General features: G+C 73.8%; 108 protein-coding genes, 1 tRNA gene and 2 pseudogenes (2 of these 111 running past the window's edge). 66 read left to right on the forward strand and 45 right to left on the reverse strand.

Features of this window, described 5'->3' with window-relative positions; translation table 11 throughout:
- Window positions 1-227: the 5' portion of a DUF4349 domain-containing protein gene (locus ACFY23_RS04655; protein ID WP_350685897.1), read on the reverse strand. 751 nt of this gene lie to the left of the window's left edge; 227 of the gene's 978 nt are visible here — the first part of the coding sequence; its start codon is at window positions 225-227; the stop codon falls past the left edge of the window.
- 117 nt (window positions 228-344) lie between these two features.
- On the opposite strand from ACFY23_RS04655, the gene ACFY23_RS04660 reads away from it, so the two are divergent.
- From ACFY23_RS04660 to ACFY23_RS04675, 4 genes are all read left to right on the forward strand, one after another.
- Window positions 345-974 carry an MBL fold metallo-hydrolase gene (locus ACFY23_RS04660; protein ID WP_350685895.1) on the forward strand — a complete coding sequence of 210 codons (630 nt, stop codon included), beginning with the start codon at window positions 345-347 and terminating at the stop codon, window positions 972-974.
- A gap of 5 nt (window positions 975-979) precedes the next feature.
- Window positions 980-1,930 carry a hypothetical protein gene (locus tag ACFY23_RS04665; protein WP_350818871.1) on the forward strand — a complete coding sequence of 317 codons (951 nt, stop codon included), beginning with the start codon at window positions 980-982 and terminating at the stop codon, window positions 1,928-1,930.
- A gap of 37 nt (window positions 1,931-1,967) precedes the next feature.
- On the forward strand, window positions 1,968-2,711 hold the full coding sequence (locus tag ACFY23_RS04670; RefSeq protein ID WP_350687016.1) for a hypothetical protein: 744 nt from the start codon (window positions 1,968-1,970) through the stop codon (window positions 2,709-2,711).
- Between the two features lie 148 nt (window positions 2,712-2,859).
- Complete coding sequence (locus ACFY23_RS04675; protein ID WP_350687018.1) at window positions 2,860-3,822, forward strand: GNAT family N-acetyltransferase; 963 nt, start codon at window positions 2,860-2,862, stop codon at window positions 3,820-3,822.
- Between the two features lie 93 nt (window positions 3,823-3,915).
- Here the strand turns inward: ACFY23_RS04675 and ACFY23_RS04680 are convergent, their stop codons facing one another.
- Window positions 3,916-4,371 (reverse strand): gamma-glutamylcyclotransferase, encoded by a 456-nt coding sequence (locus tag ACFY23_RS04680; protein WP_091097949.1) that lies wholly within the window; start codon window positions 4,369-4,371, stop codon window positions 3,916-3,918.
- Between the two features lie 106 nt (window positions 4,372-4,477).
- Here ACFY23_RS04680 and ACFY23_RS04685 point away from each other — a divergent pair, with 106 nt between their 5' ends.
- On the forward strand, window positions 4,478-5,881 hold the full coding sequence (locus ACFY23_RS04685; RefSeq protein ID WP_350687020.1) for an NAD(P)H-quinone dehydrogenase: 1,404 nt from the start codon (window positions 4,478-4,480) through the stop codon (window positions 5,879-5,881).
- Here the strand turns inward: ACFY23_RS04685 and ACFY23_RS04690 are convergent.
- Window positions 5,859-6,506, reverse strand: coding sequence for a DUF998 domain-containing protein (locus ACFY23_RS04690; protein WP_350687021.1), 648 nt, complete (start codon window positions 6,504-6,506; stop codon window positions 5,859-5,861). The genes ACFY23_RS04685 and ACFY23_RS04690 overlap by 23 nt on opposite strands.
- A 130-nt stretch (window positions 6,507-6,636) precedes the next feature.
- The gene (locus ACFY23_RS04695; RefSeq protein ID WP_350818870.1) at window positions 6,637-7,287 is read right to left on the reverse strand and encodes a DedA family protein; all 651 of its coding nucleotides are present in this window, start codon (window positions 7,285-7,287) and stop codon (window positions 6,637-6,639) included.
- 546 nt (window positions 7,288-7,833) lie between these two features.
- On the opposite strand from ACFY23_RS04695, the gene thrS reads away from it, so the two are divergent.
- A complete protein-coding gene (thrS, locus tag ACFY23_RS04700) occupies window positions 7,834-9,051 on the forward strand; it encodes a threonine--tRNA ligase (protein ID WP_350678611.1) in 1,218 nt (405 codons plus the stop codon).
- 63 nt (window positions 9,052-9,114) lie between these two features.
- Here thrS and ACFY23_RS04705 read toward each other — a convergent pair whose 3' ends face one another.
- The 4 genes from ACFY23_RS04705 to ACFY23_RS04720 all read right to left on the reverse strand — a co-directional run bounded on the left by ACFY23_RS04705 (window position 9,115) and on the right by ACFY23_RS04720 (window position 13,811).
- Window positions 9,115-11,019, reverse strand: a complete 1,905-nt coding sequence (locus tag ACFY23_RS04705) for an ABC transporter ATP-binding protein (RefSeq protein ID WP_350678625.1) — start codon at window positions 11,017-11,019, stop codon at window positions 9,115-9,117.
- Between the two features lie 128 nt (window positions 11,020-11,147).
- Window positions 11,148-12,881, reverse strand: a complete 1,734-nt coding sequence (locus ACFY23_RS04710) for an ABC transporter ATP-binding protein (protein WP_350678609.1) — start codon at window positions 12,879-12,881, stop codon at window positions 11,148-11,150.
- Window positions 12,875-13,339, reverse strand: a complete 465-nt coding sequence (locus tag ACFY23_RS04715) for a MarR family transcriptional regulator (RefSeq protein WP_350678607.1) — start codon at window positions 13,337-13,339, stop codon at window positions 12,875-12,877. The genes ACFY23_RS04710 and ACFY23_RS04715 overlap by 7 nt, the downstream gene beginning before the upstream one ends.
- A gap of 25 nt (window positions 13,340-13,364) precedes the next feature.
- Window positions 13,365-13,811 (reverse strand): DoxX family protein, encoded by a 447-nt coding sequence (locus ACFY23_RS04720; protein WP_350678605.1) that lies wholly within the window; start codon window positions 13,809-13,811, stop codon window positions 13,365-13,367.
- Between the two features lie 83 nt (window positions 13,812-13,894).
- Between ACFY23_RS04720 and ACFY23_RS04725 the strand changes: the two genes are divergently transcribed.
- Entirely contained in the window at window positions 13,895-14,461 is a 567-nt protein-coding gene (locus ACFY23_RS04725) for a TetR/AcrR family transcriptional regulator (protein WP_350678603.1), read from the forward strand.
- A gap of 18 nt (window positions 14,462-14,479) precedes the next feature.
- Here ACFY23_RS04725 and ACFY23_RS04730 read toward each other — a convergent pair whose 3' ends face one another.
- Together ACFY23_RS04730 and ACFY23_RS04735 are read right to left on the reverse strand one after the other, a co-directional pair.
- A complete protein-coding gene (locus ACFY23_RS04730) occupies window positions 14,480-15,919 on the reverse strand; it encodes a GuaB1 family IMP dehydrogenase-related protein (protein ID WP_350678601.1) in 1,440 nt (479 codons plus the stop codon).
- Between the two features lie 115 nt (window positions 15,920-16,034).
- A complete protein-coding gene (locus ACFY23_RS04735; protein ID WP_350678623.1) occupies window positions 16,035-16,631 on the reverse strand; it encodes a LysE/ArgO family amino acid transporter in 597 nt (198 codons plus the stop codon).
- A gap of 96 nt (window positions 16,632-16,727) precedes the next feature.
- On the opposite strand from ACFY23_RS04735, the gene ACFY23_RS04740 reads away from it, so the two are divergent.
- Entirely contained in the window at window positions 16,728-17,618 is an 891-nt protein-coding gene (locus ACFY23_RS04740; protein ID WP_350678599.1) for a LysR family transcriptional regulator ArgP, read from the forward strand.
- A gap of 102 nt (window positions 17,619-17,720) precedes the next feature.
- Here the strand turns inward: ACFY23_RS04740 and ACFY23_RS04745 are convergent, their stop codons facing one another.
- Entirely contained in the window at window positions 17,721-19,472 is a 1,752-nt protein-coding gene (locus ACFY23_RS04745) for a biotin carboxylase N-terminal domain-containing protein (RefSeq protein WP_350678597.1), read from the reverse strand.
- A 132-nt stretch (window positions 19,473-19,604) separates the two neighbouring features.
- Here ACFY23_RS04745 and ACFY23_RS04750 point away from each other — a divergent pair, with 132 nt between their 5' ends.
- The 4 genes from ACFY23_RS04750 to ACFY23_RS04765 all read left to right on the forward strand — a co-directional run bounded on the left by ACFY23_RS04750 (window position 19,605) and on the right by ACFY23_RS04765 (window position 23,473).
- Window positions 19,605-20,231, forward strand: coding sequence for a PadR family transcriptional regulator (locus tag ACFY23_RS04750; protein ID WP_350678595.1), 627 nt, complete (start codon window positions 19,605-19,607; stop codon window positions 20,229-20,231).
- Window positions 20,232-20,362: 131 nt separating this feature from the next.
- Window positions 20,363-21,322 (forward strand): ATP-binding cassette domain-containing protein, encoded by a 960-nt coding sequence (locus ACFY23_RS04755; protein ID WP_350678593.1) that lies wholly within the window; start codon window positions 20,363-20,365, stop codon window positions 21,320-21,322.
- Window positions 21,323-21,342: 20 nt separating this feature from the next.
- A complete protein-coding gene (locus ACFY23_RS04760; protein ID WP_350678591.1) occupies window positions 21,343-22,098 on the forward strand; it encodes an ABC transporter permease in 756 nt (251 codons plus the stop codon).
- 115 nt (window positions 22,099-22,213) lie between these two features.
- Window positions 22,214-23,473 (forward strand): MFS transporter, encoded by a 1,260-nt coding sequence (locus ACFY23_RS04765; RefSeq protein ID WP_350678589.1) that lies wholly within the window; start codon window positions 22,214-22,216, stop codon window positions 23,471-23,473.
- A gap of 97 nt (window positions 23,474-23,570) precedes the next feature.
- Here the strand turns inward: ACFY23_RS04765 and ACFY23_RS04770 are convergent, their stop codons facing one another.
- Together ACFY23_RS04770 and ACFY23_RS04775 are read right to left on the reverse strand one after the other, a co-directional pair.
- Window positions 23,571-24,224: an O-methyltransferase gene (locus ACFY23_RS04770; RefSeq protein ID WP_350678587.1), complete on the reverse strand. Its 654-nt coding sequence runs from the start codon at window positions 24,222-24,224 to the stop codon at window positions 23,571-23,573.
- Window positions 24,225-24,233: 9 nt separating this feature from the next.
- The gene (locus tag ACFY23_RS04775; protein WP_387035305.1) at window positions 24,234-24,878 is read right to left on the reverse strand and encodes a Maf family protein; all 645 of its coding nucleotides are present in this window, start codon (window positions 24,876-24,878) and stop codon (window positions 24,234-24,236) included.
- A gap of 111 nt (window positions 24,879-24,989) precedes the next feature.
- Here ACFY23_RS04775 and ACFY23_RS04780 point away from each other — a divergent pair, with 111 nt between their 5' ends.
- Window positions 24,990-25,391 carry a hypothetical protein gene (locus ACFY23_RS04780; protein ID WP_350678583.1) on the forward strand — a complete coding sequence of 134 codons (402 nt, stop codon included), beginning with the start codon at window positions 24,990-24,992 and terminating at the stop codon, window positions 25,389-25,391.
- Window positions 25,392-25,435: 44 nt separating this feature from the next.
- Here the strand turns inward: ACFY23_RS04780 and mycP are convergent, their stop codons facing one another.
- From mycP to ACFY23_RS04795, 3 genes are all read right to left on the reverse strand, one after another.
- Window positions 25,436-26,581 (reverse strand): type VII secretion-associated serine protease mycosin, encoded by a 1,146-nt coding sequence (mycP, locus tag ACFY23_RS04785; protein ID WP_387035854.1) that lies wholly within the window; start codon window positions 26,579-26,581, stop codon window positions 25,436-25,438.
- A 1,402-nt stretch (window positions 26,582-27,983) separates the two neighbouring features.
- Window positions 27,984-28,451: a hypothetical protein gene (locus tag ACFY23_RS04790; RefSeq protein ID WP_350678581.1), complete on the reverse strand. Its 468-nt coding sequence runs from the start codon at window positions 28,449-28,451 to the stop codon at window positions 27,984-27,986.
- Between the two features lie 146 nt (window positions 28,452-28,597).
- Complete coding sequence (locus ACFY23_RS04795; protein WP_350678579.1) at window positions 28,598-28,810, reverse strand: acyl-CoA carboxylase subunit epsilon; 213 nt, start codon at window positions 28,808-28,810, stop codon at window positions 28,598-28,600.
- A gap of 92 nt (window positions 28,811-28,902) precedes the next feature.
- Between ACFY23_RS04795 and ACFY23_RS04800 the strand changes: the two genes are divergently transcribed.
- Both ACFY23_RS04800 and ACFY23_RS04805 read left to right on the forward strand, forming a co-directional pair.
- Window positions 28,903-30,822: a protein kinase gene (locus tag ACFY23_RS04800; RefSeq protein ID WP_350678577.1), complete on the forward strand. Its 1,920-nt coding sequence runs from the start codon at window positions 28,903-28,905 to the stop codon at window positions 30,820-30,822.
- Between the two features lie 89 nt (window positions 30,823-30,911).
- Window positions 30,912-31,142: a hypothetical protein gene (locus tag ACFY23_RS04805; protein ID WP_350678574.1), complete on the forward strand. Its 231-nt coding sequence runs from the start codon at window positions 30,912-30,914 to the stop codon at window positions 31,140-31,142.
- Between the two features lie 126 nt (window positions 31,143-31,268).
- On the opposite strand, the gene ACFY23_RS04810 is transcribed toward ACFY23_RS04805, so the two are convergent.
- Together ACFY23_RS04810 and ACFY23_RS04815 are read right to left on the reverse strand one after the other, a co-directional pair.
- Window positions 31,269-32,024 carry a GH25 family lysozyme gene (locus ACFY23_RS04810; protein ID WP_350678572.1) on the reverse strand — a complete coding sequence of 252 codons (756 nt, stop codon included), beginning with the start codon at window positions 32,022-32,024 and terminating at the stop codon, window positions 31,269-31,271.
- Between the two features lie 189 nt (window positions 32,025-32,213).
- Window positions 32,214-32,759 (reverse strand): Uma2 family endonuclease, encoded by a 546-nt coding sequence (locus ACFY23_RS04815; RefSeq protein WP_350678569.1) that lies wholly within the window; start codon window positions 32,757-32,759, stop codon window positions 32,214-32,216.
- Between the two features lie 100 nt (window positions 32,760-32,859).
- On the opposite strand from ACFY23_RS04815, the gene ACFY23_RS04820 reads away from it, so the two are divergent.
- The 5 genes from ACFY23_RS04820 (at window position 32,860) to ACFY23_RS04840 (ending at window position 36,711) form a co-directional block, all read left to right on the forward strand.
- The gene (locus ACFY23_RS04820) at window positions 32,860-33,603 is read left to right on the forward strand and encodes a M50 family metallopeptidase (protein WP_350678567.1); all 744 of its coding nucleotides are present in this window, start codon (window positions 32,860-32,862) and stop codon (window positions 33,601-33,603) included.
- A 66-nt stretch (window positions 33,604-33,669) separates the two neighbouring features.
- Window positions 33,670-34,278, forward strand: a complete 609-nt coding sequence (locus tag ACFY23_RS04825) for a class I SAM-dependent methyltransferase (RefSeq protein ID WP_350678564.1) — start codon at window positions 33,670-33,672, stop codon at window positions 34,276-34,278.
- Between the two features lie 30 nt (window positions 34,279-34,308).
- Entirely contained in the window at window positions 34,309-35,292 is a 984-nt protein-coding gene (locus tag ACFY23_RS04830) for a 2-dehydropantoate 2-reductase N-terminal domain-containing protein (protein WP_350678562.1), read from the forward strand.
- A gap of 62 nt (window positions 35,293-35,354) precedes the next feature.
- Window positions 35,355-35,855, forward strand: a complete 501-nt coding sequence (locus tag ACFY23_RS04835) for a SigE family RNA polymerase sigma factor (protein WP_350678559.1) — start codon at window positions 35,355-35,357, stop codon at window positions 35,853-35,855.
- A complete protein-coding gene (locus ACFY23_RS04840; RefSeq protein WP_350678557.1) occupies window positions 35,848-36,711 on the forward strand; it encodes a hypothetical protein in 864 nt (287 codons plus the stop codon). Before ACFY23_RS04835 ends, ACFY23_RS04840 begins: the two co-directional genes overlap by 8 nt.
- A gap of 40 nt (window positions 36,712-36,751) precedes the next feature.
- Here the strand turns inward: ACFY23_RS04840 and ACFY23_RS04845 are convergent, their stop codons facing one another.
- A complete protein-coding gene (locus ACFY23_RS04845; RefSeq protein ID WP_350678554.1) occupies window positions 36,752-38,335 on the reverse strand; it encodes an acyl-CoA carboxylase subunit beta in 1,584 nt (527 codons plus the stop codon).
- Between the two features lie 123 nt (window positions 38,336-38,458).
- On the opposite strand from ACFY23_RS04845, the gene ACFY23_RS04850 reads away from it, so the two are divergent.
- Window positions 38,459-39,334, forward strand: a complete 876-nt coding sequence (locus tag ACFY23_RS04850) for a biotin--[acetyl-CoA-carboxylase] ligase (protein ID WP_350678552.1) — start codon at window positions 38,459-38,461, stop codon at window positions 39,332-39,334.
- 173 nt (window positions 39,335-39,507) lie between these two features.
- Window positions 39,508-40,080: a PH domain-containing protein gene (locus ACFY23_RS04855; RefSeq protein ID WP_350678549.1), complete on the forward strand. Its 573-nt coding sequence runs from the start codon at window positions 39,508-39,510 to the stop codon at window positions 40,078-40,080.
- Between the two features lie 70 nt (window positions 40,081-40,150).
- Here ACFY23_RS04855 and ACFY23_RS04860 read toward each other — a convergent pair whose 3' ends face one another.
- Together ACFY23_RS04860 and ACFY23_RS04865 are read right to left on the reverse strand one after the other, a co-directional pair.
- Window positions 40,151-40,879 carry a GtrA family protein gene (locus tag ACFY23_RS04860; RefSeq protein WP_350678547.1) on the reverse strand — a complete coding sequence of 243 codons (729 nt, stop codon included), beginning with the start codon at window positions 40,877-40,879 and terminating at the stop codon, window positions 40,151-40,153.
- A 63-nt stretch (window positions 40,880-40,942) separates the two neighbouring features.
- Window positions 40,943-41,476 carry a GtrA family protein gene (locus tag ACFY23_RS04865; protein WP_350678619.1) on the reverse strand — a complete coding sequence of 178 codons (534 nt, stop codon included), beginning with the start codon at window positions 41,474-41,476 and terminating at the stop codon, window positions 40,943-40,945.
- A gap of 415 nt (window positions 41,477-41,891) precedes the next feature.
- On the opposite strand from ACFY23_RS04865, the gene ACFY23_RS04870 reads away from it, so the two are divergent.
- The 4 genes from ACFY23_RS04870 (at window position 41,892) to ACFY23_RS04885 (ending at window position 46,924) form a co-directional block, all read left to right on the forward strand.
- On the forward strand, window positions 41,892-43,733 hold the full coding sequence (locus ACFY23_RS04870) for a phosphoenolpyruvate carboxykinase (GTP) (RefSeq protein ID WP_350678545.1): 1,842 nt from the start codon (window positions 41,892-41,894) through the stop codon (window positions 43,731-43,733).
- Between the two features lie 43 nt (window positions 43,734-43,776).
- Window positions 43,777-44,646, forward strand: coding sequence for a hypothetical protein (locus tag ACFY23_RS04875; protein WP_350678543.1), 870 nt, complete (start codon window positions 43,777-43,779; stop codon window positions 44,644-44,646).
- A gap of 232 nt (window positions 44,647-44,878) precedes the next feature.
- Entirely contained in the window at window positions 44,879-46,123 is a 1,245-nt protein-coding gene (locus ACFY23_RS04880) for a geranylgeranyl reductase family protein (protein WP_387035851.1), read from the forward strand.
- A gap of 30 nt (window positions 46,124-46,153) precedes the next feature.
- Complete coding sequence (locus ACFY23_RS04885; RefSeq protein WP_350678538.1) at window positions 46,154-46,924, forward strand: isoprenyl transferase; 771 nt, start codon at window positions 46,154-46,156, stop codon at window positions 46,922-46,924.
- Window positions 46,925-46,960: 36 nt separating this feature from the next.
- Here the strand turns inward: ACFY23_RS04885 and otsB are convergent, their stop codons facing one another.
- From otsB to ACFY23_RS04900, 3 genes are all read right to left on the reverse strand, one after another.
- Entirely contained in the window at window positions 46,961-47,785 is an 825-nt protein-coding gene (otsB, locus tag ACFY23_RS04890) for a trehalose-phosphatase (RefSeq protein ID WP_350678535.1), read from the reverse strand.
- A gap of 104 nt (window positions 47,786-47,889) precedes the next feature.
- Complete coding sequence (locus tag ACFY23_RS04895; protein WP_350678533.1) at window positions 47,890-48,243, reverse strand: hypothetical protein; 354 nt, start codon at window positions 48,241-48,243, stop codon at window positions 47,890-47,892.
- A gap of 162 nt (window positions 48,244-48,405) precedes the next feature.
- A complete protein-coding gene (locus ACFY23_RS04900) occupies window positions 48,406-48,846 on the reverse strand; it encodes an XRE family transcriptional regulator (protein ID WP_350678531.1) in 441 nt (146 codons plus the stop codon).
- Window positions 48,847-49,109: 263 nt separating this feature from the next.
- Here ACFY23_RS04900 and ACFY23_RS04905 point away from each other — a divergent pair, with 263 nt between their 5' ends.
- The 7 genes from ACFY23_RS04905 (at window position 49,110) to ACFY23_RS04935 (ending at window position 56,141) form a co-directional block, all read left to right on the forward strand.
- Window positions 49,110-49,454: a hypothetical protein gene (locus tag ACFY23_RS04905; RefSeq protein ID WP_350678528.1), complete on the forward strand. Its 345-nt coding sequence runs from the start codon at window positions 49,110-49,112 to the stop codon at window positions 49,452-49,454.
- Between the two features lie 31 nt (window positions 49,455-49,485).
- Window positions 49,486-49,824: a hypothetical protein gene (locus tag ACFY23_RS04910; RefSeq protein ID WP_350818868.1), complete on the forward strand. Its 339-nt coding sequence runs from the start codon at window positions 49,486-49,488 to the stop codon at window positions 49,822-49,824.
- Window positions 49,825-50,203: 379 nt separating this feature from the next.
- Complete coding sequence (locus tag ACFY23_RS04915) at window positions 50,204-51,619, forward strand: PhoH family protein (protein ID WP_350678524.1); 1,416 nt, start codon at window positions 50,204-50,206, stop codon at window positions 51,617-51,619.
- Between the two features lie 267 nt (window positions 51,620-51,886).
- Window positions 51,887-52,585, forward strand: a complete 699-nt coding sequence (locus tag ACFY23_RS04920) for a lytic transglycosylase domain-containing protein (RefSeq protein WP_350678522.1) — start codon at window positions 51,887-51,889, stop codon at window positions 52,583-52,585.
- Window positions 52,586-52,743: 158 nt separating this feature from the next.
- On the forward strand, window positions 52,744-53,397 hold the full coding sequence (locus ACFY23_RS04925) for a rhomboid family intramembrane serine protease (protein WP_350678519.1): 654 nt from the start codon (window positions 52,744-52,746) through the stop codon (window positions 53,395-53,397).
- A gap of 116 nt (window positions 53,398-53,513) precedes the next feature.
- Window positions 53,514-54,482 carry an NAD(P)/FAD-dependent oxidoreductase gene (locus ACFY23_RS04930; RefSeq protein ID WP_350678617.1) on the forward strand — a complete coding sequence of 323 codons (969 nt, stop codon included), beginning with the start codon at window positions 53,514-53,516 and terminating at the stop codon, window positions 54,480-54,482.
- Between the two features lie 66 nt (window positions 54,483-54,548).
- Window positions 54,549-56,141: a hypothetical protein gene (locus tag ACFY23_RS04935; RefSeq protein WP_350678517.1), complete on the forward strand. Its 1,593-nt coding sequence runs from the start codon at window positions 54,549-54,551 to the stop codon at window positions 56,139-56,141.
- Between the two features lie 18 nt (window positions 56,142-56,159).
- On the opposite strand, the gene ACFY23_RS04940 is transcribed toward ACFY23_RS04935, so the two are convergent.
- A complete protein-coding gene (locus ACFY23_RS04940; RefSeq protein ID WP_350678514.1) occupies window positions 56,160-56,858 on the reverse strand; it encodes a TetR/AcrR family transcriptional regulator in 699 nt (232 codons plus the stop codon).
- Window positions 56,859-56,998: 140 nt separating this feature from the next.
- On the opposite strand from ACFY23_RS04940, the gene ACFY23_RS04945 reads away from it, so the two are divergent.
- Window positions 56,999-57,922 carry an NAD-dependent epimerase/dehydratase family protein gene (locus ACFY23_RS04945; protein ID WP_350678512.1) on the forward strand — a complete coding sequence of 308 codons (924 nt, stop codon included), beginning with the start codon at window positions 56,999-57,001 and terminating at the stop codon, window positions 57,920-57,922.
- A 32-nt stretch (window positions 57,923-57,954) separates the two neighbouring features.
- Here the strand turns inward: ACFY23_RS04945 and ACFY23_RS04950 are convergent, their stop codons facing one another.
- A complete protein-coding gene (locus ACFY23_RS04950; protein WP_350678615.1) occupies window positions 57,955-58,920 on the reverse strand; it encodes a DMT family transporter in 966 nt (321 codons plus the stop codon).
- A gap of 14 nt (window positions 58,921-58,934) precedes the next feature.
- Window positions 58,935-59,969 carry a class II fructose-bisphosphatase gene (gene glpX / locus ACFY23_RS04955; RefSeq protein ID WP_350678511.1) on the reverse strand — a complete coding sequence of 345 codons (1,035 nt, stop codon included), beginning with the start codon at window positions 59,967-59,969 and terminating at the stop codon, window positions 58,935-58,937.
- Between the two features lie 153 nt (window positions 59,970-60,122).
- Here glpX and ACFY23_RS04960 point away from each other — a divergent pair, with 153 nt between their 5' ends.
- Both ACFY23_RS04960 and ACFY23_RS04965 read left to right on the forward strand, forming a co-directional pair.
- The gene (locus ACFY23_RS04960) at window positions 60,123-60,836 is read left to right on the forward strand and encodes a DUF4245 domain-containing protein (protein ID WP_350678509.1); all 714 of its coding nucleotides are present in this window, start codon (window positions 60,123-60,125) and stop codon (window positions 60,834-60,836) included.
- A gap of 222 nt (window positions 60,837-61,058) precedes the next feature.
- A complete protein-coding gene (locus ACFY23_RS04965; RefSeq protein WP_350678508.1) occupies window positions 61,059-61,913 on the forward strand; it encodes a hypothetical protein in 855 nt (284 codons plus the stop codon).
- 77 nt (window positions 61,914-61,990) lie between these two features.
- On the opposite strand, the gene ACFY23_RS04970 is transcribed toward ACFY23_RS04965, so the two are convergent.
- The 3 genes from ACFY23_RS04970 to ACFY23_RS04980 are packed head-to-tail and all read right to left on the reverse strand — an operon-like array spanning window position 61,991 to window position 63,599.
- Entirely contained in the window at window positions 61,991-62,203 is a 213-nt protein-coding gene (locus tag ACFY23_RS04970; RefSeq protein ID WP_350678613.1) for an exodeoxyribonuclease VII small subunit, read from the reverse strand.
- 37 nt (window positions 62,204-62,240) lie between these two features.
- Window positions 62,241-63,461, reverse strand: coding sequence for an exodeoxyribonuclease VII large subunit (xseA, locus tag ACFY23_RS04975; RefSeq protein ID WP_350678507.1), 1,221 nt, complete (start codon window positions 63,459-63,461; stop codon window positions 62,241-62,243).
- Between the two features lie 9 nt (window positions 63,462-63,470).
- Complete coding sequence (locus ACFY23_RS04980) at window positions 63,471-63,599, reverse strand: hypothetical protein (RefSeq protein WP_350678505.1); 129 nt, start codon at window positions 63,597-63,599, stop codon at window positions 63,471-63,473.
- A 77-nt stretch (window positions 63,600-63,676) separates the two neighbouring features.
- On the opposite strand from ACFY23_RS04980, the gene ACFY23_RS04985 reads away from it, so the two are divergent.
- The gene (locus ACFY23_RS04985; protein ID WP_350678502.1) at window positions 63,677-64,666 is read left to right on the forward strand and encodes a 4-hydroxy-3-methylbut-2-enyl diphosphate reductase; all 990 of its coding nucleotides are present in this window, start codon (window positions 63,677-63,679) and stop codon (window positions 64,664-64,666) included.
- A 44-nt stretch (window positions 64,667-64,710) separates the two neighbouring features.
- Window positions 64,711-65,154: a hypothetical protein gene (locus tag ACFY23_RS04990; protein WP_350678500.1), complete on the forward strand. Its 444-nt coding sequence runs from the start codon at window positions 64,711-64,713 to the stop codon at window positions 65,152-65,154.
- Window positions 65,155-65,394: 240 nt separating this feature from the next.
- Here the strand turns inward: ACFY23_RS04990 and ACFY23_RS04995 are convergent, their stop codons facing one another.
- Both ACFY23_RS04995 and ACFY23_RS05000 read right to left on the reverse strand, forming a co-directional pair.
- On the reverse strand, window positions 65,395-68,664 hold the full coding sequence (locus ACFY23_RS04995) for a S8 family serine peptidase (protein ID WP_350678498.1): 3,270 nt from the start codon (window positions 68,662-68,664) through the stop codon (window positions 65,395-65,397).
- A 162-nt stretch (window positions 68,665-68,826) separates the two neighbouring features.
- Entirely contained in the window at window positions 68,827-69,999 is a 1,173-nt protein-coding gene (locus ACFY23_RS05000) for a DNA recombination protein RmuC (protein WP_350678495.1), read from the reverse strand.
- Window positions 70,000-70,052: 53 nt separating this feature from the next.
- On the opposite strand from ACFY23_RS05000, the gene ACFY23_RS05005 reads away from it, so the two are divergent.
- Window positions 70,053-70,838 (forward strand): hypothetical protein, encoded by a 786-nt coding sequence (locus ACFY23_RS05005; protein ID WP_350678493.1) that lies wholly within the window; start codon window positions 70,053-70,055, stop codon window positions 70,836-70,838.
- Window positions 70,839-70,916: 78 nt separating this feature from the next.
- Here the strand turns inward: ACFY23_RS05005 and ppc are convergent, their stop codons facing one another.
- Together ppc and ACFY23_RS05015 are read right to left on the reverse strand one after the other, a co-directional pair.
- Entirely contained in the window at window positions 70,917-73,703 is a 2,787-nt protein-coding gene (gene ppc, locus ACFY23_RS05010; protein ID WP_350678491.1) for a phosphoenolpyruvate carboxylase, read from the reverse strand.
- Between the two features lie 104 nt (window positions 73,704-73,807).
- Complete coding sequence (locus ACFY23_RS05015; protein WP_350678489.1) at window positions 73,808-74,827, reverse strand: hypothetical protein; 1,020 nt, start codon at window positions 74,825-74,827, stop codon at window positions 73,808-73,810.
- A gap of 83 nt (window positions 74,828-74,910) precedes the next feature.
- Between ACFY23_RS05015 and ACFY23_RS05020 the strand changes: the two genes are divergently transcribed.
- On the forward strand, window positions 74,911-75,951 hold the full coding sequence (locus ACFY23_RS05020; RefSeq protein WP_350678487.1) for a S66 peptidase family protein: 1,041 nt from the start codon (window positions 74,911-74,913) through the stop codon (window positions 75,949-75,951).
- A gap of 117 nt (window positions 75,952-76,068) precedes the next feature.
- Here ACFY23_RS05020 and ACFY23_RS05025 read toward each other — a convergent pair whose 3' ends face one another.
- A complete protein-coding gene (locus ACFY23_RS05025) occupies window positions 76,069-77,001 on the reverse strand; it encodes a cyclase family protein (RefSeq protein ID WP_350678485.1) in 933 nt (310 codons plus the stop codon).
- 292 nt (window positions 77,002-77,293) lie between these two features.
- Between ACFY23_RS05025 and mfd the strand changes: the two genes are divergently transcribed.
- The 4 genes from mfd to ACFY23_RS05045 are packed head-to-tail and all read left to right on the forward strand — an operon-like array spanning window position 77,294 to window position 84,459.
- Window positions 77,294-80,977: a transcription-repair coupling factor gene (gene mfd, locus ACFY23_RS05030; RefSeq protein ID WP_350818866.1), complete on the forward strand. Its 3,684-nt coding sequence runs from the start codon at window positions 77,294-77,296 to the stop codon at window positions 80,975-80,977.
- A gap of 59 nt (window positions 80,978-81,036) precedes the next feature.
- Window positions 81,037-81,804: a hypothetical protein gene (locus ACFY23_RS05035; protein ID WP_350686900.1), complete on the forward strand. Its 768-nt coding sequence runs from the start codon at window positions 81,037-81,039 to the stop codon at window positions 81,802-81,804.
- Window positions 81,805-81,806: 2 nt separating this feature from the next.
- Window positions 81,807-82,784, forward strand: coding sequence for a nucleoside triphosphate pyrophosphohydrolase (locus tag ACFY23_RS05040; RefSeq protein WP_350686898.1), 978 nt, complete (start codon window positions 81,807-81,809; stop codon window positions 82,782-82,784).
- Window positions 82,785-82,839: 55 nt separating this feature from the next.
- Window positions 82,840-84,459, forward strand: a complete 1,620-nt coding sequence (locus ACFY23_RS05045; RefSeq protein WP_350818865.1) for a DUF885 domain-containing protein — start codon at window positions 82,840-82,842, stop codon at window positions 84,457-84,459.
- A gap of 198 nt (window positions 84,460-84,657) precedes the next feature.
- Here ACFY23_RS05045 and ACFY23_RS05050 read toward each other — a convergent pair whose 3' ends face one another.
- Window positions 84,658-85,530 (reverse strand): NUDIX domain-containing protein, encoded by an 873-nt coding sequence (locus ACFY23_RS05050; protein WP_350685001.1) that lies wholly within the window; start codon window positions 85,528-85,530, stop codon window positions 84,658-84,660.
- The gene (locus tag ACFY23_RS05055; RefSeq protein ID WP_350685000.1) at window positions 85,527-86,219 is read right to left on the reverse strand and encodes a hypothetical protein; all 693 of its coding nucleotides are present in this window, start codon (window positions 86,217-86,219) and stop codon (window positions 85,527-85,529) included. Before ACFY23_RS05055 ends, ACFY23_RS05050 begins: the two co-directional genes overlap by 4 nt.
- 234 nt (window positions 86,220-86,453) lie before the next feature.
- Between ACFY23_RS05055 and eno the strand changes: the two genes are divergently transcribed.
- From eno to ACFY23_RS05075, 4 genes are read left to right on the forward strand one after another with little or no spacing between them, the layout of a single operon-like run.
- A complete protein-coding gene (eno, locus tag ACFY23_RS05060; protein ID WP_350684999.1) occupies window positions 86,454-87,737 on the forward strand; it encodes a phosphopyruvate hydratase in 1,284 nt (427 codons plus the stop codon).
- A 32-nt stretch (window positions 87,738-87,769) separates the two neighbouring features.
- Complete coding sequence (locus ACFY23_RS05065) at window positions 87,770-88,411, forward strand: septum formation initiator family protein (protein WP_350685003.1); 642 nt, start codon at window positions 87,770-87,772, stop codon at window positions 88,409-88,411.
- A 34-nt stretch (window positions 88,412-88,445) separates the two neighbouring features.
- Entirely contained in the window at window positions 88,446-89,003 is a 558-nt protein-coding gene (locus tag ACFY23_RS05070; RefSeq protein WP_350684998.1) for a DUF501 domain-containing protein, read from the forward strand.
- Complete coding sequence (locus ACFY23_RS05075) at window positions 89,000-89,536, forward strand: amino-acid N-acetyltransferase (protein ID WP_350684997.1); 537 nt, start codon at window positions 89,000-89,002, stop codon at window positions 89,534-89,536. Before ACFY23_RS05070 ends, ACFY23_RS05075 begins: the two co-directional genes overlap by 4 nt.
- Here ACFY23_RS05075 and ACFY23_RS05080 read toward each other — a convergent pair.
- Window positions 89,449-90,249 (reverse strand): PHB depolymerase family esterase, encoded by an 801-nt coding sequence (locus ACFY23_RS05080; RefSeq protein ID WP_350684996.1) that lies wholly within the window; start codon window positions 90,247-90,249, stop codon window positions 89,449-89,451. The genes ACFY23_RS05075 and ACFY23_RS05080 overlap by 88 nt on opposite strands.
- A 329-nt stretch (window positions 90,250-90,578) precedes the next feature.
- Between ACFY23_RS05080 and ACFY23_RS05085 the strand changes: the two genes are divergently transcribed.
- A complete protein-coding gene (locus ACFY23_RS05085; RefSeq protein WP_350818862.1) occupies window positions 90,579-91,592 on the forward strand; it encodes a helix-turn-helix transcriptional regulator in 1,014 nt (337 codons plus the stop codon).
- A gap of 8 nt (window positions 91,593-91,600) precedes the next feature.
- Window positions 91,601-92,539 carry a Ppx/GppA phosphatase family protein gene (locus ACFY23_RS05090; RefSeq protein WP_350686976.1) on the forward strand — a complete coding sequence of 313 codons (939 nt, stop codon included), beginning with the start codon at window positions 91,601-91,603 and terminating at the stop codon, window positions 92,537-92,539.
- Between the two features lie 36 nt (window positions 92,540-92,575).
- On the opposite strand, the gene ACFY23_RS05095 is transcribed toward ACFY23_RS05090, so the two are convergent.
- From ACFY23_RS05095 to ACFY23_RS05105, 3 genes are all read right to left on the reverse strand, one after another.
- Window positions 92,576-92,827 (reverse strand): hypothetical protein, encoded by a 252-nt coding sequence (locus ACFY23_RS05095; protein WP_387051175.1) that lies wholly within the window; start codon window positions 92,825-92,827, stop codon window positions 92,576-92,578.
- Window positions 92,828-93,053: 226 nt separating this feature from the next.
- Window positions 93,054-93,257 carry a DUF397 domain-containing protein gene (locus ACFY23_RS05100; RefSeq protein ID WP_350686972.1) on the reverse strand — a complete coding sequence of 68 codons (204 nt, stop codon included), beginning with the start codon at window positions 93,255-93,257 and terminating at the stop codon, window positions 93,054-93,056.
- Window positions 93,248-94,057 carry a helix-turn-helix transcriptional regulator gene (locus ACFY23_RS05105; RefSeq protein ID WP_350686970.1) on the reverse strand — a complete coding sequence of 270 codons (810 nt, stop codon included), beginning with the start codon at window positions 94,055-94,057 and terminating at the stop codon, window positions 93,248-93,250. The genes ACFY23_RS05100 and ACFY23_RS05105 overlap by 10 nt, the downstream gene beginning before the upstream one ends.
- A 153-nt stretch (window positions 94,058-94,210) precedes the next feature.
- Between ACFY23_RS05105 and ACFY23_RS05110 the strand changes: the two genes are divergently transcribed.
- From ACFY23_RS05110 to ACFY23_RS05165, 12 genes and pseudogenes are all read left to right on the forward strand, one after another.
- Window positions 94,211-94,510: a hypothetical protein gene (locus ACFY23_RS05110; protein WP_350686968.1), complete on the forward strand. Its 300-nt coding sequence runs from the start codon at window positions 94,211-94,213 to the stop codon at window positions 94,508-94,510.
- A gap of 58 nt (window positions 94,511-94,568) precedes the next feature.
- Window positions 94,569-94,901 (forward strand): PadR family transcriptional regulator, encoded by a 333-nt coding sequence (locus tag ACFY23_RS05115; RefSeq protein WP_350686966.1) that lies wholly within the window; start codon window positions 94,569-94,571, stop codon window positions 94,899-94,901.
- The gene (locus ACFY23_RS05120; protein WP_350818860.1) at window positions 94,898-95,929 is read left to right on the forward strand and encodes an HAAS signaling domain-containing protein; all 1,032 of its coding nucleotides are present in this window, start codon (window positions 94,898-94,900) and stop codon (window positions 95,927-95,929) included. The genes ACFY23_RS05115 and ACFY23_RS05120 overlap by 4 nt, the downstream gene beginning before the upstream one ends.
- A 119-nt stretch (window positions 95,930-96,048) precedes the next feature.
- Window positions 96,049-96,531: a hypothetical protein gene (locus ACFY23_RS05125; RefSeq protein ID WP_350680307.1), complete on the forward strand. Its 483-nt coding sequence runs from the start codon at window positions 96,049-96,051 to the stop codon at window positions 96,529-96,531.
- 207 nt (window positions 96,532-96,738) lie between these two features.
- Window positions 96,739-97,425: a dienelactone hydrolase family protein gene (locus ACFY23_RS05130; protein ID WP_350680309.1), complete on the forward strand. Its 687-nt coding sequence runs from the start codon at window positions 96,739-96,741 to the stop codon at window positions 97,423-97,425.
- Between the two features lie 19 nt (window positions 97,426-97,444).
- Complete coding sequence (locus ACFY23_RS05135) at window positions 97,445-98,158, forward strand: uracil-DNA glycosylase (protein WP_350680373.1); 714 nt, start codon at window positions 97,445-97,447, stop codon at window positions 98,156-98,158.
- A 20-nt stretch (window positions 98,159-98,178) separates the two neighbouring features.
- Window positions 98,179-98,978: pseudogene (locus ACFY23_RS05140) on the forward strand (DUF4129 domain-containing protein).
- Window positions 98,979-99,021: 43 nt separating this feature from the next.
- A complete protein-coding gene (locus tag ACFY23_RS05145) occupies window positions 99,022-99,606 on the forward strand; it encodes a hypothetical protein (protein ID WP_350680311.1) in 585 nt (194 codons plus the stop codon).
- Window positions 99,603-100,610 (forward strand): MoxR family ATPase, encoded by a 1,008-nt coding sequence (locus ACFY23_RS05150; protein WP_350680313.1) that lies wholly within the window; start codon window positions 99,603-99,605, stop codon window positions 100,608-100,610. The genes ACFY23_RS05145 and ACFY23_RS05150 overlap by 4 nt, the downstream gene beginning before the upstream one ends.
- Complete coding sequence (locus ACFY23_RS05155) at window positions 100,610-102,025, forward strand: DUF58 domain-containing protein (RefSeq protein ID WP_350680315.1); 1,416 nt, start codon at window positions 100,610-100,612, stop codon at window positions 102,023-102,025. The genes ACFY23_RS05150 and ACFY23_RS05155 overlap by 1 nt, the downstream gene beginning before the upstream one ends.
- A complete protein-coding gene (locus ACFY23_RS05160) occupies window positions 102,022-102,582 on the forward strand; it encodes a hypothetical protein (protein WP_350680317.1) in 561 nt (186 codons plus the stop codon). Before ACFY23_RS05155 ends, ACFY23_RS05160 begins: the two co-directional genes overlap by 4 nt.
- Window positions 102,583-102,684: 102 nt before the next feature.
- Window positions 102,685-104,016, forward strand: coding sequence for an NAD(P)/FAD-dependent oxidoreductase (locus ACFY23_RS05165; RefSeq protein WP_350680319.1), 1,332 nt, complete (start codon window positions 102,685-102,687; stop codon window positions 104,014-104,016).
- An 81-nt stretch (window positions 104,017-104,097) separates the two neighbouring features.
- On the opposite strand, the gene ACFY23_RS05170 is transcribed toward ACFY23_RS05165, so the two are convergent.
- A complete protein-coding gene (locus ACFY23_RS05170; RefSeq protein WP_350680321.1) occupies window positions 104,098-106,044 on the reverse strand; it encodes a hypothetical protein in 1,947 nt (648 codons plus the stop codon).
- Window positions 106,045-106,146: 102 nt separating this feature from the next.
- Here ACFY23_RS05170 and ACFY23_RS05175 point away from each other — a divergent pair.
- From ACFY23_RS05175 to ACFY23_RS05185, 3 genes are all read left to right on the forward strand, one after another.
- Window positions 106,147-106,227, forward strand: a tRNA-Leu gene (locus ACFY23_RS05175).
- 112 nt (window positions 106,228-106,339) lie between these two features.
- Entirely contained in the window at window positions 106,340-107,155 is an 816-nt protein-coding gene (locus tag ACFY23_RS05180) for a Bax inhibitor-1/YccA family protein (protein WP_350680323.1), read from the forward strand.
- Between the two features lie 95 nt (window positions 107,156-107,250).
- Window positions 107,251-107,571 carry a hypothetical protein gene (locus tag ACFY23_RS05185; RefSeq protein ID WP_350680325.1) on the forward strand — a complete coding sequence of 107 codons (321 nt, stop codon included), beginning with the start codon at window positions 107,251-107,253 and terminating at the stop codon, window positions 107,569-107,571.
- 74 nt (window positions 107,572-107,645) lie between these two features.
- Here the strand turns inward: ACFY23_RS05185 and ACFY23_RS05190 are convergent, their stop codons facing one another.
- The 3 genes and pseudogenes from ACFY23_RS05190 to ACFY23_RS05200 form a co-directional block, all read right to left on the reverse strand.
- Window positions 107,646-108,908: an acetyl-CoA C-acetyltransferase gene (locus ACFY23_RS05190; RefSeq protein WP_350680327.1), complete on the reverse strand. Its 1,263-nt coding sequence runs from the start codon at window positions 108,906-108,908 to the stop codon at window positions 107,646-107,648.
- 161 nt (window positions 108,909-109,069) lie between these two features.
- The gene (locus ACFY23_RS05195) at window positions 109,070-109,873 is read right to left on the reverse strand and encodes an SGNH/GDSL hydrolase family protein (RefSeq protein ID WP_350680375.1); all 804 of its coding nucleotides are present in this window, start codon (window positions 109,871-109,873) and stop codon (window positions 109,070-109,072) included.
- A pseudogene (locus tag ACFY23_RS05200) lies at window positions 109,862-110,922 on the reverse strand (SGNH/GDSL hydrolase family protein); the annotation flags it as partial. The gene ACFY23_RS05195 and the pseudogene ACFY23_RS05200, both read right to left, overlap by 12 nt.
- 148 nt (window positions 110,923-111,070) lie before the next feature.
- Here ACFY23_RS05200 and ACFY23_RS05205 point away from each other — a divergent pair.
- Window positions 111,071-111,108, forward strand: the start of a protein-coding gene (locus tag ACFY23_RS05205) for a YkvA family protein (RefSeq protein ID WP_350680329.1). 319 nt of this gene lie beyond the right edge of the window; only the first 38 of its 357 coding nucleotides appear in the window; the start codon lies at window positions 111,071-111,073; its stop codon lies off the right edge, out of view.

A 111,108-nucleotide genomic window follows, 5' to 3' on the forward strand; every position in this document is an offset into this window, starting at 1 on the left:
CGCAGGTCCGGCGCGCCGGCGCCGCCGCCCTGCTGGGCCTGCCCGCCGCCCTGCTCCGCCGCGCCGCCGGCCCGGTCCTTGTCCGCCGAGGCGGCCTCCGGCGCGCTGGCGGCCGAATCCTTGTTCCCACCGGAGTCGCCGCTGCCGCAGGCCGCCAACCCCAGCAGCGCGACCAGCGCGGCGGCCGTCAACCGTACGCCCCGACGCCGTCGTTCCCGTCCGTCCATCCCGACTCCCCTCGTCCTCGCCCCCGTGCGGGGCGATACGTCAGACGTGGCGCGCCGCCACGCCGGTTCCGGCAGACTGCGCTCAGGACGTCACGATTCGATAATCTTGGAGTCACGATGCACATCACCAAGTACGCCCACTCCTGCCTCCGGGTGGAGCACGACGGGGGAGTGCTCGTCGTCGACCCGGGCGTGTTCAGCGAGCCCGAGGCGCTCGACGGGGCGGACGCGGTGCTGATCACCCACGAGCATCCCGACCACGTGCACGTCGAGGCGGTCGCCCGGCAGCTCGACCGGCGTCCGTTCCCCATCCACGGCCCGGCCTCCCTCGCCGGCACCCTGGGCGACGCGGCCGAGGCGCTCGATCCGGTCCAACCCGGACAGTCCTTCACGGCCGCCGGGGTGCCGGTGCGCGCCTACGGCGGCCGGCACGCCGTGATCCACCCCGACATCCCGGTGGTGGACAACCTGGCCTACCTGCTGAACGACGTGGTCTACCACCCCGGCGACTCCCTGGTCGTCCCGGACGACGTGCAGGTCGACACGCTCTTCCTGCCGATCCACGCCCCGTGGACGAAGTTCTCCGAGTCGTTGGACTTCCTCCGGGCGGTCGCCCCGCGCCGGGCGTACGCGCTGCACGACGGGCTGCTCAACGACAACGGGCTCGGCGTCCTGAACAGCAACTTCACCCGGCTCTCCGAGGTCGACTACCGCCGGCTCGAACCGGGCACGCGAATCGACGCCTGACGGCGATGCCCGGCCCGCCCCGAGAGCTGGTGCACCGGCTCTACACCACCCCACCGGACCGGTTCGTCGCGATCCGCGACGAGGCCGCCGCCGAGGCGCGCCGGGCCGGCGACCCGAAGACCGCCCGGGAGATCGCCCGGCTGCGTCGCCCCACCGTGGCCGCCTGGCTGGTCAACCTGCTCGCCATCCGCCGCCCCGAGCTGGTCGCCGACCTGGCCCAGCTCGCCGAGGCGCTGCGGTCCGCCCAGCGCGAACTGCGCGGGCCCCGGCTGCGGGAGCTGTCCGCCCAGCGGCGGGCGGTGGTCGGCGCGCTCGTCGCCGAGGTGCGTCGGCTGGCGGCCGAGGCCGAGGGGGCGCCGCCGGCCGGGAAGCTGCCGCTGGCCGAGGTGGAAGGCACCCTCAACGCCGCGCTCTCCGACACCGAGGTCGCCGAGCAGGTCCGCTCCGGCCGGCTGCTGCGGGCCGCCAACTACGCCGGGTTCGGGGAGGTGCCCCGCCCGCAGCTGCGCCTGGTGACCGGCGGCGAGGAGGCGGAACCGGAGCCCCGGCCCGAGCCGGCCGGGAAGCGGCGGGCCGGCGCCGACCGGGCCGCCCTCCGCGCCGAACAGGCGGAACGAGCGGCCCGGGCGGAACGGGCCCGCCGGCGGCGGGCGCTGGAGAAGGAGCTGGCGAAGGCGCGTACCGACCAGGAACGGGCCGAGGCGGAGCTGGCCGACGCGGCGGCGGCCGAGCGCGACGGCGCCGCCGCCCTGGACGAGATCGAGGCGGAGCTGGCCGAGCTGGAGCGGCGGCGGGCCGTCGCCGAGCAGGACCTGAGCCGGGCGAAGCTGGCCCGTCGCGGGGCGGAACGGGCGGCCACCGCCGCCCGCCGCCGCGCGGGCGAGGTCGAGGCGGCGGTGGAGGCCCTCGACGCCGAAGAGGGGGATGCCGAGCCGGGCGACGACGCGGCAGACTGACCGCTGTGGACGGACGGGTCGACCCGGGGGCGGGCGGATGACGCCGGAACAGGTCGCCGCCGCCAGCAAGCCGGTCGTGCTCGAACTCGGTGACGCGTTCACCCGCTGCCCGGCCACCCTGCGTCGGGCCCGGCTGCTCGGGATCTCCGGCTGGGCGTTCTACGTCACCGGCCGGGCCGGCGCCCTCGGCGACGTCCGCGCCGAGACGGTCGCCGCCGCCCTCGGCTTCCTCGCCCCCGACGCGGTCGCCGACGGATGGGACGCCGCCCTGCGCACCGTCGGGCCGGTCGAGGTGGCCGCCGCCACCCTCGCCGAGTGCTGCCGGTGGGGCGACGAGCACCTCGACGCCCTCCCCGGGACGGGCCGGCTCGCGGCGCTGCTCGGCCGGGCCGTCGAGGCGGCGGACGCCAGCGGCATGCCGCTCTTCGCCGCGTGGCGGGCGATGCCGGTGCCGGAGCGCACCGCCGGCGCCCGGGCGGCCGTCGGCCTGCGCCTGCTCCGGGAGCACTTCGCCGGGGCGTACCTGCTCGCCGTCCGGGCCGCCGGGATGACCCCGCTGGAGGCCGTGCTCGCCGGGCCGGAGGGGGAGGCGGGCGCGGTGGCCTGCGGCTGGCCGCCGCCGTACCCGCCGGTCGGGCCGCTGGTCCGGCGGCGGCTCTGGGCCGAGGCGGTGACCGACCGACTGACCTCGCCGGCGTTCGCGGCGCTCGGCCCGGCGGACGGCGCCGAGCTGGTCGACCTGCTCTTCGCGACCCGGGCCCACCTGGCGGGCCGGGGCTGAGCCGGAGTCCCGGTGGCCGGGCGGCCCGTGCGCCGCATGCGCTCGCGCGACCCGGGTGACGACGCGACGCCCCGCGCCCGGGCGGGCCTGACGTGGGCCGCGGAAAATTCGGCGGCGTTCCGGCGCCCCGCCTGTCAGGATCGCCCCCGTGACTCTCCCCGCCGGCTGGCACGCCCGCCGCCCCACCCTGGACGACGTTCCCGCGATCCTGGCCGTGGTGCACGCCGCCGACACCTTCGCCGTCGGTCACCCCGACTTCGACGCCGAGGACGTCACGGCCGCGCTGACCGCGCCGTTCGTCGACCCGGCCCGCGACTCGTGGGTGGTCACCGACCCCGAGGGCGTAATCGTGGCCTGGGCGATCCTGGACAACCCGACCGGCGTGGGGCGCGAGTTCGTCGAGGTGTACGTGGACCCGGAGCGCGGCGCCGACCTGCGCGCGCCGCTGCTCGCGCGGCAGCTCGACCGGGTCGCCGAGCGCGCCGCCGAGCGGGGCGTGCCGGCGCTGACCGTCCGCACCGCCGTCTTCGCCCCCGAGACGCGCTGGGCGGCGGAGCTGGCCGAGGCCGGGTTCGCCCGCGCCAAGCGGTACGTGCGGATGCGCCGGTCGCTGGCCGGGCTGCCCGCCGAGCCGCCGCCCCCGCCCGGGGTGACCGTCCGCCCGGTGCGCGGCGACGACGAGGCCGACCTGCGCGAGTTCCACCGGATCTACGACATCGCGTTCCGGGACACCCCGGACTACGAGCCGGTCGGGTTCGACCGTTGGCGGCAGCGGATCACCCAGCACGGCACCACCTGGGACGAGTGGTTCGTCGCCGAGGTCGACGGGGTGCCGGCCGGCGCGTTGCAGTCGTCCGACCAGGCGCTGGAGCAGGGCGAGGGATTCGTGCGCGCCCTGTCCGTGCTGCCGGCGTACCGGCGGCGGGGGGTGGGGGCGGCGCTGCTGTGGCGGGCCTTCACCGTCTACGCCGCCAAGGGCCGGGAGGCCGCCGGGCTGGGCGTCGACCTGACCAACCCGACCGCCCCGGTCACGCTCTACCGGTCGGTGGGGCTGCACGAGGTGCGCTGGACCGACATGTACGAGTTGGTCGTCCCGGCCGCGGGTGTGTGATTGACGACGCCGGCGCCGGGGCCGGATGGAGGCCCCGCCCGGCGCCGGAGCAGACTGGGGGCCGTGGGATACGCGCTGGGCCGACGAGACGCGCTAGGCCGACGCGGTGCCCGTGGGGCGGGACCGCAGCTCGGTGACGTAGTCGTCCGGCGCGCCCGCCTTCTCGGCGGCGTTCGCGATCTCCGACAGGTACCACGAGGTGGGCAGGCCGCCCTCGTAGCCGTCGAAGACGTAGACCCACGCGGTCACGTCCCCGTCGAGGGTGGAGACGCGCACGTGCAGCTTGCGGTACGTGCCGGCGGTCACCCCCTCGATCTCGTCGAGCTGCGCGGCGTCGTAGGGGTGGATGTCGTAGAGCGCCACGAAGACCCGGTCGCCGGGAGACTCGACGACGGTGCTGACCGCGCCCTCCCAGCCGATCACGTCCTCGCCCGCGAAGGTGAGCCGCCAGCCTTCCAGCCAGCCGGTGCCCACCATCGGCGAATGCGGGCAGTAGGCGCGCATGCGGGCGGGGTCGAGGTTTGAGCCGTAGGCGGCGTAATGACGCACGGCGATGACGATAGCCCGCCCGCCGGGTGGGGGAGAATACGACGGTGCGTGTCGGACGCGTTCGGGAGAAGAAAGTCACTGTGAGCACTGACGAAGGGCGAGCGCTGTGAGCCGGATCGTGATCATCGGCGGCGGACCGGCGGGCTACGAGGCCGCCCTGGTCGCCGCGCAGTTGGACGCCGACGTCACCGTCGTGGAGGCCGAGGGCGCCGGTGGGGCCTGCGTGCTGTCCGACTGCGTCCCGTCGAAGACCTTCATCGCCAGCTCCGAGGTGGTGACCGGCTACCGGGACACCGAGGAGTTCGGGGTGCACTCCGACGGGCTGGAGGCGGTCACCGTCGACGCCCAGGCGGTGCACGAGCGGGTCAAGCGCCTCGCGCTGGCCCAGTCCGCCGACATCCACGCCAAGCTGGTCAAGGCCGGGGTGACCTTCGTCGCGGGCACCGCCCGGCTCGGCGAGGACACGCTCGGCCACACCCACCGCGTGGTCGTCACCCCGGCCGACGGCGGCGGCGAGCACGCCATCGACGCGTCGACCGTGCTGATCGCCACCGGCGCCACCCCGCGCCAACTGCCCACCGCCGTGCCGGACGGCGAGCGCATCCTGACCTGGCGCCAGGTGTACGACCTGCCGGAGCTGCCCGAGCACCTGATCGTGGTCGGTTCCGGCGTCACGGGCGCCGAGTTCGCCAGCGCCTACCTCGCGATGGGCGTCCAGGTGACGCTGGTCTCCAGCCGCGACCGGGTGATGCCGCACGAGGACGCCGACGCGGCGATGGCCATCGAGCGGGTCTTCCGCAACCGGGGCATGAGCATCCTGAACAACTCCCGCGCCGACGCCGTGCGCCGCACGGCCGACGGGGTGGAGGTCGAGCTCTCCGACGGCCGGAAGGTGTCCGGCTCGCACGCGTTGATCGCGGTCGGCTCGATCCCCAACACCGCCGACCTGGGCCTGGCCGAGTACGGCGTCGAGCTGGCCCGGGGCGGTTACGTCACGGTCGACCGGGTCTCCCGCACCAACGTGCCCGGCATCTACGCCGCCGGCGACTGCACGGGGGTGCTGCCGCTGGCCAGCGTCGCCGCCATGCAGGGCCGGATCGCGATGTGGCACGCGCTCGGCGAGGCCGTCCGGCCGCTGCGGCTGCGTACGGTCGCGGCGAACGTGTTCACCGACCCGGAGCTGGCCACCGTCGGCGTCTCGCAGGACGAGGTCGACGCGGGCAAGGTGCCGGCCCGGCAGGTCATGCTGCCGCTGGACGGCAACGCCCGCGCGAAGATGGACGACCTCGCCGACGGCTTCGTCAAGCTCTTCTGCCGGCCGGCGAGCGGCCAGGTGATCGGCGGCGTGGTGGTGGCGCCGAAGGCGAGCGAGCTGATCCTGCCGATCACGATGGCGGTGGAGAACAACCTCACCGTCAACGAGCTGGCCCAGACCATCACGATCTACCCGAGCCTGTCCGGCTCCATCACCGAGGCCGCCCGCCAGCTCATGCTCCACGAACTGGAGTGACCCGGCCGCCGGGGAGGTCGGCCGCCGGCCCCCGGCGGAGGAGGGTGACCGCGACGACGGCGAGCACGGCGACCTCGGCGAGGATGAGCAGCCGCTCGACCAGCCCGAGCAGCAGCCGGTCGCCCGGATAGGCCGACCAGACCATCGCCGCGGCGAGGGCCAGGCTGACCAGGGTGAGCCCGCGGACCGCGCGGGCACCCGCCGGCAGCCGGGCCGCGAGCAGCCAGCCGGCGAGCGGCAGCGCCAGGAAGGCGACCACCGAGGCGTACCGGTGGACGTACGCGGCGGTGTCCATGGGCAGGCCGGGCTCGTTCGTCGGCACGACGGCGGCCAGCAGCAGCCCGCCGATCCAGGCGGCCAGGAGCAGTTCGGCGGCACGCCCCGGGCGGGCGGCGGGGGAGCGGTGCGCGTGCCGCAGGCCGGGCAGGAGCACGGCGGTGGCCGCGGCGAGCACGACCATGGCCGCGTCGATCACGCCGCCGCGGTCGGAGACGGCGAAGTCGCTGACGGTCAGTGCCCAGGGGCTCAGGTCGTCGTTCACCTCGACGTGGCCGATCACGGCGAGCAGCGCGGCCACGGCGATCCCGCCGAGGGCCAGCAGTCCACTGTTCCGGGTTCCAGGCATGCCTCAGCCTGTCGCGCGGGGGACCCCAGGCGGATCCGGGCGGTCCACCGAGATCGATCCCGGGGACCACCCCTAGGCGGCGCAGGCCGGAGGTCGGGGCACACCCCGGGGGTGGCGCGGCTCCGGTCGGTCAGTCCGCCCCGGGAGCGTCCGCCCCGGCCGCCACGCCGATCGGCACCGCCGGATCCGGCTCGGCCGCCCGCCGGCTGCCGAGGGCGGTCATGGCCCAGCCCGCCGCCGCGAACCCGGCCGCCGCCACCGCCGCGATCACCGCCAGCCGCCACGCCGACTCGGTCAGCGCCGTCCCGCCCAGGTGCCCGACCAGCCCGCCGTACGTCGCCCAGCCCAGTGCCGCCAGGCCCTCGTAGAGCAGGAACAGCCGGTACGGGTACCGGCTGCGGCCGGCGGAGAAGCAGGCCGCCATCCGGCCGCCGGGCACGAAGCGGCAGAGCAGGATGACGAGCGGTCCGGGCCGGCGCAGCCCCTGGGTGACCCGGCTGGCGACCCGTCGGGCCCGGCCCGGCGCGGCGTCGCGCGGCGCCCGGCGGTCGGGTGCGCCCCGCCCGAGCAGGTAGCAGGCGAGGTCCCCGGCGAAGACGCCGAGCGCGCCGACGGCGATGGTCACCGGCAGGTTCAGCCCGCCGTACACGGTCAGGGCGCCACTGGTGATCATGATGAGCTGGGTGGGGATGACCGGGACGAACGCGTCGGCGACCAGGAGCCCGAGCAGCGCGAGGTACGCCCAGGTCGGCGACGCGACCTCAGTGAGTAGTTCGGGCACCACTGCCACCTCGCCGGATGGGGCCGATCGGTGTACCGAGCCTGACGGCGTGTCCGGCGTCACCGGGCACGGCCCGGGCCCGTGGTGACCGCTGACACGGCAGGGCTACCCGGGACCAACGAGCGGGCGTGGGCGGAGGTGACGCGACGGCGTACCGCCGGGGGTCGGCGGATCGGCCTCGGCCGGCGTACCGTTGTCGGCGCGCGGCCCCGCGACCGTCGGGTCCCCCGTTCCCGACGACTGGGCCGCCGCGGGCCGCCGGCAGGTCCCGTGCCGGCGGCCCGCCCCCGTTCCCCGCGCCGCGCCGGCCCGCGGCCCCGGGCAGGGCGCGTGGCGCGACCCCGCCGGGAAAAACCGGCTGCGGCCCCCGCGCGGGCGGGCGTACCGTCGCCGCATGAGCAGTGCGGTGCTGACGACGACGCCGGGAGACCCCGGCGCGCCGCACTGACCTGACCGTCGACGAGGCCCCGGGGCGATCCGCCCCGGGGCCTCGTGGCGTCCGGTGACCGGGTCGCCTCCGGGTCGTACCCGATCAAGGAGCGCGACATGATCGACCACCGCAGGCTCGGCCGGGAGCTGGACCTGTTCGTCTCCGACCCGCTGGCCGGCGCCGGGCTGCCGCTCTGGCTGCCGGCCGGCGCCGCCGCCCGGCACGCCGTCGAGGAGTACGTCCGCGACCTGGAGCGCCGGGCCGGCTACCGGCACGTGCACACCCCGCCGCTGGGCAAACGGGAGCTGTTCGAGCTCTCCGGCCACCTCGGCTACTTCGCCGACGACATGTTCCCCCCGATGAGGCTCTCCGCCGACGACGAGTTCGTGCTGCGCCCGGCGCTCTGCCCGCACCACGCCCTCGTCTACCGGGCCCGGGGCCGCTCCTACCGGGAGCTGCCGCTGCGGATCGCCGAGCTGGGCGGCATGTACCGGGCCGAGCGCTCGGGGGTGCTCGGCGGGCTGTCCCGGGTGCGGGCCATCTCGCTCAACGACGCGCACAATTTCTGCGCCCTCGACCAGGTGGGCGAGGAGGTGGTGGAGATCCTCCGGCTGATCCGCGAGGCGCACGCCGCGCTCGGCGTACGGCCGGCGGGGTTCCGGCTGTCGCTGCGCGGCCCGGGGGAGAAGTACGTCGGGGACGACGACCAGTGGGCGCGGGCCGAGGAGCTGCTCCGCTCGGCGCTGCACGGGGTGGAGTTCACCGAGGCGCCGGGGGAGGCGGCGTTCTACGGGCCGAAGATCGACATCCAGGTGGTGGACGCCGCCGGGCGGGAGTTCACCCTCTCCACCGTCCAGCTCGACTTCGACAAGCCGGAGCGGTTCGACCTGTCGTACACCGACCCGGCCGGGGCGCGGCGTCGACCGGTGATGGTGCACCGCAGCCTCGTCGGCAGCATGGAGCGGCTGTTCGCGTACCTGATCGAGGTGCACGAGGGCGCCTTCCCCGCCTGGTACGCCCCGGTGCAACTGGTCGTGCTGCCGGTCGGGGAGGACCAGGCCGGGGCCGCGGCCCGGCTCGCCGGGGACGCGCTGGCCGCCGGGCTGCGGGTCGAGGTCGAGTCGGCCGGCTCGCTGGGCGCCCGCATCCGCGACGCCGCCCGCGCCCGGGTCCCGTACGCCGCCGTGATCGGCCCCCGGGAGGCGGCTGAGGGCGCGGTCTCGCTGCGCCTGCGCGGCGGTCGCGCCCTGGACCCGATGCCCGCCGCCGACGCCCTCCGGCTGATCGGCGCGGTGGTGGCCGAGCGCGGCGCGTCCCTCCTCCCGGCGGGCTGAACCCCGGCCCCGCCGCCCGGCCGCCCGTCGCGGCCGGTGGGTCTCCGCTCACGGCGACCACCGTCACCGGGCGGCGGGCTCGGGGTCGGGCTGGGCGGCGGCGGTGAACTGCGACTGGTACAGCCGGTGGTACGCGCCCCGCGCGGCGAGCAGCTCGTCGTGCGTGCCCTGCTCCACGATCCGGCCGTCCTCCATCATCAGGATCAGGTCGGCGTCGCGGATGGTGGAGAGCCGGTGCGCGATGACGAAGCTGGTGCGGTCCGAGCGCAGGGCGGCCATCGCCCGCTGGAGCAGCACCTCGGTGCGGGTGTCCACCGAGCTGGTCGCCTCGTCCAGGATCAACAGCGACGGCTCGGCGAGGAACGCCCGGGCGATGGTGATGAGTTGCTTCTCGCCCGCGCTGACGTTGCTCCCCTCCTCGTCGATCACCGTGTCGTAGCCGTCGGGGAGGCTGCGGACGAACCGGTCCACGAAGGTCGCCCGGGCCGCGGCCAGGATCTCCTCCTCGGTCGCGCCCGGCCGGCCGTAGGCGATGTTGTCGCGGATGGTGCCGCCGAAGAGCCAGGTGTCCTGGAGGACCATGCCGATCCGGCCGCGCAGGTCGTCGCGGCGCATCGTGGTGATGTCCACGCCGTCCAGGGTGATCCGGCCGGCGTCCAGCTCGTAGAAGCGCATGACCAGGTTGACCAGGGTGGTCTTGCCGGCCCCGGTCGGCCCCACGATGGCGACGGTGTGCCCGGGCTCGGCGACCAGCGACAGGTCCTCGATCAGCGGCTTGTCCGGGGCGTACCGGAAGGAGACGTGCGCGAACTCGACCCGGCCGTGCGGGTCGCGCACCCGGGCCGGCTCGGCCGGGTCGGGGCTCTGCTCCTCGGCGTCGAGCACCGCGAAGACCCGTTCGGCGGAGGCCACCCCGGACTGGAGCAGGTTCGCCATCGAGGCGACCTGGGTGAGCGGCTGGGTGAACTGCCGGGAGTACTGGATGAACGCCTGCACGTCGCCGAGGCTCATCGACCCGGACGCCACCCGCAGGCCACCGACCACGGCGATCGCCACGTAGCTGAGGTTCCCGACGAACATCATCGCCGGCATGATGATCCCGGAGATGAACTGGGCGCCGAAGCTGGCCCGGAACAGCTCCTCGTTCTTGGCGGTGAAGGCGGCCTCCACCTCGCGCTGCCGGCCGAAGACCTTGACCAGCTCGTGGCCGGTGAACGCCTCCTCGATCTGGCCGTTCAGCTCGCCGGTGTGCGTCCACTGGGCGATGAACTGCTGCTGCGACCGTTTGGCGATCGCGCCGGTGACGACCACCGACACCGGCACCGCGACCAGCGCCACCAGGGCCAGCAGCGGCGAGATCCAGAACATCATGGCCAGCACGCCGACCACGGTGAGCAGCGAGGTCAGCAACTGGCTCAGGGTCTGCTGGAGGCTGGTCGAGATGTTGTCGATGTCGTTGGTGACCCGGCTGAGCAGCTCGCCGCGGGGTTGCCGGTCGAAGTAGGGCAGCGGCAGCCGGTTGAGCTTGGCCTCGACGTCGGCGCGCAGCCGCAACACGGTCCGCTGCACCACCCCGGTGAGCAGCCAGCCCTGCCACCACCCCAGCGCGCTGGCCGCCAGGTAGAGCCCGAGCGCCAGCAGCAGCACCCGCGCCAGCGCGGCGAAGTCGATGCCCACGCCGGGCACCACGTCCATCCGCGCGAGCATGTCGGCGAAGCTGTCGTTGCCGGCGGCTCGCGCCGCGTCCACCGCCTGGTCGGCGGTGGTGCCGGCCGGCAACTGCCGGCCGATCACGCCCGTGAAGATGAGGTCGGTGGCGTGCCCGAGCACCTTCGGCCCGATCACGGTCAGCCCGACGCTGACCACCGCCAACGCGATCACGGCGACGAGGTGGAGGCGGTCCGGGCGCAGCCGGCGCAGCAGCCGCCGGGCCGACGGCCCGAAGTTCATCGACCGCTCGGCGGGCATCCCGACACTGGCCCACGGCGGACCGCCGCGCTGCCCGCCGGGCGGCAGCCGCTTCGGCGTCCGCGCGTCGGCGGCCGGCTTCTGCTGCGGTACGGCGCCGTGCCTGGTGGTTTGCTCGCTCCGCTCGCTCACGCGGGCACCCCCGCCGTGCTCTGCGACGCCACGATCTCGGCGTACGTCGGGCAGGTGTCCAGCAACTCGTCGTGTCGGCCCATCCCGACCACGCCCCCGTCCTCCAACACGATGATCTGGTCGGCCTCGACGATGGTGGAGACCCGCTGCGCCACGACCACCACGGCGGCGTCCGCGGTGACCGGCCGCAGCGCCGCCCGCAGCCGCGCGTCGGTGCCGAGGTCGAGCGCGGAGAACGAGTCGTCGAAGAGGTAGATCTCCGGCCGGCGCACCAGGGCCCGGGCGATCGCGAGCCGCTGCCGCTGCCCGCCGGAGACGTTCGTGCCGCCCTGCGCGATCGGCGACGCCAGCTGATCGGGCATCGACTCGACGAAGTCCCGTGCCTGCGCGATCTCCAGCGCCTCCCAGAGTTCCGCGTCGGTCGCGTCCGGGGTGCCGTAGCGCAGGTTGCTCGCCACCGTCCCGGTGAACAGGTAGGGCTTCTGCGGCACCAGCCCGATGCGGTGCCACAGCTCGTCCGGCGCCAGGTCGCGTACGTCGACGCCGTCGACCAGCACCGCGCCGGCGGTCACGTCGACCAGCCGGGGGACGAGCGACAGCAGCGTGGTCTTGCCCGCGCCGGTGCTGCCGATGACCGCCGTGGTCGTCCCCGGCGTCACCCGGAAGGACACGTCGCGCAGCACCGGCGCGGCCGCCCCCGGATACCGGAACGACACGCCGCGCAGCTCCAGCTCGCCGCGTGCGGAGACCTCGGTGACCGGGCGGGCGGCCGGCACCACCGAGGAGTCGGTGTCCAGCACCTCGACGATCCGCTCCGCGCAGACCGCCGCGCGGGGCACCATCATCAGCATGAAGGTGGCCATCATGACGGCCATCAGGATCTGCATCAGGTACTGCAGGAAGGCGGTGAGGGCGCCGACCTGGATCGCCCCGGCGTCGACGCGCTGGGCGCCGAACCAGAGCACCGCGACGCTGGAGACGTTGAGCACCAGCATCACCACGGGGAAGATCAACGCCATCAGGCGGCCGGTGCGCAGGGCGGTCGCGGTGAGGTCGGCGTTCGCGGTGGCGAAGCGCTCCGTCTCGTACGGCTCCCGGACGAACGCCCGCACCACCCGGATGCCGGTGATCTGCTCCCGCAGCACCCGGTTGATCGTGTCGATCCGGGTCTGCATGAGCCGGAAGCCCGGCACCATCCGCCGGATGACCAGCCACAGGGCGACGGCGAGCACGGGCACGCTGACCAGCATCAGCCAGGAGAGCCCGAGGTCCTCCCGCAGCGCCATCACCACGCCGCCGACGCTCATGATCGGCGCGGCGACCAGCATGGTGCAGCTCATGAGCACGAGCATCTGCACCTGCTGCACGTCGTTGGTGTTGCGGGTGATCAGCGAGGGCGCGCCGAACCGGGCCACCTCGCGGGCCGAGAAGCGGTTGACGTGCCCGAACACCGCCGCCCGTACGTCCCGGCCGAAGCCCGTGGCCGTGCGCGCGCCGAGGTAGACGGCGGCGACGGAGCAGACGATCTGCACCAGGCTGACCGCGAGCATCCACCCGCCGGTGCGCACGATGTAGCCGGTGTCGCCGCGGGCCACGCCGAGGTCGATGATGTCGGCGTTGAGGCTGGGCAGATAGAGCGACGCCATCGTGCCGACGAACTGGAGCAGCACCACCGCCGCCAGCGCCCGGCGGTAGGGGCGCAGGTGCGTGCGCAGCAGCCGGATCAGCATGCCGGTGCCCCTTCCGCCGTGTCGACGTCCCCGCTGCCGATGACCTCCAGGAGGAACTGGCGGATCACCGCCGCCTTCGCCGGGTCGGCGTCGACCGAGGTCAGCGGGGCGCCGGACCGGATCACGGCGGTGAGCGCGTCGATCCGGCCCCGGCCGGCCGGGGTGAGCGCGAGCTTGACGCTGCGTCGGTCCGTCTCGTCGCGCTGCCGCTCGACCAGGCCGTCGCGTTCCAGGGTGTCGACGATGCCGGTGAGGGTGGCGGGCCGGACGAAGCAGCGCTCGGCCACCGTGCGGTGCGGCAGCTCGCCGTGCTCGGCGAGGGTCATCAGGGTCGCCATCCCGGCCTGGGTGAGCCCGTGTTCCTCGGCGAGGTAGCGGTTCCACCGCTGCCCGGTGACGTGCCCGGCGACCACGAGCAGTCGCCCGAGGGGCACGTCCCGCAGCTCGATAAGTCTCATGACCGCTACATTAGCCCCCTGATTGTCAGGCCCCAAACGAAATAGCGGCGGCCACGCCGACGAAGAGGGCCTGCTCCGCCGTCCGCGGCCCGAGCGGGGTCGCCGGCCGGCCGCCGAGGGTCAGCCCGCGCCGGACCGCCGAGACGTTCGCGGGGAACATGGCCAGCATCAGCAGGGCCAGCCCGGCCGCGGCCCAGCGGGCGGTCGCCGGCACGAGCAGCCCGGCCGCGCCCACCAGTTCCAGCACCCCGGTGACGGTGACCAGCAAATCGGGTCGGGGCAGGGCGGGCGGCACCATCGCGATCATGTCCGCCCGGTAGGCGGGGGCGAAGTGCGCGACGCCGGTGACCACGAACATCAGTGCCAGCCCCACCCGCAGCGCGGGATGCCAGCCGTCGAGTGCGGCCACGCCGGCGAGTCCGGCCAGCCGGGCGAGCGCCGTGCCGGCCACGAGCGCGATCAGTGGAGCCATGGGTACCTCCCTGGGGTGAACTTGTCGGCGACAAGATTGCGCCCCGAGGTGTCATCTTGTCAATGGCAAGATAGGATCGCGGCATGACCGGAACGCGCGGCTACCACCACGGCGACCTACGTCGCGCCCTGCTCGCGGCGGCGGTGCAGGTGATCGAGGAGTCCGGCCCCGGTGCGCTGAGCCTGCGCGACCTGGCCCGCCGGGCCGGCGTCTCGCACGCCGCCCCGGCGCACCACTTCGGCGACAAGGCCGGCCTGCTCACCGCCCTCGCCGCCGAGGGCTTCGACCTGCTCGCCGAGGCGTTGGGCGGCGCGGCGGACCTGCTGGACAGCGGCGTCGCGTACGTCGACTTCGCGGTCCGGCACCGCGCGCACTTCGAGGTGATGTTCCGTCCGGACCTCTACCGGGCCGACGCCGAGGAGGTGGCGGTGGCCCGCCGGCGCGCCGGCGACGCGCTGCACGCCGGGGTCGCCGGGCTGCCCCAGGGGCGCCCGACGGCGGCGGATCCGCCAGGCGACGCGCTCGCCGCCTGGTCGATCGTGCACGGCTTCGCCACGCTCTGGCTCGCCGGCGCGCTGCCGGAGCGGGTCGGCGACGACCCCCGCGCCGCCGCCCGCGACGTCATCCGACGACTGTTCCCGAAGGAGTGACGGCCGGCGGGGGCCGTCTCACCAGCTCGTCGGCAGCGGCATTCCCTCGGTGTAGCCGGCCGTGCTCTGCACACCCACGACGGCGCGCTCGTGGAACTCCGCCAGGTCACGGGCGCCCGCGTAGGTGAAGGCGCTGCGTACCCCGGCGATGATCTCGTCGATCAGGTCCTCCACGCCGGGGCGGGCCGGGTCCAGGTACATCCGGGCCGAGGAGATGCCCTCCTCGAAGACCGCCTTGCGAGCCCGGTCGTACGCGCTGTCGTCGGCCGTCCGCGCGCTGACCGCCCGCGCCGAGGCCATGCCGAAGCTCTCCTTGTAGCGCCGGCCGTCGGCCTCGGTGTAGAGGTCGCCGGGGGACTCGTAGGTGCCGGCGAACCAGGAGCCGACCATCACGTTCGACGCGCCGGCGGCCAGGGCCAGCGCCACGTCCCGCGGGTGCCGTACGCCCCCGTCGGCCCAGACGTGCCGGCCGAGCTGGCGGGCCGCCGCGGCGCAGTCGAGCACGGCGGAGAACTGCGGCCGGCCCACCCCGGTCATCATCCGGGTGGTGCACATCGCGCCGGGGCCGACGCCCACCTTGACGATGTCGGCGCCCGCCTCCACCAGGTCGCGTACGCCCTCGGCGGTCACCACGTTGCCGGCGGCGACGGGGACCGCCGGGTCCAGCGCGCGGACGGCCCGCAACGCGGAGATCATCCGCTCCTGGTGGCCGTGTGCGGTGTCCACGACCAGCGTGTCCACCCCGGCCTCCAGCAGCGCCGCCGCCTTGCCGGTCACGTCGCCGTTGATGCCGACGGCGGCCGCGATGCGCAGCCGGCCCCGGTCGTCCACCGCCGGCTTGTAGAGGGTCGCCCGCAGCGCGCCCTGCCGGGTCAGCACCCCGACGAGGCGGCCGTCGGCGTCGACCACCGGGGCGAGCCGGCGCCGGCCGGCCGAGAGCCGGTCGAAGCCGGTACGCGGGTCCGCGTCCGCCGGCACGGTGTGCAGCTCGGTGGACATCACGTGCCGGAGCTGGGCGAAACGGTCCACGCCCACGGTGTCCGCCTCGGTCACCACGCCCAGCGGCCGGCCTTCCTCGTCGATCACCATCACGGCGCCGTGCGACCGTTTCGGCAGCAGGTGGATCGCGTCCCCGACGGTGTCCGTCGGGCCGAGCGTGATCGCGGTGTCGTGCACCAGGTGCCGCCGCTTGACCCAGGCGACGACGTTCGCCACCACCTCGATCGGGATGTCCTGCGGGATGACCGCGATCGCGCCGCGCCGGGCGACCGTCTCGGCCATCCGGCGGCCGGACACCGCGGTCATGTTCGACACCACCAGCGGGATGGTGGTGCCCGTGCCGTCGCTGGTGGCCAGGTCGACGTCGAGCCGCGAGCCCACCTCGGAGCGGGCCGGCGCCATGAAGACGTCGTTGTAGGTCAGGTCGTGCGCGGGAACCGCGCCGTGTAGGAACCGCACCCCGTCATCATTCCCGCCGGCCGGCGCCCGCGCCCCCGGTGGTCGCCGAAAACACCCCCGGCCGGGCGTCGCCGAGACCACCAGCCCGGCCAGGAAGGGATGGCGCGCCGCCGGGTCAGCCGAGCAGCAGCCCCGCCGCGAGCGCGGTCATCACGAGGGCGACCACGCCGTCGACGATCCGCCAGGCCGTCGGGCGGGCCAGCACGGGCGCGAGCCGGTGGGCGGCGACGCCGATGGCGGTGAACCAGACCACGCTGGCGACCGCCGCGCCCGCGCCGAAGACCCAGTGGTGCGGGTGCTGGCGGGCCACCCCGCCGAGCAGGAGGACGGTGTCGAGGTACACGTGCGGGTTGAGGTATGTGAAGGCGAGGCAGGCCAGCAGCGTCGCCCCGAGCGTGGCCGGCGGCCGGTCCGCCGGGGAGAGCGCGCCGGGGCGCAGCGCGCGGCGGGCCGCCAGCACGCCGTACCCGAGCAGGAACGCGGCCCCCAGCCAGCGGACGGCGGTCAGCACGGCGGGGTGCTCCGCCGTGGCGGTGCCCATTCCGGCGATGCCGACCGAGATCAACAGCGCGTCGGAGGCGGCGCAGACGGCGACCACGGGCAGGACGTGCTCCCGGCGCAGGCCCTGCCGCAGGACGAAGGCGTTCTGCGCGCCGATTGCGGCGATCAGCGCGATCGAGAGGGAGAAGCCGGCGGCGGCGGAAGCGGTCACGGAGCTGCTGAGGATGTCGGGCACGGGCCCACGCTACGAGCCGCCGCCGATGCAGCCCAACTAAAGATTCTCAGGGCAGATAAGCTTAGCTTCATCATGCTCGACTCCACGCAGCTCCGGACGTTCGCCGCGGTGGTCCGCGAGGGCAGCTTCGAGGCCGCCGCGCACGCCCTGCACGTCACCCCGTCGGCCGTCAGCCAGCGGATGAAGGCGTTGGAGCAGGCCGTGGGGCAGGTGCTGGTCCGCCGCACGAAGCCGTGCCAGGCCACCGACGCGGGCCGGCCGCTGCTGCGGCTGGCCGGGCAGGTGGCGCTGCTGGAACGGGAGGCGTTGGACGCGGCCCGCCCGCCGACGGTCGGCGGGCCCGCCGCCAGCCGGGTGACCGTCGTGGCGAACGGGGACTCGCTCGGCACCTGGTTCGTCGGCGCGCTGGCGCGGCTGCCCGCCGAGCTGGCGCTCCTGTTCGACGTCCGCTGGGACGACGAGGACCACACGGCGGAGTTGATCCGGGACGGCACGGCGATGGCGGCGGTGACCGCGCAGCGCGAGGCCGTGCAGGGCTGCCGGGTGGAACGGCTGGGCGCGATGCGATACGTCGCGCTGGCCCGGGCGGAGTTCGCCGCCCGCCACTTCCCCGACGGCCCCACCGAGGCCGCCCTCGCGACGGCGCCGATGATGGCGTTCGACCGCAAGGACCAGCTCCAGCACCGGTTCGCCCGCACCGTGACCCGCCGTCGGATCGACCCGCCCGTCCACTACGTGCCGTCCTTCGACGGCTTCAACGAGGCGGTGCGGCTGGGCCTGGGCTGGGGGATGGTGCCGGAGCGGATCGCCCGCGCCGACATCGCGGCCGGGCACTGCGTCGACATCGGTGCCGGGCGCCACCTGGACCGCCCGCTGTACTGGCAGCACTGGCGGGTGGACTCCACCACGCTGGACGCGCTGACCGCCGCCGTGCGGGCGGTCGCCCGCACCGAGCTGCGCTGACTGTCAGGCTGGCCGGTGCCGCGTTGGGGGCGCGCCCGGCGTTGCGTCAGGAAGGGGCCTTCCTCCCCCCGCAGACGTTAGGAAGGTGTCCTTCCTCACACCTCAGGCGATCGTGCAGATCGTCGCGCCGGCGGAGATGACGGCGCCGACCTCGGCGGCGAGGCCGCTGACCGTGCCGGCCTTGTGCGCGTGCAGCGGCTGCTCCATCTTCATCGCCTCCAGCACCACGACCAGGTCGCCCTCGGCGACGGTGTCCCCGTCGGCGACCGCGATCTTGACGATGGTGCCCTGCATGGGCGAGGTGAGCGCGTCGCCGCTGACGGCCGCGCCGGCCTTGGCCGCGCCACCCCGGCGGGCCGGCTTGCGGGCGGCGGGCGCGGCGGCGGCCGTACCCCCGCCGAGGCCGGCGGGGAGGCTGACCTCCAGCCGCTTGCCGCCCACCTCGACCACGACGGTCTCGCGCTCGGCCGGTGCCTCGGCGGCGCCGGCGGCCGCGGTGAACGGCGGGACGGTGTTGTCGAACTCGGTCTCGATCCACCGGGTGTGCACCGTGAACGGCTCGGCGGTGAACGCCTCGTCACGGATGACCAGCCGGTGGAACGGCAGCGCGGTGGCCATGCCCTCGACGACCATCTCGTCCAGCGCCCGGCGGGCCCGCTCCAGCGCCTCGGTGCGCGTCTCGCCGGTGATGATGACCTTGGCCAGCAGCGAGTCGAAGTTGCCGCCGATCACGTCGCCGGCCGAGATGCCGGTGTCCACCCGGACGCCGGGCCCGGTGGGCAGCCGCAGCGCGGTGACCGTGCCGGGGGCGGGCAGGAAGTTGCGGCCCGGGTCCTCGCCGTTGATCCGGAACTCGATGGAGTGCCCGCGCGGGGTCGGGTCCTCGGTGAACCGCAGCTTCTCGCCGTCGGCGATCCGGAACTGCTCACGGACCAGGTCGATCCCGGCGGTCTCCTCGGTGACCGGGTGCTCGACCTGGAGGCGGGTGTTGACCTCCAGGAAGGAGATGGTGCCGTCGGCGCCGACCAGGTATTCCACCGTGCCGGCGCCGTGGTAGCCGGCCTCCCGGCAGATCGCCTTGGCGCTGTCGTGGATCTGGGCGCGCTGGGCGTCGGTGAGGAACGGCGCCGGGGCCTCCTCGACGAGCTTCTGGTGCCGGCGCTGCAGCGAGCAGTCGCGGGTGCCGACCACGATCACGTTGCCGTGCTGGTCGGCCAGCACCTGCGCCTCGACGTGGCGGGGCTTGTCGAGGTAGCGCTCGACGAAGCACTCGCCCCGGCCGAACGCGGCGACCGCCTCGCGGGTGGCCGACTCGAACAGGTGCGGGATCTCCTCCATCGTGCGGGCCACCTTGAGCCCGCGCCCGCCGCCGCCGAAGGCGGCCTTGATGGCGACCGGCAGGCCGTGGTCGACGGCGAACGCCATCACCTCGTCCGGGTTCGCCACCGGGTCGGGGGTGCCGGGCACCAGGGGCGCTCCCGCGCGCTGCGCGATGTGCCGGGCGGTCACCTTGTCGCCGAGGTCGCGGATCGCCTGCGGGGTGGGGCCGATCCAGGTCAGCCCGGCGTCGATGACGGCCTGGGCGAAGTCGGCGTTCTCGGCGAGGAAGCCGTAGCCGGGGTGGACCGCGTCGGCGTCGGCCTTGGCGGCGACCTCCAGCAGCTTGTCGATGCGCAGGTACGTCTCGGTCGCGGTGTCCCCGCCGAGCGCGTACGCCTCGTCGGCCAGCGTGGCGTGCAGGGCGTCCCGGTCGGAGTCCGCGTAGACGGCGACGCTGCCCAGGCCGGCGTCGCGGCAGGCGCGGATGACGCGGACGGCGATCTCGCCGCGGTTGGCGATGAGTACCTTGCGCACCTTGGGGGCTCCTCCCGGGAGGCTACTGACCGGGAGTGTATCGGCCACCCTGAGAACCCTAACGATCGCTCAGTGTGGGATGCCGCACTGTGCCATCGCGCCCTAGTCAAACTTGCTTATTACGCTTGTCCGATGTCTGCCACGCGAATGATGATCCTCGGGCTGGTGCGGTGGATGCAGCCCGTGCACGGCTACGACGTGCGCCGGGAACTGCTCAGTTGGAACGCCGACAGGTGGGCCAACGTGCAGCCCGGCTCGATCTACCACGCCCTGCGCAAGCTGACCGAGGAGGGCCTGCTGCGCGAGGTGGCCACCGAGCAGGTGGGCGCCCGGCCGGCGCGCACCACGTATGAGGTCACCGCCAAGGGCGAGGACGAGTTCGAGTCGCTGCTGCGCGCGCACTGGTGGCAGTTGCACGAGCCGCCGGACCCGTTCGCGGCGGCGTTCTCCTTCCTGCCCGCGCTGCCGCGCGAGGAGGCGTCGGCGGCCCTGCGCAACCGGGCGAACCTGCTGCGCGCCGGCGTCGAGTCGATGCGCGCGGCGCTGGCCTCCGACTGGGTGCGCAACTCCAAGCCGGTGCACGTCGGCTGGATGTTCGAACTCTGGGCGGCGCGGGCCGAGGCCGAGGTCGGCTGGTGTGAACGGATCGCCGAACGCATCGACTCCGGTGTGTCGTACCTGCCTGACGGGCTGGTCGGGGCGGAGGGTTGGAGCGGATGGCCCGACGGTGGGGCCACGCCTCGCGACACAACCGAATAATCAAGGTTGACCACTGGAGCTATATCGCGTTAGCCTGCTCGCGGCGCGACGGGGGGAGCACGCCGTCCGGCGTCGTCCCCGAGGGACAGACAGGTGGCCGGTCGCACCGGCCCGGACGACCAGGAGCAGAGATGATCGAGACCAGAGGGCTGCGGAAGTCGTTCCGCTCCCGCGAGGGTCGCCAGACGAGGACCGTCGACGCGGTGCGCGGGGTCGACCTGGCGGTCGCCCCGGGGGAGATCTTCGGGTTCCTCGGCCCCAACGGCGCCGGCAAGACCACCACCCTGCGGATGCTGGCGACCCTGATCGAGCCGGACGGCGGCGAGGCCACCATCGCCGGGGCCGACCTGCGCAGGGACCCGGCCGAGGTGCGCCGCCGCATCGGCTACGTCGCCCAGGGCGGCAGCACCTGGGACGAGTCGACCGCCCGCGAGGAGTTGGTCCTCCAGGCCCGGATGTACGGCATCGGCAAGGCCGAGGCGCAGCGGCGCGCCGCGCGCGCCCTCGACGCCTTCCAGCTCACCGAGTACGCCGACCGCAAGTGCAAGACCTACTCCGGCGGCCAGCGGCGGCGGGTGGAGATCGCCCTCGGCATCATCCACGAGCCGAAGATCGTCTTCCTGGACGAGCCGACCACCGGCCTCGACCCGCAGAGCCGTGCGCACATGTGGGACGAGATCCGTCGGCTGCGCACCGACGGCATGACCGTCTTCATCACCACGCACTACCTCGACGAGGCCGACGCGCTCTGCGACCGGATCGCGATCATGGATCACGGCGAGGTGGTCGCGGAGGGCACCCCGGCGGGCCTCAAGCGCGAGATCTCCGGCGACGTGGTGCTGGTCGGGCTGGACGCGACGGCCACCCCGCAGGCCGCGAAACTGCTCGACGGCGAGCCGTACGTCAACAAGCTGGAGACCGCCGAGGAGGGCGGTCTGCGGCTCTACGTCGACGAGGGCGCGACCGCCATCCCGCAGATCCTGCGTCGCGTCGACACGGCGGGCCTCACGCTCGACTCCATCGAGCTGCACCGGCCCAGCCTCGACGACGTCTTCCTCACCAAGACCGGCCGCTCGCTGCGCGAGTCCTGACCCCAGACCGGAGAGACCTCATGAAACTCGCCCGTGACACCTGGCTGATCTTCCAGCGCCAGCTCCAACTGCTGCTGCGCAACCCCGTCTGGGTCTTCGTCGGCGTCTTCCAGCCGGTGATGTACCTGCTGCTCTTCGCCCCGCTGCTCAAGCCGGCGCTGAACGCCCCCACCCAGGCGGAGGCCTACAAGATCTTCGTACCCGGCCTGCTGGTGCTGCTGGCCATCTTCGGCGGCCTGTTCCAGGGCTTCGGTCTGATCGCCGAGCTGCGTGCCGGCGTCATCGAACGCTCCCGGGTCACCCCGGTCAGCCGGCTCGCCCTGCTGCTCGGCCGATCCCTGCGCGACGTGGTGTCGCTGATCGTGCAGGCGGTCATCATCACCCTGCTCGCGCTCCTGTTCGACCTGCGCGTCTTCATCGTCGACCTGCTCCTGGCGTATCTCATGCTCGCCCTGATCGCGCTGATGACCTCGGCCGTCTCCTACGGCGTCGCGCTCAAGGTCAAGAGCGAGGACGCGCTGGCCCCGCTGATGAACACCGTGGCGCAGCCGGTGCTGCTGCTCTCCGGCATCCTGCTGCCGCTCACGTTCGCCCCCGGCTGGCTCCAAGGCATCGCCGAGTGGAACCCGTTCTCCTGGGCGGTCGACGGCACCCGGGCCCTCTTCGCCGGCGAGCTGGGCGACGACAAGGTCTGGCAGGGGCTGACGATCGTCGCGGTGCTCGCCGCGGCCGGCGTCGTCTGGGCGGCCCGGCAGTTCGCACGCACCGTCCGCTGAAAGGAAGGGCACCTCATTAACGCCTGCGGTAGAGGAAGGGCTCCCTCCTAACGCCGGGGGAGAGCTGCCTCTCACCGAGGCGGGGCACCGGTCGGACACTTGTACCGTAAGGCCGGTGCCCCGCCTCGCCCGTGACCGGACCACCTGGCTGACCTACGCCCAGCTCGGGCTGTGGGGCTTCTTCCTCTACGGATTCGGGCCGGTCGTGCCGCTGCTCCGCGACGAACAGGGCACCTCGGCCGCCGTCGCCGGCCTGCACAGCACCGGCATCGCCGTCGGCGCGCTGGCCGGCGGGGCGCTCTTCGCGCCGCTGGCCCGCCGGGTCGGCCGCGGCCGTGCCATCTGGATCGGGCTGGTCGGCGTGGCGGTCGGCGTCACCGCCCTCGGCACCCTCCGCGCCCTGCCCGCCACGATCACCACCGTCGCCGTCATCGCGACCTTCGGCATGCTGGTGGTCAGCGGCGTGTCCGTCGTGCTCACCGCCCGGCACGGCCCCGCCGCGCCGGCCGCGCTGACCGAGGCCAACGCCGCCTGCGCCGGCATGGGCATCCTCGCCCCGCTGGTCATCGGCGGCAGCGTCGACGCCGGCTGGGGCTGGCGGCCGGTGATGGCCGTCGAGGTCGGCCTGATCACGCTCGTCGCGCTCGCCGCCGTGACTTTCCGCGTACGCCTGCCGGAGGCCGCCCCCGCCGCCGCGGCTGTCGGTGATCCCCGAGCGGGCGACCCGGTCGACGCCGATCCGCCCGCCGGCGCGGGTGGAGCTGCTGGCGCTGCCGGGGCCGCACGGCGGCTGCCCCCGACATACTGGATCGCCTGGGTGCTGATGGCCGTCACCGGCTCGATCGAGGTCTGCCTGTCCCTCTGGACCGCCGACGTGCTCCGCTCGCACGCCGGAATGGCGGCCGGCGCCGCCTCGGCCGCCGTCGCCGCGATCGTCTGCGGCATGTTCGTCGGCCGGCTCGTCGGCGGCCGGTTCGCGTTGCGCTACCGGCCGGTGCCGCTGCTGCTCGCCGCGCTGGGCGTGTCGCTGGCCGGGTTCGCGCTGTTCTGGGTCGCCACCGTCGGCTGGCTCGCGGTCACCGGCCTCGTCGTGCTCGGCCTCGGCAACGCACTGCACTACCCGCTGGCCATCTCGATCGCGCTCGCCGTCGCCGGGCCGGCCGCGGACCGGGCGGCCGGCTGGGCGTCGTACTCGATGGGGGTCGGCTTCGGGATCGCGCCGGTCGCGCTCGGCTGGGTGGCCGACGGGGTGGGGCCGCACCTGGCGTTCCTGCTGCTGCCGGCCTTCATCGCGGCGGCCGCGCTGCTGACCGTCCGCCTGAACCGCGCCCTACGCCCGGCCCCCGCCGAACCCCGCACCCCGGCCCCCGCCTGACGGCCCGAGGGCGCCGTCCCTTGGATCTTGGTATGGAGAGGCCCCCGGAGGGGCCGCTTCGTACCAGATCGCAAAGGGCGGGTTCAGTGTGTGGCCGTCAGTGCACCCGGGCCAGAGTGAGGCCGTCGGCGACAGGAAGCATCACCGCGTCGACCCGGACATCGGCGAGGACCTCGTCGTTGAACGCGGCGATGGCCCGGTCGTCGGCGTTCTGCGGGGCGATCACCCGGCCGCCGCGCAGCACGTTGTCGACCGCGATCACCCCGCCGGGACGCATCCGAGGCACCAGTTCCGACCAGTAGACCGGGTAGCCGGTCTTGTCGGCGTCGATGAACGCGAAGTCGAGGTGACGCTCGTGGGGCAGCTCCCGCAGCGTGTCGCCGGCCGGGCCGATGCGCAGCTCGATGCGGTCGTCCACGCCCGCGCGGGCCCAGTACCGCCGGGCGATGCCCGTGAACTCCTCCGAGATGTCGAAGCAGGTAAGCCGCCCGCCCTCGGGCAGCCCCCGCGCGATCGCCAGCGAGGAGAGGCCGGTGAAGGTGCCCACCTCCACGGCCTGCCGCACGCCGAGCAGCCGGGTGAGGAAGGTCAGGAACGCGGCCTGCTCCGGCGCGACCTGCATCTGCGCGTTGTCCGGCAGAGCCGCGCGGGTCTCCTCGGCCAGGTCCCGCATGATCTCGTCCGGCGGCGACCCGTGCGCTACCAGGTACGCGTGCAGTTCCGACGTCAGCGGGATCGACTTCGTGGTCATGAACGGACGCTAGCCGAGCGGTTCGACCGACTGGTTGCCGGGCGCGACCTTCGTCCACAGATCGGTGATTCGCAGATCCAGCTCGGCCAGGAGGCGGCGCAGCATCGGCAGCGAGAGCCCGATGACCGTGCTCGGATCACCCTCGATCCGCTCCACGAACGGCCCGCCCAACCCGTCGATGGTGAAGGCGCCGGCCACCGCGAGCGGCTCGCCCGTGCCCACGTACGTGGCAATCTCGTCGTCGCTGACGTCGGCGAAGTGCACGACGGTGGAGGCGACCGCCTCGGCCCGACGCCCCGTCACGATGTCGATGAGGCAGTGCCCGCTGTGCAGCACGCCGCTGCGCCCGCGCATCCGCTGCCAGCGCCGGGTGGCGTCCGCCGCGTCGGCCGGCTTGCCGAGGATCTCCCCGTCGAAGGCCAGCACAGAATCGCACCCGATCACCAGCGTCCGCTGGTCGTCGGTCGGCCGCAGCCGGCTGAGCACCGCCTGCGCCTTCAACCGGGCAAGCTCCAGGCAGAGATCCTCGGCCCGCTCGGTGACCACCAGGGACTCGTCGACGCCGCTGACCAGCACGTCCGGTTCGATCCCGGCGGCCTGGAGAATCTTGCGGCGGGCGGGGCTCGCCGAGGCGAGCACAAGGCGGATCGGCATCGTTTCTGGCACCTCGCCGACGTTACCGGCTGGCTCTCGGCGATGGCGGCTCCGGTGGGATGCGCCCGCTTTCGATCGCGAAGGGGCGGCTCGCGCGATGAGCCTCGACCAGTGACCGCGATTGATATTGTCGCCGCCATGAGACGGCCGTGGCGAGTTGCACTCCGGCTGCGCCCGCGACCGGTTTCCGACGAGAAACGCGCGCAGGCCGTCGAGGACTACCGCAGAGCGGTGCTGGTCCTTCAGCACGACGCCTACCGCAACCTCCAGTCCGCGATGGCGAATGCAGCGATCATGGTCGGGTTCCTCGCCGGCTGGATGCTGCTTCTCGGCGAGGTTCCACGCGCGGCTCTCGCCTTTGCCGGGGCCTGTGTCGTGGGTGGAGCCCTGGGGATCTGCTACTACGGCGTGCGTGACCGTCCCCTCGGTCGACGGCTGTTGGTCGCTTCCGTCGCATTCACCGTGCTGGGCCTGGGTGCTCTGGTGCTGTTGAAGTGGATCGGTGGCAACTGAACAGGAGCGGCTTCCGCCCTGCGACCGTCGGTCGCGAAGGCGGGTCAGCGGCTTACACGGGGTGGAGGGTCGTCGCCACGGCGGCGATGACGGTTGTACAGCACCCACGCCCCGGCGGCAGCCACGATCACGCCGAGGGTGACCAGGCCGCGAGTCGTCGCCCCGCTGTCTCCGCCGTCGGCGGGCTCCGCAACCGCCGTCGTGGCCGAGGCGGTGTGGGGCGCGGCGGTCGCCGTTGCCGACTCGAAACCCAGCGGCGGTACGTCCGCCGTCAACGCCGCCACCAGATCGATGACCCCGTACCCGTACTCGTCGTCCCGCCCCGGCGGACCCTTGTCGACCGCAGTGGCAGTAAGCCGGTGCGCTACCTCCGAGGCCGGGAGGTGCGGATACTTCGCCCTGATGAGCGCCGCAGCGCCGGCAACGATCGCCGTGGAGTCCGACGTGCCGGTGCCCTTGCGATATCTGCCGTCGATACTCGTGCTGTAGATATCGACTGCCGGAGCAACCACGTCGACTTCAGGGCCTGTAACCGATATTGCTGCATGGCGCCCGGCTCGATCTATCCCACCGACGGCGATTACGCCAGGCTCTCTGGCTGGGTAAGCAACTGTTTGGTCTAGAGGATTATTTCCGGAACCCGCAACTATTACAACGTCAGATGCAAGCGCCCTTTTAACCGCCTGCGTGAGACGAGGGCTGGTGCCGCCTCCACTTGATACGCTGATTATTCGTACGCCTTTGCCCACTGCGTATTCGATGCTTTGGGCCAGCACGTCCGGATCACTCTCGCCGCTCGGCGGCGAATCGGCTATTGGCAGAATCTTTGCTTTGGGTGCGATGCCGAGGGCACCGGTGTTGCCTTGGCCGTGCGCCGCGATGAGACCGGCCATGCCAGTGCCGTGACCGTTTCGGTCGTGTCGGCCGTCACCACTGCCGCCGGGAACCATGTCTATGCCAGCTAGCAAGTTTTGCCGTAAGTCGAGATGCGGGTCGACGCCAGTGTCTGGCAATGCGACAGTGACTCCTTGACCCTGAGTGATGCGATGCGCGGACGCTACATCAAGAAACTCCAAGTGCCATTGGTTGCTGCGTATTCTGCTTCCATCGGATGCCGGCGCAGTCATTGCGGAAGCGGCTAGCGCTGGCTGTATAGGTAGGAGTGGCGCAAGTGGTAGCAGTGATGCCAACACTCGGGATGTGATGCTGAACCTCACCGGTTCAAGCCGATGGCTGGGCCAGGGTCGATTGGGCCTTCCTCGTTTGGCGGGCGGACGATAGGGGGAACGCCCTGATTCGTTTCCCACGGGTGATCTGGGTCCCAGTGATGAGGTTCCTCGCTGCTCCCCTCGCGACGCCTAGGTCGATGCGGCATCCCGCTCGCACCGCTAATGCTGGCTGCGTTACCGGAAGGGGTTCCGCCGATGGGAGGCATGCCATGCGCTGCCGCGAAACCTCGACTGCCGCCGGGGCGAGATCCCGCACCACCCGTCGGTGCGGTACCAGCGCCACCACCACCGATTACGCCACCGATCGGGTTCACTCGTCTCGGCTGGCTGTTACCCGTACCTGGCTGGCCGAGCCCCATCCCGGGTGGTCCCCCGATCAACCCCCCAGGAGGCATCGATCGGGGTTGTGTGGATGGTGCCATATTCGGCTGCGTGCCCCCTCCGAAAGCTGGCCGCCCTGGTTGGCCGGGCTGGCCACCTAGTGGCCTAGACACACCCGGCCGGTGCGGCAGCGTCGGAAGCGGTGGTGGCGTTCCAATGCTCGGGGATGCGGTTGGCGGTACAGGAGACGGCCCCGTGTTAGCGGGTGGAGGCGCCACTCCGGTGCCAGTTCCGCCCAAAATAGGGCCGAGGCCGGGTGCGCTCGGTGTTGCCACCGGCCGAGCGGTGGAGGCTGGCCGGTGCGCCGAGGGTGTACTGGCTGGCGGCGTAATCGGGACCGGCACGATCGGCGGGATCACCGGAGCTTGCAGGCCTGACGTTTCGGATACAGGCTGACTGCCATCGATTCTGGGTTTGGTGGGTGGTGGCTTTTGGAGCATTACTTGGGCGTGTTGGAGTTCGCCGCTGAGGCCGTACATGATGCCGCGTGCCTGGACGTTGAGCCGTTCCAGGTCGGCATCCGTCACCGGGCGGTCGGGGACCCGACTGCCCATGGCCGCCTTCGGGTCCGCGAGCGTCGCCTCGTACGTCCGCTTCTCCTGGAGCTTGACGGCGTACTCGTCGTAGATCTTCTTCAGCTCGGCGCGGGTGGTCCCGATGGCCTGCGTCGCGGCGGAGAGCGCGGTGTAGTTGGCGCTGGCCGCGTCGTGGGTGCGCTGCACCTTGTCGATCAGCTCGTCGAGTTCACGGACGTACGCCCGGGCTGCCTCGTTGGTTTCCGGGGGCCACGCCTCCGCCAGCCCACGCCGGTATTCCTGGAGCCGGCTCAGGTGGGCCCGGGCGAGGTCGCAGACCTTGCGCCAGCCGGCGACCTGCTTCCAGTGGTTGGTGGTGTCGTGGTCCTGGAGGCAGGCCCACATGCTGGCCACGTCCATCAGCCGCCAGTCGGTCAGGCCGGACGTGCGGCCGCTGCCCCGCTCGATCATGGCAGCACCACCGGCCCCAGCGTCGGTGCCGTCTCGGGACCGGTGGGGTCGCGCAGCACCGGCGACGGGCCGCGCGGTGTGGCGGCTGTCGGATCGGCGAGCGCCCGTTCCACATCGGCCACCCGGGCCGAGGAGAAGGCGTCGGACTGGGTGTAGCGGTTGGCCACCGTGCCGGCGGCGACGGCCAGGTGGCCGGTGGCGTCGCGGACGCCCCACACCATGTTGGCGGTGGCCTGCTGGGTCTCGTGGTGCGCGTGCAGGAAGTTGACCAGCTCGATGAAGGCGTCGGCCGGGTTGGGCACGGGCGCCTTCATGTCCTCGGCGATGTACGGCAGATTAGGGGCGTAGTTGCGTTCCACCTCGGCCTGGAGCTTGTCAGCGAACTCGCGCAACCGGCGGATGTCGGCCTCGATGCCGCCGTAACCGCGAAGCCAGGACGCTGGACGGTCCTCCTCGGGGATCATCGGCCCTCCCTACCCGTCACTGCGCCGTTTCCCTGAGTGAGGTTAATGGGTCTCCTACCCTGTCGGCAGCCCCGATCCCGCACATATCGGCCGCCCTGCGCGCGGGCAGGGGCGCCGAGCTGCGGTGATCCGTACCGGGAAAAAGGTCAGCGGGGCAGGCCGGAGGCGCGCCACGCACCGGGACCGGCGACCGGCGTCGCGGTGGCCGGTCGCCCGCTGCGCGCCCAGGCGGACGCGGCGACCGGCGAGGGTGCGGCGGCCGGACGGGACCGGACGACGATCGCGCCCACCAGCGCGGCCAGTTCCTCGGTGGTGGGGACCCCCCGGACGACCCGGAACAGCGGCTCTTCGGCAGACATGGCGTCAGCGTACGCGGCGCGAAGCTTGACCTGAACCGCACAGTGGCGTGCCGGCGGTGTGACCGTCGTGCCCGCCGGGTACCGTCTGGGCGATGTCTAACGCGCTGCCCCAACTCGTCGCTGACCGATACCGGCTCCTCTCGCCGCTCGGTCAGGGTGGCATGGGTCGGGTGTGGAAGGCGCGCGACGAGGTGCTGCACCGGGACGTGGCGATCAAGGAACTCGTCCCGCCGCCCAGCCTCACCGACGACGAGCGCCGCGAGATGCGGGAGCGGTCGCTGCGCGAGGCCCGGGCAATCGCCCGGCTCAACCACATCAACGTGGTCCGCATCTTCGACGTGCTGCGCACCGACGGCGACCCGTGGATCGTCATGGAGTACGTGCCGTCGAGGTCGTTGCAGGACACGCTCGCCGAGGACGGCCCGGTGCCGCCGGCGCGCGCGGTCGAGATCGGGCTCGGCGTGCTGGGCGCGCTGAAGGCGGCGCACAAGGCCGGCGTGATGCACCGCGACGTCAAGCCGGGCAACGTGCTGCTCGGCAACGACGGCCGGGTGGTGCTGACCGATTTCGGTCTCGCCACGATCCCCGGCGACCCGAACGTGACCCGCACGGGCATGGTGCTCGGTTCGCCCGCGTACATCGCGCCGGAGCGCGCCCGCGACGGCACCGCCGGGCCGGAGGCCGACCTCTGGTCGCTGGGCGCCACCCTCTACGCCGCGGTCGAGGGCAAGTCGCCGTACGCCCGGCCGTCGGCGATCGCCACCCTGGCGGCGCTCGCCACCGAGGCGCCCCCGCCGCCGAAGAACGCCGGCCCGCTCAAGCCGGTGCTCAACGGCCTGCTGCGCAAGGACCCGAACGAGCGGATCACCGCCGAGGTGGCGGAGAAGCTGCTGCGCCGCGCCGGCGGCAAGCGCACGCGCACCATCCCGCTGCTCGACGGCGTACGCCGGCCGGGGCCGAACGGCCCGCGCGAGCCGCGCCCGCCGCTGGTGCCGGCGCCGCGGCCGGCCGAGGACCCGGCCGCCAGGCCGGTCAGCCCGCCGACGCCCCGCGCGCCGCAGGAGGCGGCCGCCTCCGCCGGGGCTGCCGTCGCGGCCGAGAGCGCGTCCGTCGCGGCCTCGTCGGATGTCGCGCCGACCGCCAAGGTCGAGTCGTCCACGTCCGACACGGCGCCGACGGCCAAGGTGGAGGCGCCGAAGCCGGCGGCCGGCGCCACGCCGGCCGCGCCGGTGAGCCCCGCGCCGCGCCGGCCGGTGAACCCCACCTCGGTGATGCCCGCGCCGGTGAACCCGCCGTCCGGCCGCGCCACGGTGGTGCCGTCCGACGGTACGAAGCCCGACAACACTCGGCGCAACGTGCTGATCGGGGTGCTGGTGGCGCTGCTGCTGCTCGGCCTGGTGCTGGTCGTGCCGATGCTGACGAGCGGCGACGGCGAGGACGGCGGCGGCAACCCGCAGGCCGACCCGACCACCGCCAGCTCCCAGGCGCCGCAGACGTCGGGGCCCGCCGCGCCCCCGACCAGCGCCGCCCCCAGCCCGACCCCGTCCGTCTCGCCCTCGGCGACGGGACTCCCGGCCGGCTGGAAGCTGGTCAAGGATCCGGTCGGGTTTTCGGTCCCGGTGCCGAACGGATGGCGGCGGAGCGCGGGCGACACCTGGGTGAAGTACGAGGAGCCGAATGGCGTCCGCGAGTTGGTGATCGACCGGACGGACGATCCGCAGAAGGACGCCGCCGCTGCCTGGCGCGCCATCGAGCCCGCCCGCAAGCGGCTCGTCAACGACTACGAGTACATCGATATCCGCCCAGTCAGCGGCTTCTGGAAGACCTGCGCGGACTGGGACTGGCGGGAGACCCGGGACGGCACGCGGATCCGCGTCCGTAACCGGGGCTTCGTCACCGCCAGCAACCGGGGCTTCGCCATCCGGTGGGAGGTCGCGGACAAGGACTGGGACGAGAACCTCCAGTACTTCGACATGATCTCCCGCGAGTTCGTGCCCGACCGCCAGGACTGATCCGTGGGATTCGTGCCGCCGCGAGCTTGATTCGCATGACCTTCCGTCGTACGGGGTATTCGACCTGCACGACGGAAGGGAGGCACGACATGGGTTACCGACGGAAGGACACCCGGCCGCGGGTGGCACTGTGGATGCTCGTGGCCCTCGGCGACGTCGTCCTGCTGCTCGTCAGCGTCGGCCTGTCGGCACTGTTCGCACTGCTCAGCGTCGTCACCGTCACCCTCGCCGCGGTGGCGGCCTGGCGGATCACCCGGCGTGGCGGGCTCGCCCGCGACAACGCCGTGACCGTCCCGGTGGCGGCCCGAAGGCGGGCCTGACGTCCGCAGGCCGGATGGCGGGGCCGACGCCCCGCGCCGGTGGCGTGGCGGCAGCCGGACCAGTTGTCGACCGTACGGTGACAGCCGATCCCGCTGCCGCCAACTGCCTTACCAGGCGAATCAGGCTCAGGCGGTGTTGTTGGCCAGGGCGATCAGCCGGGTGCGGTCGCCGTTCCAGTAGTTGCGGTCGACGGGGCCGCTGATCCCGGCGACGCTGCCGCTGTCGGTGTACTGCCAGAAGCTCCAGAACGGCGCGCCGGCCGGCAGGGTGCCGGGGGAGGTGGACCAGCGGGCGATCCAGAGCGGGTGGTTCGCCCACGGGGCGGTCCAACTGCCGGTGCACTGGTTCCACCAGCTCGTGGTGGTGTAGATGACCGCGTAGCGGCCGGTGCGGGCGCGGTAGGTGTTGAGGAAGTCCTGCACCCAGCTGCGCATCCCGGACGTGCTGAGGCCGTAGCAGTAGCCGCCGGCGTACGGGTTGGCCTCCAGGTCCAGCGCGGCGGGGAGGGTGCGGCTGTCGGCCGACCAGGCGCCGCCGTTGGAGGCCAGGTAGTTCGCCTGGGTCGCCCCGGAGGAGATGTTGGGCCGGGCGAAGTGGTACGCGCCCCGGATCACGCCCGCGTAGTACGCGTTGGTGTAGTTGGCGTTGAAGTTCGGGTCCTTGTAGCTGGTGCCCTCGGTGGCCTTGATGAAGGCGAACTGGATCCCGGCGTTGCGCACGCTCGTCCAGTTGATGCTGCCCTGGTAGCGCGAGACGTCGATGCCGGGCGTGGTGGCCGCGGCCGCCGGGGTGGCGGTGGCGACGAGCCCCGCCGCGACGGTGGCGAGCACGGCGAGGCCGGTGGCGAGCATTCTGCGCAGCGATGGTCTGGTACGGGTCATGGATGCCTCCAAGGACGCCGATGGGATTGACGACCATCTTTGGAGGTAAGCGTCCTCGATCACAAGGGGCGCTAAACAAATTTGCATTGACGACTGACGTTGGACGGTGTGGGATGCCGAGACCAACTCAGGATGTCGAGCGCGCGGCGCTGGGTGCCCCTGCCGGAAAGCCGCAGCGGGTGGGGCCGCTCAGCGGAGTGAAGCCGGGTCGACACCCCAGCGGAACGGCTCGGCCAGGACGAGGTGCTCGCCCGCCTTGGCGACCTGGTCCTCGACGTAGTGCGCACCGTCGAGCCGGAACAGCCGCAACGAGTGGGTCTGGCCGTCCTGCTCGACCAGCAGATACCAGGGAATCCGGGCGATGGCGTAGAGCTGCATCTTGACCAGGCGGTCGGCCGCCGCGTTCCCCGGAGAGACGATCTCGCAGACGAGGACGACCTCGCCCGCCTCGACCACGGTGCCCTCGTCGTCGGTGTCGGCGACGACAACGTCCGGAATGACGATTCGGTCGACCCCGAGCCGGACGTTCACCGCCTCGAATACCGCGAGGGCTCCGGCCGCGCCGTCGAGGCTGTTGGCCAGCAGCCGCGACACCCGCTGGTGTCGCTTGCTCGGGGCAGGGCTCACGATCAGGCTTCCGTCGAGCAGTTCGATCGGGTTCGGCGTCTCGCCCATGGCGAGGTACTCGGCCTCCGTCCACAGGCCGATGTGGGGTTCCAGGGGTGCCGCGCTCACCGGCGTCCACCTCCCGCTCCGATCGCCACCAGGTCAGCTTCACACGATACGGACCGACGAGGGCGTAGCGACACAGTCCGGGCCGGTAGGCTCGCGCCCCATGATGTCGACGGACGGGCTCAGCGACATGTGGGACAAGCTGTTCGGGGCGCAGCCGGATCCACCGCCGCTGCTGGTGCTGCTGACCGCCGCCATCGCGCTGGTGGTCGTCTCCACCCGGCTGCCCTGGCGGGTCGCCCGCAACGTCGTCACCATCGCGCACGAGGGCGGGCACGCGCTGGTCGCCCTGCTCACCGGCCGCAAGCTGCGCGGCATCCGGCTGCACTCGGACACCTCGGGGCTGACCCTGTCCGCCGGCCGGCCCACCGGCCCCGGGATGATCCTCACCCTGCTCGCGGGCTACATCGCCCCGCCGCTGGTCGGGCTGGCCGGCGCGTGGCTGCTCGGCGGCAACCGGATCACCCTGCTGCTCTGGGTCGCCGTGGCGCTGCTGCTCGCCATGCTGGTCATGATCCGCAACGTCTTCGGCGTGCTCTCGCTGCTGGTCACGGGCGGAGTGGTGCTCGCCGTCTCCTGGTACGCCACGCCGCAGGTGCAGGCGGCGTTCGCGTACACCGGGGTGTGGTTCCTGCTGCTCGGCGGCGTACGGCCGGTGGTGGAGCTGCAGCGCCTGCGTTCCCGGGGCCGGATGCCGGCGTCCGACGCCGACCAGCTCGCCGGGCTCACCCCGCTGCCCGCGTTCTTCTGGGTCACCGTGTTCGCCCTGGTCAACCTGGCCACCCTGACCGCCGGCGCGCTGCTGCTGGCCGGCCCGATCCTCACCGACGCCGGCCTCACCCTCTGACCGACGCCGACGCCCGTGACCAGCACGGGTGCCGGGGACCAACGTGAACGACAGCGAGGAGGCGGTATGACCGAGTTGATCGAGCGCAACCGGGCGGCGTACGACCGGATCGCGGCGGAGTTCGAGGCGCGGAACCCGGAGGTGCCGGCGACCTATCGGGCGGTGGCCGACGACTTCCGGGTTCGGGTCGACGGGCTGGTGCTCGACCTGGGCTGCGGCCCGGGACGGGACCTGGCGTTCCTGGCAGATCTGGGGCTCGCCGGCGTCGGGCTGGACCTGTCGGCCGGGATGCTGGCGCGGGCCCGGGCACGGGTCGGCGTGCCGCTGGTGCAGGGCGACCTGCTCCGGCTGCCGTTCCGGTCGGGCACCCTCGGTGGCGTCTGGTGTTCGGCGTCGCTGCTGCACCTGCCCAAGGCCGACGCGCCGGCCGCGCTGGCCGACGTCCGCCGGGTGCTGCGACCGGGCGGCCCGTTGCTGCTCAGCCTCAAGGAGGGCGACGGGGAGCGCTGGGAACGCTGGCCCGGCGAGGAGGTCGACCGGTACTTCTCCCGCTACCGCCGCCGGGAGGTCGAGGCGTTGCTCGCCGGAGCGGGCCTCACCCCGTTCCGCTGGGAGCGGGACACCTCGCCGGCCGGCGAGCCGTGGCTGGCCGTCCTGGCCGTCGCCGTCGGCTGAGCCGGGCCACGGACCAGGCAGAATGGGCCCGTGCGGTATGTGATCATCGGAGCGGGCGCGGTCGGCGGCACCATCGGCGTACGGCTGGGGCAGGCCGGCCACGACGTGACCCTGGTGGCCCGCGGCGCGCACCTGGACGCGATCCGGCGGCGGGGCCTGACCCTGCGCCAGCCCGACGGCGAGGCGACCTGGCGCGGGCCGGCCACCGACGGGCCGGGCGACACTCCGCTGCCCGCCGACACCGTCCTGGTTCTCACGGTCAAGTCGCAGGACACCGTCGCCGCGCTGGCGGCCTGGGCGGACGCGCCGGTGGCCGGCGGCGGTACGGCCGCCGAGCGGCTGCCGCTGTTCACCGCGCAGAACGGGGTGGCCAACGAGCGCGCCGCCCTGCGGCTCTTCGCCGACGTGCACGGCGTCTGCGTCTGGCTGCCCGCCACCCACCTCGACCCGGGCGTGGTGGTGGCCAACGGCCACCCGCACCCCGGCATGCTGCACCTCGGCCGCTACCCGTCCGGCGCGGACGCCACCGACCGCGCCGTCGCCGCCGACCTGACCGCCGCCGGCTTCGTCGCCCCGGTGCGCGACGACGTGCTGCGCTGGAAGTACGGCAAGCTGCTGGCCAACCTCGGCAACGGCCTCCAGGCGCTGCTCGGCCGGGACGTCCCCGACGCCCTGCGCGAGCGGGTGCGGGCCGAGGGGGTCGCCGCGCTCGCCGCCGCCGACATCGCGCACACCACCACCGAGGAGGAGGCGGCCGAGCGGGGTGACCTCGTCGAGCACCGGCCGGTCGGCGGCGAGGAGCGGGCCGGCGGCTCCACCTGGCAGAGCCTGGCCCGGGGCGCGGGCTCGGCCGAGGCCGACCACCTCAACGGCGAGATCGTGCTGCTCGGCCGGCTGCACGGGGTGCCGACCCCCGCCAACGCCGCCGTCCAGCTCGCGGTCCGCCGCGCGCTGCGGGAGCGGATCCCGGCCGGCGGCTTCCGGCCGGCGGAGCTGGAGAAAATGATCGGTTGACCGGGCAACCGACCGCCCCGGCTGGCGCGTGTCCCCTGCGACCGCCACGGGGAGGTAGCAGGGTGCCGGACGTCGACGGGTTCGACGAGTTCTACCGGGGCAGCCGGCAACGGCTGCTGGGCTTCGTCTACGTACTCACCGGTGACCTCGCCGAGGCGCAGGACGCCGTGCAGGAGGCGTACGTGCGCGCCTGGCAGCGCTGGTCGACCGTGAGCGCGTACGAGGAACCGGAGGCGTGGGTGCGGGTGGTGGCCAGCCGGATCGCGGTCAGCCGCTGGCGCAGCCTGCGCAGCCGGGCCCGCGCCTATCTGCGGCACGGTGCCACGGAGACGGTGCCCGGCCCGGATCCCGACACCGTCGACGTGGTCGCCGCGCTGCGTCGGCTGCCCGAGGAGCAGCGCACCGCGATCGCCCTGTACTACCTGGTCGGCATGCCGGTGGCCGAGGTGGCCCGGCAGACCGACGCCCCCGTGGGCACGGTCAAGGCCCGACTCTCCCGGGGGCGCGCCGCGTTGGCCGGGCTGCTCGCCGTCTCTGAGCTGAAGGAGGCCGCCGATGCGTGACGAGACGACGTTCGTCGACCAGTTGCACAGGGAGCTGCGCGACGTCCGTTGGCCGGAGCCCGCCGAGATCCGCGCCCGGGCCCGCCGGCGCAGCAGGCGTACGGCGCTGGGGGCGGCGGCCGTCACGGCGGTCACCGTGCTCACCGTGGCCGCCTCCGGGATGGTCGACCACGTCGACGGTGACCGGCCGCTGGCGACAGCGGCCGGGGCGACCGCGGCCAGGTCGGATGCGCCGGTACGGGCCGCGATTCCGATGGAGGCGCTGCTCCAGCCGGAGGACCTGCCGGAGAAGGAGACCCCGCGACTCACCGTGACGGGCATCCACGAGCCGATCCGGATCGACGGTGAGTTGACGAAGTGCCTGCGGAACCGGGGGCTTCCGGCCGCCGCTGAGCCCTCCCGCTACTCGCGCAGCCAGACGGTGATGGGGGTACGGCCGCCGGGTGAGCCCCTGCTGCGACAGGATCTCTACCGGGTCCGTACCGAGGAGGCCGGCAAGATCATCGGCGACATCGACCGGCAGGTGAACTCCTGCCCGGAATGGGAGACCGTCGGCGTCGTGTGGCGCGACGGGCGGGACGTCGAGACCGTCATGACACACCGCTGGCAGGTGGTGGCCCGGGGGTTCGCCGGCGACGAGTCGGCGCTGCTGCGGCAGGTCATGTCCGAGCCCCGGCAGGCGCAGACGTTGACAGCGGTCGGCGACGCTCCGAAGCCGCTCAGCACCGCGTTCGTCCGGGTCGGCGACCTGGTCACGGTGGTCAGCATCCCGCGCGACAGCAGCGAGGCCGAACTTCGTCGGCTCGCCGCCGTCGCCGCCACCCGTATGTGCGTCGCCGCCAACCCGCCCTGCTGACCCGCCCCGCCCGCGCGAGGCGGGGCGGGGCGGGGCCGGGTCAGAGCGGAATGTTGCCGTGCTTCTTCGGGGGCAGGGTCTCGCGCTTGGTGCGCAGCACCCGCAGGGCGCGGACGATCTGCGTACGGGTCTCGTGCGGCGGGATGACGCTGTCGACGTAGCCGCGCTCGGCCGCGATGTACGGGTTGGCGAGGGTGTCCTCGTACTCGGTGATCTTCTCGGCGCGCACGGCGGCCGGGTCCTCGGCGGCGGCCAACTCCTGCCGGTAGAGGATGTTCACCGCGCCCTGCGCGCCCATCACCGCGATCTGCGCGGTCGGCCAGGCGAAGTTCAGGTCCGCGCCGAGGTGCTTGGAGCCCATCACGTCGTACGCCCCGCCGTAGGCCTTGCGGGTGATGACGGTGACCTTCGGGACGGTGGCCTCGGCGTACGCGTAGATGAGCTTGGCGCCGCGGCGGATGATGCCGTCCCACTCCTGGCCGGTGCCGGGCAGGAACCCGGGAACGTCCACGAAGGTCAGCACCGGGATGTTGAACGCGTCGCAGGTGCGCACGAACCGGGCGGCCTTCTCCGACGCGGCGATGTCCAGGGTGCCGGCGAAGTGCATCGGCTGGTTGGCGACCACGCCGACCGGGCGCCCCTCGACCCGGCCGTAGCCGATGATCAGATTCTGCGCGTAGAGCGGCTGGACCTCCAGGAACTCGCCGTCGTCCAGGACGTGCTCGATCACCCGGTGCATGTCGTACGGCTGGTTCGCCGAGTCGGGGATCAGCGTGTCCAGCTCGCGGTCCTCGTCGCTGACGGAGAGGTCGGCGGGGGCCTCGTAGACCACCGGCTCGTCCAGGTTGTTCGACGGCAGGTACGACAGCAGCGCCTTGACGTACTCGATCGCGTCCTCCTCGTCGGTGGCGAGGTAGTGCGCGTTGCCGCTGCGGGAGTTGTGCGTACGGGCGCCGCCCAGCTCCTCCATCGCCACGTCCTCGCCGGTGACGGTCTTGATGACGTCCGGGCCGGTGATGAACATGTGCGAGGTCTGGTCGACCATGACGGTGAAGTCGGTGACCGCCGGGGAGTAGACCGCGCCGCCCGCACACGGGCCCATGATCAGGGAGATCTGCGGGATGACGCCGCTGGCCCGGACGTTGCGGAAGAAGATCTCGCCGTAGAGCCCGAGCGAGGCCACGCCCTCCTGGATGCGGGCGCCGCCGGAGTCGTTGATGCCGACGACCGGGCAGCCGATCTTCATGGCCAGGTCCATCACCTTGACGATCTTCTCGCCGAAGACCTCGCCGAGGGAGCCGCCGAAGACCGTGAAGTCCTGGGCGAACACGCAGACCTGCCGGCCGTCGATGGTGCCGTATCCGGTGATCACGCCGTCGCCGTACGGGCGGGTCCGGTCCAGTCCGAAGTTGGTGGACCGGTGCCGGGCCAGCTCGTCCAACTCGACGAAGGAGCCCTCGTCGAGCAGCATCTCGATCCGCTCGCGGGCGGTCTTCTTGCCCCTCGCGTGCTGCTTCTCGACCGCGCGCGCCGATCCGGCGTGCACCGCCTCGTCGACCCGCCGCTCCAGGTCAGCCAGCTTGCCCGCGGTGCTGTGGATGTTGATCCCGGTCTCGGTAGTCACCCTGGGAATATAACGATGGTTCAGGCGGTCGCCCCTGTGCAGTTCGCCTCAGCCCGGCGACGACGCGCATCGACGCCCGCCCGAGGCGGCGGGTGGGCGTCGGGCGGGCCGTAGGCTGACGGGATGCCGGGCTCGCCGTACACCGATCTGGACCGCCCGCCGCTGTCGGCGGCCCGGTTGCGGCGGGCGCTGGTCGCCCCGCACGGGCCGTGGGCCCGGCTGGAGCTGCACGTCGAGACCAGCTCGACCAACGCGGACGTCGCCGAGGCGGCCCGGGCCGGTGAGCCGGAGGGGCTGGTGGTGGTCGCGGAGCGGCAGACCGCCGGGCGCGGGCGGCGCGGCCGGGCGTGGCAGTCCCCGGCGCGGGCGGGCATCGCCACCAGCGTGCTGCTCCGGCCGGGGGAGGCCGTCACCGACCGTGGCTGGCCGCCGGTGCCTCCGACGGGGTACGGGTGGCTTCCGCTGCTCGCCGGCGTGGCCCTGGTCGAGGCGGTGGCCCGGCTGGCCGAGCTGGACGCCGGCCTGAAGTGGCCCAACGACCTGCTGATCGGCGACGCGAAGTGCGCCGGGATCCTCGCCGAGGCGGTGCCGGGAGGCTCGCCGGCCCAGCCGTCCGCGATCGTGCTCGGCATCGGCCTCAACGTCACGCTCCGCGCCGACGAGCTGCCGGAGAACCCGACGGGCCTGCCGGCGACCTCGCTGCAACTGGCCGGCGCGGCGGCCACCGACCGCGATCCGCTGCTGCGCGCCCTGCTCCGCTCGGTCGCCGACTGGTACGACCGCTGGCGTTCCGCCGGCGGCGACGCGGTCGCCAGCGGACTGCGCGACGCCTACCTGGCCGCCTGCGCGACGGTCGGCCGGCAGGTACGCGTGCTGCTGCCCGGCGGCGAGGAGGTCACGGGCGCCGCGACGGGCGTGGACGCCGACGGCCGACTGCTGGTCGCCACCCCCACGGGCGTGCGCGCCCTGGCCGCCGGCGACGTCCTCCACCTCCGCTGACCCTCCGCCTCTACCTGCGGCGGTCGTGCGCGTGCTGCCCCCGCGACCGGACCGGAAGCGCGGAACGCGGGCGGAACTGCAAGATCGCGGGGACGGGTCCCGCCGCGCGGCTGATCCCGCGGCGGGGAGTGAGCGGTTACGGTCAGCGCGTCCGTTTCTGCGAGGAGGTTCCCGTGGCGTTCCCCGATGACGTGCTCACCGAGGACGAGCATGTCGTGCTGCACCTGCACCCGCACTGGAAGGCGCTGATCCGGCCGGTCGCGGTGCTCGTGCTCGCCGTCGCGGCGGTGGTGGCCGGCATGGTCCTGCTGCCGTCCGGCGGGGGTGGCTCGATCGCGCTCGCCGTGATCGGGGTGGTGGCCCTGATGGCGGTGCTCTGGCTGGCGCTCTGGCCGTTCCTGGTATGGCGGACCACCCACTACCTCTTCACCAACGAGCGGGTGCTGCTCCAGCATGGCGTGCTCTCCCGCGACCGGCGGGACATCCCGCTCACCCGGGTCAACGACCACGCCATGAACCAGCGGTTCGTCGAGCGCCTGCTCGGCTGCGGCACCCTGACCATCGAGTCCGCCGGCGAGCGCGGGCAGTCCGTCCTGCACGACGTGCCGCGGGTCGGCCAGGTCCAGACCAAGCTCTACGAGCTGGTCGAGGCCCACCACGACAAGCACTCCCTCGGCGACGCCGAGATGCGCGACATCCTGGCGGACATGAACGAGGGGAAGCCGCTGCGCGACCCCACCGCCTGAGCCCGGCCCCCGTGCCCGTCCGCCCACCTCGCCGGTGACGGCGCGGCGGGTGGGCGCGGGGTGTGGCGGGTCAGCGGCGCGGGGCGCGGCGGGCGCTGGCCTGGAGTTCGGCGGCCAGCTCGGCTTCCAGCTCCTGGTCGAGGGAGCCGCCGAGGCTGGCGTCGAGCGGCACGGGGCGGCCCTGGATCGGGGCGCTCTGGCCGGTCGCCGGCACGGGGGCCGGGCCGCGCCGTGCGGCGCCCGGTGGTGGCTGTGCCTCCTCCAGTTCGGAGATGGATTCGGCCAGCTCCGCCACCGGGTCCATCTCGGCCATCGTGTCCCACTCGTCGCGCGGGATGCTGTGCCACGTCTCGGCGGCGTGGGCCGGCGCCGGTTGGAAGACGAACGTCCGGTAGGACCAGAACCGGAACAGCGTGGCGAGCAGCACGCCGCCGGTCTTCGCCACGTTCAGGGCCAGCAGGCTGGTCATGCCCAGGCCGTACTTGGCGGCGGCGAGGACGCCCAACTCGATGAGCAGGCCGGCTCCGTTGAAAAGGAAGAACAGGGCGTATTCGCGTTGCATCGCCGACTTCGGGCGGTCGCGGTACGTCCAGTGACGGTTCATCAGATACGACGTGATGGTCGCCACGATGGTGGCGATGACCGTCGCCTTCAACTGGCCGTCGACAAAAACGGTGAGTGCCAGGGCATTGAACACCGCGTAATTGATGACGGTGTTGATGCCGCCGACGATCCCGAATTTGAGCGCCTCGTGGATGAACTTCTGCCAGCGCTCGGGCAGCAGACGGACAAGACGCATGCGGAACACCTTAGGGCAGTGGGCGGGGCCGGGAGGCTCCGGCCGGACGAGGTGGGCGGCAGGTCACGCCCGGTGGTCTCGGTCGTGCTTCACTTCCGGAACGGCTGGGGTTCCCGCTTCCACGAAGACGAACCGTCGGTAGGACCAGAATCGGAACAGCGTCCCGAGCCCGGTGCCGACGATGAAGCTGGCGATGTTGTCGGCCAGCGGGGTCTGGAAGACCTCCGGCCAGATGCTGCCCAGGCCGTAGCGGCTGATCGCCAGGCAGGCCACCGCGATCCCCAGGCCGACGCCGTTGAAGAAGAAGAACAGCGCGTACTCGCGGGCCGGGTTGGAGCGCTTGCGGTGCCGCCACGTCCAGAACCGGTTGCCGATGAACGCGACGGTCGCCGCGATCACCGTCGAGACGGTCTTCGCGGTCACCTGCTCGACGCCCCGCACGCTCGTCAGGTAGTTGAAGAGCGCGAAGTCGATCAGAAAGGCGATCCCGCCCACGGTGGCGAACTTGCTCATCTCGCGGACGAGGTGGCCGAAACGCTCGACCAGTGCGTGGACCAGACCCGGGCGGGTCTGCCGGGAGCCTGGCTCCCCGGTCATCGTCGCGGCCACGACGCCGAGCCTACCGGCTGGGAACACCCCACACGGGTAGCAACGACGAGTGGCCCCCCACGGGTGTGCGTCTGTGGACAGAGCGTAACGAGCCGGGTGGCCGAGCGGGGCGGTTCGCGAGTTCCGTCGGCGGGACGCGGCGGGTCGGCCGTCGAGGGTTCCCCACAGGATTTGCGTGAAACTGCGCGCGAAAGCGGGTATTAGCTCGTGATGCCGCAGCGTGACCGCACCTTGTGCAGTTCTTCACAACCAGTCCCACTGACGGGCGACGCCACCCGGTTTACGCTGAGGCCAATCCCAGGTTTCCACGAAGGGCGACGCACCGCGCCGTTAAGGACGCACAGCGCCGTCAAGACTCGTGCATCCCATAGACCGGTCAGCGTCGACCACAAGGAGATGTGTCATGGTTGCTCCGGCTACCGTTCGGGGTATCGATCAGGCCCCGACGTCCCACCCCAAACTGCTCGCCTGGGTCCGTGAGGTCGCTGAACTGACCACCCCCGACCGTGTCGTCTGGGTGGACGGGTCCGACGAGGAGTGGCGGCGCCTCACCGATGAGCTCGTCGAGGCGGGCACCCTGATCCGGCTCAACCCGGAGAAGAAGCCCAACTCGTTCTACGCGCGGACGGACCCGACGGACGTCGCCCGGGTCGAGGAGCGCACCTTCATCTGCTCCGTCGACGAGGCGGACGCCGGCCCCACCAACAACTGGATGGCGCCGGCCGAGATGAAGCAGACGATGACGGAGCTCTACCGCGGCTGCATGCGCGGGCGCACCATGTACGTCATTCCGTTCTGCATGGGCCCGGTCGAGGCCGAGAGCCCCATGTTCGGCGTCGAGATCACCGACAGCCCGTACGTGGTCGCGTCCATGCGCATCATGACCCGGATGGGCGCCAAGGTCCTCGAGGCCATGGGCGACGACGCGGACTTCGTCCACGCGCTGCACTCGATCGGCGCCCCGCTCGCCCCCGGCCAGCAGGACGTGTCGTGGCCGTGCAACGAGACGAAGTACATCTCGCACTTCCCGGAGACCCGGGAGATCTGGTCCTTCGGCTCCGGCTACGGCGGCAACTCGCTGCTGGGCAAGAAGTGCTACTCGCTGCGGATCGCCAGCGTGATGGGCCGCGACGAGGGCTGGCTCGCCGAGCACATGCTGATCCTCAAGATCACCTCGCCGGAGGGCAGGGTCTACCACATCGCCGGCGCGTTCCCGTCCGCCTGCGGCAAGACCAACCTCGCCATGCTGGAGCCGACCATCCCGGGGTGGAAGGTCGAGACCATCGGCGACGACATCGCCTGGATGCGCTTCGGCCCCGACGGCCGCCTCTACGCGGTCAACCCCGAGTACGGCCTCTTCGGCGTCGCGCCCGGCACGGACTGGAAGACCAACGCCAACGCGATGCGGACGCTGGACCGCGGCAACTCCATCTTCACCAACGTGGCCCTGACCGACGACGGGGACATCTGGTGGGAGGGCATGGGCGAGCCGCCGGCGCACCTGATCGACTGGAAGGGCAACGACTGGACGCCGGAGAGCGACAGCCTCTCCTCGCACGCGAACAGCCGGTTCTGCACCCCGATCACCCAGTGCCCGATCCTGGCCGAGGACTACTACGACCCGAACGGCGTGCCGATCGACGCGATCCTCTTCGGTGGCCGCCGCCGGGACACCATCCCCCTGGTGACCGAGGCCCGCGACTGGGTGCACGGCGTCTACCTGGGCGCGACGCTCTCCTCGGAGACCACCGCCGCCGCCTCCGGTGCGGTCGGCGTCGTCCGGCGCGACCCGATGGCGATGCTGCCGTTCATCGGCTACCACGCCGGTGACTACTTCCGGCACTGGATCGAGATGGGCAAGGGCGCCGACGGCGACGAGTCCAAGCTGCCGAAGGTCTACTACGTCAACTGGTTCCGCAAGGACCCGGAGGGGAACTTCCTCTGGCCCGGATTCGGCGAGAACTCCCGCGTCCTCAAGTGGATCGTCGAGCGGATCGAGGGGCGCGCCGAGGCGGTGGAGACCCCGATCGGCATGGTTCCCGCCCAGGACGCGCTCGACGTCGAGGGCCTGGACATGACCCCGGAGGACGTCCGGATCGCGCTGAAGGTCGACCCGGCGGAGTGGCGCGACGAGCTCCCGCTGATCACCGAGTGGTTCGAGAAGTTCGGCGACAAGCTGCCGGGCGTGCTCTGGGCCGAGCTGGACGCGCTGCGCGCCCGGCTCGACGCGGAGCCGCAGCGCTGACGACAGGTGTGATCGACGCCCGCACCGGGCATCATCGGTTCCCATGAGGACGGCCGCCGAGACCGAGGTCCGGCGGCCGTCCGCCGTCCGGGCGCTGACCACGCTGCTCGCGCTGACCGCGGCGGCCACCGTCGTGGTCGAGCTGCTCAACTGGTGGTACGCCCCGGAGCAGGGCTTCGGGCTGGCCGTACGCACCGGCTGGGCCATGCTCCGCTCGCTCGGCTTCCTGCTGCTGATCGGGCACGTCCGTCGCGGCCGGACGGTGGCCCGGCCGTTCGGGCTGATCCTCGCGGTGACCACGGTGTTCGCCGTCGGGCGGCTGATCGTGCCCCGGCAGGGGGTGCCGCCGCTGCCCGGCCTGCTCGGGTTCGCCCTGCTCACCGCCCTCTGCGCGGCCGTGGTCTGGCTGCTCTACCGCTCGCCCGCGGTGTCCGGGCACCTGGTCCGCCACCGGCCCCGGCTGGTCATCGACCGGAACGGCATCTCCTGGCGGGAGACCCCACCCCGGCGACCCGAGGTCAGCGGCTGGCTGCTCACCAGCCGGGTCGCCGCGTTCACCTACAGCCCGCTGATGCTGGTCCCGGCCCTGGTCGCCGGCGGCGCCGTGCTGGACGACCGGCTGACCGCCGTGCCGGCCGTGCTGCTCTGGTTCGCCGCCGGCATCGTGACCAGCTACGCGGTGCTGTTCTGCACCGCCTTCCTGATGCGCGGCAAGGGCTGGGCGCGCACCCTGCTGGTGGCGGTGACCGTCGTCGTGCTCGCCGTCGACCTGCCGCTGTGCTGGTGGCTGCTCGGGCCGGACGGACTGGTCCGCGACGGTGGCCCGCTGCTGGCCGCCGCCGCCCTGACGCTCTACGGCCTGTGGCGCGCGACCCGCGCCGAGCGCGCCGGGCAGACCGGTCGGGCCGGGTAGCCCCTTCGGATTGGACGGGCCGGGTGGCCCAGGCGGGCGGCGGAAGCCACTCTTCCGCGCGGCCGATCGACAGGGTGCCCCGTCGATCGGCGCCGGGTCGGGGCGGTCGATCGGCGCCGAGGTCGAGGACGAGCTGACACGACGTGCCGGTGCGGTGCCGGAACGCCGCGCGGGTGCGGCGGCAGGATGGCGGGGAGGGCCGGCCGGACCGGCGGCGGTGGCGACGGACGCGATGGAAGCGGGCGCGACGGAGGCCGGGGCGCGACGGCGGCGGGGCGCGACGGATGGCCGGGGGTCGGCGGGCGGCCGACGCCGGCCGGAGGGAGGCGACGCGGTGAGCGACGAGTTCGACGTGGTGGTGGTCGGGGCCGGTCCGGCCGGGTCGGCCGCCGCCCTGGCGGCCCGGCGGGCGGGAGCGAGCGTCCTGCTGCTGGACCGGTCCGACTTTCCCCGGGACAAGGCGTGCGGGGACGGCATCGCGGCGCACGCGCTCGACGTGCTCGCCGAGCTGGGCGTGCCCGACGCGGTGGCCGGGCACCCGCCGTTGCCGGCGTTGCGCCTGGTCGGGCCGGGTGGCGGCACGGTGGCGCGGGCGCTGCCCCGGCCGGCGTACACGGTGCCCCGGACGGTCTTCGACGCCCGGTTGGTGGCGGCGGCGGTCGCGGCCGGCGCGCGGTTGCGCCGGCACGCGGTGCGGCGGGTGGAGGTCCGTGCCGACCGGGTGGTGCTCGACGGGGTACTGGCCGCGCGGGCGGTGGTCGGCGCGGACGGCGCCGGGTCGGTGGTGCGGCGGGCGCTCGGGCACCGGGTGAATCCCGACCGCCATCTGGCGCTCGCCATCCGGGGGTACGCCCCGGCGCTGCCCGGCCCGCCCGAACAGCTCATCGTCACCTCGGCGCCGCGCTGGCCGGCGTACGCCTGGTCGTTTCCGATCGGCGACGGCCGGGCGAACGTCGGGTACGGGGAGGTGCTGCGGGGGGAGCCGCTGAGCCGGGCGCACCTGGTCGACCGGCTCGGCGCGCTGCTGCCCGGCACGGACCCGGCCACGGTGACCGACCTGCGGGCGCACCACCTGCCGCTGTCGACGCACCGCCCGTCGCCCGGGCGTGGCCGGGTGGTGCTCGCCGGCGACGCGCTTTCGCTGATCAATCCCTTCACGGGCGAGGGGATCTTCTACGCCCTGCTCTCCGGCGCGCTCGCCGGCGCGGCGGCCGCCGGCTCGCCCGAGCAGGCCGCCCGGCGGTACGCGGCGGCGCTGCGCCGCCGGCTCGGCGCCCACCTGCGGCACAGCTCGTTCGCGGCGTGGCTGGCCCGGCGTCGGCGGGTGGTCGACGCGGCGGTCCGGGCGGCCCGCCGGGACGACCGGGTCTACGGGACGGTGGTCGAGTTGGGGCTCGGCGACGGGCGGCTCGACGCCCGCACGCTGGGCATGATCGGCATCGGTCTGCCGGCGTGGGAACGCCATCCGAGGGGGTGATCGGCGGGACAGGTCGCTACGCTGAAGGTGATGACTCTGCGGGACCTGATCTATTCGGTGTACGAGCGTCGCCTCACGGCCAAGCTCGCGGGCAAGCCGGTGCCCCGGCACGTCGGCGTGATGTGCGACGGCAACCGCAGATGGGCCCGGGAGATGGGCTACGTCGACCCGAACGACGGGCACCGGGTCGGCGCCGCGAAGATCAAGCACGTCCTGGGCTGGTGCGACCAGGCCGGCATCGCGCACGTCACGCTCTACCTGCTGGCCACCGACAACCTGCGCAGGCCGGCCAGCGAGCTGGACCCGCTGCTGCAGATCATCGAGGACCTCGTGGTCGAGCTGGCCGAGGAGGGCAACCCCTGGCGGCTGCGCATGGTCGGCGCGCTCGACCTGCTCCCGGCGTCGACCGCCGCGGCGCTGAAGGCCGCCGAGGAGCGCACCCGCGAGCGCAGCGGCGGGGCCGAGGTCAACATCGCGGTCGGCTACGGCGGCCGGCGGGAGATCACCGACGCGGTGCGCTCGCTGTTGCTGGAGCACGCCGCCTCCGGCGGCACCATCGAGGAGCTGGCCGAGGTGCTGGACGTCGAGCACATCGCCGAGCACCTCTACACCCGGGGCCAGCCCGACCCGGACCTGGTCATCCGCACCAGCGGCGAGCAGCGGCTCTCCGGCTTCATGCTCTGGCAGTCCGCGCACTCGGAGTTCTACTTCTGCGAACTCAACTGGCCGGATTTCCGCCACATCGACTTCCTCCGCGCCCTGCGCTCCTACGCCAACCGGCAGCGCCGCTACGGCGCCTGACCTCCTGGGCCGGCCGCCCCTTTCGGCCCGGCCGCGTCAGGTGAGGCGGTGGGCGGCGGCGGCGAGGAAGTCGCCGAGGGCGGCGGGGGAGTCCAGGGTCAGGTCGGCGGCCTCCGCGACCTCGTGGCCGGTCTCCGGGTTGGCGACGGCGACGCAGACGCCGAAGAAGTGCGGGTCGGCGGCGGCGCGGGCCCGCAGCGCGGCGAACGCCTTGATGTCCGAGACGTCGTCGCCGAAGTACCAGGCGCCCTCGGCGTCCCGGACCGCCTCGTCGATCACCATGCCCTTGTCCCGGTCCACCGGCGGCTTGAGCTCCAGCACCATCCGCCCGGCCTGGACCTTGAGCCCCAGCCGCTCGGCCTGGGCCCGGCCCCACCGCTCCACGGTGTCGCCGAGCTGCGGCACCGTACGCCAGTGCAGCGCCACGGAGAGCCGCTTGTACTCCACCAGCGCGCCCTCGGGCAGCTCGGCCCGGGCCAGCTCGGCCAGCTCGGCCATCGTCGGCACCCACGGCAGGGCCGCCGGCTCGGTCACGGTCTCGCCGCCCGAGTGGCTGTGCTCCAGGCCGTAGAGGCCGTACAGGTCGATTCCCGCCAGCCCGCCGAGGTGGTCGCGGAGGAACTCGACCGGTCGCGCGGAGACGATCGCGACCCGCCGTACGACCGGGGCGAGCGCCTCGATCGCGGCGAGCGCCTTCGGCGCGGGCCGCACGGCGGTGGGGTCGTCGTCGACGGGCGCCAGGGTGCCGTCGAAGTCGAAGAAGAGCACCGTCGCGTCGGCCCGCCCGGCGGTCGTCCGCCAGGCCTGGTCGGCGTCCAACGGGGTCCTCGGCTGCTGGTTGCCCAGGTTCAACGGCGGCACGCGCGTCAGCGTACCCCGGCCTGGTCGGCTCAATCCCGGCCGAACGGTGACGTCCGGCCGGTCTTCGGAGGCGCGCGGTCGGCGCGGTGGGCGGGCCTGGCGGGTCAGCGTTCGGCGGCTCCCCGTCCCCGTCGCCCGAACGGCACGACGGCCGCCTCCTGGCCGTGGCTGAGCAGGTAGCCCTCCACGAACCCGGTGTTCCGGTCGCCGCTGCGTTCCTCGATCTCCCTGAGCCGGTTCACCAGGAAGTCGGTGAGGGCGCTGATCCGGTCGTTCAGCCGGTCGTGCAGCTCGGCGACCACGGCCAGGACGACCGCGGTGCCGGCGGTGGTGAGCGCGAGGAGGTTGACGAGCAGGGGAAGCTGCCCGCCGTTGACCGCCAGCGTCACCACGTTTCCGGTCACGCCCAGTGTCACCGACACGGTGGCGATGACGACTGCCATCCACTTCAGGGTCATGGACAGACCCCTCCTTCTGTCCCGCAGGGCTGGGTTCGGCCTTGTCCCGTCCCCCCGCCGACGACGAGCCCAAGCAGTACGAATAGGGACGCTAGCGTGCCCGTTCCGGCCCCGGAGCGAAACGAATGAGTCTGACCTGCCGTTCTTTCGCCATCTGAGGAACTACCCGGCCTGTCTACCTCGTTTCCGGACATCGACCGGCAGTGTCGGGCGGTATGCGAGGTAACGGATGGTCTCCCGGATATGGAACTTCTCCGCGTCCGACACGTCGGGGTCGACGAGGCGGCGCAGCAGCGCCTCGACGTCCGGGTCCATCGGCGGCGGGGTGGGGGCGCTGCGGGGCGTCGCCGTGCGGTCCCAGCCCAGTGCGGCGAAGGCGGTCGCCGGGTTGAGCCCGAGGCCCTCGCAGAACGCCACCACGCGCTCGGCCTCCGGGTCGCTGGCCCAGTCGCCCCGGACCCAGCGGTTGATGGTCTGCCGGGAAACACCGGTGCGACGGGAGACCTCGGTGCCGCTCCAGGCCCGGGTGGCCCGGGCCTCGTCGAGCGCCCGACGGACGAAGGTGGCGAAGGCGATCTTCCGTGCGTTGGCCGTCTCGGTCACGTCGTGACGGTACGACCAGCCGGCCAGCGGTGCCCGCCCCGGCACGCTGGTGTCACGCGGACGAGACGCGGTCGTCGGCCTGTCGGTAAACGATCCAGCGCCGCTCTTGAGGGGTGTCACCTGGGCAGAGTAGGTGTCCGTAGAGGCGGAGTAAACAGACGAAAAGCTGATACTGTCACGCCCATGAGACAATCTACGGTGTGTCACGTGCATGAGACGATCAGTGCTCACATGCGTCACGCCCCCGGCGCGAGGGGGGTGTGGTGACCGAACTCGCCACCCGAGCCCAGGCCTTCGGCCTGATCGCGGAGGGAGTGGCCGCGGGCCTGAGCGCGCCCTGGCGCCTCTACCTCGCCCGGGGCTGCCGCTACCTCTCGCTCAGCGTCGGCGACCGCACCGAGTGGGACGCCTGGCGTACCCACCTCGGCTGCCCGGAGCTCAGCGTCCGGGTGTACGACGCCGGCGGCGAGATCCGCCGGTCCTCGGTGGCCGAGGTCGTCCTGGACGGCTGCCGGATCAGCGTCGAGCTGGTCGAGGAGGTCAGCACGGACGACCTGGACCGGCTCCTGGTCGCCGATCCCACCTCGGTCGAGCCGGAGGAGCGATGACCGGGCACCCGCGGCGCACCGGAGCCGCCGGATGAGCCCCTTCCTCGCGGTCTTCCTCGTCCTCGTCCTCGGCGCCACGAGCTACGCCGCCGGCCGGCTGCACGGTCAGCTCAGCTACCGGATCGGCTACCGGTTCGGCTACCGCCAGGGCTACTTCGACGGCGACCGGGGCGCCTGGAACCGGCGCCGCCGCGACGCCCAGGCAGCCATCGCGTCGGCGCTGGCCGGCCCGTCGCCCGCCACCACCACCCGCGTCAGCGGCACGGTGGTCCGGCCGGGCACCACGTACACCGGCTCGTCGTTCGCGGCGCCGGCCGCCCCGGTCGCGGGGCGGCATCCGACCGGCACCCTCGTGCGGCGGACCGGTTGAGCCCGGTCGACGGGCCCTCGGGCCCGTCGACCGGTACCCAGGGCGCGGTGCGTCGTCCGCGGCGGACACGCACCGTCGGGGCCACGTCAGACCGGTGACGGTGGCCCCACCGGCCGGGATGCGCGCAGGGGGCATGCATCCCGGCCGGTTCCGCCGTCCACGCCTGTTAACGTGCCGGTCCCCGGAGATCCACGGTCGCCCCTCTAGCCCGGAGGGTCCGACGCCGCTAGCGTCTAGGCATGGCACGGGGTTCTCCCGGGCCAGCCGGTCCGCCCGGATCTGCGACCTCGCGCACGGGGTTCCGCATCCGACCCCGTGTCCCCGGGCACCGGAGGAGGCGGAACGCGGGTGGCGGGTGCCCATCCGACGGAGCAGGCCTGTGACGACTCGCCGTACGACCGCCGGGGCCGACCGGACCACGGCCGCGACTGCCACGACCCGCCGCACCACCCGGAGCCGCCGCGGCACGTCCGCCGCTCCGGCCGACGCCGAGGAGCCCCGACCAGCCGGCCAGGCGTTCGTCCTGGACACGTCGGTGCTTCTCTCGGACCCGGCGGCCTTCCACCGCTTCGCCGAGCACGAGGTGGTCCTGCCCCTCGTGGTCATCTCCGAGCTGGAGGGCAAGCGGCACCACCCGGAGCTGGGCTGGTTCGCCCGGCAGTCCCTGCGCATGCTGGACGAGCTGCGGGTCCGGCACGGGCGGCTCGACCGCCCGGTGCCGGCCAACGACTCCGGCGGCACGCTGCGGGTGGAACTCAACCACTCCGACGACGGCGTGCTGCCGCCGGGTTTCCGCACCGACTCCAACGACGCGCGGATCCTCTCCGTCGCGCTGAACCTCGCCGCCGAGGGGCGGGAGGTGACCCTGGTCAGCAAGGACATGCCGCTGCGCGTCAAGGCGGCCTCGGTGGGCCTGCGGGCCGACGAGTACCGGCACGGCCAGGCCAGCGACCCCACCTGGACCGGGATGTCCGAGCTGGAGCTGGCGGAGGAGCAGATCGGCCGGCTCTACGCCGGCGAGACCCTCGATTTGGACGCGGCCGCCGGGCTGCCCTGCCACACCGGCCTGGTGCTGCACTCCGCCCGCGGCTCGGCGCTCGGCCGGGTGCTGCCCGACAAGACCGTGCGGCTGGTCCGCGGCGACCGGGAGGCGTTCGGCGTGCACGGCCGCTCGGCCGAGCAGCGGATCGCCCTCGACCTGCTGCTCGACGAGTCGGTCGGCATCGTCTCGCTCGGCGGCCGGGCCGGGACCGGCAAGTCCGCGCTGGCCCTCTGCGCCGGGTTGGACGCGGTGATGGAGCGCCGCCGGCACAAGAAGGTGGTGGTCTTCCGTCCGCTCTACGCCGTCGGCGGGCAGGAGCTGGGCTACCTCCCCGGCTCGGAGTCGGAGAAGATGTCGCCCTGGGCGCAGGCGGTCTTCGACACCCTCGGCGCGGTGGTGCACGAGAACGTGCTGGAGGAGGTCACGTCGCGCGGCCTGCTGGAGGTGCTGCCGCTGACCCACATCCGGGGCCGCAGCCTGCACGACGCCTTCGTCATCGTGGACGAGGCGCAGTCGCTGGAGCGCGGGGTGCTGCTGACCGTGCTCTCCCGGATCGGCCAGGGCTCGCGGGTGGTGCTCACCCACGACGTGGCCCAGCGGGACAATCTCCGCGTCGGCCGGCACGACGGGGTGACCGCGGTGATCGAGGCGCTCAAGGGCCATCCGCTCTTCGCCCACGTCACGCTCAGCCGTTCGGAGCGTTCGCCGATCGCCGCCATGGTGACGGACTTGCTGGAGGACACCCCGCACTGATGACCACTTTGGGGCGGTTTGTGGCTATAATTTGAGTGACGCAAGTCACAATTGAGCATCTTGGTTTCCCATCGGCCCCACCGTGCGCGATGGTGTCCAGCGAGCGCCCACGTACCGACGAGATCGTTGGTGATCGTTCGTCACACCGACATCTCCACCCCCGGTGCGCCGGCTGCGACCGGCGCAGGGCCGGGGCGCTCGCGGCGCGGACCCGCCCCACCAGGGGTCACCGCGTCGTGTCCTTGCCCCCGACGAAGGGACCACTTCGTGAGTCGGCTGTGGAGCCGGTTAGGCGCCCGCACGGCCGCTGTCGCGCTGCTCTCCGTGGGCGTTGCCGGCGGTGTCTACCTGGGTGAAGACCGACAGACCCAGCAACAGGGCCTCACCGCACAGGTCGGCGCCGCGGTGGAGGAGGCCGAGTTCGAGTACCAGCGCGAACGCCAGGCCGCCCACCAGATGCAGTCCGCGAAGCAGCGGGCCGCCGAGTACCAGGCGAAGCTGCGCGCCGCCGCGGCGGCCAAGGAGGCCGCCGAGCGGGCCCGCGAGGCCGAGGCCGCCGCCGCGTCGCGGAAGAAGGCGCGGGAGGCCGCCGCCAAGGCCGCGGCCGAGAAGGCCGCCGAGAGCAAGCCGTACGACGGGCCGATCCCGGCGTCCTGCGCGGAGTTCAGCGGCAACCGCGAGGTCGGCTGCGCGCTCATGGTCAAGGCCGGCTTCGGGATGGACCAGTTCCCCTGTCTGGACAAGCTCTGGACCAAGGAGAGCGGCTGGAACCACAAGGCCCGCAACCCCTCGTCCGGGGCGTACGGCATCCCGCAGGCGCTGCCGGGCAGCAAGATGGGCTCGGTCGCCGACGACTGGGAGACCAACCCGGCGACCCAGATCAAGTGGGGCCTCGGCTACATCGAGGGCCGCTACGGCTCGCCCTGCAAGGCCTGGGCGCACTCCCAGGACGTGGGCTGGTACTGACCGAACGACCGGAGGCGGGGTGTGTGGGCGGCCACACGCCCCGCCTTTCGTCGCGGCGCACGGAACGCCTCTCGTCCGGCACAGGGAACGCCTTCCATCGGGCGCACGGATCGCCGCAGGAGTGGCGGCACGGGCCGTCACCTGATAGCTCTTGACGGGTGACCCTGCACCCGCGAAGCGGCGACCCGCACCGGTTCGGCACCGAGGCGTTCTACGCCGCGCTCGGCCGGGCCTTCGTCGCCATGTGCGCGGTGGTGCCGTTCCTCTTCCTCATCGAGGCCCTCGACCAGGGGCTGGTGGCCGGCTTCGACACCGCCGCCGGGATCATCCCCAAACGCATCGACGGGCTCGACGGGGTGTTCTTCTCGCCGTTCCTGCACCACGGCTTCGACCACCTCTACAGCAACAGCATCCCGCTGATCCTGCTCGGCACCTTCGTGCTCGCCGCCGGCGCCCGGCGGTTCCTCTGGTCGACGCTCGTCATCGTCCTGGTCAGCGGGCTGGGGGTGTGGTTCACCGGCTCGTCCAACTCCGTCGTGGTCGGCGCGAGCGGGGTCATCTTCGGCTACCTGGGCATCCTGCTCATGCGGGGGATCGTCGAGCGCAGCTGGTGGAACTTCGCGGTCTTCCTGCTGGTCGGCCTGCTCTACGGCTGGCAGTTGGTCGGCATCCTCCCCACCGACGAGCGGATCTCCTGGCAGGGGCACCTGTTCGGGCTGCTCGGCGGGGCGGTCGCCGCGATCCTCTTCCGGCGCCGCCGGGACGACCTCGGCGGCCCGTACCGCTCGGAGTCCACGCTCACCCTGCCCTGAGCGCCAACGCGCCGACGCCGTGCGGCCCGCCGGGACATGCTTGCCCGGGGCGCACCGCCGGCCCTACCGTCGGGATCAGCACGCGTTGACCCGTGAGCGGAAAGCGACGGTACGCCATGCGTGAGGTCGATGTCGCGGTGATCGGGGCCGGTCCGGCCGGGCTCTTCGCGGCGTACTACGCCGGTTTCCGCGGGCTCTCCGTGGCGGTCGTCGACGCGCTGCCCGAGCCCGGCGGCCAGATCACCGCCATGTACCCGGAGAAGCTGATCCACGACGTGGCCGGCTTTCCGGCGGTCAAAGGGCGGGACCTGGTCGCCAACCTCGTCGCCCAGGCGGCGCCCTTCGACCCGCTCTACCTGCTCGGCGCCCGCGCCGAGAAGCTCTCGTACGCCGACGGGCGGCCGGTGCTCGGCCTCGCCGGAGGCGAGCAGCTCGGCTGCGGGGCGGTGATCGTCACCGGCGGGCTGGGCAGCTTCACGCCCCGCCCGCTGCCGGTGGCGGAGCACTTCGCCGGCACGGGGGTCGTCTACTTCGTACCGCAGCCGACCGAGCTGACCGGCCGGGACGTGCTGATCGTCGGCGGCGGGGACTCCGCCTTCGACTGGGCGCTGACGCTCCAGCCGCTGGCCCGTTCGGTGACGCTGGCGCACCGACGGGAGAAGTTCCGCGCCCACGCCGCCACCGTCGCCCGGGTGCTGGAGCTGCCGGTGCGCGTGATCGTCAACGCGGAGGTGACCGGGCTGCACGGCGACGGCGCGGTCACCGGCGCCGAGATCACCGTACGCGGCGGCGCCGCCGAGCTGCTGCCGGTGGACACGGTGGTCGCCGCCCTCGGCTTCACCGCCGACCTCGGCCCGCTGGCCGAGTGGGGGCTGCGGCTCGACCGCCGGCACATCGTGGTCGACAGCGCGATGGCGACGAACCTGCCCCGGGTCTTCGCGGCCGGCGACATCACGGAATACCCGGGCAAGGTGCGGCTGATCGCCACCGGCTTCGGCGAGGCCGCCACGGCGGTGAACAACGCGGCCGTGGCCATCGACCCGACCGCGCACCTCTTCCCCGGGCACTCCTCCGACGGCACCTGACGCACCGGTACCGGATGCTGCCCCGGCCGTGGCCGGATCGAGATCGATTGCTGCGACCGTGGGGCGATGAGCGCTCCGCCCCCGCGCCGCGACGGCGCGCCGGCGACCCTGGCCTGGCTGGGGCACCCCGCGACGGTCGCCGCCCTCGTCCTCCTCGTGGTCAACGACCACCTGCTCAAGGCGGCCCTTCCCGGCACGTTGACCGGGAAGCTCAGCGACGTCGCCGGACTGGTTCTCGCGCCGCCGCTGGTCGCGGTGCTGCTGACCCTGCTGGCGCCGCGCCTGCCGGCCCGCACCGCCGCCGGGCTCGGGCTCGGTCTCGTCGCCGCCGGCTTCGTCGCGGTCAAGTCCAGCGCGTACGCCGCCGCCGGCGCGTCGGCGCTCTGGAGCGCCGTCAGCGGGCCCTCGCTGGTGCGGGCGGACCGCACCGACCTGCTCGCCCTGCCGGCGCTGGCCCTCGCGGCGTGGAGTTGGTCCCGAGCGCGACGAGAGCCGGTGCGGAGGCGGTCCGCGCGGCTGGTCCGCCTGCTCGTGCTGTTGCCGGCGGCGACGCTGGCGGTGGCGGCCACCAGCGCCGTCCACTATCCCGACGCCGTCCGCGCGGCGGTCCTGGACGGGCGGCTGGCGGCCGGCATCGGCAGCGGCAACGGCGCGCACGCTTCCGGTGCCGTCTCCTGGCGGGTGAGCGACGACGCGGGGGCGACGTGGCGCGACCCGACGACGGGCGAGGACGAGTCGCTGACCGGCACGACGAGGGCGGTCGCCGGTCCGGTCAGCCGGGGCTGCTCGACCGTCATGCCGACGCGCTGCTACCGGGTGGTCCCCGGCCGGCTCGGGGTGGAGCAGAGCGACGACGGGGGCCGGAGCTGGCGACCGGCCTGGGGGGCGAGCGAGGCGCAGCGCGCCATCCTGATCCGGCAGTACCCGGACCCGGGGCCGGACGGGGAGCGGCTGACCGCGCAGGAGCTGACCGTGCAGGACACCGGCGACGGCCGGCACGTGGTGCTGGTGGCCAACGGTCGGGACGGCTTCGCCCTCCGCGGGCCCGACGGGAACTGGGAGCGGCTCGGTTTCCTCGACGACCGGGTGGGCGGATACCCGTTCGACGGGCGCCCGCCGGCACTCGGCCGGAGCACCCCGGCGGATCGGGGCGCCGATCCGCTCCTGGCCCTGCTCGTGGGGCTCGTGCTGGGCGTGTCGGTGCTCGCCGTGTCGGGCGTCCGGGCGGGTCTCCGGGCCGGCACCGGGCCCTGGCAGCCGGCCTGCCTGGCGGCGCTCGGCGCCGTCGCCGGGGCACTGCTGGCCGTGGTCTGGTCGGGCGCGTGGCCCCTCTCGCAGGTGGCCGTCGTCGCGTTGTTCGTGGTCCTGCTCGGCATGTTGCCGATGGCCGTCGCGCCCGCCCGGTCACCGGCCATGCCCCACCGGTGGACCCTGGAGGTGCTGCTGGCCACCGCCCTGACCCTGGCGCTGACCGCGCTTCCCCTGGTCGGCTGGCTCTACGGCCGACCCGCGTACGCCCGCACGGCCGTCCTGCTCGCGGTGGCGGCCGCCGTGCCGGGGCTGCTGCTGGGCTGGCGGGCGGCCCGGCTGGTCGGCGCGCCCGCCGAGCCGGTCGATCCGCCGTGGCCGGCGCCGCCCGTTACCCCGCCGCCCCGCTGACCGTCGTACGGGATCGGCTCAGTCCGCTCGGGGAAGCCCGATCAGGTCGGCCATCAGGGCCGTCTGGTGGTCGAAGTACGCGTCCCGGTGCGGGAGGATCCGGTTGATCCGGCCGAACAGCTCGAAGCTGATCAGCCCGAAGAGCTGGGTCCAGCCGGCCATGCCCCGGGCCAGCAGCGCCTCGGGCAGCTCGCCGCCCAGCATCCCGGCCAGGTCCGCCAGGTCGGCGCGGAGCGGCTCGGTCACCTCGGCGGCCGGTGGCGGGTCGAGCCGATCGTCGCCGAACCCGTCGCGGAGGATGCCGATCAGGGCCAGCGGCGGTCGCTGGGCGGGGCCGATGGTGTCGTCCGGGGCGGCGTATCCGGGCACGGGGCTGCCGTAGAGCAGGGCGTACTCGGCGGGTCGGGCGAGCGCCCAGTCGCGGGCCGCCCGGCAGACGGCGTGCCAGCGTCCCCGCAGGTCGAGGCGGTCGCATCCGGCGTCGGCCGCCTCCACGGCCTCGCCGAGCGCGTCGTACGCCTCGATGATCAGCGCGGTCAGCAGGTCGTCGCGGCTGGGGAAGTAGCGGTAGATCGCCGACGAGACCATGCCCATGTCCCTGGCGACCGCCCGGAGCGACAGGTTGGCGCCGTCGCTGGCGAGGTGTCGCCGGGCCACGGCCTTGATCTCGTCGATCATCTCGGCGCGGACCCGGGCGCGGATCGAGGGTGCAGCCATGCCTCCACCCTGCCACGAATGAGAGCGCAGATCAAAACCGAGAGCGGTGCTCTTGACTCGGAGTGTGGCCATGGGTCATGCTGGCACCGAGCGAGAGCACTGCTCTCGAATGAAATCGCTGCTATGAAAGGTGACCCCTGATGGCACTGCACGTGATCGTCGGCGCCGGCCCCGTCGGCACCGCCACCGCCCGCCTGCTCGCCGGACGGGGCGAGCGGGTGCGGCTGGTGACCCGCCGGGGCGGCGGGCCGGAGCACCCGGCGATCGAGCGGATCGCCGCGGACGCCACCGACGCCGACCGGCTCACCGCGGCGGCCAGCGGCGCGGCGGCGCTCTACAACTGCGCCAACCCGGCCTACCACCGGTGGACCACCGACTGGCCGCCGCTGGCCACGGCCCTGCTCACCGCCGCCGAGCGAAGCGGAGCGGTGCTCGCCACCGTCGGCAACCTCTACGGCTACGGCCCCGTCGACGCGCCGATGACCGAGGCGACGCCGCTGCGGCCGAGCAGCGTGAAGGGGCAGGTCCGGGCCCGGATGTGGGCCGAGGCGCTCGCCGCCCACGAGGCGGGCCGGGTGCGGGTCACCGAGGTGCGGGGCTCGGACTACCTCGGCGCCGGCGTGCAGTCGGTGCCCACCCTGCTGGTGCTGCCCCAGGTGCTGGCCGGCCGGCGGGCACTGGTCCCCGCCGACCTGGACGCCCCGCACAGCTGGACGTACGTGGGCGACGTGGCCCGGACGCTGGTCACCGCGGCCGGCGACGAACGCGGCTGGGGTCGCGCGTGGCACGTGCCGACGCCGCCGGCGGTCTCCCTGCGCGAGCTGGCCGCCCGCGCGGCGGCGCTGGCCGGCGCGCCGGCTCCGAAGCTCGCCCGGATGCCCGGGCCGGTGCTGTGGCTGGGCGGGTTGTTCGACCCGACGGCGAAGGAGATGCGGGAGATGGCCTACCAGTTCGACCGGCCGTTCGTGCTGGACTCCACCGCGGCCACCGCGACCTTCGGCATCGATCCCACCCCGCTCGACGAGGTGCTCGCCGAGACCGTCACCGCCCTCCGTGCCCGGTGACCAGCGGCAGCGGGGGGGCGGCCCGCAGGCGGTCAGCGGGCCGACCGGCGGGGCGCGGCCGGGGCGAGCGCCGTGACGAGGACCGCGACCATGGTCAGCGCCGCGCCGAGCAGGGTGGTGAGGCTCGGGTGGGAGGCGGTCGTGGGCCGCAGCACGTCCAGCAGCACGGCGCCGACGATCTGACCGGCGATGGTGGCCAGGCCGAGCAGCAGCACGCCGGTGAACCGGACGATCGCGGCGGCGATCGCGATGAACACGATCCCGATCGGCCCACCCACGTAGAACCAGGGCTCGGTGGGCAGGTCGCCCGCCGGCCAGCCCCGGACGGCGACGTCGACGGCGAAGGTCGCCAGCAGGGCCGTCGTTCCGGCGGTGAAGTTGACCAGCGTGGCCGTCATGGCGCTGCCGGTGGCCATCCGCACCCGACCGTTGACCGCCTGCTGCCAGGCGATGGCCACCCCCGCGAGCAGCGGCAGCAGCGCCAGCCCGAGGGTGCCCGGGTCGCCGAGCCGGTCGCCGACGGCCAGCAGGACGGCGACCACGGTCAGCGCCGCGCCGGCCAGCCGTTGGGCGGTGACGGGCTGGCGCCCGTTCGGGCCGAGACCGGCCCGGTCGACGGCCAGGCTGCTGCCGGACTGGCCGGCGACCACCGCCACGGTGAAGACGGCCACGCCGAGGGTGCCGATGGTCAGCCCCTGCGCGGCCACCAGCAGGGCGCCGCACACCCCGCCGAGGCACTGCCACGGCCGCAGCGTGCCGTCGGCCAGCGCGCCACGCAGGGCCACCAGCCCCCGCCGCCCGCCCGGGGTGGCGGGAACCAGCACCAGCAGCAGAAGCAGGCCCACCCCGAACGAGACCACCGCGGCGGCGATGCCGTCCGACAGGCGTACGCCCAATTCGCCGTTGATCCGGGACTGCACGGCCACGGCGACCCCGGAGGCGGTCGCGAGGCCCACGCCGGCGATCCGGCGGGTCGCCGACGGGGCCGGCGGGGCCATCGTCCCGGTGGCGGTCACTCCTGCTCGGCCAGGGGGCGACCGTCGAAGTCCACCGCCGAGTAGAGGGCCAGCTTCTCCAACCGGTGGTACGAGTCGATCACCCGGATCGTGCCGCTCTTCGAGCGCATCACGATCGACTGGGTGTACGCCCCACCGGCCCGGTAGCGGACGCCGCGCAGCAGGTCGCCGGAGGTGACCCCGGTCGCCACGAAGAAGCAGTTGTCACCGGTGACGAGGTCGTCGGTGGTGAGCACCCGGTCCAGGTCGTGCCCGGCGGCGAGCGCCTTCTCCCGCTCCTCGGCGTCGCGCGGCCAGAGCTTGGCCTGCATCACCCCACCCATGCACTTGAGGGCGCAGGCCGCGGTGATCCCCTCCGGGGTGCCGCCGATGCCCATCAGCACGTCGACGTCCGACTCGCCGCGGGCGGCGGCGATGGCGCCCGCGATATCGCCGTCGGAGATGAAGCGGATGCCCGCCCCGGCGCGCCGGATCTGCGCCACCAGGTCGTCGTGCCGGGGCCGGTCCAGGACGCAGACCGTCACCTCGGAGATGTCGGTGCCCTTGACCTTGGCGATCCGCCGGAGGTTGTCGGCCACCCCGGCGTTGATGTCCACCACGTCGGCGTAGGCCGGGCCGACGGCGAGCTTCTCCATGTAGAACACGGCGCTCGGGTCGAACATGGCCCCGCGCTCGGCGACCGCGAGCACGGCCAGGGCGTTCGGCATGCCCTTGCTCATCAGCGTGGTGCCGTCGATCGGGTCGACCGCGACGTCCACCTCCGGCCCGGTGCCGTCGCCGACCTCCTCGCCGTTGAAGAGCATCGGCGCGTTGTCCTTCTCGCCCTCGCCGATCACCACGACGCCCCGCATGGGGATCGAGTTGATCAGCTTGCGCATCGCGTCGACGGCGGCCCCGTCGCCGCCCTCCTTGTCGCCCCGGCCGACCCAGCGGCCGGCGGCCATCGCCGCGGCCTCGGTGACCCGGACCAGGTCGAGGGCGAGGTTGCGGTCGAGATCCTGTGGGATCCGCGTCCTGGTGGTGTTCGTCATGACGGCTCCTCCTCGCGACGTTGCGGGGCGGCAGGGTGCGGCGTCGCCGCTGCCGGCTGTGTCGCTGATCCTCACACGATGGCTGACCGCGCGCCGTGCCGGGGCGGTGATGGCCCGGATACGGCCGGTCGGGCGGTGCGGGAAGATGGCGGGGTGGAACCCGCACAGCCTGCCGATCGCGTACCCGCCGACTCGACGCCGCCGGACGGTCAGCCGCCGGTCGCCCCGACCCCGGCCGCCGCCGTACCGGAGGGGGAGCCGGCACTGGTGGAGCCACCCGCCGCGCCGGGGGCCGCACCGGGCAGCGGCGCGGCGGAGACGGGCGAGCTGCCCGCGCCGCCGCCCGCGGTCGACGCCCGCAAGTCGGAGCGGTCGCCGAAGGACATGGCGCTCTCGCTGCTCGTGCTGCTGGTCCCGATCGCCCTGCTGCTCGCCTTCTACCGGGGGTTCCTCGGCGGCGACCAGCCGGTCACGGTCGACCCGGCGCCCGCCGTCGAGTCGGCCCGGGCCGCCAACGCGTTCCCGGTCAGCGAGCCGGGGGAGCTGGGCGACGGGTGGCGGACGGTCAACGCGACCTTCCAGACGGTCGAGGGCGGGGCGAGCCTGCGCCTGGGCTACCTCACCCCGGAGGGGCGGGGCGCCCAGTTGGTGCAGAGCAGCGTGCCGCCGGAGCGGCTGCTGCCGGCCGAGCTGACCGCCGAGGGGCAGCCCCAGGGGCAGACCGACCTCGGCGGGCGCACCTGGCAGCGGTACACCGCCCGGGCCAACGAGCAGGCGCTCGTGCTGCTCGAACCGAACCGGACGGTGATCGTGGTCGGCGACGCCCGGGACAACGAGCTGCGACACCTGGCCGGGTCGATCCGGTAGCGGCGGCCGCCGACCGCCCGTTTCCGCGTTCGGAGGTCACCCGACCGGGGCAACCGGACAGACCGGTGATTGTGCGACGCGACGGCAGGGAACAACAGGGAAGCGGGCCCGCCCGGCCGCTCCGGCGGCCGCCCCCGGGCTCGCGCGACGCCGCCGACGCGGCGCGTCGCCCGGTTTCCGGCGCCGCCAGGGTGCGTCGGGTGACCCACGTGGGAGACACGCATGACTGTTCGACGCCTCAGCGCCGGCCTGGTGGCCGCCGCGCTGTTCACTCCCGGTCTGGCCGCCTGCAACGCCAGCGGGACACCGGAGGCGGGCTCGTCCGCCTCCCCGTCCGTGTCGGCGTCCGGCACGGCGGCGGCCTCCGGCGCCGCGACCCCGGTCCCCGGGGACGCCAAGCAGGCGCTGCTGGCCTCCACCCGCGAGATCAGCAACGGCAACTTCCGGTTCACCATGTCCGGCGCCGGCTCCACCGCCGAGGGGCAGGTGCACGAGCCCAGCCAGAGCGCCGAGATGCGGGTGACGATCGGCCAGCCGACCGACGACCTTTTCATGAAGCTCGACCTCATCCACGCCAAGCCGGACAGCTGGGTGAAGCTGGACCTCGGCGGCACGACCGCGGGCAGCCTGCCGGGCGTGCAGAAGCTGAACCTCGGCAAGTACCAGCACCTCGACCAGACCCGGATCAAGGGAAACCGGAACCTCGGCTTCGACTTCGACAAGGTCGACCCGGCGGGCAGCGAGGTGCTGACCCAGGGCATCACCGAGGTGCGGCAGACGGGCGAGGGCGCATACGCCGGCACCCTCGACGTCTCGAAGGCGGCGCAGGCGGGTTCGGTGGACCCGGCGGTGATCACGGCCCTCGGGGCGCAGGCGAAGTCGGTGCCGTTCACCGCGAAGCTCGACCCGCAGGGGCGGCTCAGCGAGATGGTCATCCAGATCCCGGCCGCCGGCCAGACGAAGGCGCAGGACCTCCGGATCACCTACTCGGACTACGGCAACGCCACCGCCGCGCAGAAGCCGCCGGCGGACCAGGTGGTCGAGGCGCCGGCCGAGCTGTACAACCTGTTCAACTGACGCGCGCCGCGTCGATCATGGGGTTCGTGCGGGTGACGTCCCGTTCCCACGAACCCCGTGATCGACGCGCGGGAACCTCAGGACGCGGGCTCCTGGCGGGCGGCGTCGATCCGGGCGCGGGCGCCGTCGAGCCAGCGCTGGCAGACCTCGGCCAGCTTCTCGCCGCGCTCCCAGAGCGCCAGCGACTCCTCCAGCGTCGTGCCGCCGGCCTCCAGCCGCTCGACCACCGACGCCAGCTCGGCGCGGGCCTGCTCGTAGCTGAGGCGCTCGTCCTTCTTCTCGTCAGTCATCGCTGCCATCCCACCACATCGTGCCTGCCCTCTCCGTTCAGCCGTCGACCGTGGCGGCCAGCTCGCCGTCGGCGAGCCGGACCCGCAGCGGGTCGCCCTTGTCCACCTCGGACGCGGCCCGCACGACGTGCCCGTCGGCCCGCTGGACGATCGCGTAGCCCCGCTCCAGGGTGGCCGCCGGCGAGAGGGCGCGCAGCCGGGCCAGGGTGTGCCGCAGGTCGTCGTCGGCGGCCGCGAGCCGGTGGTCCAGGCAGCGCCCGGCCCGCTGGCGGAGCCCGGTCAGGTCGGTGGCCCGCTGGTCGACCATCACCTGCGGGCGGGCCAGCACCGGCCGGGAGCGCAGCCCGTCGAGCCGGTGCGACTCGCGGTCGACGAGGTTGCGCACCGCGCGTTCCAGGCGGTGCCGGGCCTGCCGGATGAGGCGTACCTCCTCGGTGAGGTCGGGGACCACCCGCTTGGCCGCGTCGGTCGGCGTGGAGGCGCGCAGGTCGGCGACGTAGTCGACCAGCGGCGCGTCCGTCTCGTGGCCGATCGCGCTGACCACCGGCGTACGGCAGGCGAAGACCGCCCGGCAGAGTGCCTCGTCGGAGAAGGGGAGCAGGTCCTCGATGCCGCCCCCGCCCCGGGCGATGATGATCACGTCGATGGACGGGTCGGCGTCCAGCACCTTGAGCGCGTCGACGATCTGCGGGACCGCGCTCGGCCCCTGGACGGCCACGTTGACCGTGCGGAACTCCACGGCCGGCCAGCGCCGGCGGGCGTTGGTCAGCACGTCCCGCTCGGCGGCCGACGCGCGGCCGGTGATCAGCCCGATCCGGTTGGGCAGGAACGGCGGCCGGCGCTTGCGGGCCCGGTCGAAGAGCCCCTCGGCGGCGAGCAGCTTCTTGAGCTTCTCCAGCCGGGCCAGCAGCTCGCCGAGGCCGACCTGCCGGATCTCGTCGGCGCGCAGGCTGAGCGTGCCTCGGGCCGCGTAGAACTCCGGCTTGGCGTGCAGCACCACCCGGGCGCCCTCGCGCAGCTCCGGCGCGCCGGCGTCGAGGACGTCCCGGTTGGTGGTGACGGTCAGGCTCAGGTCGGCCGACGGGTCCCGCAGGGTGAGGAAGACGGTGGTGGCGCCCGGCCGGCGGCTGATCTGCGCCACCTGCCCGTCGACCCACACCCAGCCCAGCCGGGCGATCCAGGCACCGACCTTCTGGCTGACCACCCGGACCGGCCACGGCTCCTCGGACGTGCTCCGCCCCACCTCGCCTGTGCTCACCCGCCCACCCTACGGCCCGCCGTCCGGGCTCGGTCGATCATGAAGTTGTTGCCCCGCCGACGGCGTGTCGTGGGCCACCGGGAAGCCCGGCGCGCCGAGGGTGAACATCGGCTCGATCACGGAGACCAGGCCACCCATGGTGCCAGGCTCGGGTCGCGCCTGTGGCGGCGGTCGCAGCCGATGTCGCGTTCCGGGGCGGCACGTACGATGGGCGGGTGACTCAGGCTGAAGCGACGTCCCGGACCGGCAAGCGCGTGCTCCTGGCCAAGCCCCGCGGCTACTGCGCGGGCGTGGACCGCGCGGTGCAGACCGTGGAGGAGGCGCTCAAGCTCTACGGCGCCCCGATCTACGTGCGCAAGCAGATCGTGCACAACAAGCACGTCGTGCAGACCCTGGAGGCCAAGGGCGCGATCTTCGTGGAGGAGAACGAGGAGGTGCCGGAGGGCGCCACCGTCATCTTCTCCGCGCACGGCGTGGCGCCGGAGGTCTACGAGCAGGCCCGCACGCGCTCGCTCAAGGCGATCGACGCGACCTGCCCGCTGGTCACCAAGGTGCACCAGGAGGCGAAGCGGTTCGCCGCCGAGGACTACGACATCCTGCTGATCGGCCACGAGGGGCACGAGGAGGTCATCGGCACCTCCGGCGAGGCCCCGGAGCACATCCAGCTCGTGGACGGCCCGGAGGACGCTGACAAGATCACCGTCCGCGACCCGAACAAGGTCGTCTGGCTCTCCCAGACCACCCTCTCGGTCGACGAGACGCTGGAGACGGTGGCCCGGCTCAAGAAGCGGCTGCCGATGCTCCAGTCGCCGCCCAGCGACGACATCTGCTACGCCACCTCCAACCGGCAGCACGTGGTCAAGGAGATCGCGCCGGAGTGCGACGTGGTGATCGTCGTGGGCTCGCGCAACTCCTCCAACTCCGTACGTCTCGTCGAGGTCGCCCTGGACGCCGGCGCGCGGGCCGGTCACCTTGTCGACTTCGCGCACGAGATCGACGACGCCTGGCTGGAGGGGGCGCGCACGGTCGGGCTGACCTCGGGCGCCAGCGTCCCGGACGAGCTGGTGCAGGAGGTGCTCGCCCACCTCGCCGCGCGCGGGTTCACCGACGTGGACGAGGTGGTGACCGCCAACGAGCGGCTGACCTTCTCGCTGCCCCAGGAACTCAAGCGGGACATGAAGGCGGCTGCCGCGGCGCGCGGCTGACCCGGCAGGGAACGGCGCGGGGCTTCGGTGCGTCCGATACGGGTATGAGGACCTTTCGGCTCGCCGTCTCCGCGCTGGCCGTCTGCGTGGCGCTGAGCGCCTGCGGCGGTCAGGACGGTGGCGGCGGCATCCCCACCCCGAGTCCGACGGGAGCCCCAGTGACCACCCCGCCCAGCCCGGAACCGACCACCCCCGGCGGCCCGCCGACCAGCGACGACGCGACCGGTCCCGTCCTGCCGCCACCCACGAGGCCCCCCGGCCGGCCGCCCTCGTCGCCGCCGGCGGGCGGGACCACGCTCACCGGGACCGTCACCCCCGGGGTGGAGCCCAACTGCCTGCTGCTCGACAACTACCTGCTGATCGGCGGCCCGCGCGACGTGCTGACGCCCGGCGCGAAGGTGACCGTCACCGGTCGGGTCCAGCCCGGCCTGCTCACCACCTGCCAGCAGGGCACGCCCTTCCAGGTCGAAACCGCCCGCCGCGGCTGAGCCCGCGCGGGCCTTCCGAGCGCCGCACGCGGCCGGGGGCAGGGCGCCGTACCCGCTCGGGCTGACCGCCGTACGCGGCCGGCGGCAGGGCGCCGCACGCGGCCGGGACTGATCGCCGTACGCGCTCGGGACAGACCGCCGCACGCGCGTGGGACAGTCAGCGCGACATCGAAGGCCGGAAACGGGCGGAGCCCGCCCCCGACGGTGGGGGCGGGCTCCGGTGTTCCGGTGCGGGACGGGTCAGCTCACGGTGCCGATGGAGACGGCGCCGCGGCCGACGACCGCGCCCTCGGTGGTCACCACGGACAGCTCACCGAAGAGCGCCCGGCCGGCGGCCGGGGTCGCCTGGGCGGTCACCGTGCCGGTCAGGGTGGCGGTGGCGCCGTTGGCGAGGGTGAGCGGGGTGGCCGGCGCCGAGAGGTTGCCCAGCGCCGCGGCGGAGAACGAGTCCTGGTAGTCGTAGGCGGTGCTGCCACCGGCCCCGTCGACCGCGTAACCCTCGACGACCACCCGGTAGGTGCCCGCCGCCGGGTTGTTGATGGTCACGGCCTCCTCCGAGTCGCCGTCGGCGGCCCGGCCGACCTCCGTGGCGCCCCGGAAGACGTAGAGGTCGAGGTCGGCGGCGGCGCTGGCCGGGTTGCCGATCCGGGCGGTGAAGCGGGTCGCGCCCGCCGGCACCTCCACGGTGAACTCCTGCGAGGCGCCCTCGGCGATGGTCGGCCGCTCGGCGTGCACGCTGGAGAGCGGGCCGCCCTGGCCGGCCACCGCGACCGGACCGAAGGTGTTGGTCAGCGACCAGGTCACCGGGGTCGCCGCACCGGCGGCGACCGACGGCAGCTCGACCACGGCCGGCTCGACCGCGACGCCCTGCACCCGCGCCGTGAGCTGGTACGGGTTGTTCAGCGACGGCGAGGTCCGGCGGGACTCCACCTCGATCTCCCAGACCCCGGCGATCGGGTTCTGGTAGTCGCGCTCCTGCGGCTTGCAGGCGTTGGCGTCGGAGAAGTTGGTGTAGCAGGCGAGGCTGGAGGTGCTCTCCACCGGGACGCCGTACGGGTTGAACGCGATGAACCGGGTCTGCGAACCGGTGGCGATGCCCGACAGGTTCACCTGCAGGGCACCGGCGCCCGGCGGCACCGTCACGAAGTACGAGGTGAAGCCGTTCCGGTCGACCGAGCCCTCGGCCGAGAAGGAGAAGTCCGGCTTCGCCACGTCGTTAGAGGCCACGACGACGGTGGAGACCTCGAAGTCGATGACCGAGGTGCGCGGGTCGTCGATCGTCATGATCGCCCCGTGCGCGCCGGCGGTGGCGGGCTTGGCGGTGACCGTGACGGTGACGGTCTTGTTCAGCGGGAGCGAGACGGTCTTCGGCGCCTTGAAGGTGCCGTCGTTGCCGCGCAGGCCCACCACGTGCTTCACGGCGCCGGCCGGCCCGCTGGTACGGGTGATCTCGACCTGGTAGGTCTTCGACTGGCCGACCCGGTGCCCGCCGTCGGCGGAGCCGCAGCGGTTGTAGACGCCGGTGCCCCGGTGCGGGGTGCCGAGCTGCCCGGAGAGCACGGTGCAGACCGGGGCGGCGGAGGTGTAGGAGCGGGTCTCCACACCCTTGCGCAGCAGCTTCCACGCGCCCGCCACGTCGAACATGCCGTAGCCCTGGGCGTACGTCGGGACGTTCTTGATCGGGTTGGCCGACGAGTAGATCGCCCGGCGCAGCGCGGCCGGGGTGACGCCCTTGTCGGTCGCCTTGGCGGCCGACAGCAGCAGGGCGGCGGCGCCGGCGGCCTGCGGGGAGGCCATCGAGGTGCCGTTCAGCATCGCGTAGCCCGGGGGCAGCGGGTAGCCGGCCTCGGGGACCGGGTTGCCGAGCTGCCACGTCGGCGCGGTGGAGATGGCGGAGCCGGGCGCGGCGATGCTCGGCTTGACGCCGCCGTCCTCGCGCGGGCCACGGGAGGAGAAGTTGAACAGCGCGTTCTTCTGCGCCACCACGGAGCCGTAGTTGGCCAGCCAGGTGTCCTTGCTGATGCTCGCCGCGACGCTGACCACGTTGGCGGCCACCGACGGGTCGCCGATGGTGTTCAGGCCCGGGCCGGAGTTGCCGGCCGAGATGAACATCTGCACGCCGTAGGTGGTGATCAGGTTGTTGTAGAGCTCGGCGCGGGCGTTGTTGCCGTCGTTCAGCGCCGGCAGGCCGCCGATCGACATGTTGATCACGTCGACCTTGCGGTTGATCACCAGGTCGGCCATGCCGGTGGTGAGGGCGGCGTACGTGCAGCCGCCACCCCACGAGCAGGCGCGGGCGGAGACGAGCTTGGCGCCGGGCGCGGCACCGTCGAAGGCGCCGTTGCCGAGCATGTCGTTGGCGGCGGTGATGCCGGCGACGTGGGTGCCGTGGGTGCTCTCGACGATGCCGATGTTGACGTAGTCGACCAGGCCGGGGCCGCCGAGGGGGGCGGTGTCCACGTCCTCGCGGTACTCCACGACGAACGGAATCCGCTCGGCGACGGGGGTCGCCGGGTTGTCGGTGCCGAAGTGGCCGACGTCGAACTTCTCCTTGTACGGCCGCATCAGGGCGTCGTCGGTGAAGTCGTTGTTCTGGTTGGCGTCGACCCAGATGTTGTGGGTGGCCGGGTCGTAGAGGATGCCGAACGCGTCGGTCCGGTCCCCGTCGCGGTTGACGTCACCGGCCGGGTCGCTGTTGGTGGTGACCGACTCGGCGAACCGGTTGAACCGGTAGGTGCCGGCCGGGGCCTTCCAGGTCGCGCCGGACGCGGTGAACGACGGGCCGGTCACCTCGGTGATCATGGCGCGCCAGGTGGCGTCCTCGAACGGGTCCGTCGCGGTGACCCAGTCGACGATCTTCCGCTCGCCGGTGGTGGTCTGCTGCAGCGCCGGGTGGCCCAGGTCCACACCGGAGTCCATGATGCCGATCGTGACGCCGCGGCCGTCCCACTCCGGGTGCTGCTTCACGAACGAGACCGCGCCGGTCTCGTGCGTCGGCATGTACGGGTTCGCGGCCGGGGTGTCGGCGCCGGGGCCGGGCAGGGTCGCGGCCTGCTTCGCCGCCTTCTTGCCGCCAGGGGCCACCTCGGGCGTCGGGTCGGGGAGCTGAATGGTCTCGTCAAGGTCCACGGCGGAGACGCCGGGCAGCGTGGCCGCCTTGACCACCTTGGAGGTGGGGACCTTGGCCAGGACGTAGCCGATGCTGTCGTACCGCTCGGTGACCGCGGCGCCGAGCGCCTTGAGGTCGGCCGCGACGTCCTTCGCCTCGCCCTTCTCGGTGGCGACGATCAGCGTGACGGTCGGGGCCTTCTTCGCCTCCGCCTCGGCGAGCAGCTTGGCGTCGTGCGAGCCCAGGGCCTCGACGGGGGTGGCCTGCGAGGCGTCGGGGGCGGCGGTGGGTGCGGCGCTCGCGGTCGCGGCTCCGCCCGCGACGGTCACGGCGCTGGCCGCCACGACCGACGCGAAGAGCGCGGCGGAGGTACGCCGGCTCAGGTTTCGGGGTTTGCTCACGTTCTCTTTCCTCCAGAGAACAGGGCCCTCAGATGCAGGGCACGCGTGGCCAAAATCCTTCGTGGTGGCGCAGGTCGGTGTCACTACCGACGAGTACGTTGTGACCACTTCGTGACGTGCGCGAATGCGCATTGTCATATCAGAGGTGATAGGAATCGCCCGTCAGTCCAGTGTCGACCGACCGGTCGGCGCGTCGGCGGTGCCGAGCAGCTCCGGGGCCTGCGGCTGGCGGGGGGCCAGCTCGATCTGCGCCGGCGCGGTCAGCTCCTGGTCGGAGACTCCCAGCTCGGCGAGCTTACGGGCGCTGACCAGCACCCGGGCCTCCAGCGACCCCACCGCCCGGTTGTACGCGGTCACCGCCCCGCCCAGCGACGCGCCCAGCTTGCCGACGTGGTCGCCCAACGTGGACAGTCGGCCGTACAGCTCGCGGGCCAGCGAGTGCACCGCCACCGCGTTGCGGGCCAGCGCCTCCTGCCGCCACGAGTAGGCGACGGTGCGCAGCAGCGCGACCAGGGTGGCCGGCGTCGCCAGCACCACGTTGCGGGCGAACGCGTGCTCCAGCAGCGTCGGGTCGCGCTGCAACGCGACGTCGAGGAACGGATCGGCCGGCACGAAGAGCACCACGAACTCCGGCGTGCTGTCGAACGCGGCCCAGTAGGACTTCGCGGCCAGCGCGTCGACGTGTGCCCGCAGGTGCCGCGCGTGCGCGTCGAGGTGGGTGTCGCGGGCCCGCTCGTCGCGGGCCTCCATCGCGGTCAGGTAGGCGTCGAAGGGCGCCTTGGCGTCCACCACCACCGACCGACCCCCGTGCAGCCGGACCACCAGGTCGGGGCGGACCCCCTGGTGGTCGGTGGCGGCGGTGACCTGCTCGGAGAAGTCGCAGTGCTCCAGCATGCCGGCCGCCTCCACGATCCGGCGCAGCTGGTGCTCGCCCCAGCGGCCCCGCACCTGCGGCGCCCGCAGCGCCGCCACCAACTGCTTGGTCTCGGTGCGCAGCTCGCCGGAGACGGCGCTCATCGTGCGGACCTGCTCGCGCAGCTCGGCGTAGGCGTCGACCCGGTCCCGCTCCAGCTCGGCCACCCGCTGCTCGTAGCGGCGCAACGTCTCGTGCAGCGGGGCCACCGCCCGGGCGACGGCCTCCTGGGACTGCGCGGTCGCCTCGTAGCTCAGCGCCCGCATGGACTGCTCCAGCCGGCCCTCGCCCTCCCGGGTGGCCCGCAGCGTGGCGTCCAGCCGGGCGATCTCGGTGGCCGAGCGGGCCCGGGCGGCGTACCAGCCCACCGCGCCTCCGGCGGCGAGGCAGACGACCACCACGGCCAGCGTCGAGATGTCCACCACCGGAGCTTGCCAGACGCGTACGACCGGACCGGCCCGGGTAGGTTCGTGCCATGGAAATTCTGCTGGTGGTGATCCTGGCGGCGCTGCTGGTGGGCGCGTTCGTCTGGTGGCGGCGGGAGCGCGCCGCCCGGGAGGCGCGGAGCCTGGCCGACGTGCGGGCCGACGCCCAACGCTGGTACGAGCGCCTGGGTGGACAGGTGATGAACCTGCACGGCGACCATCCGGCGGTCCGCCAGGCGCTGGTCGACGCGGGCGAGCGCTACAACGCGGCCGGCAGTCAGCTCGAACAGGCCCGGACCGTCCAGCAGTACCGCCTGGCCCGGGAGACCGCGCTGGAGGGGCTGACGTACGCCCGGGCCGCCCGGGTGGCGCTGGGCATCGACCCCGGCCCCGAGCTGCCCCCGCTGGCCGCCGCGCAGGGTGTCGGCGAGCTGACCCGGGAGCGCCAGGTCGACGTGCAGGGGCAGACGTTCAAGGCGGGCCCGCAGCCCGGCCGGGACACGCCCTACTACTACCCGGGCGGGCACTACCAGGGCCGGCCGGTGCCGGCGGGCTGGTACTCCACGCCGTGGTGGAAGACCGCGCTGGGCGCCGGCGCGGGCGTGGTCGGCGGCCTGCTGATCGCCGACGCGCTCTTCTCGCCGGCTTTCGCCGACCCGGGCTACGGCTACGCGGCCGGTTACGAGGAGGGCTTCGGCGACGGCGCCGACTACGGCGACCAGCCCGGCGACTTCGGCGGCGACCAGTCCGGCGATTTCGGCGGTGGCGATTTCGGCGGTGGCGGCGACTTCGGCGGCGATTTCGGTGGCGGCGATTTCGGCGGTGGCGGCGACTAGTGAGCTCCCGCCGGTCACCGTGTTAGGAAGGGCACCTTGCTATACAAAATCCGTTAGCAAGGTGCCCTTCCTTACACCTCAGCCGGTGTTGCGCATGCCGGCGGCGATGCCGTTGACCGTCGTCAGCAGGGCGCGCTCCAGCGCCGTGCCGTCGCTCGGGGCCCGCCGGCCGCCCGGCGCGGTCGCCACCGCCCGGCCCGCCGCCCCGGACTCCCGGTACTGGCGCAGCAGGGCCACCTGGAGGTGGTGCAGCGGCTCCAGGTAGGTGTCGCGGACGGCCAGGGTGCGCTGGAGCACCGGGGAGCTCTCCAGCAGGGCGGGCGAGGCGGTCACCGCCAGCACCTCCTGCTTGGTCAGCTCGTACTCTGCCTCGATCTTGTGGAAGATCGGGTGCAGCTTCTTCGGCACCAGGGTCTCGACGTACCGGCGGGCGATGCTCAGGTCGGTCTTGGTGAGCATCATCTCCACGTTGGACAGGAACGTGCGGAAGAAGTGCCAGTTGCGGTGCATCTCGGCCAGCACGTCCTCCAGCCCCGCCGCCCGCGCGGCGGCCAGGCCGGAACCGACCCCGAACCAGCCGGGCACGATCTGCCGGGTCTGGGTCCAGCCGAACACCCACGGGATGGCGCGCAGCCCGGCGAGCCCGGCCCCGGTGTTGGGCCGCTTCGCCGGCCGGGAGCCGATGTTCAGCGCCCCGAGCAGCTCCGTCGGCGTGGAGGCCCAGAAGTACGCGGGCAGGTCCGGGTCCTCGACCAGCGACCGGTACGACCGGAACGCCGCGTCGGAGACCAGCTCCATCGCCGCGTCCCAGCGCTCCAGCATCTCGGCGGGCTGCCGGGGCCCCGTGTGCAGCAGCGTGGCCTGGAGCACCGCGGCGAGGGTCAGCTCCAGGTTCTCCCGGGCCAGTGAGGGCAGCGAGTACTTGTCGGAGATGACCTCGCCCTGCTCGGTCACCTTGATCGCGCCGTCCAGCGTGCCGTACGGCTGGGCCAGGATCGCCTCGTGCGTGGGCCCGCCGCCGCGCCCGACGGTGCCGCCACGGCCGTGGAAGAGGCGCAGGTGCACGCCGTGCCGGGCGGCCACGTCGCGCAGCGCCCGCTGGGCCCGGTGGATGGACCACTGGCTGGTGGTGATGCCGGCCTCCTTGTTGGAGTCTGAGTAGCCCAGCATCACCTCCTGCACGTCGCCCCGGGCGGCGACCAGCGCCCGGTAGGCCGGTAGCGACAGCAGTTCGTCGAGCAGCTCGCCACCGGCGTTGAGTTCCGCCGGGGTCTCCAGCAGCGGGACGAAGCCGATCCGGGCCCGGCCGCTGTGCACGTCGACCAGGCCGGCCTCGCGGGCCAGCACCACCGCGGCGAGCACGTCGTCCACCCCGAGGGTCATCGAGATGATGTACGACTCGATGACCTCGTTGCCGAACCGGTCCTGCGCCTCGCGGATGGTGCCGAACACGTCGAACGTCTTGCGCGTCGCCTCGGTCAGCGGGGTGTCCAGGGTGGACAGGGGCCGGCGGCCGGCCAGCTCGTCGGCGAGCAGCTTCGTCCGTTCGAGGCGGGTGAGCGAGGGGTAGTCGGAGACCTCGCCGACGGCCGCGTAGAGCTGGGCCAGCACGGCGTGGTGGGCCTCGGCGTGCTCCCGCACGTCCATGGTCGCCAGGTGCAGCCCGAACGCGGAAACCGTACGGATGGTGGAGGCCAGCCGGCCCACGGCGGTGAGCTGGCCGGAGTTGCGGGCCAGCGAGGCGCGCAGCAGTTCCAGGTCGGCGATCAGCTCGGCCGAGCCGCGGTAGTCCCGGCCGGGCACGTGCGCGGTGCCCTGGCGCAGCCGCTGCCGGGTGTTGGCCAGCTTCGCCTTCACGCAGCGGGCCTTGAGCCGGTAGGGCTCCTCGGCGTTGACCCGGCGGAACCGGGGTGCCACCTCGGGCAGCGCGTCCAGGTCGGCGGCGAGGCTGGCGGAGAGGTCCAGCGACACCCCGCGCAGCCGCCGGGACACGGACACCTCGTTGATCAGGTGGTCCATCGCCTTCTCGGTGGCCGCGATGCCGTGCTCGTGCTGGATGGTCAGCACCTCGCGGGTCACGGTCGGGGTGACGAACGGGTTGCCGTCGCGGTCGCCGCCGATCCAGGTGCCGAAGGTCAGCGGCCGGGCGGTCGGGGAGGTCTCCACGCCGAGGGTGCGCAGCGTGTCGGCGAGGTCGTCGAGCACCTGCGGCGCCGCCTCGGCGTAGAGGTCGCGCAGGTAGTAGATGGCGTTGCGGGCCTCGTCGGTCGGGTCGGGCCGGTCCAGCCGCAGCTCGTCGGTCTGCCACATCAGGTCGAGCAGCTCGGCGAGGCGGCGGTTGGCCGGGCCCTCGTCGCTGGCCCCGTAGAGGATCGCGTTGGCGGTCTCGGTGTCCAGTTCGTCGGCGATCGCGCGCAGCTTGGACAGGATCGACCGGCGGGCCGCCTCGGTCGGGTGGGCGGTGAAGACGGGGCGTACCGCCAGCCGCCGGGCCGCCGCGGCGATCTCCTCGGCCGGCACCCCGCGCTCGGCGATCATCTTGGCCGCCTGGTCCAGCCAGCCGCCCTGGATCGCCCGGCGGCGGCGCAGGTCCCGGGCCCGGTGCACCTGCTCGGTGATGTTGGCCAGGTGGAAGTAGGTGGAGAAGGCGCGGGCCAGCTTGGTGCCGGTGGTGACGTCGAGGCCGGCGAGGCGCTGGGCGGCGCTCGGGGCGTCGGAGCGGACCAGCGCGCGGATCTCCTCGACCAGGTCGAGCAGCGGCCGGCCCTCCTGGCGGGCGAGGGTCTGCCCGAGCAGGGTGCCGAGGCGGCGGATGTCGGCCCGCAGCGCGGCGTCGGGACCGTCGTGGTCGTGCTGGTCGCTCACGGTGCGCTCCTTACGTGAGTACGAAGGACAGCGCTGTCCGATCCCCTGGATCGTATCCACGACGCCCCCGTCGGCAGGAGGGGGTCCCGGTTTCGTCCCATTCCTCAGTCCGTTGCGGACGCGGGACGCCCCCGCCGCCGGGGCGCCGCGCGCCGGCCGCGGACCAGGCTGGCGGCGAGCAGCCCGGCCGCGCCGAGGACGCACCACAGGGCGAGCCCGGTCACGGCCCAGCCGGTCGACCGGCGGTCGAAGTAGACGACGGACTTCAGCAGGTCGGTGGCCAGCCCCGGCACGTTCCACCGGTGCATGCCGCGCAGCCAGGTGGGCAGGAACTCGGGGGCGTAGATGCCGCCGGAGCCGGGGTTGCCGAGCACCACCAACAGCAGGATCACCAGCCCGGTGCCGAGCAGCCCCAGCCAGCCCTGCACGGCGGAGGCGGCCATCGCCGCCGCGAACACCGCCAGCGCCCCGGCGGCGGCGACGCCGACCAGGTCGTGGTCCCAGACGCCGAGGACCGGCCCGACCACGACCGCGCCGAGGGCACCGAGCACCAGGCTGTACGCCGCGAGCGCGGCGATCCGCAGCCCGGCCCGGCGCGGGCCGCGCGGCGCGGTGCCGTTGGCGAGGCCGAGGACGGTGGAGGCGAGGTACCCGCCGAGGACGTACCCGACCGCCAGGTAGAACGGGACGAGCCCGCGCGGGTCGGTCTCGGCCACCGGCACCTCGTCGGTCACCCGCAGCGGGAGCTCGGCCTGCCGCGCGGCGGTGGAGAGCACCTGCACGACGACGTCGACCGCGGCGGGCGCGGCGGCGCTGGCGGTGGTCAGGGCCAGCCCGCCCTCGGCCGTGGCGGCGAGCACCCCGTACACCTCGCGGGTGCTCAGGCCGTCGTCGGCGGCGCCCGGGTCGGCGTATCCGACAGGTTTGATCTTGTTGGTCTGGTTGCGGACGGCGTCGAGGAGGGCCCGCGCCTTCTGGTCGCCGAGCGCCACCCCGACGGGCACGTCGCGCGGGGTCGGCCGGTGCAGCGCGCCGACGTAGGCGGCGATGAACGCGGTGGCGAGCACGAGGGTGCCGAGCAGCAGCCCCAGGGTCCGCAGCCGGTCGCGCGCCTCCTCGTCCACGCCGCCAGCCTAGGGCGGCTTTCGGGGCTTTCGTCGCGGTTATCCCGGCGGAAACCGTTCGATTGACCCGCTAGCGTTCGATCATGACGTCGCCGAGCTACCCCCCGAAACCCCGCCCCGGCGACCGGGTCGCGGTCGTCTCGCCCTCCGCCGGCCTGCCCGCGATCTTTCCCCACGTGTACGAGCTGGGGCTGCGCCGGCTGCGCGAGGAGTTCGGCCTGGAGCCGGTGGAGTACCCGACCACCCGGGTGGCGGGTGCCGACCCCCGGGACCGGGCGCGGGACCTGACCGCCGCCTTCGCCGACCCGACGGTCACCGCCGTGCTCGCCACCGTGGGCGGGGACGACCTGATCACGGTCACCCCGCACCTGGACGACGCCGTGCTGCGGGCCAATCCGAAGCCGTACTTCGGGTACTCCGACAACACGAACGTGCTCAACCACCTGCACCGGCTGGGTGTCGTGGCGTACCACGGCGGGTCGGTGCTGGTGCACCTCGGCCGGCCGGGCCGGCCGCACCCGCTGACGTTCGACTCGCTGCGCGCCGCGCTCTTCACCTCCGGCTGGTACGACCTGGCGCCGGCCCCGGAGTGGGGCGACCGGCCGAACGACTGGCGGGACCCGGCGACGCTTGCCCACGAGCCGGAGATGCTGCCGGGGGAGGGCTGGCGCTGGCAGGGGCCGACGGCCGTGGTCGAGGGGCGCACCTGGGGCGGCAACCTGGAGATCCTGCACTGGCTGATGGCGACCGACCGGGTGCCGCCGGCCGGGGAGCTGGCCGGGTCGGTGCTGATCGTCGAGACGTCGGAGGAGATGCCCTCGGCGACCGAGGTGTTCCGGATCCTGCGCAACATGGGCGAGCGCGGGCTGCTCGCCGCGTTCCCGGCGGTGCTCGTCGGCCGGGCGAAGGCGTGGGACTTCGACCGGCCGCACACCGTCGACGGGCGGCGGGAGTGGGCCGACACCCAGCGGGAGGCGGTCACCCGGGCGCTCGCCGCGTACAACCCGGACGCGGTGGTGGTCTTCGACGTCGACCTCGGCCACACCGACCCGCAGCTCATCGTCCCGTACGGCGGCGACATCCGGGTCGACTCGGTCGAACGCCGCATCTCGGTGCGCTACTGACCCGCCCCCGCCGCTGTCGGCGCGCGCTCGGTGGAACGTCATGGGTGTCGACGACCGGTCCTGGCACCCATGACGTTCCACCGAAGCCCTGGGGACCCGGGGCTGGGCGGGCCGAGGTCAGGTGCCGAGGACGGCGAAGGCGCGTACCGGGAAGGTGCCCATCCCGGCGACCATCGGCGGAGCGGCGGTGAACCGGAAACCGCTCGGGGGCAGGGCGTCCAGGCCGGTGAGGTGCTCCACGATCGGGATGCCGGCGGCCAGCAGCGTGCTGTGCGCGGGGCGCTCGCCGGCGGCGGCCCGGCTCATGTCGTCGATGTTGATCGAGTCGATGCCGACCAGGGCGGCACCCGCGTCGACCAGCGCCCGGGCGCCGTCCCCGGTGAGGTGGGGCGCCTCCGGTGCGCCGTACCGGTCGGTGCCGAAGTGCGCGTCCCAGCCGGTGTGCAGCAGCACCGCCCGCCCGGCGACGTCGTACGGGGCCAGCATCAGTCGGTCGATCGCGCGGGTGCCGGCCGGCACCCGGACCACGATGCCGGGCAGGTCGGCGAGGCGGTCCAGCGGCGTGCCGGCGAGGTCGGCGCCCTCGGCGTAGCGGTGCGCGGGAGTGTCCAGGTACGTGCCGGTGTTGGCGATCATGTCGATCCGCCCCACCTGGAACTCGGTGCCCGGGGCGTAGTTCGCCCGGGACGCCTCGCGGGTCAGCCACTCGGTGATCCGCGGGGCCGGCCAGCCCGGCAGGGTCGTCATCCCGTCGGTGACCACGTGGCTCAGCTCGACCAGCCGCCGCCCGGTCCCGCCGTCCGGGCCGGTCGCACCGGCCGGACCGGTCAGCCCCCGGCCGCCCTTGTGCGGCTCCTGGACGATCGTCTTCCCGCTGATCCGCACCTCGGCCACCATCAGCAGTCCGAGGTGCCGGACGAACAGCGCCGCCAGCTCGTCGTCGCCGATCTCCCGGCCGGGGATGTCGAGCCGGAACCCGTCGGTCCGCAGCCCTCCGCCGTTGGCGAAGACGACCTCCGCGTCGAACTGTGCCCGCCACTGCCCACTCATGATCGAAGCCGACCACGCCGGCGCCGCCCCGGTCAAGATCCGGTTCCGCCCGGCGCGGCCCCGGTCAATGTCCGGTCCCGCCCGGCGCCGCCCGGTCAAGATCCGGTCCCGCCCGGCGCCGCCCCGGGCGGGATCCGGTTCCGTGCCGGCGTCGCCGCCGGCTCTGGGCGAGATTGTCCCCGCCGCGAGATAGGCTGGCGGGCGTGCACCCCCCGTCCCGACGGACGCGGGGCTTCTGTCGTGTGCGGCGCTGCCGCGTGCCGAGCCGGCGATCCCACGGGAAGTGATTGACATGCTCACCGGTCTGTTCTCCGCCGCCCTGGCCGACCCCGGGCTGGCCCGGGCGCGTGACCTGGCGCGCTCCGGTGCCGCGCAGGTCGACGGCCTCGACATCACCGCGCCGCCCGCGCTGCGCCCCTTCGCGGTCGCCGCGGTAGCGGCGGACCCGGCCGGCGACGGGGCCGGCGGCGGATCCCCGGCGGGCGGGGCGGGTGGCGGCGCGGGCCGCCCCGTGCTCGCCGTGACCGCCACCACGCGGGAGGCCGACGACCTGGCCTCGGCGCTGGGCGCCCTCCTCCCGCCCGAGCAGGTGGCGGTCTTTCCGTCCTGGGAGACGCTGCCGCACGAGCGCCTGTCGCCCCGCTCCGACACGGTCGGCCGGCGGCTGGCCGTGCTGCGCCGGCTCGCGCACCCGGAGTCGGCCGACGCGCACGGCCGCACCGGCCCGCTCCGGGTGGTCGTGGCGCCCGTCCGGTCGCTGCTCCAGCCCCAGCTCAAGGGGCTCGGCGACCTGGAGCCCGTGCAGCTCGCCGCCGGGGCCGAGGCCGACCTGGAGGAGGTCGCCCGCCGGCTGGCCGACATGGCGTACGCCCGGGTGGACCTGGTCACCAAGCGGGGCGAGTTCGCCGTGCGCGGCGGCATCCTCGACATCTTCCCGCCCACCGACGAGCATCCGTCCCGGGTCGAGTTCTGGGGCGACGAGGTGGAGGAGATCCGCACCTTCGCCGTCGCCGACCAGCGGACCATCGAGCAGGTGCCGCAGCTGTGGGCGCCGCCCTGCCGGGAGCTGCTGCTCACGCCGTCGGTGCGGAAGCGGGCCGCGGCGCTGGCCGAGGAGCACCCGGAGCTGGCCGAGATCCTCGACAAGCTGGCCGAGGGCATCCCCGTCGAGGGCATGGAGTCCCTCGCCCCGGCGCTGATCGGCGCCGACTCGATGGAGCTGCTGCTGGACTGCATGCCGGCCGGCACCCACGTGCTGCTGTGCGACCCGGAGCGGATCCGCACCCGGGCGCACGACCTGGTGCGTACCTCCGAGGAGTTCCTCCAGGCGAGCTGGGCCGCCGCCGCCGTCGGCGGCCAGGCCCCGGTCGACCTCGGCGCCGCCGCCTTCCGGACCCTGGCGGACGTCCGCGCCGCCGCCGCGAAGCTGCGCCGGCCCTGGTGGACGCTGTCGCCGTTCGGCCTGGCCGAGGCGGAGGCCGCCCCGGCGCGGGAGCCCTGGGAGGACGAGCCGGCCGAGGCGGACGTCACCCCCGACGACGCGATCGCGGTGACCCTGGCCGCCCAGCCCGCCCCGCTCTACCACGGCGAGACCGCCCGGGTCGTCGACGACCTGAAGCGCTGGGCCGGCGAGGGCTGGTCGATCGCGCTGGTCTTCGAGGGGCACGGCCCCGCCCAGCGGGCGGTCGAGGTGCTCCGCGACGCCGGCCTCGGCGCGCGGCTGACCGAGGAGATCCCGGCCGCCCCCGCCCCCGGCGACCTGCTGGTCAGCTGCGGCAACCTGACCAGCGGATTCGTCGACGAGGCGTCCCGGTTCGTGCTGCTCACCGGCAACGACGTCACCGGCGGGCGGGGCACCTCCACCCGGGACATGCGCAGGATGCCGAGCCGGCGGCGCAACACCATCGACCCGCTGGAGCTGAAGGCCGGCGACCACGTCGTGCACGAGCAGCACGGCATCGGCCGCTACGTCGAGCTGGTGCAGCGCACCGTCAACGGCGCGTCCCGGGAATACCTGGTCATCGAGTACGCCCCGAGCAAGCGCGGCCAGCCCGGCGACCGGCTCTTCGTCCCCACCGACCAGCTCGACCAGCTCTCCCGCTACGTGGGCGGCGAGCAGCCGACCCTGCACAAGATGGGCGGCTCGGACTGGCAGAAGTCCAAGGCCCGGGCCCGCAAGGCGGTCAAGGAGATCGCGGCGCAGCTCATCCAGCTCTACGCCGCCCGCAAGGCGTCCAAGGGGCACAACTTCGGCCCCGACACGCCGTGGCAGCGGGAGCTGGAGGACGCCTTCCCGTGGCAGGAAACGCCGGACCAGCTCGCGGCGATCGAAGAGGTCAAGCGGGACATGGAGCAGACGGTCCCGATGGACCGGCTGATCTGCGGCGACGTGGGTTACGGCAAGACCGAGATCGCCGTCCGGGCGGCGTTCAAGGCGGTGCAGGACGGCAAGCAGGTGGCGGTGCTGGTGCCCACCACCCTGCTCGTGCAGCAGCACTACAACACCTTCGCCGAGCGGATGAGCCAGTTCCCGGTGACGATCAGGCAGCTCTCCCGCTTCCAGACGCCGAAGGAGGCCGAGCAGACCCTGGCGATGGCCGCCGAGGGCACCGCCGACATCGTCATCGGCACCCACCGGCTGCTCCAGGCGGCCACCCGGTTCAAGTCGCTCGGCCTGGTCATCGTCGACGAGGAGCAGCGCTTCGGCGTCGAGCACAAGGAGCACCTGAAGACGATGCGCGCCTCGGTCGACGTGCTGAGCATGTCGGCGACCCCGATCCCGCGCACCCTGGAGATGGCGATCACCGGTATCCGGGAGATGTCCACCATCGCCACCCCGCCCGAGGAGCGGCACCCGGTGCTGACCTTCGTCGGGGCGTACGACGAGCGGCAGGTGGCCGCCTCCATCCACCGCGAGCTGCTTCGCGACGGGCAGGTCTTCTACCTGCACAACCGCGTCGAGTCGATCGAGAAGGCGGCGCGGAAGCTCCGCGAGCTGGTGCCCGAGGCCCGGGTGGCGGTGGCGCACGGCCAGATGAGCGAGGAGGCGCTCGAGAAGGTGATGGTCGGCTTCTGGGAGAAGGAGTTCGACGTCCTGGTCTGCACCACGATCGTCGAGTCCGGCATCGACATCCCGAACGCCAACACCCTGATCGTGGAGCGCGCCGACCTGCTCGGCCTGGCCCAGTTGCACCAGATCCGCGGCCGGGTCGGCCGGGGCCGGGAGCGGGCGTACGCGTACTTCCTCTACCCGCCGGAGAAGCCGCTCACCGAGCACGCCCACGAGCGGCTGGCCACCATCGCCCAGCACACCGAGCTGGGCGCCGGCATGTACGTGGCGATGAAGGACCTGGAGATCCGGGGCGCCGGCAACCTGCTCGGCGGCGAGCAGTCCGGGCACATCGAGGGCGTCGGCTTCGACCTGTACGTGCGGATGGTCGGCGAGGCGGTGCAGGCGTTCAAGGGGGAGCGCCCGGAGTCCGACGGCACGGCGGCCGAGGTTCGCATTGATCTCCCGGTCGACGCGCACCTGCCGCACGACTACGTCGGCGTGGAGCGGCTGCGCCTGGAGATGTACCGCAAGCTCGCGGAGGCACGCGACGAGGAGCGGCTGCGCGAGGTGGTCGCCGAGATGACCGACCGGTACGGCGAGCCGCCCGCCCCGGTGCAGAACCTGGTCGCGGTGGCCCGGTTCCGGCTGCTGGCCCGCCGCTACGGCCTCACCGACGTGTCGATGCAGGGCAAGCACATCCGGTTCGGCCCGTTGCCGCTGCCCGACTCGAAGCAGCTGCGGCTCAAGCGCTACCACCCGGACTCGGTCTACAAGTCGGCGCTCGACCAGGTCAGCGTGCCCAGGCCGAGCACCCGGCGGATCGGCGGCGAGCCACTGCGCGACCAGGCCCTCCTGGAGTGGTGCGCCCAGCTCCTCTCCGACGTGCTGGGCGAGCCGGCGGTGGTCGGGGCCCCGGCCCGGTGAGCGGGGCGACGGGTGGGCGGCGTCACATGCGCCACGGGCGGCATGAGAGAGTGACCGTCATGCGTGCTCGCCGTCTTGTCGCCGTCGCCAGCGTGGCGCTCGGCCTCGTCGCCCTCTCCGGTTGCCGTGCCGAGCCCGGTGTCGCCGCCTACGTGGGCGACCAGCGCATCACCGAGGATGCCATCGCCGGGGTCATGGCTGACCTGCGGGCGAAGAACCCGACCCCGGGGGAATCCGCCACCCCGGCCGCCCAGCCCTCGGCGCCCGCGCCGCAACTGCCCGGGCGCGGCGAGGTCGCCAGCGTGCTGGTGCTGAGCGAGGTCTGCGCACGGGTCTCGGCGGAGAAGAACTACCAGCCCCGGCAGGCGGTGCAGGCGGCGCAGCTCGCCCAGCAGTTCGGCCTGTCGCCCGACACCGACTACGTGCGGCGGGTGGCCGACCTCTACACCTGCCTGTCCGGGGTGCCGACCGGGGCCCCGGCCGCGCCGACCGAGCAGGAGCTGCGGGACGTGGTGGCGGCGGGCCGCGAGGCGGGCGCCATCCCGGCCGACGTGCCCGACGAGGTGGCCTTCCGCCAGCTCGACGGCGAGCAGTTGCGCACCGCGCTGGCCACCCGGAAGGCGCTGGCCGACGTGGTCGCCGCGCACGATGTGACGGTCAACCCCCGCTACCGTCCGCTGGAGTTCCCGGTGCTGAGCTTCGCCGGCAACGCCCCGGCGGTGAGCGTGCCGCTGGGTGAGTCCGGCTCGGACGCGGTCACCGACGTCTCCACCCCCGACCCGCTGCCGCCCGCCGGGGCGGAGGCGGCCGGCCCGGCCGACAGCTGAGCATGCCGGCGCGGATCGTCCTGCTCGTCACCTCGCCCCGGCTGCCGGCCGGGCTGCTGACCGCCGCCGCCTGGGACGTCGTACGCCGGCATCCGGTGTTGACCGGGGCGGAGAGCGAGTCGACCACGGCGCTGCGTACGGCGGGCGCCGAGGTGACGGTGGTCGACGGTCCGGCCACCCAGGCGCTGCTTGACGCGGCGGCGGCGCACGGCACCGTGGTGTGGCTGGCCGGCCCGGCCGGCGACGAGTCGCTGGCCCGGGAGCTGGGCCTGCGGCTCGCCCGCGAGCCGGGCCTGGCCGAGCTGGAGCTGATGTACGGCTCGTGGGACCCGCCGGGCGCCCGGCTGCTCGACGCGGTGGCGGTGATGGACCGGCTGGCCTCGCCGGGCGGTGACCCGTGGAAGCGGGCGCAGACCCACCGCAGCCTCGCGGGCTTCCTGCTGGAGGAGTGCTACGAGGCGTACGACGCGATCAGCGCCGGCGACACCGACGCGCTGCGCGAGGAGTTGGGCGACGTGCTGCTCCAGGTGGTGCTGCACGCCCGGCTCGCCGAGGAGCTGCCCGAGGCGCGGCGGTGGACCGTCGACGACGTGGCCGGGGGCCTGGTCGACAAGATGGTCCGGCGCAACCCGCACGTCTTCGCGGAGGGCGAGGCGGGCACCCTGGAGGAGATCGAGGCGAGTTGGGAGCGGATCAAGCGGGCCGAGAAGGCGCGTGACTCGGTGCTGGACGGCATCGCGCTGAGCCAGCCCGCGCTCGCCCTGGCCGCCAAGATCCTGGAGCGTGCCGGGCGGGTCGGGCTCGCCGTGCCGCCCCCGCTGGCGGAGTCCCAGGTGGACCCGGAGGCGCGGCTCGGCGCGAGCCTGCTCGGCACGGTGGCGGCGGCCCGCGAGGCCGGCCTGGACGCGGAGGCGGCCCTGCGCCGCGCCGCCCTCGCCTACGCGGACGCGATCCGCGCCGCCGAACGCCACGCTGGTTGACCATCACGTCGGCGGGGTGATTCGCCGCGCTTCCACCCGCCGGTAGGGTCGGTGGGTGGAATCCTTTGTGCCGCTCGCCGAGCGGATCGTCGACGCGTTGCTGGAGAGCCGGCCGGGGCTCGCGACCTCCACCGGGGACCACCGGTACGACGACCGGCTGCCGGACCTGTCCGCGACCGCCGCCGCGGCCGACCAGGCGATGCTGAGGGAGGCCGCGGACGCGCTCTCCGAACTCGACCCGGACGCGCTGGACGTCGAGGAGCGCGTCGACCACGCCCTGCTCACCTCGTTCGTGGACCAGGCGCTGTTCGAGTGGACCGAGATCCGCGCGCACGAGTGGGATCCGCTGGCACACAATCCGGGGCCGCTGCTGCACGCGCTGGCCGCCCGCCCGTACGCCCCGGTCGAGGAACGGCTGACCAGCCTGGCCGGCCGGCTCGCGGCGGTGCCGGACGCGCTGGCGACCGCCCGCGCGACGCTGCGCGACATGCCGCGCATCCACGCCGAGACGGCGGTCGGGCAGTTCACCGGCACGGCGGCGCTGATCCGCGACGAGGTGCCGGCCCTGCTCGCGCAGGCGCCCGCCCTGCACGACCGGGTCGAGCCGGCCGCCATCGCGGCGATCGCCGCGCTGGAGGAGTTCGTCGCGTGGCTGCGTCAGGGCCTGGCCGCCGACGCCGGCCCCGGGCGGGACCCGCGTCTGGGCCGCCGCCGCTGGGAGGCGCGGCTCTGGCACACCCTCGACACCGAGCTGGGCGCCGCCGAGATCCAGCGCCGGGCCTGGGCCAACCTGGACCGGGTCACCGAGGAGATCCGCGCGGCGGCCGTCGAGCTGGTCGGCGGCCCGGCCGACGACGAGACCGTGCGCCGCGCGCTGGACATGCTGGCCGCCGAGCACCCCGACGACCACACCATCGTGGCGCTCGCCTCGGTCACCCTGGACGAGGCGACCGACTTCGTCCGCGACCACGACCTGATCACCCTGGTCGACGACCCCTGTGTGATCCAGGAGATGCCCGAGTTCGCCCGGGGCGTCGCGGTCGCCTACTGCGACTCGCCCGGCCCGCTGGAGACGGCGAACGTGGCGACCTTCTACTGCATCGCGCCCACCCCGGCGGACTGGCCCGCGCACCGGGTCGAGTCGTTCTACCGGGAGTACAACGACCACATGATCCGCAACCTGACCGTGCACGAGGCGATGCCGGGGCACTTCCTCCAGCTCGCCCACGCCCGCCGGCACGTCGGTCCGACCCGGGTCCGGGCGCTGACCGAGTCGGGGCCGTTCATCGAGGGCTGGGCGGTCTACGCGGAGGAGCTGATGGCCGGCCTCGGCTTCGGCGGCCTGCCGGTGCGGTTGCAGCAGCTCAAGATGCAGCTCCGGATGACCATCAACGCGCTGCTCGACCAGCTTGTGCACTGCGAGGAGCTGCCGGAGGCCGAAGCGATGGCGCTGATGACCGGGCGGGGCTTCCAGGAGGAGGGCGAGGCGGCCGGCAAGTGGCGGCGCGCCCTGCTCACCTCGACCCAGCTCTCGACGTACTTCGTCGGCTACAGCGAGGTGGCCGAGATCGCCGCCGCCCGCCCGGCCGGCGTGTCGGTGCGCGACTGGCACGACGCGATGCTCGCCCACGACTGCCCGCCCCCGCGCCACCTCCGCACCCTGCTCGGCGTGTAAGGAAGGGCACGTTATTAACGTTTCCGGTAGAGGAAGGGCCCCCTCCTAACAGGGCATGCGCAGCGTCCGCGCGGCAGAGCACGCGTGGTGCCCGCGCGGCAGAGCACGCGTGGCGCCCGCGCGGCAGAGCACGCGTGGCGCCCGCGCGGCAGAGCACGCGTGGCGCCCGCGCGGCAGAGCATGCGCGGCAGGGCGCGCTCAGCGCCGTGCGGCGGTCGCCGTCGCGTCGATCAGCCAGCGCGAGATGGAGTACGCGGGCGGCAGTTCCGCCGGCAGCCGGTCGAGCGGGAACCAGCGCGCCTCGGCCAGTTCCCGCCCGTCCACCACCGGCTCGGCGGCGGGGTCGGCGACGGTGGCGGTGAAGCCGGTGAGCAGCACGTTCGGGCCGGACAGCGCCCACGGCTGGCTGCCGAAGTAGGCCAGCCCGGCCAACGTCAGCCCGACCTCCTCGCCGACCTCGCGGTGCGCGGCCGCCTCCAGCGTCTCGCCGGCCTCCACGAAACCGGCGACCAGCGCCCACAGCCCGGTCGGTCCGTACGCGTGCCGCACCAGCAGCAGCTCGTCGGGGCGGCCGGCCGGCCCGGGGCGGGTGATCGCCACCAGCACGGCGGCGGAGAGCCGCATCGGCACGTACAGGTCGCAGTCGGGGCAGCGCCGGGCCGACTCCCCGGGCACGTCGGCCAGCTCGGCCCGGCAGGCCCCGCACCACCGGTGCGTACGCCGCCAGTCGACCACGGTCAGCGCCCGGCCGGCCAGCGTGGCGAGCGGCTCGGGCGCCTCGGCGGCCAGCGACGCCCAGCCGCGCCAGCGGCCGGGCAGCCCCGCCGCCCCGGGTGGCTCCTCCGGTCCGGGTGGCTCCCCCGGTCCGGTCGCCTCAGCCGCCCACGCGGGGACGCCGTCCAGGGTGCCCAGCGGCACCCACACGGTGTCGGCCGGCAGGTCGGCGACCCGCAGGACGGTGCCGTCGGCGGCGGTGAGCAGCTTGCGGCCGGCCACCGGCAGGGCCAGGTCGGTCGGCGCGGGCGCGACGGAGCGGTCGGCCCCGGGGACGAACCCGCCCGGGCCGGTCACGAGGTGGTCGTCCGGCGGTCCACCACGCCGGCGCCGGACGGCAGGTCGAAGGCGGTGCCGTCGACCGTCTCGCGGTAGCGGTTCAGGGCCAGCTCGACCGGCCTGCCGTCGACCTGGCCGGTGAAGCTGCCCAGCGCCCCCTCCGTGGTCACGCAGGCGGTGAAGTCGCCGCTCGACTGCTCCACGTCGACGCAGGTGGCGTGGCGACCGGCGAGGGTGGTGTCGCTCTGCGCGATCACCGTGTCCGGGTCCAGCGCGGCGGCGGTCAGCAGCCCCACCACGATCGGCGGGGTGACCAGGCCCCGCTGCTTGGCCTCGGTGAACAGGGCCACCGAGGGTTTCGCGTTGGGCGCGGGCGGGGCCTCCAGGGTGCAGGTCGCCCGGCCGGCGGCGGTCTCGCAGCGGGTCGTCGCCTCCGGGGTGACGGTGAGCTTGCCGCCGGGCCAGGTGTAGGCGGAGCGGGCCGGTTCCTGCGCCTGGGCGATGGTGGCGGTCTGCCCGCCGGGGAGCTGGTAGTCGGCCGAGTACGTCAGCTCCAGCGCCCGGTCCAGCCGGGCGGCCATGTCGTTGACCAGGTCGGACCGCCCGATCGCCCGGCCGGCGTCGTCCAGGGTCTGACAGCCGGTCACCGTGAGCGACGCGATGACCGACACGGCGAGCATGCGGAGGGTGGTCGAGGCGGCGGGCATGGCGACCAGCGTGGCCGATCGGGTCAACCGCGCGCAAACCCGATGCCGGTTGAGGACCGGGAATTCGGGAATGTCCGTGTAAAGCTCCGCCGGAGGGCAGGCTCCGGGTCGGGTCTCCGTGCGCCCGGACCGCCCGCGTCCGACGGCCGCCCGATACGCTGCGTTCAACACCTGCCTCAGCCGCACCGTCGCGGCCCACACCGGACCGGAACCACACAAACGAGGAGCGACTCAGTGGCAACCATCGAGGGAATCGTCGCGCGGGAGATCCTGGACTCGCGGGGCAACCCGACCGTCGAGGTCGAGGTCGGGCTCGACGACGGCACGATCGCCCGCGCGGCGGTGCCCTCCGGCGCCTCCACCGGCGCCTTCGAGGCGATCGAGCTGCGCGACGGTGACGCCGACCGCTACCAGGGCAAGGGTGTCGAGAAGGCGGTCTCGAACATCGAGGACAAGATCGTCGACGAGCTCATCGGCTACGAGGCCAGCGAGCAGCGGCTGATCGACCAGAAGATGCTCGACATCGACGGCACCGACAGCAAGTCCGAGCTGGGCGCGAACGCCATCCTGGGCGTCTCCCTGGCGGTGGCCAAGGCGGCGGCCGGCAGCGCCGAGCTGAGCCTCTTCCGCTACCTGGGCGGCCCGAACGCGCACCTGCTGCCGGTGCCGATGATGAACATCCTCAACGGCGGCGCGCACGCGGACTCCAACGTCGACATCCAGGAGTTCATGATCGCGCCGATCGGCGCCCCCAGCTTCCGCGAGGCGCTGCGCTCCGGCGCGGAGGTCTACCACGCGCTGAAGTCGGTGCTGAAGAAGAAGGACCTGTCCACCGGCCTCGGCGACGAGGGCGGCTTCGCGCCGAACCTGCCCACCAACTCCGCCGCGCTGGACCTGATCGCCGAGGCCGTCGAGAAGGCCGGCTACCGGCTCGGCGCCGACATCGTCTTCGCGCTCGACGTGGCCGCCACCGAGTTCTTCGACAACGGCACCTACACCTTCGAGGGCGCCGCGAAGACCGCCGAGGAGATGAGCAACTACTACACCAAGCTCATCGGCGACTACCCGATCGTGTCGATCGAGGACCCGCTGTCCGAGGACGACTGGACCGGGTGGCAGACGCTCACCGCCTCCGTCGGCGACCGCATCCAGATCGTGGGCGACGACCTCTTCGTCACCAACCCGCAGCGGATCGCCCGCGGCATCGCCGAGAAGGCCGCCAACGCGGTGCTGGTCAAGGTCAACCAGATCGGCTCGCTGACCGAGACCCTGGACGCGGTGGACCTGGCCCACCGGGCCGGCTTCAAGTGCATGATGAGCCACCGCTCCGGCGAGACCGAGGACACCACCATCGCCGACCTGGCGGTGGCCACCGGCTGCGGCCAGATCAAGACCGGCGCACCGGCCCGCTCGGACCGGGTCGCGAAGTACAACCAGCTCCTGCGGATCGAGGAGGAGCTGGCCGACGCGGCGCGGTACGCCGGGGCGGGCGCCTTCCCGCGCTACCGTTCGGCCTGAGACGCGCGAAGCCTCGGGGGAGGGGTGTGACGATGCAGCAGCGCCGCACACCGGGTGGTCAGCGCCCCGTCCGCCGGCCGGGTCACTCCGGCCGGCCGGGCGGGGCCCGGGGCGCCCGGGCCTCGGTCCGCGACGGCGGCGTCCGCGCCGAGCCGCGTGCCACCGCCGGTCGCGCACCGGGGGCGGCCCGGGGCGCCGAGGGCGTACGCTCCGCGAAGCGGCCCGCCGCGGCCCGTCGTACGGCGGCCGGCGGCACGGTCAAGCGGCTCACCGCACCCCACTCCCGGGGCCTCACCGGGCGGGCCACCGTGCTCTTCGCGGTGCTGATCGCGCTCGCCCTGGCCTACACCTATCCGGTGCGGGTCTACCTCGACCAGCAGGCCGACATCGAGCGGATGGAGGCGGCCCAGGCGGCCCAGCGGGAGGTCATCGAGGGACTCTCCGAGCGGGCGGCCAAGTGGCAGGACGACGCGTACATCGAGACGATGGCCCGGGAGCGGTTCTTCATGGTCCGCCCCGACGAGACGCTGCTGGTCGTGCTCTCCGACCCGGAGGGCGCCGCCCGGGACGCCGGCGGGCCGGCCCAGTCGGCGAAGCCCGCCACGCCCGACCCCTGGTATGACACCCTCTGGTCCAGCGTGCGGGCCGCCAACGGCGAACAGCCCGACAAGTGAGCAGCACCCGAGCACCGAACGAGAGATGGGCACCGTGACAGTCGTACCACCGCAGGAGCCGGCGGCGGACTCCGTACCCCCGCCGAAGCGCGAGCCGGCCACGGAGGCCGACCTGGCCGCGGTGGCCGCGCAGCTCGGACGCCCGCCCCGGGGCACCCGGGCGGTCGCCCACCGTTGCCCCTGCGGCCTGCCCGACGTGGTGGAGACGACGCCGCGCCTCGCCGACGGCACGCCCTTCCCGACGTTGTTCTACCTGACCTGCCCCCGGGCCACGGCGGCGTGCAGCCGGCTGGAGTCGGCCGGGCTGATGAAGGAGATGGCCGACCGGCTGGCCACCGACCCGGAGCTGGCCGCGCGCTACCGCGCCGCGCACGAGGACTACCTGTCCCGCCGGGAGGCGATCGGCGAGGTCCAGGAGATTGCCGGCATCTCCGCGGGCGGCATGCCGGGCCGGGTGAAGTGCCTGCACGTGCACCTCGGGCACGCGCTCGGGGCGGGGCCGGGGGTCAACCCGTTCGGCGACGAGACGCTGGCGTTGGTGGAGAAGTGGTGGGCGGCCGGCCCCTGCGTGGATGTGCCGGCGGCCGAATGACGACGGCGGGCGCGGGCGTGGCGGGGGCCGACGAGATCGTGGTGCGGCGGGCCCGCACCTCGGACGTGCGCGGCATCCGGCGGCTGGTCGACACCTACACCGACGACCGCCGGCTGCTGAGCAAGGCCACCGTGACCCTCTACGAGGACGTGCAGGAGTTCCGGGTCGCGGTCCGGGCGGACGACGGCGTGGTGGTCGGCTGCGGCGCGCTGCACGTGATGTGGGAGGACCTGGCCGAGATCCGGACGGTGGCGGTCGACCCGTCCTGCCGGGGCCGGAAGATCGGCCACCGGATCGTCGCGGAGCTGATCGACGCGGCCCGCGAGCTGGGCGTGGCCCGGATCTTCGTGCTCACCTTCGAGACCCGGTTCTTCGCCTCGTTCGGGTTCACCGAGATCGACGGCGCGCCGGTGCCGCAGCCGGTCTACGAGCAACTGCTGCGCTCCTACGACGAGGGTGTCGCCGAGTTCCTGGACCTGGAACGGGTCAAGCCGAACACGCTGGGCAACACCCGGATGCTGCTGCGCCTCTGACCGGCCGCACGGCCTCCCGCCGGGGGTGCGGTCGTCAGGTCCGGCGCGGGTGGGCGGCGAAGAAGTCCCAGATCAGCTCGGTGGCGGCGAGGCCAGCGTCGGGGGCGGCGAGTTGGCCGCCCCGCGCCCCGCGCCCCGGGCCACGAGTGCCCCATGTCCGGCAGCGTGTGGACGGTGACGTCGCTGCCGTCGGCGCACCGCGCGTCGGTCCGGGTGACGCCCGCCGCGCCCGCCTGTGGGGCGCCGGACGCCGGCTTGCAGCCGAGCCGCCGCTGCCAGGTCCGGACGCCCTCGGTGAAGACGTCGGCGTAGCGGTCCTGCCCGCCGATGAACGTGATCACCGACACCGGGTGCTCGGGCACGTAATCCTCGGGGGCCGTCCGGGGGCCGCTGTAGCCGCCGCTGACCACGCCGATCGCCGCGAAGACCCCGTCGATCTCGACGGCGGCCCGGAAGCTCATGTCGCCGCCGTTGGAGATCCCGGTGAGGTAGATCCGGTCCGGGTCGGCCCGCCACGTCCGCACCAGGTGCGCGGTGAGCGACCTGAGGAACCCGACGTCGTCGCGCGTCCCGCAACAGATCAGCGCGTTGAAGCCGCCGTTCTGCCCGTCCGGGTACGCCACCAGGAAGTTCTCCCGGTCGGCCACCGCGTCCAGCCCGGTCGTCTCGCGCAGGCCGGCGCCGGTGCCGGGATAGAAGTGCAGGGCGATCACCAGCGCGGTCGGCCGGGCCGGGTCGTAGCCGGGCGGGGCGTGCAGCAGGTAGGTGCGGTCGATCCCGTCGTGCCCGCAGGCTCAGCCGGTGGTCGCCGGTGGCGGGGCGCTCGACGGCCCCCGAGGGCGACGGGGCCGGGGTCGCCCCGGGCCGGTCCCGATCCCCGCCGCCGCACGCCGTGGCGACCGTGATGAGCACCAGTCCCGTCAGCGCTGCCAGCATCCGTCGCACGCCCCGCCCCCTCCCGTGACCCGGCGTCCACACTGGATTCCGCGCCGGTGGCGGGTCAACCCTTTCGGTCCTGGCCGAAGGCAGGCAGTCTGCTGGCATGCTCCGCCTCCGCCTCGGGTCGGCGGACCTGTGCCGGGTCCGCTTCGCCGACCGCCTGCACCCCGTCGGGACGGCCCTGCTGGCCTGTCAGGCGCTGCACGACCCCGACACCGCCCGGGCGGTGCCGGGCCCCGCGGCGGGCGCGGCGGCGGCGACGGGCGGCGTTCGGGCCGCCGCCTCCGTGCTGCGGCACCTGCTGCCCGCACGCGGGCGGCTCCCGGACTTCCTCACCCCGTTCGACGGGCTGGAGTCGGTGGCCGCCGGTCTGGACGCGATCCGGGCAACCCCGGCCCGGCGCATCCGGGCCGAGGTCGCCGCCGCGTACGCCGGTCTGGCCGGGTCGCCGCTGCGCCGGCGGTTCGCCGAGGCCGATGACGAGGCCATGAGTCTGTTCGGCCGGGCGCTGGGCACCTGGCACGACGGCGTGCTCGGGCCGCACTGGGCCGAGCTGGCGGACGCGCACCGGCACCAGGTGGCGGAAGCGACCGGGCGCCTCGCGACGCACGGGCTGGACGGCCTGCTGAACGCGCTGCACCCGGCGATCCGGTGGGAGGCGCCGACGTTGACGGTGCGGACCTGGTGGAGCGCGACGGTCTCCGGCACCGGCCACGGCCTCATCCTGCTGCCCTCGCCGCTGGCCGGCCCGCATCCCCGGGTGCTGGTGGAACCGGACCGGCCGGTGCTGGTCGTGTATCCCGCGCCGATGCCCCGCCGGGTGGCCACGAGCGCCGCCGACCCGCTCGGTCGCCTGCTCGGGACGACCCGGGCGGCGGTGCTGCGCCGGCTCGCCGGGCCCGGCCGACACACCACCACCACACTCGGCCGGGCGGTCGGGATCAGCCTCTCCTCGGCCTCCGAGCACGCGGCGGCGCTGCGGGCGGCCGGCCTGGTCACCAGCGTCCGGGAGGGCGGGGCGGTGCTGCACGGGCTGACGCCGCTCGGCGCCGAACTGCTGGGCCGCGACGACAACCGGCCGGCCACCCGGGGGACTGACGTAGGGTTGCTGCCGTGACGACGCGCGTGGCCGCCATCGACTGCGGGACCAACTCGATCCGACTGCTGGTCGCCGACCTGCCCGACCCCTCGGCCGGGCCGGAGGCGCCGCTGGTCGACCTGAGCCGGCGGATGGAGATCGTCCGCCTCGGCCAGGGCGTCGACAAGACGGGACGGCTGGCCCCGGAGGCCATCGAGCGCACCCGCGTCGCGCTGGCCTCCTACGCCGCCGACATCGACAAGCTCGGCGCGGAGCGGGTGCGGATGTGCGCCACGTCGGCGTCCCGGGACGCCTCCAACGCCGCCGACTTCCGGGAGATGGTCGAGCGGACCCTCGGCGTCGCGCCCGAGGTGGTGACGGGCGACGAGGAGGCGCGGCTCTCCTTCACCGGGGCGGTGCGCGGGCTGCCCGCCGACGCGCGCGAGCCCTACCTGGTCATCGACATCGGCGGCGGCTCGACCGAGTTCGTCGTGGGCACCCGCGCCGGCGGCGTCGAGGCGGCCATCTCGATGGACATCGGCTGCGTCCGGATGACCGAGCGGCACCTGCACGGCGACCCGCCGAGCCTGGACGAGGTCGCCGCCGCGCAGGCCGACATCGCGGTCGCGGTGGACCGGGCGCTGGCGGCCGTGCCGGGCCGGCAGGCCGCCACGCTGGTCGGGCTCGCCGGATCGGTCACCACCGTGGTCGCCATCGCCCAGGGCCTCCAGGAGTACGACCCGGGCCGCATCCACCACGCCCGGGTGTCGTACGAGGCGGTGGCCGACGTGACGGCCGACCTGCTCGGCAAGAGCCGCGAGCAGCGGCTCGCGATCCCGGTGATGCACCCGGGCCGGGCCGACGTGATCGGCGCGGGCGCCCTGGTGCTCCGGGTGATCATGGAGCGGGCCGGCATGGAGTCGGTCGTCGCCTCCGAGCACGACATCCTCGACGGCATCGCCTGGTCGCTGGCTGACGGCCGGTAGGCCCGCGTTGCGGGCCGTGTGCCACGTCGCCCGTGACTAGTCGCGATCACCGCAGTTCGGGCAGTCGGGATCGGCTCCGGCACGATCCGGCCGGTAGACGACCTCGGCGCCGGTTTCCTCCGACAGCCGTCGGGCCAGCTCCCGGCCCTGCTCGAACCACGCTCGGTGCTGCTCGTCGGTGGCCACCCGACCGCCGCCGTACTCGCTGTGCCGGTCCCGCCAATCCGACCACGCCTGCAACCCGGCCGCCAGTTCCGCCGAGAGGCCCAGCCCCTCCGGGCGCACCATCCCCACGACCTCACGGGCTGGGCGACCACCGCGCGCGGGAATCGTGCCCCAGGCGCAGACAGGAAAGGCGCCGTAGTCGAAGTCGACATCCAGGCGCCGCACGCCGGGCGGGCGCCCTCGCGGGCAGAACAGGCTGTGCCGCCGGAACTCCTCCATCCAACACCGCCTCGGCTTCGACCGGCTTCGACATCGACCCTGGCGTCGGCGGGGCCGGGAAGTCGGACCGTCAGATCCGCGGGCTCGTGCCGTCCGCCACGCCGGTGACGAAGCGGGACCAAGCGGCCGGGCCGAAGGAGAGCACGGGGCCGGAGCGGTCCTTGCTGTCGCGGACCAGCACCACGCCGGGCAGGTTGTCGGCGACCTCCACGCACGAGGCGCCGCCGTTGTCGCTGCGCGTGGACTTGCGCCACCGGGCGCCCGTCAGCTCCATGTCTTCGCCACTTCCTGCATCAGGGCCAGCGACTGCCGCCGGGACAGCGCCTCCGATCGCACACTTTCCCATCTGCGGTGCAGGCTGGCAATCTCCTCGGCGCGGTCCAGCACCTGGGCGCGCAGCGGGCTGTCGAGGTGCGCCACCCGACCCCCGTCGGCGTACCCGGCCAGGATGAACGGCCCGGCAAGGCCCGGGTAGACGCCCACCTCGGTCGGAACGACATGCAGGTGGACGTGCGGACGCGCCGCCAGCGTGATCAGATGCTCAAGCTGTTCGCGCATCACCCCGAACTGGTCGACCACCGGCCGACGCAGGATGCCCTCGTCGATGACCGCGACCAGTTGCGGTGGCTGGGCGCGGTCGAGGATCTGCTGCCGCTGGAGCCGGGCGGTCACCCGCTGCTCGATCTGCTCCGGGCAGTGAAGCCCGCCGCCGGCGAGGACCGCGCGGGCGTAGCCCTCGGTCTGGAGGAGACCGGGCAGCACCGAGATCTCGAACCACCACAGCGTGGCCGCCTCCTGCTCGACGGCCACCCAGGGCCGGAACCAGGCCGGCGCGGTCTCCAGGCTGACCAGCGGCAGGATCCGCCCGAGCAGGCCGCCGCTGTCCAGCGCCTCGTCCGCGCGCCGGACGAAGTCGAGCGAGGGCGTACGCCGGCCGATCTCCACCATCCCCACCAGCGAGCCGGAGTAGTTGATCCGCCGCGCCAACTCCTCCTGGCTCAGCCCACGCTCGGTGCGCAGCCGCCGCAGCTCACCGGCCAGCAGATCCAGCGTCGACAGTTGCGATCCGGTCATCACACCTCGCTCACCTGGCCTCACGCGACGGGCCGCGCGGGCCACCGTTGCCCGGTGCCCCTCGCGCGACTTCCGACCGTAGTCGGATGGTCACGAGGATGGGAACGGCCGAGGGCCCACAACACCCTCACAACGCGAGCGAGGAGCGATGACGTGACGATCCGACGCGTCCACCCGGCCTGGTGCGTGCCCGAGAGCGGCTGCGGAACCAGCGCGCTGCACCTGTCCCGCCTGCGGTCGGTCGCGCCGCGCGGCGACGAGGTGATCCAGGTGCGTGCTGCGCTCTGGCAGATGGACGTCGGGCGGCTGGCTCCGGCCGGCGTCCTGCTGGAGTTGTCGGCCGGCGACGATCCGGAGCGCTGGCCGATCGACCTGGCGCAGGCTCGCGCGCTGGTGCACGTACTCCGGGATCTGCTGCGGATCGCGGAGGAGGCGGCGCGCCGCGCGGCCTGACCCGCCGCGCGGCGCGCTCCTTTGACACTATTTCGCAATGCGCAGTAGTGTGCGAAGCGTGGATACCACACAGCTCCTGAAGGGCGTGCTGGACCTCGCGGTTCTCGCCGTCCTGCGCGAGGAGGACGGCTACGGTTACGACATCCTGCGCAGGCTGCGTGAGGCCGGGCTGGAGGAGGTCGGCGACGCCTCCGTCTACGGCACGCTGCGCCGGCTCTACGCCGCCGGCCTGCTGACCACCTACGTCGTGCCGAGCGAGTCCGGCCCGCACCGCAAGTACTACTCCCTCAACGCCGCCGGCCGGGACCAGCTCACCCGCTACGGCAAGCTCTGGCGCTCGTTCGCCACCACCATGGACGCACTGCTCGACGATCGGGGGATGGCGGCATGACCGTCACGGAGCAGGAGATCGCGGACTACGTCGCACGGGTGCGGGCCGCGCTGGCCGACCTGCCGCCGGCGCACCGCGACGAGTTGACCGAGGACCTGCCCGAGCACCTCGCCGAGGTCGCCGCCGAGGCCGGCGGGACCCTGGCCGAGCGGCTCGGCGAGCCCGAGGCGTACGCGGCCGAGTTGCGCGCCGCCGCCGGGGTCGACGCCGTCGCCGGCCGGCGCCGCCTCGACCGCCGCGTCGGCGCCGCCGTGGACCGGCTGCGCGCGCGGGCGCGACGCTGGGACGTCCAACTCGGACCATCCCTGGGGTACGCCTCGGCCAGCGAGTTCCTCCGGCTGCTCCGGCCGGCCTGGTGGGTGCTGCGGGGCTACCTGGCCGTCATGTTCGTCACGGTGGTCAGCACCGGTGGCGGGTTCGGCCTAGTGCCCAGCGTCAACGGCAGCGAGCTGGCCGGCCTGGTGCTGCTCGCCGGCAGCGTGCTCGCCTCGATCTGGCTCGGCCACCACACGCCGGGGCTGACCCGGCCCAAGCGGCGGCTGCTGCACGCCGGCACGGCGGTGCTGGTGCTCTTCGGGCTGGTCGGCCTGGCCGACGTGAACGGCCGCGTCGGCTCCGGGGGCGTCGACTACGAGCAGATCTCGATCGACGGCCGGTACGACCACGTCCAGGACGTCTTCGTCTACGACAACGAGGGTCGACTGGTGCAGAACGCCCGGCTCTTCGACCAGAACGGCGACCCGATCCGGCTCGGCCGTCCGACCTGCCCGGACGCGCGCGACCCGAACGGGTTCGGCAACCCGCTGCTGCGCTCGTACCCGTACTGCCCCGAGCGGGCGCCGTTCGCGCCGCGCCCGACGGCGGCCACCTCGCCCGCGCCCGGCCTGCCCCCGTTGCCGGCACCCACCGCGTCGGCCGGCCCGTCCGGCCCGGCCCCGACGGGCAGCCCGACGGCCGGCCCGAGCGCGGTCCCGACCGCGACGGGCGCCCCGACCCAGGCCCCGGCCCCGGCACCGAGCCGCACGTGAGCCGCACCGCGCGCCGGAAGGCTGGGAAATAGCTGAACGGATGAGGTCGACGGGGCAACGGTCGTCGTACCTGATCGCTACGGTGTCGTCTGCTCATCCACCCCTCGGAAGGACAACCCGTGTCAGAGCAGGTCGCACCGCCCCCCGCGCCGGACGCCGCGCAGCCCCCGTCGGCCGTCCCGGCGCCGCCCCCGGCAGGGCCGGAGGCGAAGAAGTCCGGCTCCAAGAAGGTGCTCGGCATCGTGGGCGCGATCGTCGCGTTCCTGGTCATCGCGGGGCTCAAGTTCGGCGTCGGCTCGGCGATCGGCAACTTCCTCAACAAGGACGAGACCGCCGACGCCAAGGTCGGCGACTGCATCGCCGAGTTGCCCGAGGTGACCGGCACCAAGGAGGAGGAGGTCGACGGCGCGAAGGTCGTCGAGTGCACCTCCACCGACGCCGTCTACAACGTGGTCGGTCGGGTCGACGGCCAGACCGAGACGCAGGCCCGCTCCGGCGAGGCGTGCGAGCAGTACATCAAGGAAGACCAGGACGGTTACGTCTTCTACAGCATCGAGCCGGGCAAGACGGGCTACCTGCTCTGCCTGACCAAGAAGGCCTGACCCGGCCCCACAGCACCACGGCACCGTCGACGGCGGCGCGGACGACGTCCGCGCCGCCGTCGGCGTTCCGGCTACCGGCCGGCGAACGGGAGGTGAATGCCACTGTTCCAGCGTCTTCCCAGGGTTGCGCGCGGCGTGGCAGGCTACCGGCACGTAGGACCACTGGGCGACCAGCCAACGATGACTGACCGCTAGGAGGACGGGCCGATGGGCGAAATGGTGAGCTTCACCAGCAACGGGGGTACGCGCGAGGGGTATCTCGCGATACCGTCCGGCGGTGCGGCCAGCCCCGCGGTCATCGTCATCCAGGACTGGTGGGGGCTCGTGCCCCACATCACCTCCGTCGTGGAGCGGTTCGCCGAGGCCGGGTTCGTCGCCCTCGCCCCGGACTTCCGCCACGGCGGCCCGGCCAGCAAGCCCGACGAGCCGCGCCAGATGCTGAACAGCCAGCAGATGGACGAGGCGGCGGCGGACATCGCCGCCGCGGCGGACTACCTCGCCGGGCGTCCCGAGGTCACCGGCAAGGTGGGCTGCGCGGGCTTCTGCGCCGGCGCGAGCCTGGCCCTGTGGGCGGCCAGCCGCACCGAGCGGATCGTCGCCACCGCCGCCTTCTACCCCCGGCTGCCCTGGGACGGGATGCGCTCCGAGTGGGCCGACTACGCGGGCAAGGCCGCCCTCATCCACTGCTCCGAAGCGGACGGCACCTCCGCCGCCGACGGCGTGCAGACCGTCCGCCGCGCCGTCGAGACCGCCGGCGGCACGTGCCAGACCTACGACTACCCCGGCACCGCGCACGCCTTCTTCAACGAGGACCGGCCGGAGAACTTCGACCAGCGCGCCGCCGCCACCGCCTGGGCGCGCACGCTCGAACTCTTCCGGGCCAAGCTTGGCTGAGCCGCGTACGCCCGACGAGGTGGTCGCCCGCGCCGCGCGGGCGACCGACCTGGCCGACCTCGACGCCGCCGTCAGCGACTGCTTCGCCTGCCCCCGCCTGGTCGAGTGGCGGGAGGAGGTGGCCCGCACGCGCCGGGCGGCCTTCCGCGACCAGGAGTACTGGGGCCGGCCGGTGCCCGGCTTCGGCGCCTCCGACGCGCGCATCGCCATCCTCGGCCTGGCGCCCGCCGCGCACGGCGGGAACCGCACCGGCCGGATCTTCACCGGCGACCGCTCCGGCGACGTGCTCTTCGCCGCGCTGCACCGCGCCGGCCTGGCCAACCAGCCGACGAGCGTCGCCGCCGACGACGGGTTGTCCCTGCGGGACACCCGCATCTTCGCCGCCGTGCGCTGCGCGCCGCCGGACAACAAGCCCACCCCGGGCGAGCGGGACACCTGCGCGCCGTGGCTGCACCGCGAGGTGGCGCTGATCCGGCCCACCCTGCGTGTCGTGGTCGCGCTGGGCGCCTTCGCCTGGTCCGCGTGGTGGCCGGTGCTGCGCCAGGTGTACGGCCAGCGCCCGCCCAGCCCGCGACCGGCGTTCGGTCATGGGGCACACTGGTCCGGCACGGCCGCCCCGGAGCTGCTTGGCTGCTACCACGTCAGCCAGCAGAACACCTTCACGGGACGGCTGACACCAGGGATGCTGGACGACGTGTTCGCCCGGGCGAAGCAGTTGGCCGGGGTGGACTGAGGCGCGCGGGGGCGGTGGCGATGACGGACGGAACGCGTCGGCCCGCGACGCGCTCCCCGGCGGCCGGAGGTAGCCCCGGATGGATCTGAGCGTGCTGCGCAGGTGGTGGCCGGTCGCCGCGGTCGGCGTCCTGCTCGCCGTCGCCGCGCTGGCGTCCGCCCACTCGTCGCTGGGCGCCAGCCGGATCCCGCCCGCCGACAACATCCCCTACGTGCCGGAGTACCCGACCGCCGAGCCGGCCGCGTCGATCCCCGTCGAGCCCCGGGAGGCCGGCGAGGCCACCCAGGCGAGCATCCCGCCGTGGCTCGGCACGGTCGCCCTCGTGCTGCTGGGGTCGGCCCTGCTCGCCGCGTTCGGCTACCTCGCCTGGACGCTGGTCCGGGGCGCGATGCGCCGCACCACCCGGGCGCTGCCGCAGCAGCGCACCCGGCGTACGGCCGAGGGCACCGCCCGTGAGGTGGCCGCCGCCCTCGACGCCGGCCTGGTGGAGCTGGACGACGCGGACGCCGACCCCCGCGCCGCCGTCATCGCCTGCTGGGTACGTCTGGAGGAGGCCGCGGCCGGCGCCGGTGTGCCCCGGCTGACCGGCGACACCCCCACCGACCTGGTCACCCGCCTGCTTCGGGGCGACCCGTCGGCGGGGGTGCCGGCGATCGTCAGCGCCGACGTGCTGGCCGAGTTCGCGCACGTCTACCGCGAGGCCCGGTACGCCACCCGGCCCGTCGACGAGCGCACCCGCGACCAGGCCCGCGCGGCGCTGCGCCGGCTGCGCGCCGAGCTGACCGCCGTGGTCGCCGGCGACGCCGGGGTGCCGACGTGACCGGGTCGTGGCGGGCGCACGTCCGGCGTGATGAGGTGGCGCGGTGAGCAGCACCAGCATCGACGACCTGCTGAGCTTCGAGGAGGAGCGGCCGGCGCGGGCCGGCCGGTCCCGGGGCGGGCGGGCCGGCCGCGTCTTCCGTGCCCTGGCCGGCATCGCCGCGGTCGTGGTCGTGCTGGTCGCCGGCCTGCGCGTGGTGGGGCTCCAGGTCTCCCTGCTGGTCCTGGTCGCCGGGGTGGTCGCGCTGTTCGTGGTGCGCCGGGTCGTCGGCGCCCTCGCACCCCCGCCCCCGCCGCCGACCGGTGCCCGGGTCCCGACCGGCGACGACGACGGCACGTGGAACTGGGGCGCCCGCGACGCGCTGCGCACCGCGATCAACGGCTGGGAACGCCCGCTCGACTGGTGCGGGAGCAGCCGGGAGCGGTTCGCCCAGCGGGTCCTGCCTCGGCTCGGCGAGCTGGCCGACGAGCGGCTGCGCCAGCGGCACGGCCTGACCCGCGAGTCGGACCCGGCCCGCGCCCGTGCCCTGCTGGGCGACCGGCTCTGGGCCTTCCTCGACACGCCCTCCCGCCGCCCCCCGTCGCCGCGCGACCTCGCGGCGATCGTCGCCGAACTGGAGAAGATATGAACGACGTGGACCGCAGCATGCCCGCCGCGGAGGTCGGCCACCTCGCCCGGTCGGTGCTGGAGGCGGTCGGTCAGGTCGTGGTCGGCAAGCGGGACGCGCTGGAGCTGGTCCTCGCCGGGATCCTGGCCGGCGGGCACGTGCTGCTGGAGGACCTGCCGGGCCTGGGCAAGACGCTGACGGCGCGCTCCTTCGCGCAGGCGCTCGGGCTGGACTTCCGCCGGCTCCAGTTCACCCCCGACCTGCTGCCGGCCGACGTCACCGGCTCGTTCCTCTACGACCAGCGCAGCGGCGACTTCGCGTTCCGGGCCGGCCCGGTCTTCACCAACCTGCTCCTCGCCGACGAGATCAACCGGACCCCGCCGAAGACCCAGTCGGCCCTGCTGGAGGCGATGCAGGAGAAGCAGGTCTCGGTCGAGGGCGTCACCTACCGGCTGGACGAGCCGTTCCACGTGCTGGCCACGGCCAACCCCATCGAGTACGAGGGCACGTACCCGCTGCCCGAGGCGCAGCTCGACCGGTTCCTCCTCCGGGTCTCCTTCGGCTACCCCGAGCACGAGGAGGAGTGGGAGGTGCTGCGCCGGCGGATGGCCCGCCGCCGCGAGGAGGCGGACATCAAGCCCGTGGTCGACGCGGCCACCCTGCGCGCCATGCAGGCCGCGCTGGAGGACGTGGTGGTCGAGGACTCCATCGGCCGCTACATCGTCGCGCTGACCGCCGCGACTCGGGAGCACCCGTCGGTGCTGGTCGGCGCCTCGCCCCGTGGCTCGCTGGCGCTGCTGCTGCTGGCCCGGGTGCGGGCCGTGATGGCCGGCCGCGACTACGTGGTGCCGGAGGACGTCAAGGAGGTCGCGGTGCCCGCGCTGGCGCACCGGATCACGCTGCGTCCGGAGATGTGGCTGCGCCGCGTCGACCCGTCCTTCGTGGTCGGCGAGGTGCTGGAGGGGACCCCGGCGCCGGCCAGCGGGGCGCTGCCCAGCTACGCCGCCGGCCGGCCCGGGCACTGATGGTCGCGCCCGCCGTGCCGCCCCGCACCGAGGCGCCGGAGCAGGAGCCGCAGCCCGCGACCGGCTGGCTGCCCACCCGGGCGCTCGGCCGGGCGGTGCTGCTCACCGGCCTGCTGCTGATCGCGGGGGTGCTGCTCGGCCGGGTCGACCTGATCGTGCTGGCTGCCCCGTTCGCGATCGGCACCGCGTATTCGCTGCGCCGCCGCCCGGCCGCCCTGCCGCAGGTCTGGATCTCCGCCGACGAATCGCACCTCGTGGAGGGCGGCGACCTGACGGGCACGGTCAGCGTCGGCAACCCGGACGTGCTCGACTACGACGTGGCGGTGGTCCGCAGCCGGGTCTCGCCGTGGCTGCGCGTGGAGCGGGCGACGATCGCCGGGGCGGTGGCCGCCTCCGGCACCCCCTCGGCCGTCGTCCCGTCCGTCGCCGACCGGCCCTTCGTGACCGCTGTCCCGACCGACGCGGCCGTCGACCTGGAGCTGGCCGGGACGGCGCTGCGCTGGGGCCGGCACCCGGTCGGGCCGGCCGGCGCCCGGGTCGCCGCCGCGCAGGGCCTGCTGGTCTCCCGTGCGGTGGTCACCGAGCCCGCCCGGGTCCGGGTCTACCCGAAGACCGAGCCGTTCGACGCGGTCGAGGCGATGCCCCGGGCCGCCGGCCTCGTCGGGGCGCACCACTCGCGCCGGCCCGGCGAGGGCGGGGAGTTGGCGGGCGTGCGGGTCTTCGCCCCGGGCGACCGGCTGCGCCGGATCGACTGGCGGGTGTCGCTGCGCGCCCGGCAGTTGCACGTCGCGGCCACCCTCTCCGACCGGGACGCCGAGGTGGTGGTGCTGCTCGACGTGCTCGCCGAGGCGGGCCGCTCCGGCGGCGTGTCCGGCGCCGCCTCCGTGCTGGACACCACGGTCCGGGCCGCCGCCGCGATCGCCGAGCACTACCTGCACCGCGGCGACCGGGTGTCGATGCTGGAGTACGGCCCGGCCGCCCGTCGGCTGCGCCCGGCCACCGGCCGCCGGCAGTACCTGACCGTCCTCGAGTGGCTGCTCGACGTGCGTGCCGAGTCCTCCCCGCACGAGCCGTACGACCAGGTCTTCGGGCCGCAGGTGCTCTCCGCGGACGCGCTGGTGGTGGTCCTCACCCCGCTGCTGGACGAGCGGTCGGCGCAGATGCTGGCCCGGCTGGCGCGCTCGGGGCGGTTCGTCGTCGCGGTGGACACCCTGCCGGCCGACCTCGCCCCGCCGAAGGACCGGGGCTGGGCCGAGGTGGCGTACCGGCTGTGGCGGCTGGACCGGGACACCATGATCGGGCAGTTGCGGGAGCACGGCGTGCCGGTGGTGCGCTGGGCCGGCGCGGGCAGCCTGGACCAGGTGCTGCGGGACGTGGCGCGGCTGGCCACCGCCCCGAGGGTGGGGGCGCGATGAATCCGGTCGTCGAACGGGTCCGGGCGGTGCGGTACGCGGCCGCCCGGGTCAGCCTGACGCCGCTGCTGGTCCGCGCCGGCATCTTCCTGACCACGCTGGTCGGGCTGGTGGTGGCGTACCCGTCGGAGATGCTCCTGGGCCGGCCGCTGCTCGCCCTGCTCGTGGTGGCGCTGCTGCCGGCGGTCGGGCCGCGTCGGGTCTGGCCGACCTTCGCCGCGCTGGTCACGGTCGGCGGCTGGCTGGTCGCCACCGACGGGTACGACCGGCCGATCGCGCTCTGGCGGCTGCTCGCCGTGGCGGCCGCGCTCTACCTCACGCACACCCTCTGCGCGCTGGCCGCCGTCCTGCCGTACGACGCGGTGGTCGACCCGGACGTGATCGTGCGCTGGCTGGCGCGGGCCGCCGCGGTGCTGCTGGGTGCCTTCGTGCTCGGCGTGCTCCTCGTGGAGATCAGCGGTCTCGGCGACGCCGCCGGATCCCAGCTCGCGACCGCGGCCGGACTGCTGGCGGCGGTGGTGTTGACCGCGTTGCTGGGGTGGCTGTTGCGCCGCAGTTAACCTGCCGGTAACAGCAGTTGCGCAGGTCACAGGGGTTGTGCTCCGTCACAGAAGAGGGACGCGATCGGGATTAGCCAGGCCGCGCGGGGAAAGATAGATGACGTGAATCCGAAGCGGATCCTTGTGGTGGGTGCCGGGCACGTCGGTCTCTACGCGGCCCTGCGCCTGTCGAAGAAGCTCAGCTCCCGTGAGGCTGAGGTCGTCGTGGTGGACCCTCAGCCCCACATGACCTACCAGCCCTTCCTGCCCGAGGCGGCGGCCGGCAACATCTCGCCCCGGCACTCCGTGGTGCCGCTGCGACGCGAGTTGCGGCGGTGCAAGGTGGTGGCGGGCGCGGTGACGCGGATCGACCACGACCGCAAGACCGCCGTCGTCCAGCCGATCAGCGGCCCGACCCGGGAGATCCCGTACGACCACGTCGTCGTCGCCCCCGGCTCGGTCTCGCGGACGCTGCCGATCCCCGGCCTGCACGAGCACGGCATCGGCTTCAAGACCATCGGTGAGGCCATCTACCTGCGCAACCACGTGCTGGACCGGCTCGACGTGGCCGCTGCCACGCCTGACCCGGACGTCCGCCGGTCCGCGCTGACCTTCACCTTCGTCGGCGGCGGCTACGCCGGCATCGAGGCGCTCGCCGAGATGGAGGACATGGCCCGGGACGCGCTGCGGTACTACCCGGAGCTCAAGCCGGAGGACATGCGCTGGGTGCTGGTCGAGGCGACCCAGCGGGTGCTGCCGGAGGTCGACCGGGACATGGGCGCCTACACGGTCCAGCAGCTGCTGAAGCGGAACATGGACATCCGGCTGGACACCCGCCTGGAGTCCTGCGTCGACGGGGTGGTGAAGCTCTCCGACGGCGACAGCTTCCGCTCCGACACCATCGTCTGGACGGCCGGCGTCAAGCCGTCGCCGATGCTGGACGCGACCGACTTCCCGCGCGACGAGCGGCGCCGGGTCACCTGCCTGCCGACGCTGCAGGTGGTCGACGGCGACCGGGTGATCGAGGGCGCCTGGAGCGCCGGTGACTGCGCGGCCGTACCGGACCTCACCAAGGAGCCCGGCAACTACTGCTCGCCGAGCGCCCAGCACGCGGTCCGCCAGGCGGCCCGGATGGCCGACAACATCGCCAACGTCGTGCGCGGCCGGGAGCCGGTGGAGTACAAGCACAAGCACGCCGGCAGCGTGGCCAGCCTCGGCCTGCACAAGGGCGTCGCCCAGGTGTACGGGATCAAGATGACCGGCTGGCCGGCCTGGTTCATGCACCGGACGTACCACATGAGCCGGATCCCGTCGTTCAACCGGAAGGTCCGGGTCGTGGTCGACTGGTCCCTGGCGTTCTTCCTCAAGCGTGAGGTGGTCGCCCTGGCCCAGCTGCACGACCCGCGCGAGGAGTTCCTCGAGGCGTCCCAGCCGGTCGGCGCCGCCCGGGCCTGACCGAGCCACGCAGAAGGCCCCTCCGCGCGAGCGGAGGGGCCTTCTGCCGTTGCGGGGCGGTTCGTCCGCGCCCCGGGTAGGTCAGACCCGCCAGATCCAGGCGTCGGCGATCCGGGTCGACGGCCCGTAGAGCTGCTCCAGCGTGCCGCGCAGGCTGTCGGCGTGCGGGGTGTCGACGGCCAGCGCGACGCAGGAGGCGCCCCAGAAGTCGGCGTCCTTCGCGGCCTGCCGCCGCTGCTCGTCCCCGATCACCGGCCGCCCGCCGCGTCTGGCGACCTCGGTCAACAGGGCGGACGTGGGCAGCTTGTAGGTGCCCATCGCCGCCGTGCCGTCCCGGCCGTAGGGGCCGATGAAGAAGCCCTCCGGCATGCCGAACGCGGCGTCGGCGGCGGTGGCCCAGCGCATCGGCCACGGATCCTGGGGCGTGGCGAGCGGCACCGGCACCAGCACGCCGCCCGGCTCGACGCACTGCCGCCAGTGGCCGGCGGTGACGAACTCCGGCACCGGCGGGCGCCCGGCGGTGGGCAGCGGGGCGGGCAGCAGCGGCAGCAGCGCCACGCCGACCGCCGCCGGGACCAGCCTCCTGGCCCGGCCCGTGCCGCGCAGCGCCCGGTCGGCCGCGAGCACCAGCAGCGTGGCGATCAGCGGGAGCGCCGCGAGGGCGAACCGCATCGGCAGCGCGCCGTCCACCACGGGCAGCCCGGAGAGCAGCGTGTACGGCCCCGGCACGGCGGTGCGCTCGCCGTTGAGCACCACCCGGGGGCCGAGGGACAGCGCCCCCATCACCAGCGTCCCGACCACGCACGCGACGACCAGCGGACGGCGGCCCAGCCAGACCGCGCAGGCGGCGGTCACCAGCAGCAGCGGCCACCCGAGGAAGGTGTTGTACTCGGCCGGGCCGGTGGTCAGCCGGGCGGCCTCGTCGCTGCCGACCACCGACAGCGGCGACACCGTCCACCAGCTGCGCAGGTCCGCCGAGAAGTAGTGCGGGCTGAACATGCCGTCCGCGACTCCCTGCGGGCCGGCGAACTGGAACCACAGCGGCCAGGCCAGGACGAGCAGGGCCAGCCCGGCGGCGAGCGTCATCCCGCCGGCGAAGCCGGGCAGGGCGCGGCGGGCCAGGCCGCGGTCCGTCACGGCGTACGTGACCGCCATCACCAGCAGCGTCAGCGCGCAGAGGAAGAGCACCTCCTCGCCGATGAAGACCTGCGCCGTGACCGCCGCCGCCAGGCCGACGGCGGAGCTGACCAACCGTCGGCGGTCCGGCCCGCCGGCGAGGGCCTGCCGCCGCGCGCCGCCGCCATCACCGTCGCCGGCGCGGGCCGCGGTGCCGGCGGTGGCCGGGCCGGCGGGATCGGTGGTGGCCCGGCCGGCGGTGCCGGCGGTGGCCGGGCCGGCGGGGTCGGCGGCGTGCAGCAGCCGGACCACCAGCCAGACGATCACCGGCACCAGCCACTGCGCGGTCATGTGCAGGTGGCTGTTGGTCTGCGAGACCATGCCCGGGCCGAAGCCACAGAGGGCGGCGCCCAGCGCGGCGGCGACGCGGTGCGCGCCCAGCGTCCGGGTGAAGAGCAGATACCAGGCGACGGCGGTGCCGGCCAGGTTCGCCAGCGCCAGCAGCGCGAAGGTGACCGGCGCCCCGAGCAGCAGGGTGACGGGGGCCAGGAGGATCCCCAGCGCGATGACCGTCGTGTTGGTCATCAGGTTCACCCCCTCCGGCGCGTTGAGCCGGTCGGTGAGCAGGCCGAAGTCGCCGAGCAGCGCCCGCGCGTCGACCGCGAGGAACCACTCGTAGAGGGCCTGGTCCGCCGGGTTCAGCGCGAGGACCCGGGTCGCCGGGTCGGGCCAGAGCCCGTGGGTGAGCCAGCCGGCCAGCGCGACGAAGAGGAGCCCGACCGTGACGCCCGTCCGGTGCCGGGAAACCGTGGTCAGCAGGCGGGCCGGCGAGAGCCGGCGCGGCAGCCGGTCGGCGGCGAGGACGGCCTGGTCAGGGGCGGCGTCGGGGGCCGTAGGGGCTGCGCTGCTCACGGCCTCGACCCTAGTGCGGCCCGGGCATCGGGGTACGCCGGGTCGCCGCCGACCCGCTACCGTGACACTGCACCAGGCGCGTCGACGCGCCCGGCGTCACCCGCCCGGGTGGTGGAACGGCAGACACGGCCGCCTTAAAAGCGGCTGCCGCAAGGCGTGCGGGTTCGACCCCCGCCCCGGGCACCCCACCACTCTCAGGATCCGCTCAGCTTGGCGATCACCACGCGACTGCCCTGGGCGTTTACTCTTGAGGGTGCACGTTCACGTGCAACGACCCCCTGAGGGAGGCCTGACAGTGAAGACTTCGAACCCGGTGCTCGCCCGGCTCGGCCAGGCGGCCGAGCGGGAGCGCTCCGCCGGGTACGCCCCGACCGGGCCCTACGGACAGCCCGGCTACCCCCAGCAGTACCCGACGGAGGCCGGCTACCCGGCGGCTCCGCCGGCCGTCAACACCATGTCGATCGACGACGTGGTGGTCAAGACCGTCACGCTCCTCGCCATCCTCGGCGCCTCCGCCGCGGCCGCCTGGGTGCTGGTGCCGGACGCCCTGCTCGGTGCCGCCTGGATCGGCGCGGCGGTGGTCGGCCTGGTGCTCGGTCTGATCATCTCGTTCTCCCGGATGGCGAACCCGGCGCTGGTGGTCGCGTACGCCGTCGTCGAGGGCGTCTTCGTCGGCATGGTGAGCAAGTTCTTCGACTCGCTCTACGACGGCATCGTGCTCCAGGCGGTGACCGCCACCTTCGGCGTCTTCTTCGTGATGGCGATGCTCTACAAGGCGAAGGTCATCCGGGCGACCCCGAAGTTCGTCAAGGGCATGATCGCCGTGATGGCGGGTCTCTTCGCCGTCATGCTGATCAACCTCGTGCTCGCGCTGTTCGACATCAACACCGGCCTGCGCGACGGCAGCCCGCTGGCGATCGGCTTCAGCCTGGTCTGCATCGTGGTCGCCTCGCTGAGCTTCGTGCTCAGCTTCAAGGAGGTCGAGGACGGCGTCCGGATGGGCCTGCCGCAGCGCTACTCCTGGGTCGCCGCCTTCGGCATCCTGGTGAGCCTGGTCTGGCTCTACATCGAGATCCTGCGCCTGCTGAGCTACTTCCAGGGCGACGACTGACCGTCACCCGCTACCGACCGGCGCCCGTCCCCGCACCCGCGGGGACGGGCGCCGTCGTTTCCGCGCCGACCAGGCGTTCCGTAGACTCGGCGGCGATGAGCGCGGGGGAGCTGAAGCGGGCGGTGGAGCTGCTGGTCCGTCAGGTCGGGCACTGGCAGCAGCCGCGCTGGGCGGCCACGGCCGCCGGCGGCAACGTGTCGCGGGCCGACCTGGTGCACCGGCTGGTGCAGGAGGTCGCCAACCTGGCCGCCGACGTCGCGGGCGAGCCGCGGCGGGTGGTGCCCCGGCTCGACAACGACCTCGCGCTGCCCGACCAGCTCCGGGTGGTGGCCGCCGACCTGGTCGCCGCGGCCCCGCCGCCCGGGGCGTTGGCGCGGGCCGCCGCCGAGGTGACGGCGACCCGCGACGCGCTCTAGGTCCGGTTTCCGCCGGTCCCGCCCAGGCAGGAGAGCGTGCCGGCCGGCCGCCCTGCTCTCCGCCGGGCTCCGGGTCAGCTCAGCCGCTCGACGACCATGGCCATGCCCTGGCCGCCGCCGACGCACATGGTCTCCAGGCCGATGGTCTTGTCGTGCCAGTCGAGGGCGTTGAGCAGGGTGCCGGTGATCCGGGCGCCGGTCATGCCGAACGGGTGCCCGACGGCGATCGCGCCGCCCATGACGTTCAGCTTCTCCAGCGGGATGTCGAGCTGGCGGTACGAGGGAATCACCTGGGCGGCGAACGCCTCGTTGATCTCCACCAGGTCGACGTCGCCGATGGTCATGCCGGCCCGCCTGAGCGCCTGCCGGGTGGCCTCGACCGGGCCGAGGCCCATGATCTCCGGCGACAGTGCGGTCACGCCGGTGGAGACGATCCGGGCCAGCGGGGTGATCCCGAGGTCCTTCGCCTTCTGGGCGCTCATGACCACCACGGCGGCCGCGCCGTCGTTGAGCGGGCAGCAGTTGCCGGCGGTGATCCGGCCGTCCGGGCGGAACACCGGCTTCAGGCCGGAGACCGCCTCCAGGGTGACCCCGGGCCGGGGGCCGTCGTCGGTGCTGACCACCGTGCCGTCCGGCGTGGTGACCGGGGTGATCTCCCGGGCCCAGAAGCCGTCGGCGATGGCCTTCTCGGCGAGGTTCTGGCTGCGTACGCCGAACTCGTCCATGTCGGCGCGGGTCACGTCGTGGACCTGGGCCAGGTTCTCGGCGGTCTGCCCCATGGCCAGGTAGATGTCCGGCAGCTCGCCGGCCTCGCGCGGGTCGGTCCAGACGGGGGCGCCACCCTGGGCGCGGGCCTTCGACCGCTCGGCCGCCGCGGCGAAGCGCGGGTTCTCCCAGCCACCGCCGACCAGCGCCTGGGCCTCCGGCGGGAGGCCGTCGGAGTTGCCGCGGGCGTACCGGGAGACGGTCTCCACACCGGCGGAGATGAAGACGTCACCCTCGCCGGCCCGGATCGCATGCATCGCCATCCGGGTGGTCTGCAGCGAGGACGCGCAGTAGCGGGTGAGGGTCGCGCCGGGCAGGGTGTCCAGGCCCATCAGGGTGGCGACCACCCGGGCCATGTTGAAGCCCTGCTCGCCGCCGGGCAGACCGCAGCCCAGGTAGAGGTCGTCGATCTCGGTCGGGTCGAGCTGGGGGACCTTGTCCAGGGCGGCCCGCACGATGGTCGCGGCGAGGTCGTCCGGGCGGACGTCGCGCAGGGACCCCTTGTGCGCCCGGCCGATGGGGGAGCGGGCGGTGGCGACGATGACGGCGTCGCGGGACGACTCAGTCGGCATGGGGCCAACGTTAACCCGTCGGTAACTTCACGCGGAAGCTGGCGGCCGGCCGGGAAATGTCACGTCCGGCGCGGGGCGCGGGCAGCATCAGATGGTCAGCGGCGGGACGCGACCGGCGACGAGCGGGCCAGCGGCGGGATGCGACCGCGATGGCCGGTGGGTCAGTGGCGGGACGCGACCGCGGCGGCCGCCGCGACGGCGGGCAGCAGGGCGTGCGCCCAGACCCGGTAGCCGTCGGCGGAGGGATGGTAGCCGTCGTGGCACAGCGTGCCCGCGTCGGCGCGGAAGACCGGGCCCGTCTCGGTGGCCAGGTCGACCACCGTGCCCCCCGCGTCGAGCACCGCCACCGTCTGCGCGCGGGCGACCCGCCGCCCGGACCAGCCGACCAGGTGCCGCAGCGGCGGCGCGATCGCGCGTACGGCGCCGAGATCGGGGCAGGTGCCGACGACCACCTCCACCCGGGCCTCGCGGAGCCGGTGCACGGCCGCCGCGAGGTAGGCGGCGGCCTCGGCCGGCCGACGCAGGGTGGTGGCGTCGTTGGCGCCGATCAGGATCACCGCCACGTCGGGGCGCTCGCCGAGCAGCGCCCGGGCCACCTGGGTGGCGAGGTCGGTCGAGCGGGAGCCGGAGACGCCGACGCTGGACAGGTGCACCTGCCGCCCGTTCGGGCCCTCGGCGAGCAGGTTGGCCAGCTGGCCGCCGATCGTGTCGTCGAGGCGTTCGACCCCGACGCCGAGGGCCGACGAGTCGCCGAGCAGCACCAGCCGCAGCGGTGGGGCACCGGCCCGCCCGACCGTGGCGCGCAGCGCCAGCCCGAGTTCCGGCTGCGCGTACTGGCGGTGCCGGGCGACGAAGGCCTGGCCGGCGAGGACGGCGGCGCCGCCGACCGTGCCCGCGATCAGGGAGAACGTCGCGGCTCGACCCAGTCGGCCGGCGAGCCCCGAGGGGATGAAGCGCTCGCTCATGCCAGTCCCTCCAGAGTGGGCGAGTCGACGGCGGGGCCGGGTTGCGGCACCGCGCCGACACCGAAGTAGGCCCGTCGGCGCAGCTGCGCCCACCGACCGGCGGGACCGCTGTCGCGCCCCCGCACCTGGGTGCCGCTGACCTCGGTGCCCGCGTGCCGAGCGGCCTCCTGGGCGGCCGCGGGGAGCGAGCGTACGCCCTCGCCCCGGGCCGGGGCCATGCGCCGCTCCTGCCCGGCGCCGAGTGCGGACAGCACGGTCGGCAGCAGCGCGGCGGCGGCCATGGCGTAGCCCTCCGCCGAGGGGTGGAACCGGTCCCAGGCGAACATCCGGGTCGGCTCGGCGGTGAACCGGGGGCCGAGCAGGTCACCGAGGGAGACCGTCCAGCCGCCGGCCTCGACCACGGCCACCGTCTGGGCGGCGGCGAGCTGCCGGCTCCAGCGCCGGGCCAGCCAGCGCAGCGGCGGCTGGATCGGGCGGATCGCACCCAGGTCGGGGCACGTGCCGACGACCACCTCGCAGCCGGCGGCGCGCAGCGTGCGGACCGCCTCGACCAGGTAGCGCACCGCCAGGCCGGGCGGCGTGCGGTTGGTCACGTCGTTGCCGCCGATCAGGATCACCGCGACGTCGGGCCGGCACTCCAGCGCCGCCTCCACCTGGTGCCTCAGCACGGCCGAGATGGCGCCGACCACCGCGAACCGGTGCAGCCGGACGGGCCGCTGCAGGCGGCGGGACAGGCCGGTGGCGAGCAGGGCACCCGGCGTCTCCCGGCGGCGGTGCACGCCGTAGCCGGCGGCCGACGAGTCGCCCAGCACGACCATGGTGACCGGCGGGCCGGGCAGCTTGGCGCCGTAGACCCCGTCGCAGCGGGGCGGCGGTGCCTCGGCCATCGGGATCGTGCGGCGGGCCTGCCGGGCCTGCCCGAGGAGCACACCGCCGGTCGCCACCGCGGCGGCCGCCGTGGCGCCCGTGCCGATCGCCGCCAGGCGCGCGATCTGCCGAGCGCGCTGCCAGCGCGAACCAACCGGGACGGCGGAACCAACGACCCCCATACAGCGACATTATCGCGCCGATACGACACGCCGCCGTCGTCGTGTCGGCTCGCACGTGGCTGGAAGGCGACCGTCCTGGGTACCTGTTCCGGTGACCGGGTGACGGTTGCGCCGGCACGTCACCCTGGCACGCGGAGAGGGGCCGAACATGGGGAAGACATTGAAGCGAAGTGCCGCGTTCAGCGC

The sequence above is a fragment of the Micromonospora sp. NPDC000121 genome, assembly GCF_042899165.1.
In the GTDB taxonomy this organism is placed as follows: Bacteria; Actinomycetota; Actinomycetes; order Mycobacteriales; family Micromonosporaceae; genus Micromonospora.

What these genes read in the sequence shown, in the direction of transcription:
- ACFY23_RS05105 (WP_350686970.1), bottom strand. Translation starts at nt 94,057, where the DNA reads ATGACCGGATCGCAACTGTCGACGCTGGATCTGCTGGCCGGTGAGCTG.
- ACFY23_RS05100 (WP_350686972.1), bottom strand. Translation starts at nt 93,257, where the DNA reads ATGGAGCTGACGGGCGCCCGGTGGCGCAAGTCCACGCGCAGCGACAAC.
- ACFY23_RS05195 (WP_350680375.1), bottom strand. Translation starts at nt 109,873, where the DNA reads ATGAGCGAGCGCTTCATCCCCTCGGGGCTCGCCGGCCGACTGGGTCGA.
- ACFY23_RS05085 (WP_350818862.1), top strand. Translation starts at nt 90,579, where the DNA reads ATGCTCCGCCTCCGCCTCGGGTCGGCGGACCTGTGCCGGGTCCGCTTC.
- ACFY23_RS04670 (WP_350687016.1), top strand. Translation starts at nt 1,968, where the DNA reads ATGACGCCGGAACAGGTCGCCGCCGCCAGCAAGCCGGTCGTGCTCGAA.
- ACFY23_RS04965 (WP_350678508.1), top strand. Translation starts at nt 61,059, where the DNA reads ATGACTGTTCGACGCCTCAGCGCCGGCCTGGTGGCCGCCGCGCTGTTC.
- ACFY23_RS05185 (WP_350680325.1), top strand. Translation starts at nt 107,251, where the DNA reads ATGAGCGCGGGGGAGCTGAAGCGGGCGGTGGAGCTGCTGGTCCGTCAG.
- ACFY23_RS04865 (WP_350678619.1), bottom strand. Translation starts at nt 41,476, where the DNA reads ATGACCGGGGAGCCAGGCTCCCGGCAGACCCGCCCGGGTCTGGTCCAC.
- ACFY23_RS04725 (WP_350678603.1), top strand. Translation starts at nt 13,895, where the DNA reads ATGACCGGAACGCGCGGCTACCACCACGGCGACCTACGTCGCGCCCTG.
- ACFY23_RS04720 (WP_350678605.1), bottom strand. Translation starts at nt 13,811, where the DNA reads ATGGCTCCACTGATCGCGCTCGTGGCCGGCACGGCGCTCGCCCGGCTG.
- ACFY23_RS04930 (WP_350678617.1), top strand. Translation starts at nt 53,514, where the DNA reads ATGCGTGAGGTCGATGTCGCGGTGATCGGGGCCGGTCCGGCCGGGCTC.
- ACFY23_RS04795 (WP_350678579.1), bottom strand. Translation starts at nt 28,810, where the DNA reads ATGTCTGCCGAAGAGCCGCTGTTCCGGGTCGTCCGGGGGGTCCCCACC.
- ACFY23_RS04940 (WP_350678514.1), bottom strand. Translation starts at nt 56,858, where the DNA reads ATGGCTGCACCCTCGATCCGCGCCCGGGTCCGCGCCGAGATGATCGAC.
- ACFY23_RS04755 (WP_350678593.1), top strand. Translation starts at nt 20,363, where the DNA reads ATGATCGAGACCAGAGGGCTGCGGAAGTCGTTCCGCTCCCGCGAGGGT.
- ACFY23_RS05020 (WP_350678487.1), top strand. Translation starts at nt 74,911, where the DNA reads ATGACGTCGCCGAGCTACCCCCCGAAACCCCGCCCCGGCGACCGGGTC.
- ACFY23_RS04770 (WP_350678587.1), bottom strand. Translation starts at nt 24,224, where the DNA reads ATGACCACGAAGTCGATCCCGCTGACGTCGGAACTGCACGCGTACCTG.
- ACFY23_RS04810 (WP_350678572.1), bottom strand. Translation starts at nt 32,024, where the DNA reads ATGACCCGTACCAGACCATCGCTGCGCAGAATGCTCGCCACCGGCCTC.
- ACFY23_RS04935 (WP_350678517.1), top strand. Translation starts at nt 54,549, where the DNA reads ATGAGCGCTCCGCCCCCGCGCCGCGACGGCGCGCCGGCGACCCTGGCC.
- ACFY23_RS05055 (WP_350685000.1), bottom strand. Translation starts at nt 86,219, where the DNA reads ATGCCCGCCGCCTCGACCACCCTCCGCATGCTCGCCGTGTCGGTCATC.
- glpX (WP_350678511.1), bottom strand. Translation starts at nt 59,969, where the DNA reads ATGACGAACACCACCAGGACGCGGATCCCACAGGATCTCGACCGCAAC.
- ACFY23_RS04705 (WP_350678625.1), bottom strand. Translation starts at nt 11,019, where the DNA reads ATGCCCGCCGAGCGGTCGATGAACTTCGGGCCGTCGGCCCGGCGGCTG.
- mfd (WP_350818866.1), top strand. Translation starts at nt 77,294, where the DNA reads ATGCTCACCGGTCTGTTCTCCGCCGCCCTGGCCGACCCCGGGCTGGCC.
- ACFY23_RS04690 (WP_350687021.1), bottom strand. Translation starts at nt 6,506, where the DNA reads ATGCCTGGAACCCGGAACAGTGGACTGCTGGCCCTCGGCGGGATCGCC.
- ACFY23_RS04950 (WP_350678615.1), bottom strand. Translation starts at nt 58,920, where the DNA reads ATGGCCCCGCCGGCCCCGTCGGCGACCCGCCGGATCGCCGGCGTGGGC.
- ACFY23_RS04660 (WP_350685895.1), top strand. Translation starts at nt 345, where the DNA reads ATGCACATCACCAAGTACGCCCACTCCTGCCTCCGGGTGGAGCACGAC.
- ACFY23_RS04775 (WP_387035305.1), bottom strand. Translation starts at nt 24,878, where the DNA reads ATGCCGATCCGCCTTGTGCTCGCCTCGGCGAGCCCCGCCCGCCGCAAG.
- ACFY23_RS05120 (WP_350818860.1), top strand. Translation starts at nt 94,898, where the DNA reads ATGACCGTCACGGAGCAGGAGATCGCGGACTACGTCGCACGGGTGCGG.
- ACFY23_RS05160 (WP_350680317.1), top strand. Translation starts at nt 102,022, where the DNA reads ATGAATCCGGTCGTCGAACGGGTCCGGGCGGTGCGGTACGCGGCCGCC.
- ACFY23_RS04850 (WP_350678552.1), top strand. Translation starts at nt 38,459, where the DNA reads ATGCCGGGCTCGCCGTACACCGATCTGGACCGCCCGCCGCTGTCGGCG.
- ACFY23_RS04895 (WP_350678533.1), bottom strand. Translation starts at nt 48,243, where the DNA reads ATGACCCTGAAGTGGATGGCAGTCGTCATCGCCACCGTGTCGGTGACA.
- ACFY23_RS04860 (WP_350678547.1), bottom strand. Translation starts at nt 40,879, where the DNA reads ATGCGTCTTGTCCGTCTGCTGCCCGAGCGCTGGCAGAAGTTCATCCAC.
- ACFY23_RS04990 (WP_350678500.1), top strand. Translation starts at nt 64,711, where the DNA reads ATGAGGACCTTTCGGCTCGCCGTCTCCGCGCTGGCCGTCTGCGTGGCG.
- ACFY23_RS04760 (WP_350678591.1), top strand. Translation starts at nt 21,343, where the DNA reads ATGAAACTCGCCCGTGACACCTGGCTGATCTTCCAGCGCCAGCTCCAA.
- ACFY23_RS05130 (WP_350680309.1), top strand. Translation starts at nt 96,739, where the DNA reads ATGGGCGAAATGGTGAGCTTCACCAGCAACGGGGGTACGCGCGAGGGG.
- ACFY23_RS04875 (WP_350678543.1), top strand. Translation starts at nt 43,777, where the DNA reads ATGAGGACGGCCGCCGAGACCGAGGTCCGGCGGCCGTCCGCCGTCCGG.
- ACFY23_RS05035 (WP_350686900.1), top strand. Translation starts at nt 81,037, where the DNA reads ATGCGTGCTCGCCGTCTTGTCGCCGTCGCCAGCGTGGCGCTCGGCCTC.
- ACFY23_RS04880 (WP_387035851.1), top strand. Translation starts at nt 44,879, where the DNA reads ATGGAAGCGGGCGCGACGGAGGCCGGGGCGCGACGGCGGCGGGGCGCG.
- ACFY23_RS04665 (WP_350818871.1), top strand. Translation starts at nt 980, where the DNA reads ATGCCCGGCCCGCCCCGAGAGCTGGTGCACCGGCTCTACACCACCCCA.
- ACFY23_RS04715 (WP_350678607.1), bottom strand. Translation starts at nt 13,339, where the DNA reads ATGAGACTTATCGAGCTGCGGGACGTGCCCCTCGGGCGACTGCTCGTG.
- ACFY23_RS04970 (WP_350678613.1), bottom strand. Translation starts at nt 62,203, where the DNA reads ATGACTGACGAGAAGAAGGACGAGCGCCTCAGCTACGAGCAGGCCCGC.
- ACFY23_RS04820 (WP_350678567.1), top strand. Translation starts at nt 32,860, where the DNA reads ATGATGTCGACGGACGGGCTCAGCGACATGTGGGACAAGCTGTTCGGG.
- ACFY23_RS05040 (WP_350686898.1), top strand. Translation starts at nt 81,807, where the DNA reads ATGCCGGCGCGGATCGTCCTGCTCGTCACCTCGCCCCGGCTGCCGGCC.
- ACFY23_RS04885 (WP_350678538.1), top strand. Translation starts at nt 46,154, where the DNA reads ATGACTCTGCGGGACCTGATCTATTCGGTGTACGAGCGTCGCCTCACG.
- ACFY23_RS04800 (WP_350678577.1), top strand. Translation starts at nt 28,903, where the DNA reads ATGTCTAACGCGCTGCCCCAACTCGTCGCTGACCGATACCGGCTCCTC.
- ACFY23_RS05190 (WP_350680327.1), bottom strand. Translation starts at nt 108,908, where the DNA reads ATGCCGACTGAGTCGTCCCGCGACGCCGTCATCGTCGCCACCGCCCGC.
- ACFY23_RS04870 (WP_350678545.1), top strand. Translation starts at nt 41,892, where the DNA reads ATGGTTGCTCCGGCTACCGTTCGGGGTATCGATCAGGCCCCGACGTCC.
- ACFY23_RS04790 (WP_350678581.1), bottom strand. Translation starts at nt 28,451, where the DNA reads ATGATCCCCGAGGAGGACCGTCCAGCGTCCTGGCTTCGCGGTTACGGC.
- ACFY23_RS04945 (WP_350678512.1), top strand. Translation starts at nt 56,999, where the DNA reads ATGGCACTGCACGTGATCGTCGGCGCCGGCCCCGTCGGCACCGCCACC.
- ACFY23_RS05025 (WP_350678485.1), bottom strand. Translation starts at nt 77,001, where the DNA reads ATGAGTGGGCAGTGGCGGGCACAGTTCGACGCGGAGGTCGTCTTCGCC.
- ACFY23_RS05155 (WP_350680315.1), top strand. Translation starts at nt 100,610, where the DNA reads ATGGTCGCGCCCGCCGTGCCGCCCCGCACCGAGGCGCCGGAGCAGGAG.
- ACFY23_RS04840 (WP_350678557.1), top strand. Translation starts at nt 35,848, where the DNA reads ATGCGTGACGAGACGACGTTCGTCGACCAGTTGCACAGGGAGCTGCGC.
- thrS (WP_350678611.1), top strand. Translation starts at nt 7,834, where the DNA reads ATGATCGACCACCGCAGGCTCGGCCGGGAGCTGGACCTGTTCGTCTCC.
- ACFY23_RS05095 (WP_387051175.1), bottom strand. Translation starts at nt 92,827, where the DNA reads ATGGTGCGCCCGGAGGGGCTGGGCCTCTCGGCGGAACTGGCGGCCGGG.
- ACFY23_RS04740 (WP_350678599.1), top strand. Translation starts at nt 16,728, where the DNA reads ATGCTCGACTCCACGCAGCTCCGGACGTTCGCCGCGGTGGTCCGCGAG.
- ACFY23_RS05075 (WP_350684997.1), top strand. Translation starts at nt 89,000, where the DNA reads ATGACGACGGCGGGCGCGGGCGTGGCGGGGGCCGACGAGATCGTGGTG.
- ACFY23_RS04710 (WP_350678609.1), bottom strand. Translation starts at nt 12,881, where the DNA reads ATGCTGATCCGGCTGCTGCGCACGCACCTGCGCCCCTACCGCCGGGCG.
- ACFY23_RS04805 (WP_350678574.1), top strand. Translation starts at nt 30,912, where the DNA reads ATGGGTTACCGACGGAAGGACACCCGGCCGCGGGTGGCACTGTGGATG.
- ACFY23_RS05065 (WP_350685003.1), top strand. Translation starts at nt 87,770, where the DNA reads ATGCAGCAGCGCCGCACACCGGGTGGTCAGCGCCCCGTCCGCCGGCCG.
- ACFY23_RS04825 (WP_350678564.1), top strand. Translation starts at nt 33,670, where the DNA reads ATGACCGAGTTGATCGAGCGCAACCGGGCGGCGTACGACCGGATCGCG.
- ACFY23_RS05150 (WP_350680313.1), top strand. Translation starts at nt 99,603, where the DNA reads ATGAACGACGTGGACCGCAGCATGCCCGCCGCGGAGGTCGGCCACCTC.
- ACFY23_RS04750 (WP_350678595.1), top strand. Translation starts at nt 19,605, where the DNA reads ATGTCTGCCACGCGAATGATGATCCTCGGGCTGGTGCGGTGGATGCAG.
- ACFY23_RS04910 (WP_350818868.1), top strand. Translation starts at nt 49,486, where the DNA reads ATGAGCCCCTTCCTCGCGGTCTTCCTCGTCCTCGTCCTCGGCGCCACG.
- ACFY23_RS04980 (WP_350678505.1), bottom strand. Translation starts at nt 63,599, where the DNA reads ATGGGTGGCCTGGTCTCCGTGATCGAGCCGATGTTCACCCTCGGCGCG.
- ACFY23_RS05005 (WP_350678493.1), top strand. Translation starts at nt 70,053, where the DNA reads ATGGAAATTCTGCTGGTGGTGATCCTGGCGGCGCTGCTGGTGGGCGCG.